Source organism: Amphibacillus cookii (assembly GCF_016908375.1).
Classification (GTDB): domain Bacteria; phylum Bacillota; class Bacilli; order Bacillales; family Amphibacillaceae; genus Amphibacillus_C; species Amphibacillus_C cookii.
In genome coordinates this window covers 115,343-230,685 of sequence record NZ_JAFBDS010000006.1, presented here as the reverse complement: position 1 = coordinate 230,685, position 115,343 = coordinate 115,343, and the positions used below count along the sequence as shown (strand labels likewise).

General features: G+C 36.9%; 107 protein-coding genes, 2 tRNA genes, 3 CRISPR repeat arrays, 1 riboswitch and 4 other annotated features (2 of these 117 running past the window's edge). Of the genes, 94 read left to right on the top strand and 15 right to left on the bottom strand.

All coding sequences use genetic code 11. The features are described 5' to 3' along the window. From ytaF to dnaI, 7 genes are all read left to right on the top strand, one after another. Positions 1–505 carry the 3' portion of a sporulation membrane protein YtaF gene (gene ytaF / locus JOE23_RS10615; RefSeq protein WP_204438267.1) on the top strand. 119 nt of this gene lie to the left of the window's left edge, so only the last 505 of its 624 coding nucleotides appear in the window; the start codon falls outside the window, past its left edge; the stop codon is at positions 503–505. A gap of 20 nt (positions 506–525) precedes the next feature. Beyond that, the gene (coaE, locus tag JOE23_RS10610; RefSeq protein ID WP_204438265.1) at positions 526–1,122 is read left to right on the top strand and encodes a dephospho-CoA kinase; all 597 of its coding nucleotides are present in this window, start codon (positions 526–528) and stop codon (positions 1,120–1,122) included. 431 nt (positions 1,123–1,553) lie between these two features. After that, positions 1,554–1,931: an adenosylmethionine decarboxylase gene (gene speD / locus JOE23_RS10605; protein WP_204438263.1), complete on the top strand. Its 378-nt coding sequence runs from the start codon at positions 1,554–1,556 to the stop codon at positions 1,929–1,931. Between the two features lie 293 nt (positions 1,932–2,224). Continuing rightward, positions 2,225–2,617 carry a cytosolic protein gene (locus tag JOE23_RS10600; protein ID WP_204438261.1) on the top strand — a complete coding sequence of 131 codons (393 nt, stop codon included), beginning with the start codon at positions 2,225–2,227 and terminating at the stop codon, positions 2,615–2,617. 28 nt (positions 2,618–2,645) lie between these two features. After that, positions 2,646–3,116, top strand: a complete 471-nt coding sequence (gene nrdR / locus JOE23_RS10595; RefSeq protein WP_204438342.1) for a transcriptional regulator NrdR — start codon at positions 2,646–2,648, stop codon at positions 3,114–3,116. A 362-nt stretch (positions 3,117–3,478) separates the two neighbouring features. Further along, positions 3,479–4,816 (top strand): DnaD domain protein, encoded by a 1,338-nt coding sequence (locus tag JOE23_RS18185; protein ID WP_204438259.1) that lies wholly within the window; start codon positions 3,479–3,481, stop codon positions 4,814–4,816. A gap of 11 nt (positions 4,817–4,827) precedes the next feature. Beyond that, positions 4,828–5,760 carry a primosomal protein DnaI gene (dnaI, locus tag JOE23_RS10585; RefSeq protein ID WP_204438257.1) on the top strand — a complete coding sequence of 311 codons (933 nt, stop codon included), beginning with the start codon at positions 4,828–4,830 and terminating at the stop codon, positions 5,758–5,760. A gap of 48 nt (positions 5,761–5,808) precedes the next feature. On the opposite strand, the gene JOE23_RS10580 is transcribed toward dnaI, so the two are convergent. Further along, a complete protein-coding gene (locus JOE23_RS10580) occupies positions 5,809–6,072 on the bottom strand; it encodes a transposase (protein WP_204438255.1) in 264 nt (87 codons plus the stop codon). Positions 6,073–7,189: 1,117 nt separating this feature from the next. Between JOE23_RS10580 and ytxC the strand changes: the two genes are divergently transcribed. The 11 genes from ytxC (at position 7,190) to JOE23_RS10525 (ending at position 19,139) form a co-directional block, all read left to right on the top strand. Beyond that, a complete protein-coding gene (gene ytxC / locus JOE23_RS10575) occupies positions 7,190–7,990 on the top strand; it encodes a sporulation protein YtxC (protein WP_204438253.1) in 801 nt (266 codons plus the stop codon). A 50-nt stretch (positions 7,991–8,040) separates the two neighbouring features. Then, positions 8,041–8,270 (top strand) — a binding site (T-box leader). A 128-nt stretch (positions 8,271–8,398) separates the two neighbouring features. Further along, positions 8,399–10,351, top strand: coding sequence for a threonine--tRNA ligase (gene thrS / locus JOE23_RS10570; RefSeq protein ID WP_204438250.1), 1,953 nt, complete (start codon positions 8,399–8,401; stop codon positions 10,349–10,351). A gap of 386 nt (positions 10,352–10,737) precedes the next feature. After that, positions 10,738–10,863: a sequence feature (ribosomal protein L20 leader region), on the top strand. A 268-nt stretch (positions 10,864–11,131) separates the two neighbouring features. Next, positions 11,132–11,635, top strand: coding sequence for a translation initiation factor IF-3 (gene infC / locus JOE23_RS10565; RefSeq protein ID WP_204438341.1), 504 nt, complete (start codon positions 11,132–11,134; stop codon positions 11,633–11,635). Positions 11,636–11,669: 34 nt separating this feature from the next. After that, positions 11,670–11,864, top strand: a complete 195-nt coding sequence (rpmI, locus tag JOE23_RS10560) for a 50S ribosomal protein L35 (protein WP_017473368.1) — start codon at positions 11,670–11,672, stop codon at positions 11,862–11,864. Positions 11,865–11,909: 45 nt separating this feature from the next. Continuing rightward, positions 11,910–12,269, top strand: a complete 360-nt coding sequence (gene rplT, locus JOE23_RS10555) for a 50S ribosomal protein L20 (RefSeq protein ID WP_017473367.1) — start codon at positions 11,910–11,912, stop codon at positions 12,267–12,269. 157 nt (positions 12,270–12,426) lie between these two features. Further along, complete coding sequence (locus JOE23_RS10550) at positions 12,427–12,687, top strand: DUF1294 domain-containing protein (protein ID WP_204438248.1); 261 nt, start codon at positions 12,427–12,429, stop codon at positions 12,685–12,687. A gap of 68 nt (positions 12,688–12,755) precedes the next feature. After that, complete coding sequence (locus JOE23_RS10545) at positions 12,756–13,319, top strand: TVP38/TMEM64 family protein (protein ID WP_204438246.1); 564 nt, start codon at positions 12,756–12,758, stop codon at positions 13,317–13,319. A gap of 24 nt (positions 13,320–13,343) precedes the next feature. Then, positions 13,344–13,829, top strand: a complete 486-nt coding sequence (locus tag JOE23_RS10540; RefSeq protein WP_204438243.1) for a dUTP diphosphatase — start codon at positions 13,344–13,346, stop codon at positions 13,827–13,829. 652 nt (positions 13,830–14,481) lie between these two features. Next, complete coding sequence (locus JOE23_RS10535) at positions 14,482–15,108, top strand: thioredoxin family protein (RefSeq protein ID WP_204438241.1); 627 nt, start codon at positions 14,482–14,484, stop codon at positions 15,106–15,108. Positions 15,109–15,565: 457 nt separating this feature from the next. Next, positions 15,566–16,642, top strand: a complete 1,077-nt coding sequence (locus JOE23_RS10530) for a M42 family metallopeptidase (RefSeq protein ID WP_204438239.1) — start codon at positions 15,566–15,568, stop codon at positions 16,640–16,642. A gap of 319 nt (positions 16,643–16,961) precedes the next feature. Then, positions 16,962–19,139 carry a type IA DNA topoisomerase gene (locus JOE23_RS10525; RefSeq protein ID WP_204438237.1) on the top strand — a complete coding sequence of 726 codons (2,178 nt, stop codon included), beginning with the start codon at positions 16,962–16,964 and terminating at the stop codon, positions 19,137–19,139. 328 nt (positions 19,140–19,467) lie between these two features. Here JOE23_RS10525 and JOE23_RS10520 read toward each other — a convergent pair whose 3' ends face one another. Both JOE23_RS10520 and JOE23_RS10515 read right to left on the bottom strand, forming a co-directional pair. Continuing rightward, positions 19,468–20,031: a VanZ family protein gene (locus JOE23_RS10520; RefSeq protein WP_204438235.1), complete on the bottom strand. Its 564-nt coding sequence runs from the start codon at positions 20,029–20,031 to the stop codon at positions 19,468–19,470. 21 nt (positions 20,032–20,052) lie between these two features. Continuing rightward, complete coding sequence (locus JOE23_RS10515) at positions 20,053–20,445, bottom strand: hypothetical protein (protein ID WP_204438234.1); 393 nt, start codon at positions 20,443–20,445, stop codon at positions 20,053–20,055. A 493-nt stretch (positions 20,446–20,938) separates the two neighbouring features. On the opposite strand from JOE23_RS10515, the gene JOE23_RS10510 reads away from it, so the two are divergent. Then, a complete protein-coding gene (locus tag JOE23_RS10510; RefSeq protein ID WP_204438233.1) occupies positions 20,939–21,586 on the top strand; it encodes a thioredoxin domain-containing protein in 648 nt (215 codons plus the stop codon). Between the two features lie 314 nt (positions 21,587–21,900). Here the strand turns inward: JOE23_RS10510 and JOE23_RS10505 are convergent, their stop codons facing one another. Further along, the gene (locus JOE23_RS10505) at positions 21,901–22,515 is read right to left on the bottom strand and encodes a lytic transglycosylase domain-containing protein (protein WP_204438232.1); all 615 of its coding nucleotides are present in this window, start codon (positions 22,513–22,515) and stop codon (positions 21,901–21,903) included. Between the two features lie 110 nt (positions 22,516–22,625). After that, entirely contained in the window at positions 22,626–22,844 is a 219-nt protein-coding gene (sspI, locus tag JOE23_RS10500) for a small acid-soluble spore protein SspI (RefSeq protein WP_204438231.1), read from the bottom strand. Between the two features lie 102 nt (positions 22,845–22,946). Between sspI and JOE23_RS10495 the strand changes: the two genes are divergently transcribed. The 3 genes from JOE23_RS10495 to pheT all read left to right on the top strand — a co-directional run bounded on the left by JOE23_RS10495 (position 22,947) and on the right by pheT (position 27,535). Next, positions 22,947–23,690, top strand: coding sequence for a TrmH family RNA methyltransferase (locus tag JOE23_RS10495; protein WP_204438230.1), 744 nt, complete (start codon positions 22,947–22,949; stop codon positions 23,688–23,690). A 71-nt stretch (positions 23,691–23,761) separates the two neighbouring features. Continuing rightward, positions 23,762–24,001, top strand: a binding site (T-box leader). 56 nt (positions 24,002–24,057) lie between these two features. Continuing rightward, on the top strand, positions 24,058–25,092 hold the full coding sequence (gene pheS / locus JOE23_RS10490) for a phenylalanine--tRNA ligase subunit alpha (protein WP_204438229.1): 1,035 nt from the start codon (positions 24,058–24,060) through the stop codon (positions 25,090–25,092). 16 nt (positions 25,093–25,108) lie between these two features. Continuing rightward, positions 25,109–27,535: a phenylalanine--tRNA ligase subunit beta gene (gene pheT / locus JOE23_RS10485; RefSeq protein ID WP_204438227.1), complete on the top strand. Its 2,427-nt coding sequence runs from the start codon at positions 25,109–25,111 to the stop codon at positions 27,533–27,535. 344 nt (positions 27,536–27,879) lie between these two features. Here pheT and rnhC read toward each other — a convergent pair whose 3' ends face one another. Beyond that, entirely contained in the window at positions 27,880–28,806 is a 927-nt protein-coding gene (gene rnhC, locus JOE23_RS10480; RefSeq protein WP_204438224.1) for a ribonuclease HIII, read from the bottom strand. A 123-nt stretch (positions 28,807–28,929) separates the two neighbouring features. Between rnhC and zapA the strand changes: the two genes are divergently transcribed. The 7 genes from zapA to uvrC all read left to right on the top strand — a co-directional run bounded on the left by zapA (position 28,930) and on the right by uvrC (position 37,382). Beyond that, positions 28,930–29,193 (top strand): cell division protein ZapA, encoded by a 264-nt coding sequence (gene zapA / locus JOE23_RS10475; protein ID WP_204438222.1) that lies wholly within the window; start codon positions 28,930–28,932, stop codon positions 29,191–29,193. 4 nt (positions 29,194–29,197) lie between these two features. After that, positions 29,198–29,740, top strand: coding sequence for a CvpA family protein (locus JOE23_RS10470; protein ID WP_204438220.1), 543 nt, complete (start codon positions 29,198–29,200; stop codon positions 29,738–29,740). 78 nt (positions 29,741–29,818) lie between these two features. Continuing rightward, a complete protein-coding gene (gene polX / locus JOE23_RS10465) occupies positions 29,819–31,546 on the top strand; it encodes a DNA polymerase/3'-5' exonuclease PolX (RefSeq protein ID WP_204438340.1) in 1,728 nt (575 codons plus the stop codon). A 1-nt stretch (position 31,547) separates the two neighbouring features. Next, on the top strand, positions 31,548–33,896 hold the full coding sequence (locus tag JOE23_RS10460) for an endonuclease MutS2 (protein WP_204438218.1): 2,349 nt from the start codon (positions 31,548–31,550) through the stop codon (positions 33,894–33,896). A gap of 126 nt (positions 33,897–34,022) precedes the next feature. After that, on the top strand, positions 34,023–34,337 hold the full coding sequence (gene trxA, locus JOE23_RS10455; RefSeq protein ID WP_204438215.1) for a thioredoxin: 315 nt from the start codon (positions 34,023–34,025) through the stop codon (positions 34,335–34,337). A gap of 487 nt (positions 34,338–34,824) precedes the next feature. Continuing rightward, positions 34,825–35,151 (top strand): DUF4870 domain-containing protein, encoded by a 327-nt coding sequence (locus JOE23_RS10450; RefSeq protein ID WP_204438213.1) that lies wholly within the window; start codon positions 34,825–34,827, stop codon positions 35,149–35,151. Positions 35,152–35,588: 437 nt separating this feature from the next. After that, positions 35,589–37,382, top strand: a complete 1,794-nt coding sequence (gene uvrC / locus JOE23_RS10445; RefSeq protein WP_204438212.1) for an excinuclease ABC subunit UvrC — start codon at positions 35,589–35,591, stop codon at positions 37,380–37,382. Between the two features lie 21 nt (positions 37,383–37,403). Here uvrC and JOE23_RS10440 read toward each other — a convergent pair whose 3' ends face one another. Continuing rightward, positions 37,404–37,838 carry a YslB family protein gene (locus JOE23_RS10440; protein WP_017473346.1) on the bottom strand — a complete coding sequence of 145 codons (435 nt, stop codon included), beginning with the start codon at positions 37,836–37,838 and terminating at the stop codon, positions 37,404–37,406. Positions 37,839–38,190: 352 nt separating this feature from the next. On the opposite strand from JOE23_RS10440, the gene JOE23_RS10435 reads away from it, so the two are divergent. Further along, positions 38,191–38,415 carry a helix-turn-helix domain-containing protein gene (locus tag JOE23_RS10435; protein ID WP_204438211.1) on the top strand — a complete coding sequence of 75 codons (225 nt, stop codon included), beginning with the start codon at positions 38,191–38,193 and terminating at the stop codon, positions 38,413–38,415. Between the two features lie 319 nt (positions 38,416–38,734). Here the strand turns inward: JOE23_RS10435 and JOE23_RS10430 are convergent, their stop codons facing one another. Next, the gene (locus tag JOE23_RS10430) at positions 38,735–38,935 is read right to left on the bottom strand and encodes a hypothetical protein (RefSeq protein ID WP_204438210.1); all 201 of its coding nucleotides are present in this window, start codon (positions 38,933–38,935) and stop codon (positions 38,735–38,737) included. Positions 38,936–39,177: 242 nt separating this feature from the next. Further along, positions 39,178–39,941: direct repeats of the CRISPR family, unit length 32 nt; unit sequence ATTTCAATCCACGCACCCATAAAGAGTGCGAC. 285 nt (positions 39,942–40,226) lie between these two features. Here JOE23_RS10430 and cas3 point away from each other — a divergent pair. The 14 genes from cas3 to JOE23_RS10360 all read left to right on the top strand — a co-directional run bounded on the left by cas3 (position 40,227) and on the right by JOE23_RS10360 (position 56,780). Further along, positions 40,227–42,650: a CRISPR-associated helicase Cas3' gene (gene cas3, locus JOE23_RS10425; protein ID WP_204438209.1), complete on the top strand. Its 2,424-nt coding sequence runs from the start codon at positions 40,227–40,229 to the stop codon at positions 42,648–42,650. 74 nt (positions 42,651–42,724) lie between these two features. Beyond that, a complete protein-coding gene (cas5c, locus tag JOE23_RS10420; protein ID WP_204438208.1) occupies positions 42,725–43,444 on the top strand; it encodes a type I-C CRISPR-associated protein Cas5c in 720 nt (239 codons plus the stop codon). Further along, positions 43,441–45,315 (top strand): type I-C CRISPR-associated protein Cas8c/Csd1, encoded by a 1,875-nt coding sequence (gene cas8c / locus JOE23_RS10415; protein ID WP_204438206.1) that lies wholly within the window; start codon positions 43,441–43,443, stop codon positions 45,313–45,315. Before cas5c ends, cas8c begins: the two co-directional genes overlap by 4 nt. Then, positions 45,315–46,166 (top strand): type I-C CRISPR-associated protein Cas7/Csd2, encoded by an 852-nt coding sequence (gene cas7c, locus JOE23_RS10410; protein WP_204438204.1) that lies wholly within the window; start codon positions 45,315–45,317, stop codon positions 46,164–46,166. The genes cas8c and cas7c overlap by 1 nt, the downstream gene beginning before the upstream one ends. After that, positions 46,156–46,812 (top strand): CRISPR-associated protein Cas4, encoded by a 657-nt coding sequence (gene cas4, locus JOE23_RS10405; RefSeq protein ID WP_204438203.1) that lies wholly within the window; start codon positions 46,156–46,158, stop codon positions 46,810–46,812. Before cas7c ends, cas4 begins: the two co-directional genes overlap by 11 nt. Further along, positions 46,809–47,840, top strand: coding sequence for a type I-C CRISPR-associated endonuclease Cas1c (cas1c, locus tag JOE23_RS10400; protein ID WP_204438202.1), 1,032 nt, complete (start codon positions 46,809–46,811; stop codon positions 47,838–47,840). Before cas4 ends, cas1c begins: the two co-directional genes overlap by 4 nt. A gap of 10 nt (positions 47,841–47,850) precedes the next feature. After that, positions 47,851–48,141, top strand: a complete 291-nt coding sequence (cas2, locus tag JOE23_RS10395) for a CRISPR-associated endonuclease Cas2 (protein ID WP_204438201.1) — start codon at positions 47,851–47,853, stop codon at positions 48,139–48,141. Positions 48,142–48,309: 168 nt separating this feature from the next. Next, positions 48,310–49,073: a CRISPR direct-repeat array (repeat unit 32 nt; unit sequence GTCGCACTCTTTATGAGTGCGTGGATTGAAAT). Positions 49,074–49,417: 344 nt separating this feature from the next. Then, a complete protein-coding gene (cmr1, locus tag JOE23_RS10390) occupies positions 49,418–50,800 on the top strand; it encodes a type III-B CRISPR module RAMP protein Cmr1 (RefSeq protein WP_204438200.1) in 1,383 nt (460 codons plus the stop codon). Further along, the gene (gene cas10, locus JOE23_RS10385) at positions 50,770–52,584 is read left to right on the top strand and encodes a type III-B CRISPR-associated protein Cas10/Cmr2 (RefSeq protein ID WP_204438199.1); all 1,815 of its coding nucleotides are present in this window, start codon (positions 50,770–50,772) and stop codon (positions 52,582–52,584) included. The genes cmr1 and cas10 overlap by 31 nt, the downstream gene beginning before the upstream one ends. Then, a complete protein-coding gene (gene cmr3 / locus JOE23_RS10380; RefSeq protein ID WP_204438197.1) occupies positions 52,556–53,815 on the top strand; it encodes a type III-B CRISPR module-associated protein Cmr3 in 1,260 nt (419 codons plus the stop codon). Before cas10 ends, cmr3 begins: the two co-directional genes overlap by 29 nt. Continuing rightward, positions 53,815–54,726 (top strand): type III-B CRISPR module RAMP protein Cmr4, encoded by a 912-nt coding sequence (cmr4, locus tag JOE23_RS10375; protein WP_204438195.1) that lies wholly within the window; start codon positions 53,815–53,817, stop codon positions 54,724–54,726. Before cmr3 ends, cmr4 begins: the two co-directional genes overlap by 1 nt. Next, positions 54,723–55,100, top strand: coding sequence for a type III-B CRISPR module-associated protein Cmr5 (gene cmr5, locus JOE23_RS10370; protein ID WP_204438193.1), 378 nt, complete (start codon positions 54,723–54,725; stop codon positions 55,098–55,100). Before cmr4 ends, cmr5 begins: the two co-directional genes overlap by 4 nt. Beyond that, positions 55,097–55,843, top strand: coding sequence for a type III-B CRISPR module RAMP protein Cmr6 (gene cmr6 / locus JOE23_RS10365; RefSeq protein ID WP_204438191.1), 747 nt, complete (start codon positions 55,097–55,099; stop codon positions 55,841–55,843). The genes cmr5 and cmr6 overlap by 4 nt, the downstream gene beginning before the upstream one ends. 4 nt (positions 55,844–55,847) lie before the next feature. Continuing rightward, positions 55,848–56,780 (top strand): DUF6602 domain-containing protein, encoded by a 933-nt coding sequence (locus tag JOE23_RS10360; RefSeq protein WP_204438189.1) that lies wholly within the window; start codon positions 55,848–55,850, stop codon positions 56,778–56,780. Between the two features lie 189 nt (positions 56,781–56,969). Continuing rightward, positions 56,970–57,593: a CRISPR direct-repeat array (repeat unit 32 nt; unit sequence GTCGCACTCTTTATGAGTGCGTGGATTGAAAT). Positions 57,594–58,538: 945 nt separating this feature from the next. Here JOE23_RS10360 and JOE23_RS10355 read toward each other — a convergent pair. Further along, entirely contained in the window at positions 58,539–59,456 is a 918-nt protein-coding gene (locus tag JOE23_RS10355; RefSeq protein WP_204438187.1) for an aldo/keto reductase, read from the bottom strand. 534 nt (positions 59,457–59,990) lie between these two features. Here JOE23_RS10355 and JOE23_RS10350 point away from each other — a divergent pair. The 10 genes from JOE23_RS10350 (at position 59,991) to JOE23_RS10305 (ending at position 67,031) form a co-directional block, all read left to right on the top strand. Next, on the top strand, positions 59,991–60,530 hold the full coding sequence (locus JOE23_RS10350; RefSeq protein ID WP_204438186.1) for a DUF4334 domain-containing protein: 540 nt from the start codon (positions 59,991–59,993) through the stop codon (positions 60,528–60,530). Between the two features lie 22 nt (positions 60,531–60,552). Further along, entirely contained in the window at positions 60,553–61,323 is a 771-nt protein-coding gene (locus JOE23_RS10345; protein ID WP_204438185.1) for an SDR family NAD(P)-dependent oxidoreductase, read from the top strand. 450 nt (positions 61,324–61,773) lie between these two features. After that, complete coding sequence (locus JOE23_RS10340; protein ID WP_204438339.1) at positions 61,774–62,190, top strand: MarR family winged helix-turn-helix transcriptional regulator; 417 nt, start codon at positions 61,774–61,776, stop codon at positions 62,188–62,190. 16 nt (positions 62,191–62,206) lie between these two features. After that, positions 62,207–63,028 (top strand): glutamate racemase, encoded by an 822-nt coding sequence (gene racE / locus JOE23_RS10335; protein ID WP_239585357.1) that lies wholly within the window; start codon positions 62,207–62,209, stop codon positions 63,026–63,028. A gap of 355 nt (positions 63,029–63,383) precedes the next feature. Beyond that, positions 63,384–64,454 carry a GerMN domain-containing protein gene (locus tag JOE23_RS10330; protein ID WP_204438184.1) on the top strand — a complete coding sequence of 357 codons (1,071 nt, stop codon included), beginning with the start codon at positions 63,384–63,386 and terminating at the stop codon, positions 64,452–64,454. 238 nt (positions 64,455–64,692) lie between these two features. Continuing rightward, entirely contained in the window at positions 64,693–65,442 is a 750-nt protein-coding gene (gene rph, locus JOE23_RS10325; protein ID WP_204438183.1) for a ribonuclease PH, read from the top strand. Between the two features lie 3 nt (positions 65,443–65,445). Continuing rightward, a complete protein-coding gene (locus tag JOE23_RS10320; RefSeq protein ID WP_204438182.1) occupies positions 65,446–66,039 on the top strand; it encodes an XTP/dITP diphosphatase in 594 nt (197 codons plus the stop codon). 15 nt (positions 66,040–66,054) lie between these two features. After that, a complete protein-coding gene (locus tag JOE23_RS10315; RefSeq protein ID WP_204438181.1) occupies positions 66,055–66,573 on the top strand; it encodes a metallophosphoesterase family protein in 519 nt (172 codons plus the stop codon). Between the two features lie 303 nt (positions 66,574–66,876). After that, positions 66,877–66,950, top strand: a tRNA-Gly gene (locus JOE23_RS10310). 7 nt (positions 66,951–66,957) lie between these two features. Further along, positions 66,958–67,031: transfer RNA gene (locus JOE23_RS10305), tRNA-Arg, on the top strand. Positions 67,032–67,328: 297 nt separating this feature from the next. Here the strand turns inward: JOE23_RS10305 and JOE23_RS10300 are convergent. After that, positions 67,329–67,775, bottom strand: coding sequence for a hypothetical protein (locus JOE23_RS10300; RefSeq protein ID WP_204438179.1), 447 nt, complete (start codon positions 67,773–67,775; stop codon positions 67,329–67,331). A 294-nt stretch (positions 67,776–68,069) separates the two neighbouring features. Here JOE23_RS10300 and JOE23_RS10295 point away from each other — a divergent pair, with 294 nt between their 5' ends. From JOE23_RS10295 to JOE23_RS10255, 9 genes are all read left to right on the top strand, one after another. Then, a complete protein-coding gene (locus JOE23_RS10295) occupies positions 68,070–68,408 on the top strand; it encodes a DUF3139 domain-containing protein (protein ID WP_204438177.1) in 339 nt (112 codons plus the stop codon). 247 nt (positions 68,409–68,655) lie between these two features. Continuing rightward, positions 68,656–69,153, top strand: a complete 498-nt coding sequence (locus tag JOE23_RS10290) for a hypothetical protein (RefSeq protein ID WP_204438175.1) — start codon at positions 68,656–68,658, stop codon at positions 69,151–69,153. A 95-nt stretch (positions 69,154–69,248) separates the two neighbouring features. Continuing rightward, positions 69,249–69,707: a GNAT family N-acetyltransferase gene (locus JOE23_RS10285; protein WP_204438174.1), complete on the top strand. Its 459-nt coding sequence runs from the start codon at positions 69,249–69,251 to the stop codon at positions 69,705–69,707. Continuing rightward, positions 69,676–70,167 (top strand): hypothetical protein, encoded by a 492-nt coding sequence (locus JOE23_RS10280; RefSeq protein ID WP_204438173.1) that lies wholly within the window; start codon positions 69,676–69,678, stop codon positions 70,165–70,167. Before JOE23_RS10285 ends, JOE23_RS10280 begins: the two co-directional genes overlap by 32 nt. A 15-nt stretch (positions 70,168–70,182) precedes the next feature. Beyond that, positions 70,183–70,416, top strand: a complete 234-nt coding sequence (locus JOE23_RS10275; protein ID WP_204438172.1) for a hypothetical protein — start codon at positions 70,183–70,185, stop codon at positions 70,414–70,416. A gap of 416 nt (positions 70,417–70,832) precedes the next feature. Further along, entirely contained in the window at positions 70,833–71,117 is a 285-nt protein-coding gene (locus JOE23_RS10270; protein WP_204438171.1) for a transposase family protein, read from the top strand. Between the two features lie 120 nt (positions 71,118–71,237). Continuing rightward, positions 71,238–71,375 (top strand): hypothetical protein, encoded by a 138-nt coding sequence (locus tag JOE23_RS10265; protein WP_204438170.1) that lies wholly within the window; start codon positions 71,238–71,240, stop codon positions 71,373–71,375. Between the two features lie 203 nt (positions 71,376–71,578). Further along, complete coding sequence (locus tag JOE23_RS10260) at positions 71,579–72,379, top strand: class I SAM-dependent methyltransferase (RefSeq protein WP_239585356.1); 801 nt, start codon at positions 71,579–71,581, stop codon at positions 72,377–72,379. A 277-nt stretch (positions 72,380–72,656) separates the two neighbouring features. After that, entirely contained in the window at positions 72,657–75,410 is a 2,754-nt protein-coding gene (locus tag JOE23_RS10255) for a beta-glucosidase (RefSeq protein WP_204438167.1), read from the top strand. A 245-nt stretch (positions 75,411–75,655) separates the two neighbouring features. Here the strand turns inward: JOE23_RS10255 and JOE23_RS10250 are convergent, their stop codons facing one another. Next, on the bottom strand, positions 75,656–75,877 hold the full coding sequence (locus tag JOE23_RS10250) for a helix-turn-helix domain-containing protein (protein WP_204438165.1): 222 nt from the start codon (positions 75,875–75,877) through the stop codon (positions 75,656–75,658). 460 nt (positions 75,878–76,337) lie between these two features. Between JOE23_RS10250 and JOE23_RS10245 the strand changes: the two genes are divergently transcribed. Continuing rightward, positions 76,338–76,652, top strand: a complete 315-nt coding sequence (locus JOE23_RS10245; RefSeq protein WP_204438164.1) for a hypothetical protein — start codon at positions 76,338–76,340, stop codon at positions 76,650–76,652. A gap of 144 nt (positions 76,653–76,796) precedes the next feature. Next, the gene (locus JOE23_RS10240) at positions 76,797–76,979 is read left to right on the top strand and encodes a hypothetical protein (RefSeq protein WP_204438163.1); all 183 of its coding nucleotides are present in this window, start codon (positions 76,797–76,799) and stop codon (positions 76,977–76,979) included. Between the two features lie 326 nt (positions 76,980–77,305). Here JOE23_RS10240 and JOE23_RS10235 read toward each other — a convergent pair whose 3' ends face one another. Beyond that, on the bottom strand, positions 77,306–78,016 hold the full coding sequence (locus tag JOE23_RS10235; RefSeq protein ID WP_204438162.1) for a glycoside hydrolase family 11 protein: 711 nt from the start codon (positions 78,014–78,016) through the stop codon (positions 77,306–77,308). Positions 78,017–78,454: 438 nt separating this feature from the next. Continuing rightward, positions 78,455–79,312 carry a MurR/RpiR family transcriptional regulator gene (locus JOE23_RS10230; protein ID WP_204438161.1) on the bottom strand — a complete coding sequence of 286 codons (858 nt, stop codon included), beginning with the start codon at positions 79,310–79,312 and terminating at the stop codon, positions 78,455–78,457. A 195-nt stretch (positions 79,313–79,507) separates the two neighbouring features. Between JOE23_RS10230 and gnd the strand changes: the two genes are divergently transcribed. The 3 genes from gnd (at position 79,508) to gntK (ending at position 83,420) form a co-directional block, all read left to right on the top strand. Beyond that, positions 79,508–80,404 (top strand): phosphogluconate dehydrogenase (NAD(+)-dependent, decarboxylating), encoded by an 897-nt coding sequence (gene gnd, locus JOE23_RS10225; protein WP_204438159.1) that lies wholly within the window; start codon positions 79,508–79,510, stop codon positions 80,402–80,404. A 23-nt stretch (positions 80,405–80,427) separates the two neighbouring features. Then, positions 80,428–81,768 carry a GntP family permease gene (locus tag JOE23_RS10220; protein WP_204438158.1) on the top strand — a complete coding sequence of 447 codons (1,341 nt, stop codon included), beginning with the start codon at positions 80,428–80,430 and terminating at the stop codon, positions 81,766–81,768. A gap of 128 nt (positions 81,769–81,896) precedes the next feature. Next, positions 81,897–83,420: a gluconokinase gene (gntK, locus tag JOE23_RS10215; RefSeq protein WP_204438333.1), complete on the top strand. Its 1,524-nt coding sequence runs from the start codon at positions 81,897–81,899 to the stop codon at positions 83,418–83,420. Between the two features lie 624 nt (positions 83,421–84,044). On the opposite strand, the gene JOE23_RS10210 is transcribed toward gntK, so the two are convergent. Next, the gene (locus tag JOE23_RS10210) at positions 84,045–84,224 is read right to left on the bottom strand and encodes an H-type small acid-soluble spore protein (protein ID WP_204438331.1); all 180 of its coding nucleotides are present in this window, start codon (positions 84,222–84,224) and stop codon (positions 84,045–84,047) included. A gap of 190 nt (positions 84,225–84,414) precedes the next feature. On the opposite strand from JOE23_RS10210, the gene JOE23_RS10205 reads away from it, so the two are divergent. The 7 genes from JOE23_RS10205 (at position 84,415) to yihA (ending at position 92,387) form a co-directional block, all read left to right on the top strand. Next, positions 84,415–84,564 carry a hypothetical protein gene (locus JOE23_RS10205; protein WP_204438157.1) on the top strand — a complete coding sequence of 50 codons (150 nt, stop codon included), beginning with the start codon at positions 84,415–84,417 and terminating at the stop codon, positions 84,562–84,564. A 390-nt stretch (positions 84,565–84,954) separates the two neighbouring features. Continuing rightward, entirely contained in the window at positions 84,955–85,215 is a 261-nt protein-coding gene (locus tag JOE23_RS10200) for a holin (protein ID WP_204438156.1), read from the top strand. A 36-nt stretch (positions 85,216–85,251) separates the two neighbouring features. Further along, positions 85,252–86,238 carry a DUF3196 family protein gene (locus JOE23_RS10195; RefSeq protein ID WP_204438155.1) on the top strand — a complete coding sequence of 329 codons (987 nt, stop codon included), beginning with the start codon at positions 85,252–85,254 and terminating at the stop codon, positions 86,236–86,238. Positions 86,239–86,395: 157 nt separating this feature from the next. Beyond that, a complete protein-coding gene (tig, locus tag JOE23_RS10190; protein WP_204438153.1) occupies positions 86,396–87,682 on the top strand; it encodes a trigger factor in 1,287 nt (428 codons plus the stop codon). 350 nt (positions 87,683–88,032) lie between these two features. Next, positions 88,033–89,301, top strand: a complete 1,269-nt coding sequence (gene clpX / locus JOE23_RS10185; RefSeq protein ID WP_017472745.1) for an ATP-dependent protease ATP-binding subunit ClpX — start codon at positions 88,033–88,035, stop codon at positions 89,299–89,301. A 160-nt stretch (positions 89,302–89,461) separates the two neighbouring features. Beyond that, a complete protein-coding gene (gene lon, locus JOE23_RS10180) occupies positions 89,462–91,780 on the top strand; it encodes an endopeptidase La (RefSeq protein ID WP_204438152.1) in 2,319 nt (772 codons plus the stop codon). A gap of 1 nt (position 91,781) precedes the next feature. Continuing rightward, positions 91,782–92,387 carry a ribosome biogenesis GTP-binding protein YihA/YsxC gene (gene yihA / locus JOE23_RS10175; protein WP_204438151.1) on the top strand — a complete coding sequence of 202 codons (606 nt, stop codon included), beginning with the start codon at positions 91,782–91,784 and terminating at the stop codon, positions 92,385–92,387. A 509-nt stretch (positions 92,388–92,896) separates the two neighbouring features. Here the strand turns inward: yihA and JOE23_RS10170 are convergent. Beyond that, positions 92,897–93,379, bottom strand: a complete 483-nt coding sequence (locus tag JOE23_RS10170; RefSeq protein ID WP_204438150.1) for a LiaI-LiaF-like domain-containing protein — start codon at positions 93,377–93,379, stop codon at positions 92,897–92,899. A gap of 143 nt (positions 93,380–93,522) precedes the next feature. On the opposite strand from JOE23_RS10170, the gene JOE23_RS10165 reads away from it, so the two are divergent. The 19 genes from JOE23_RS10165 to JOE23_RS10075 form a co-directional block, all read left to right on the top strand. Beyond that, complete coding sequence (locus JOE23_RS10165) at positions 93,523–93,714, top strand: hypothetical protein (protein WP_204438149.1); 192 nt, start codon at positions 93,523–93,525, stop codon at positions 93,712–93,714. Positions 93,715–94,030: 316 nt separating this feature from the next. Continuing rightward, positions 94,031–95,035: a stage VI sporulation protein D gene (spoVID, locus tag JOE23_RS10160; protein WP_204438148.1), complete on the top strand. Its 1,005-nt coding sequence runs from the start codon at positions 94,031–94,033 to the stop codon at positions 95,033–95,035. Between the two features lie 650 nt (positions 95,036–95,685). After that, positions 95,686–95,917 (top strand) — a binding site (T-box leader). A gap of 110 nt (positions 95,918–96,027) precedes the next feature. Next, positions 96,028–98,673, top strand: coding sequence for a valine--tRNA ligase (locus JOE23_RS10155; protein ID WP_204438146.1), 2,646 nt, complete (start codon positions 96,028–96,030; stop codon positions 98,671–98,673). A 295-nt stretch (positions 98,674–98,968) separates the two neighbouring features. After that, entirely contained in the window at positions 98,969–100,231 is a 1,263-nt protein-coding gene (locus JOE23_RS10150) for a bifunctional folylpolyglutamate synthase/dihydrofolate synthase (RefSeq protein ID WP_204438144.1), read from the top strand. 97 nt (positions 100,232–100,328) lie between these two features. Further along, positions 100,329–102,044 (top strand): sensor domain-containing diguanylate cyclase, encoded by a 1,716-nt coding sequence (locus JOE23_RS10145; protein ID WP_204438142.1) that lies wholly within the window; start codon positions 100,329–100,331, stop codon positions 102,042–102,044. 13 nt (positions 102,045–102,057) lie between these two features. Then, positions 102,058–102,519 (top strand): type IV pilus modification PilV family protein, encoded by a 462-nt coding sequence (locus tag JOE23_RS10140; RefSeq protein ID WP_204438140.1) that lies wholly within the window; start codon positions 102,058–102,060, stop codon positions 102,517–102,519. After that, complete coding sequence (locus JOE23_RS10135) at positions 102,512–102,931, top strand: PilW family protein (protein WP_338021909.1); 420 nt, start codon at positions 102,512–102,514, stop codon at positions 102,929–102,931. The genes JOE23_RS10140 and JOE23_RS10135 overlap by 8 nt, the downstream gene beginning before the upstream one ends. Before the next feature lie 9 nt (positions 102,932–102,940). After that, positions 102,941–104,686, top strand: coding sequence for a pilus assembly PilX N-terminal domain-containing protein (locus JOE23_RS10130; RefSeq protein ID WP_204438139.1), 1,746 nt, complete (start codon positions 102,941–102,943; stop codon positions 104,684–104,686). Positions 104,687–104,703: 17 nt separating this feature from the next. Continuing rightward, on the top strand, positions 104,704–106,326 hold the full coding sequence (locus JOE23_RS10125) for a GspE/PulE family protein (RefSeq protein WP_204438138.1): 1,623 nt from the start codon (positions 104,704–104,706) through the stop codon (positions 106,324–106,326). A gap of 13 nt (positions 106,327–106,339) precedes the next feature. Continuing rightward, positions 106,340–107,377, top strand: coding sequence for a type IV pilus twitching motility protein PilT (locus JOE23_RS10120; RefSeq protein ID WP_204438136.1), 1,038 nt, complete (start codon positions 106,340–106,342; stop codon positions 107,375–107,377). 4 nt (positions 107,378–107,381) lie between these two features. Continuing rightward, positions 107,382–108,593: a type II secretion system F family protein gene (locus JOE23_RS10115; protein ID WP_338021908.1), complete on the top strand. Its 1,212-nt coding sequence runs from the start codon at positions 107,382–107,384 to the stop codon at positions 108,591–108,593. Between the two features lie 77 nt (positions 108,594–108,670). Next, positions 108,671–108,752: riboswitch (cyclic di-GMP riboswitch) on the top strand. A 214-nt stretch (positions 108,753–108,966) separates the two neighbouring features. Then, positions 108,967–109,293: a competence type IV pilus major pilin ComGC gene (locus tag JOE23_RS10110; RefSeq protein WP_204438133.1), complete on the top strand. Its 327-nt coding sequence runs from the start codon at positions 108,967–108,969 to the stop codon at positions 109,291–109,293. Positions 109,294–109,347: 54 nt separating this feature from the next. Further along, entirely contained in the window at positions 109,348–110,103 is a 756-nt protein-coding gene (locus JOE23_RS10105; RefSeq protein ID WP_204438132.1) for a prepilin peptidase, read from the top strand. Positions 110,104–110,136: 33 nt separating this feature from the next. Further along, positions 110,137–111,093, top strand: a complete 957-nt coding sequence (pilM, locus tag JOE23_RS10100; protein WP_204438131.1) for a type IV pilus biogenesis protein PilM — start codon at positions 110,137–110,139, stop codon at positions 111,091–111,093. A 39-nt stretch (positions 111,094–111,132) separates the two neighbouring features. Continuing rightward, on the top strand, positions 111,133–111,684 hold the full coding sequence (locus tag JOE23_RS10095; RefSeq protein ID WP_204438130.1) for a hypothetical protein: 552 nt from the start codon (positions 111,133–111,135) through the stop codon (positions 111,682–111,684). Next, on the top strand, positions 111,674–112,231 hold the full coding sequence (locus JOE23_RS10090; protein ID WP_204438128.1) for a hypothetical protein: 558 nt from the start codon (positions 111,674–111,676) through the stop codon (positions 112,229–112,231). Before JOE23_RS10095 ends, JOE23_RS10090 begins: the two co-directional genes overlap by 11 nt. 111 nt (positions 112,232–112,342) lie before the next feature. After that, positions 112,343–113,182, top strand: a complete 840-nt coding sequence (locus JOE23_RS10085) for an SPOR domain-containing protein (RefSeq protein WP_204438127.1) — start codon at positions 112,343–112,345, stop codon at positions 113,180–113,182. Positions 113,183–113,347: 165 nt separating this feature from the next. Then, complete coding sequence (gene radC / locus JOE23_RS10080; protein WP_204438126.1) at positions 113,348–113,893, top strand: RadC family protein; 546 nt, start codon at positions 113,348–113,350, stop codon at positions 113,891–113,893. A 582-nt stretch (positions 113,894–114,475) separates the two neighbouring features. Beyond that, positions 114,476–115,343, top strand: partial view of a hypothetical protein gene (locus JOE23_RS10075; protein WP_204438124.1) — the 5' portion only. 335 nt of this gene lie beyond the right edge of the window; the window shows 868 of its 1,203 coding nt (coding positions 1–868); the start codon lies at positions 114,476–114,478; the stop codon falls past the right edge of the window.

The window sequence follows — 115,343 nt, the reverse complement described above, 5'->3', positions numbered from 1 at the left end:
TGGTTTGTGTTCTGGACTAGTGTTTGGAATGGCTATGGGTGCGGGTCAACTTGTTGCTTTGTTACTAACTGAACGGTTTACTAGTTACTTAGGCGCAATCTTACTCATTGGTTTAGGGTGTTATAGTTTGCTTACTTTTGATCAGTCACAATCTCAAACTAAACCAAAGCATTTTCGTTTTGAATTCAAGAAGGTGGGTTTGGTGATTGATATTTTAAAGAAACCCGCGATTGCTGACCTTGATCACTCTGGGCATATCTCTGGTATGGAAACCGTATGGTTAGGATTGGCATTATCAATTGACGCCAGTGCTGCTGGAATGGGAGCTGCATTGGTAGGTGTTTCATATATCGCGATTGGTCTAATCGCCATCACAACCATGGTATTTCTTTCTATGGGGTTACATTTAGGGGTAACCTTTTCCAATAAAGGATTACCTGACAAAATTCGGTATCTTCCTGGTCTGCTACTTGTGCTACTAGGGATAAGTCGCTTGGTTATTTGAAAAGAAATGTGGTGAAAAACTTGACGATTGTCATTGGTTTAACTGGCTGTATTGCTACAGGGAAAAGCACAGTCGCTAAAATGTTTAAAAAAGAGGGAATTCCAATTGTGGACGCGGACCAGCTATCACGTACTATTGTTGAACCCCATCAACCTGCGTATATCCAAATTGTAGAGGCGTTTGGGCATGATATTTTATTGCCAGATCAGACGCTTGATCGAAAGAAACTTGCCCAGCTGATTTTTAATGACTCAGTAAAAAGACAAACGTTGAATCAAATTGTTCATCCTGCGATAACAGATCACTTATTACATGAACGTGATCAATTAATCGTAGCTCAACACCAGTATATTGTGTTAGATATTCCATTGTTATATGAGAATGATTTGACGCACTTAGTGGATGTAGTGGTGGTTGTCTATACAACCCCTAAGCAACAATTGCAACGGTTAATGGCTCGTGACCAATTATCAGAAAAAGAAGCGAATAAAAGAATTCAGTCACAAATATCAATTGAGCAAAAAGCACAATGGGCAGATTATGTTATTGATAATAGTAAGACATTGGCGCACACGGAGACCGCGTTTAAACAATTACTTCAACAACTTGAGAATTAGCATATCACACTATATCAAAAAGTTAATGCCTTTGTATTTGTGTAGTTATCGCGCATTTGTCAAATCATTCGGAAGATAGTTGGAACCATGCCTATAGGTGTGTTGAAACATCTGTAAACTATACGCTTCAAAATCATTTTATCTGCTTGTTCGTTCGGGTTTGTATTATAAACTTAACGCTTCTTCATTCATTTTTCTGATTGGCTAATTTTTTTCTATAAAAGCAATAAAATCTCTTGCCATCTCCCTTATTTCGATATATACTTTTTCTGCGTGTGCATAATAGAGATAAACGATGCACAACTTAAAGAATATATATCAAAAATGTGCTTATGATTGCTTAAAGGGTTAGGACCTCTTAGGACTAACTTTCCCCCGTGGCAAATCAGGCAACTATTTTTAAATTTAGTCGAAATTGGGGGAGTGCCAAAATGGATACAATGGGTAGACATGTAATTGCAGAAATGTGGGATTGTAATATTGAGATCTTGAATGATATGGGAAAGATTGAACAAATTTTTGTTGATGCGGCATTAAAGGCTGGTGCTGAAATTAGAGAAGTTGCTTTTCATAAATTTGCACCGCAGGGTGTGAGTGGCGTCGTTATCATTTCAGAATCACATTTGACCATCCATAGTTTTCCTGAACATGGATATGCGAGTATAGATGTTTATACATGTGGTGATATTATTGATCCAAACGTCGCGTGTCATTTTATTTCAGAAAGCTTAGAATCAAAAAAGTGTGAAAAGGTAGAGGTACCAAGGGGAATTGGTCCTGTTCAAATACCAAGCTCACAAATACTATAAAAGCGCACTTCTGGCATTCTTTTTCTTTTGTTTTAAAAGGGAAAGGGTGCTTTTAATCGTAAACGTAAATAACTTTTGTTTGAAAAATTAATGATAAGAACGACAGTCGAAAAGTAATTAACCAAAGGTTGTTTTATTTTGCTATATTTCTGATGGGTTCAATTTGGTTGCAATGAGGAATGATCTAGCATGTTGTTATCGTTTTCTTGGACAAAACATGTTAAAATATAAAATAGAGTATATCACTTATTTTATATTTAGATAAAAAACATTTTGATTAACGAGGTGTAACGATGGGGTTTAAAGAAACTTGGAACAAGTACTTTAACAATCACTCTGAATCAACAGAGAAACATTGGGATCCAAAGCTACGAACACATTATTTTAAAACGACGAAAGATAAAGGGATGGACACCGTCGCCCAGTACTTTAAAGGAAAACCAGGGTGTGACGTGATCGCCACATCATCTGAGCATGGAGAGGTAACAATTAACTATAAAGGAAAAAGAAAAGCCTTTGTTATTGCAACGGTTATTATGGTTAGACCTTATAAGACGGCAATCGATTTCTCTGTAACGACGGAAGGAAGTTTATTCGATTTAGGTTTTAGTCATAATCTTATTCCAAAACTTTATGATGATTTAAAAAAAGAAATGACCTTACTCGATATGCAAAACAATGCCTAAACAAAATGATTAAAAAGGAATGAAAGAAATGCGCTGTCCAAACTGTCAAGACAAGCATACCCGCGTATTAGATTCGCGTCCAATAGAGGAAGGTCACGCGATAAGAAGGCGTCGTGAATGTGAAGCTTGCCACTATCGCTTTACAACATTTGAACGTTTAGAAGAAATGCCACTTATTGTTGTTAAAAAGGAGGGCATTCGAGAAGCATTTAGTCGAGAGAAGCTTATACGTGGTCTTATTAAAGCGTGCGAAAAAAGACCTGTACCGCTTGAACGATTAGAGCAATTAGCTTTAGACGTTGAACGGGAGCTCAGAAGTCAAGGGATTCCAGAGGTCGAAAGCAAAGATGTAGGCGAACTTGTAATGGACCGATTAGCACATATTGACGATGTTGCTTATGTTCGTTTTGCCTCTGTTTATCGGCAATTCAAAGATATTAATGTCTTCCTTGATGAATTAAAAGATTTAATTAATCATTCCGATAAAGAAGACAAATAAGTGAGCCAACTGCGGCTCTTTTTTCTTTTCATGTTAGTGAAATGCACACTTGAAGCTACACTACACCTATTTATCACAGATAATCAGTCCGTAACCCGCCACTCAAAAAGCGAGTAGAGCAAATCGATTGTGGGGGGATAACGGAGACTAATATCCTGATTTACTCAACGAACCTGCAATCAGTGGGAGAAGAACGCAAATGCTCACTGATTGAAGATTCGTTTCATTTAAATCAACAAAATAAAGTCGTATCTGTTTTTTTAAAAAAATTGTGTGACTGAAAGGGAATGTCTGTTATATTACAATGTTGCGTGATGGCTTGTGTTATACCTTTTAGGTGAGCAACAAATGGGGGGATAAATGTGCATCAATCAATTGGTAAAATATTACCTTCAGATGGGTTTACAACAAATAAAAATGCGCAATTATTAAGCGATCATTATCAAGCGCTTTTTCAATTGTATCAACCGATAATTGGCGTGACTGCGACATCACTATATGTCACTTTGTCTACGCAATTTCAAGATAAGCAGTTATTGTCACATCACCATTTAATGCAAACATTAGACCAACCGCTAAATAAAATTTATCAAGCGCGTTTGAAATGTGAGGCAATTGGGCTGTTGACAACACATCAACTCGATAATGGACAGCATACGGTTTATCGTTATCAGTTAAATTTACCTTGTACGGTGCAGCGTTTTTTAAATGATGATCTGTTAAGTCAATTGCTGTATCATCAAATTGGTAAAGATAAATACGAGGCGTTAGTAAAAAATATAAAAACATCTGAACAACAACCAAACATAGAGGGCGAAGATATTACTGCACATTTCACTGATGTTTTTCACAGTAAGAAGTATGTTAGTCACATCACTGAAAATGATTCCATTATTGAACCAGGTAAGCCGGTACTAGATAACTTGGAGATTGATTGGCAATGGCTAAAGAAAATGCTTGATGACCGGATGCTTCCTGCAAATAAAATATTAAGTGAAAGTAATTGCCGATTAATTAGACAGATGACAGCACTTTATCACTTAACAACAACACAATTAGAAAAAGCACTTCAATGGTCTATCTCAACTGATCATGAGTTAAATCGGGAAGAATTTAAAACCGCCTGTCTAGATTTGGTTGAAACGATATCAGGTACGACTGATGTAGTGGAGCAACGTGAAAAAATAACAACGACTAACTCAGACCAATCACCAAAATCAAAGCAGGCATTGTTTATTGAACGTATGGAAACGATTAGCCCAAAAGAATTATTGGAAGATTTATCTAATGGTTCTCGAGCATCAAATCAAGACCTAAAAATGATTGCTGGTGTTATGGATGCACAAGGGTTAAATCCAAGTGTGATGAATGTATTAATCCATTATGTTATGCTGAAAACAGATATGAAGTTAACCAAATCTTATTTAGAAAAAATAGCGAGTCATTGGTCAAGAAAAAATGTAAAAACCGCTCAGCAAGCGATAACGTTAGCAAAGTCAGAGCACAACAAATACCAGCAATGGGGACAAAATTATCAGCCTAAATATACTAAACCATCTAATCGGAAAGAAGTTGTTCCAGATTGGTTTAAACAGCAAAAGCAGGCAAGGGCTAAAAAAGTGACCAACCCATCATCTGAAGCGACAGAAGACGTTAGTGAACTATTAAAGGCATTTCAAGATAAGAAAACGAATCAATAGAGGTGAGGATAATGGAATCGATTCAAACATCATTAAAGAAGTGGATGAAGAATAAGCAATCTTTTCAAGATGTATATCAGGAGATGCGTTCAGAAATATTACAGGATCCAGAGATTCAACAAATCATTAAAAATTCTCCTGGCCTTGATCGAGAGGCAGTTGATCGTCAATTAATTAAATTATATGAATACTATTCACAAAATAAGGATTGTGCAAACTGCCCTGATCACGGTTGTAAGGATAACATTCTACCTGGTTATAAACCGAAGATTGAAATTGATGGCGCTAATATTCATTTGACTTACGAAAAATGTAAATACACGATTATACAAGAAGAACAAGCTAAGCGAGCCTCATTGATTAAAAGTCTTTATATGCCTAAAGATATTCTTGAAGCTTCTGTTGCTCAAATTGATAGTCAGAACCCTGACCGTCATCCCGCGATCCGCGAAGTGGTTAATTACGTAACAAATATAGAAGATCAGCCACCTAAAAAGGGTCTCTACTTGTATGGCCCATTCGGGGTTGGGAAAACATATTTTCTCGGCGCTATTGCCAATGAATTGGCCAATAAACAAATTGCTTCAATGCTTATTTATATGCCGGAGTTTGTAAGAGAAATCAAATCTTCATTTAAGGATGATTCAGTTGGTGAGAAGGTGGATCAATTCAAGAAAGTGCCAGTACTGATGATTGATGATATTGGGGCAGAATCATTATCCAGTTGGTTTCGTGATGAAGTATTAGGTTCGATCCTACAATATCGCATGATGGAAGGCTTGCCCGTTTTCTTTACTTCAAATTATGCGCTTGATCAGTTGGAAAAACATCTGTCACTCACCTCTAAAGGGGACATCGAAGAACTTAAGGCTGGTCGGATTGTTGAACGAATCAGACAAGTAAGCAAGCCAGTTGAAATCAATGCTGAAAATCGAAGGGATTAAATCGCTAAAAACGGAAGCGAAAAAGACGATGACTCCAGCGAGAACAAATTATAAATGACACTCAAACCGCTCTGGATTCATCGCTCGCACCTTATCGATATCAAATAATGATTTCCATGTTTTAAATAGAATCTCCACTTGCCAACGTAAGGAATAGATCGGATACAACGCTTGCATCTCCAATTGTTGCCGTGTTATATTGGTGGCAAGAATTTGGATTTGATTCTTTTTTGTGGCGGATTGGGTGTGGCCCCCTTTCCGCCTTCTTCTTTGTAAATAACCTTCCCGTTTCTCTTGTTGTTTTTCCGTCAACTGTTGAACAATTAGACGTGTTTGGCGTGTGTTTTTCCCCTTCTTGCCAATTTGAATGCACCCATACTCTATCGTTTCTCCATATCACTCCATTTATTGCATTAATGAGGAATATTTATCAAAATGTATACCGGCATGGAAGAAAAGACCGTCGCTATCAGCATAAGAGTCCTTTTGACATCTTAAATCTTACTTATGAACGAACGTTCAAAGCAGTATAGATGAATATTTGGGTTTTGCCAAAGCTTATTGTTTTTTAACTTTGTTGATTGGAGAGGAAGGCATTCGACTCCTGCGGGAAAAGCGAAGACGATGAGACCCCACAGTGAGCGTTCTGTGCGAACGAGGAGGCTCAGCGCGAGCCCGCGGAAAGCGAATGCCTGGATCGCAAATCAACAGCCACTTTTAACAGCGTAATATTTTTAAAAAAGCAATAAAGTGGTTTTTACTAATCATGCACCGAATTGGAAAATAATATAATTTCGTGTAAAAATTACGCTCTAGACTTGCTTTTTCTGTAATTGATCCTTAGCTTGACAGCTATGGGCCGTGCCCGCGGAAAGCGATCGTCTGTAACTGGAGTGAGTACAAAATACTTTAATTAGAAAATACTCTAGGGGTTAGTTTTTCAGCAGTCTCCATCTATTCCCGCAGAAGTCTCACCTTTTGTTTATCTCCTCTTAGACTGGTGGTTCATACTGAATGCGTAAGCTCAACCGCACGAAATAAAGCGATAAAGATGACACGACTAGAATAAGAATTTCTTATTCTGAGACGTCATTCCGATGTCTTCATGATCTACATGGTGTAGATCAAACGTCCACGGATTGAAATGGCCTTTGATGAGATTTTGAAAGACAACCATTATTAAGATAGAGGTTACGATTTAGCAAGTGAGCTATATGTAGGTAGCTCAAGCCACGACTACGGAAAGCGGAACATATCTCATCCGCGAGTCTAAAACGAAAATTTATATTTAAACGCAACGCTTATTAATATTCGGTTTACCCTTATGTTTTCTTGGCTGAACCTGAAAATACAGATGAGAAAGTTGAGTCATTTTTTTGATCTTTCTCCCATACAATATAACAGTGTTAAAAGAGATGGGTGATAGATAATGGTAAAAGTTAAGTTTAATGATAAGATTGATCAACAGGTGCTCAGAAATCGTCTTTATCATCAACAAGTGTTATGGAGAGCGGTAAGTGATGATGAGATTGAAATATTTGAGCATGATTGTGAGCGCGTTAGCACATGGTTAGCGGAATTATTTTTTTACTTCGATTTGAAGCCAATGCTAAAAGAACGTTTAATTCAAGATTACCACTACTATGATTTTAACGAAATAGATGCAATATTAACGATTGCGGCACAATTATTGTTGACCGATCAATATCGAAATGTTAGTTTCTTAAAAGATTTAAGAGAGACGATGTTACACTACTTTACTTTAAGACCTGAGCAACAGTGTTATCATTACTTCGAACAAAGCCAGTTGTTTTTTAGGCAAGCTGATTGGCTTATTGATGAAGTACTTGGTCGGGCTATTGATGAAAAGAAACAAGATGAGCAATATCAAATTTTTTTACAGTCATTGCGTGAATATGTCCAAAAACGTCCATTAGGTGTCAGTTGTTTTGTTAAATGGGAAGACGATTGTATTCGTTTTTTTGAAAAATCAGGAAGTTGCTACTCAAATGAAACATTGAATAACCTAATCAAAGACACACCGATTCATATTTACCAATTTGCTAAAAATGAGTATCAAATCAGTCCATTGTTAGCGTTGAATCCACGGAAAATTTATATTTACACGAATAAAGCGGATGATCCGATTTTAGAGACGTTACAAAATATTTTTGATGAGCGTGTCAAGATTTTTGAAAAAAGTACATTTCCGTTTTCATTTCAACAATAGCCTCTTGATTTTTGGTTAAACAGGATATATAATACAAGGCATATTAAAAAATAAAAGTTTTGATGAGGACAAGATTATGGATGTGATGATCATAAGAGAGGGAAGGATAGCTGAAATCTTCCTGTTCAATCACCCAGTAATTACCACCTCTGAACTCCATTGCTGAACCTCTTGGCTAGGCTATGGCGTCTCTCTACGTTACAGAGCTAATGAAGCCAAATATTGAGAGTTGATATTTGGGAATCTAGGGTGGAACCACGAGCTAACGCTTGTCCCTTTGCTATACATGCAGAGGGATGAGCGTTTTTTATGTACATTTTACGTTTCATTTGGCTTTGAAAACGAACCGATGGTACACACACTAAATGACTCTCCAACTGCAAAATCATATAAAAGGAGCGATTTAACATGGCAGAACAATTACTAATAACCTTTCCAGATGGTGCAAAAAAAACATTTCCTAGTGGAACAACAGGAGACGATATTGCACAATCGATATCCCCTGGTTTACGCAAACAAGCGTTAGCGATTAAACTTGACGATGTTTATTTTGATTTGAAAACGCCATTGCCTAGGGATGGTAAAATTGCAATTATCACTAATAAGCAGCCAGAAGGTATTGAGATCATGCGCCATTCGACGGCACACGTAATGGCACAGGCTATTAAACGTCTGTATGGCCCCGATGTTAAGCTCGGTGTGGGCCCAACCATTGAAGACGGCTTCTATTATGATATTGATATGGAGCATGCTTTAACACCAGAAGACTTACCTAAAATTGAAAAAGAGATGAAACGTATTATTGATGAAAATTTAGAGGTCGTTCGACTTGAAGTGACACGAGAGGAAGCAAAGGCGCGTTACGAAGAAATGGGTGATCATTTGAAGCTCGAATTACTTGATGCCATCCCTGAAGATGAAAAAGTAACACTATATCAACAAGGTGAATTTTTTGATCTTTGCCGTGGTGTTCATGTTCCTACAACAAGCAAGATTAAAGTATTTAAATTACTAAGTATCTCTGGTGCCTATTGGCGAGGTGATAGTAATAATAAAATGCTTCAACGTATCTACGGTACGGCTTTTGCCAAAAAAGAAGATTTAGAAGAATATTTGCGTTTGCGCGAAGAGGCTAAAGAGCGAGATCATCGTAAATTAGGAAAAGAACTAGGTTTGTTTGCCGTATCACAGAAAGTTGGTCAAGGTTTACCACTTTGGTTACCGAAAGGGGCAACCATTCGCCGAACAATTGAACGTTATATCGTTGATCTTGAAGAACGTCTTGGCTACGACCATGTTTATACCCCGGTGTTAGGTAGTGTCGAACTTTATAAGACAAGTGGACACTGGGATCATTATAAAGATGATATGTTCCCAACTCTTGAAATGGATAACGAAGATTTAGTGTTACGCCCGATGAATTGCCCACATCATATGATGGTTTATAAAAATGAGCTCTATAGTTATCGTCACTTGCCTGTACGTATTGCAGAGTTGGGTATGATGCATCGTCATGAAATGTCAGGGGCACTAGCTGGACTGCAACGTGTTCGTGCGATGACATTAAATGACGCTCATATTTTTGCTCGTCCCGATCAACTAAAAGAAGAATTTATTCGGGTCGTTGAATTAGTGGAAAATGTCTATCGTGATTTTGGCATTAAGAACTATTACTTCCGCTTGTCTTATCGTGATCCAGAAAATAAAACGAAGTATATTGACAATGATCAAATGTGGGAAACAGCACAAGCTTTATTGAAAGAAACAATGGAAGAGATGAATCTTGAATACATTGAAGCAGAAGGTGAAGCCGCCTTCTATGGTCCAAAGTTAGATGTTCAAGTTAAGACCGCTTTAGGTAAAGATGAAACACTATCCACGGTTCAACTAGATTTTAATTCTGCTGAAAAATTTGACCTAACCTACGTTGGAGAAGATGGTAAAGATCATCGGCCAGTCGTGATCCACCGTGGTGTCGTTTCCACCATGGAACGCTTTGTTGCTTTCTTAATTGAAGAATACAAAGGGGCATTTCCAACGTGGCTAGCGCCGATTCAAGCAAGAATTATTCCAGTATCATTGGAGGCGCATGCTGATTACGCTAAGAAAGTCGAAGAGGCACTGCGTCTTGAGGGAATTCGTGTCGAACTCGATCAACGTGATGAAAAGATCGGCTATAAAATTCGCGAAACTCAAACAGAAAAGATTCCATTTGCGTTAGTTGTGGGAGATAAAGAAGTTGCAGATCAGGCTGTTAATGTTCGTCGCTATGGTGAACAAAACTCAGAAACCATCCGACTTGATGATTATATTACTGTGATTAACAAAGAAATTGCTGAAAAACAATTAAGACAATCATGATCCACATTAACGCCCGCCACCAAATAGAGAATATAGCTCATCTATTTGGTAGGAGATAACGCTAATGTTCTGATTCAATCAACGCCCCATCAATGGGCAAAGAACGAAAACGCTCACTGATTGAAGATTCGTTTTATTGCTTTTTGTCAACTAATGATGAAGCATGATCATAATGACGCTCCACAGCAAATGAGTTAATGTGGAGCGTGTTTTATTTCAAAATAAACGTTATTTAGGATTTCAATATCGCAACACCAATGGTTTAAATCGAATTACTCGTTAACGAAGCAAGGTTTGTTATATGAGGATAGCTAAATTGCTTTGAAAATGGTTGACACAACTGATTGCACATGCTATGATTATTTGAGTGAAATTGAATATGATCTTTCGACAAGTAGAGGCACCCGCTTCTCGCCTGTTTGACACACATGTTGTAGTTGCCAGGTTTAAATGATTCTGATTAAATGACAGGATACGTGTGGGTGCAACAGTGCCGACACTTTTTTTATGCTATCAACTAGGCAATAACTTATAAGCGATAGGATAAGAAAAGCTACGGCTTTCACCATTAACACTTTGGTGCTAGGCTAAGTTTTTCTAAGTTGCACATGTGCAATCAGGGTTGATACCTTTAGTTTAAAGCTGGTATACCCTAAGGAGAATACAACAAGCTTGTCAATTGGCCATTGGAAGAGGTCACGTTACTTTTTATCGAAGTAGCCGGTCATAGTTCATGACGCTTTTAAAAAATCACGGAGGTGGATGATTATTAGCAAAGATATGAATGTCAATGAGAGTATTCGCGCACGCGAGGTGCGTCTTATTGATTCTAATGGAGATCAACTTGGTGTCAAATCTCGTCAAGAAGCTTTGGAGATCGCAGGAAATCGTAATCTTGATTTAGTACTTGTTGCTCCAAATGCAAAGCCACCCGTATGTCGTATTATGGACTACGGTAAGTTTCGTTTCGAACAGCAAAAGAAAGATAAAGAAGCACGTAAAAAGCAAAAGATTATCAATGTGAAAGAGGTACGCTTAAGCCCCGGCATTGAAGAACATGACTTTAATACGAAGCTTCGTAATGCACGTAAGTTCTTAGAAAAGGGAGATAAGGTAAAAGTATCAATCCGTTTCAGAGGACGTGCTATTACACACAAAGACCTCGGTCGTAAAGTGCTAGAGCGTATGGCAGAAGAATGTAAAGATCTATCTACCATTGAACAAAAGCCTAAAATGGAAGGGCGTAGCATGTTCTTAATGCTTGCGCCAGTCAATGAAAAATAAGCTTTAATTTATATGTTTTAAGGAGGAACTACTCATGCCAAAAATGAAAACACATAAAGGCACACAAAAACGTTTTAAAAGAACAGGTTCTGGGAAGCTTAAACGCTCTCATGCATACACAAGCCACATGTTTGCAAACAAATCACAAAAACAAAAACGTAAGTTACGTAAAAGTGCTCTTGTTTCTGCAGGCGATCAAAAACGTATTGATCAAATGCTACCAAGATAATAAAATGCACCAGATATTCGGTTAGATATATAGGAGGGAATTATTATGGCACGTGTTAAAGGTGGAACAGTTACACGTAAGCGTCGTAAACGCATATTAAAGTTAGCTAAAGGTTATTATGGTTCAAAACATGCCCTATTTAAAGTGGCAAAACAACAAGTATGGAAATCAGGTCAATATGCATACCGTGACCGCAAACAGAAAAAGCGTGACTTCCGTAAATTATGGATTTCTCGTATTAATGCGGCGGCACGTATGAATGATCTTTCATATAGTCGTTTAATGCATGGCTTAAAATTAGCTGGTATTGAAGTGAATCGTAAAATGCTTTCAGAATTAGCAATTTCTGATCAACAAGCATTTTCACAACTAGCGGATCAAGCCAAAACCGCATTAAATAAATAATATTTATAACATTCAAGAGTTGTTTCTTCCTGTAAGAAGCAACTCTTTTCTATATTTAAACGGTTAATTACATATTTACACGAAGTTCGGTACACTTTATCTTGTGACTAGCGTCTGTTATAATGAAAATTGCAGATTTAAAAAGAGAGGTTAGGCAATGGAAGGGATCATTGGCTATTTAATTGTCATAAACATAATAGGTATAATCACAATGAAAAGAGATAAAAAGCGCGCTAAACAAAATAAGTGGCGTATTCCCGAAAAACGCATATGGTTGATAAGTTTACTAGGGGGCTCGTTAGGGACTATTTTCGGTATGAATTATTATCGACATAAAACGAATCATATTCAGTTCCGGATCGGTCTCCCCTTACTTTTTGTTGCTCAAATGATTGGATTGACGTGGATATATCGCTAAGTAGCTTGACATAATGAATCGTCTCCTATCATAAATTGAAGAGACAATGAAGGGAGGCTAAATTTGTAATGGATGAAATAGAACGCTATATTGCCATACTGAGAGATACACATCTCCTTATTGCCCCATTGCTATTTATTCTATTACATGTCGTTCGCCCTATATTATTTATACCTGTAGTGCTGATCTTTATTGCGGGTGGTTTAATTTTTGGTATTATACCTGGGATTATCTTATCAATCATCGGTGTTGTCCTGTCGAGTGCATTATTTTATAAATTGGCACAAATTATGCCATCGATTACGAAACGCTTAATCCGTATGAAGACCAAATTGATTGGTCAGGATACACATATGACGACTGGACAAATCGCGATTTTAAGGTTAATTCCATTTATTCATTATCATCTGTTATCATTTCTACTATATGAATCAACCAAGAATTTTCGTTCTTACATGGAAGCATCATTTTATACTGCCATTCCAATGGCGATTATTTATACAGCAATTGGTCAGTCAATTACTAATTTTTCACCGATGACTATGACCGGAATGATCATTGCTTTACTTCCACTGTTTTTCTTGTTTAGAAAGAAGGAGAATGGTGTGAGTGTTAGACAATTTCTAAGATAACAGTGAGTGGAAGGGATGTTTTTTGTGAACTGGAATGAATTATTTGAAATGCAGCAACAGTTAGATCAATATATTGAAGCAAATCATAACATCACTGATCAACAATTATTTGATCATAAAATATTGGCTTTATTTGTTGAATTAGGGGAACTGGCAAATGAAACAAGATGTTTTAAGTTTTGGAGTCTGAAAGAGCCAAGTCCTCGCGACGTTATATTGGAGGAATATGTTGATGGCATTCATTTCATTTTGTCTTTAGGCTTAGACAAGGGCTTTCAGGTAAAGGAAGTTGATGCTTTACCATTTAGTGGAGAGCTTACTGATTTATTTAATCAACTCTATCGTGCCATTGATTATTTCAGAGACGATCAGACACAAGCCAGTTACTTAACTGTATTCGGTTTATTTTTAACATTAGGCGAGCAACTAAGCTTTACGGCTGAAGACATAAAAGCAGCTTACTTAAGCAAAAACGAAGTTAATTTCAAACGTCAAGACGAGCAGTATTAATTTTACTGAGCTCGTCTTTTTGTTTTCAAAAAAACGCGTTGTGCCTTAATGTATACAAACAAATATACAGCAATACAACCATTTGCTAATAAATAACCCAACTTTCGTACACTGAAAAAGTCATTCAACCTTCTCATACGTTTAGCATGTTATGTCGTTCCGAAAAGCAAGGGATTCGCTTTTCGCGGGGATGGCTTCAGCTAACTTGAGTCGCAAAGATCACGCCTCAAGTGGATCTTCAGCTCATCCTATTCCCGCAGAAGTCTCACCCCTTGCTTATCTCCACTTAGACTGGGGGTTTATACTGAATGCGTAAGCTCCATCGCGCCCACGGAAAGCGGAACATATCTCACCTGCGCGTCTAAAACGAAAGGTTTATAATCAATCGAAAATCTATATTCAAAGTCAACGCTTATATTTAATATTAGGTCTATCCCTATGCTATCTTGGCTGAACCTGAACATTCAGATGAGAAAGTTTAGTAATGACTTAAATAATTTTTTAAGTTGACACTTTAATATTTATGGTAAAAATAGTATAATTTAATTGGTAATTAATTTCCTTATTGGAAGGTTAGTTATTTAGAGTTCTAGTAGATCATCAGTTAGATTTTTAAAAATGTAAAAAAATGAAAAAGAGAGAGGAAGATTGAATGAAAAGTGTGGAAAAACAAAAGATATTTACTTATCTGTCCTTTCAGCCTTTAGTTGGATTAACTATATCAATAGCTTTGACATGCTACTTTTTCTTCATAGGTGTTCCTAGAAATTGGGGTGTTATACTTTATATTTTAATTCCAACAATTATATTAACTTTAATTTATCTATTATCAAAAGTTTTTTTGGGGAAAAGTGTGAGCATGACTAGAAGAGCAAAGTTTTTATTTGCTATTTGGAGCGTTTCCCTAATTTTATTTTTAGGTCTATTTTTGCTGTTTAAACCTAATTTGGAGATTGAAAAGATTTCATTAACTCAAGCAAAAGGAATTATTGAAGAAAGTGATAAAGACAATTATTTTTTAATTTATAGTGCGGATAGCTGTATCTATTGTAAGGATATGAAGCCAGTTTATAAAGATTCCTTTTTTCGTTTTAATAAAAATGAAAACGTTTTTATCGTAGATTTGTTATCTTCTAGTGAAAATGAAAACTTGTTAAGTGAATTAGATGTTTCACAAATACCATCTTTAAGAAAGTATTCACAAGGAGAAGAAACAAAACGTATTGATGGTGTTAAAACGCTAAGAGAAATAAATCAATTTATAGACAATAGTGATTAATGTAAGTAAATATTAAATATCCGGAGGTAACTTACTTTCGCACACTGAAAAAAGTCATTCAACCTTAATCGTGTTCAATAGACGCGGTATTCAATAGGCTTGTTGACTTTACTTTTTCATGGATGTGCCATCTCCGATCTTCTCATACGTTTAGCATGTTATGTCGTTCCGAAAAGCATGAATTCGCTTTTCACGGGGATGGCTTCAGCTAACTTGATTCGCAAAGATCACACCCCAAGTGGATCTTCAGCCCATTCTATTCCCGCAGAAGTCTCACCCCTTGCTTATCTCTACTTAGACTGGTGGGCATACTTCATGCGATTTCTCCATTTTTCGTGCGATCGTAGCTAGTTTTCCTGCGATCGCAATTAGGATTAAATGAGACTGTGTCAGATTTTTGTCCTTTATTTAATATTGCGATATAATTAATTTGGATATTAAAGGAGGCCGTCAATAAATGAATGAAACATTAACGATGTTTAAGGAATTAACAGAAGCAAACGGAATTTCAGGCAATGAGCGTGAGGCGCGCGAGGTGATGAAAAAGCATATTGAGCCTTATGCAACAGAGGTTTATACTGACCATCTAGGCAGTTTAATTGCTAAAAAGGTAGGTCAAAACACGGGTCCTAAAGTAATGGTTGCAGGCCACTTAGATGAAATTGGTTTAATGGTGACACGGATTGATGATAATGGTTTTTTATATTTCCAAACGATTGGTGGCTGGTGGAATCAAGTCATGTTGGCTCAGCGTGTCACGGTTACCACGACATCTGGAAATATTGTCGGCGTGATCGGTTCTAAGCCCCCTCATATTATGCCAGCTGAAGCACGGAAGAAACCATACGACATTAAAGATATGTTTATTGATATTGGTGCAACAAGCAAAGAAGAGGCGGAATCATTTGGGGTGCGACCAGGTGATGCGGTCGTTCCTTATTTTGAATTCCAACCGATGAAAAATGAAAAACTATTACTCGCTAAAGCTTGGGATAATCGGATTGGTTGTGCGGTTGCGATTGAAGTATTAAAACAATTAAAGGAAATCGATCATCCAAATGTGGTGTATGGCGTTGGAACGGTTCAAGAAGAAGTTGGTTTGCGTGGTGCAAAGACCTCAGCTCATGCGATTCAACCGGATATTGCTTTTGCTATAGATACCGGGATAGCAGGAGACACACCTGGTATTTCCGCCAAAGACGCCGACAGCAAACTAGGTCATGGTCCACAAATTATTATTTATGATGCATCAATGATTTCTCATAAAGGCTTACGAGATTTTGTAATAGGAACGGCAGATCGTGAAGAGATCCCTTATCAATATGCAACCATTGCAGCAGGCGGAACCGATAGTGGTTCCATTCATTTAACGGCAAATGGTGTCCCTGCATTATCGATTGGTATTGCGACGCGTTATATCCACTCACATGCAGGTATTTTACATCAAGACGACTTTGATCATGCGGTTAAATTGATTGTTGAGGTCATCAAAGGATTGGATGCAGACACGGTCAAACAAATTACTTTCAGTTAAAGTAAGCTTCAAATATCGAAAACACCTATTAGAGATTTCTGATCTTTTTAATAGGTGTTTTTTTTTCACAGATAACCGTCCGTAAAACACCGCCACAAAATAGAGAGTAGAACTGATCTGTTTGGGCGGGAGCTAAACGGACGCTAGTCCTGATTCACCCAACTAACCACCAGTGGGGAGGACACCCCCACTGATTAAAGGTTGTTTTATTTTCATGATTTGAAATTGCTAAGTAAAGATGAAGTTATCATGATATAATATAGAAGCGACCGTGTGTTCGCACTTGTTTTAAAAGGTTGTTCAAGATTGGAGAGTTGTGATGAAATTATTTGTTGCAGAGAAGCCGTCTGTTGCTAAAAATATTGCGGACGCATTAAATGTGAAGCAGAAGCGAGATGGTTATTATGAAGGGGCGAACTATCTTGTTACATGGGCATTTGGGCATCTGCTAGAATTATATGATGCTAAAGACTATGATGAAAAAATGGCGAGTTGGAAGATTGATAACTTCCCATTTATTCCATCGGCGTTTCAGTATAAAGTGAAAACGAACCCTCGCAATCGCCACCGTCGTGATACGGGTGTAGCTAAGCAGTTGAAAACGATCCATTCACTTATTCGAAGGCGTGATGTGGAGTCGATCATATCAGCTTGTGATTATGATCGGGAAGGTCAACTGATTGGGGATAGCATTATTTATAATAGTAAAACCAAGAAACCTGTCTACCGCTTGTTATTAAATGAATGGACACCAAAGGAAATTGAGCGGGGGATGGAGAACCTTAGACCAAACACAGAAATGAAGCCATTGCTTGATGCTGGACTGAGTCGACAATGGACGGATTGGATCATTGGTATTAACTTGACCTCTGTATCGACTTTAAAATTCCAAAAGGGGAAAGGTAAAGTGCTTAATATAGGCAGAGTACTATTGCCAACATTAAAGATCATTTATGACCGTGATCTAGAAATTGAACAGTTTAAGCCAAAAGCTTACTTTAAACTAGTCGCAACATTTGAAACGCAAGCTAAACAAACTTATCAAGGCGTATATACCGAGGAAAGTGATAAATTTCCGGTGCAGTCGATGCTTGAAGAGATTGAAAACAAAGTGAAAAACGGTCAAGCTATTGTAATCGATAAACAAGTTGAGCGAAAGAAAGAATTTCCCCCGTTTTTATTTAACCTTTCCCATTTACAAGGGTATATCACCAATAAGTTCAAAGGCTGGACATCTGATAAGGTGTTGAAAACTGCGCAATCACTCTATGAAAAGAAATATATTACTTACCCAAGAACGTCAAGCACGGCACTTGAAGAGAGTCTTGTTAGTAAAACCGCTGAAGTCGTTGCTGTTCATACTAAAGATCTTCCTTATAAGCAAGAGGTTAACTTCTATAAAAGTAAGCGCGTATTTAATAATGCTAAAGTTGACGGTCACAGCGCAATTATTCCCACTTATCTTGTGCCAAAGCGCTTATCCGTTGATGAACAGACCGTTTATACGGCAATAAAAAATCGTCTAATTATGCAATTTATGCCGGTGGCCGAGTACGAGGAAACCGAAGTGAAGACGAAGCTTGTTGACGAATCACTAAAAGGTATTTTTTATTCGAAAGGCAAAGTGCAAATCAACGAAGGTTGGAAGAAAGTTGAGCATATGCAATCAAAAGAAGTCCGTCTTCCACCGATTGAATTAAATGCTACGGTGCATGTTGTTGAAACCGCGTTATCTTCCCATATGACAAAGCCACCGAAAAAACATACAGAACGAACATTGCTACGTGTAATGGAAAGCTGCGGTAAGCGTGTTAAAGAAAATGAAAGTCAAGAGGATGATTCTTTTTTAGGAGAGATTTTACAAGGGTATAGCATCGGTACACCCGCAACCCGTGCCGAAACAATAAAAAAACTAATTGATGTTGGCTATATCAAAAGAGAACAAAAAGCACTAACTTGTACTTCATTAGGAAGGAAGCTGGTCGCAACATTTCCGATCAAGCAATTATTTGATCTCAATTTTACAGGTCGTTTGGAAAAATCATTATTTGATATTGAGAAGAGCAGAATTGCTAAGAAGTCGTATTTAGACGAAGTATACATGTTTACCAAGCAAGCCGTTGAAACGATTAAACAGACGAAGGGGCTAACGATTAGAGAGATGTCTGACTCAGCAAAGTCAACCGTGACTAAAGAGGTAATTGGTAAATGTCCAGTCTGTGGCCATCGTGTCATAGAAGGCTCAAAAGGATTTGGCTGTAGTAATTGGAAAAATGGTTGCTCATTTGTCTTATGGAAGCATGATAAATTTCTTGCGACGATGAAAAAACGTGTAACCAAGACGATGGCGAAAACGCTACTTGCTAATGGTAGCGCCTATGTCAAAGGATTAACAAATAAACAAGGGAAAAAGTTCAATGCTTACTTATCTTACTTAAAGAAAACTGATAGCAAATATTTTAGCTGGGAAATGCGATTTGAAAAAGATGATGATTAAAAAAATAGATGATAGATTTTAGAATGGTACCTGTGGTTAAGATACTTGAAAAAAAGTGTTTTAATTACAGGTATTTTTTTACATGATAAGCTTTATATATAAAGGGTAGGAATTACGTAGGTCAATATTTGCCTCGTTGAGGAAACTGATACTATCTCAAGAAAATGGACACAGCGAATTGAGATTTTCTTCGTAAATCCTACCGCGCTTCGCTTGCTTGCCTCTATATGAAGTTAAGGGAGGCACCCTTAACTTCATATCTTTTTTATTTGTCTCTAACATGGGTACCACTTTATTTACTCTCATGCCCTTTTAAAAAATCCTTTAATTAACTTGATTTAATTAATTCGTTATTGTTTAAAAATTTGAAAGCCAGCTTGAATACAAAGAAACCTATAATAGAACCCAAAACATTTAACAAAAGATCATCAACATCAAATGCTCTGTAATTATATCTTATAAAAATACTTGAGACTAATTGAATGCATTCAATGGTTAAACTCACCAAAAAACAAATCAAAATTGTACTTTTTAAATTTAATTTTGTGAAAAGAATAGGTAAAGAAAATCCTAATGGCACAAATAATAAAATGTTTCCCACTAATTGCTTAAGTACAATCGGCATATAGCCAAATTCAATAATTTCCCTTATCTCGCCTAGCGGAATAAAATTATGTGTACTACCTAAATTATCTTCAATCATTGTTTGAATTAAATAATCCTGATAAGGAAAAGGAAATAAAGTAATCCCTATTAATCCTGAAATATAGACACCAAAAATAATCCAGTAAAAATAATATAGCTTAGAAATAGAATTTTTTAAGCATTTCATTCCGAAAAACAATACAAAAAACGATATTATTATAATACTAGGAAAAAGACTAGTTATCATATGTAAACCTCCAGAGATATTTTAGTAACTTAAACTCCCAGATCCTTTAATTCTTTTTCCGTTTTGATTCTTCCAAATCTCATACCCGTATTTATTACCTTTTTCAACTTTGTTACTAGTTCTAGTATATGGAGAACCTTCCGATGATTTAGAAAATCCCAATCTATCGACTAATCTAGTGCTACCAAAGCCTCTTTCATAAATGTGAATTGTAAAGTAGTCATCTCCACCCCAGCTAGTCATATTTACTGTAGCTGTAACACTGTTTTTTGTAGATTTATATCTCCCTATTGTTAACTGATGAACCATATTAAAACTGAAATCTTTAGTTGCTGCCATTACCGATATTGGCATTAACATTATACATGTAATTACTAATAGACCCATAAATTTAGAGATTTTTTTCTTAGTCATTTCAATCACTCCTATAATATTATTTGATTATAAGTATATTTAAATAAATTTAAAAATACAATATTTTTTAATTTTTTTGAAAAAAAAACAAAAAGATACATAATCATTCATAATTTTTTTAAAAATATAGTAGTGATTGTCTATTAACAGCGACAAAAATTATTGAATAAAGAATAAGTTTTTATATTCTTCTGACTAAATTAGTTGTCCATTAAATTCTTTAATCACGTCACAGCTTTCTTTCTTGTGAAATGGTTACGAGTTTTAAGAATGTATAACGAGTAATAAATGTAGCATTAACTGGAGCACATGGAGTGCCACTTGCTCCTGATTTAATTATCAAATGGCCTTGGTTACTATGAATGATAGTGTCAATAAGTTAATGTAAATTTATGTAGACGTTTGTCTAACGAATCCTGTTGATATTTTTCAAAATACATTTATACTAGATATAATAGTGGAAATATATGTATTAAACAGGGAGGACAATAAGGTGAAGAAATACTTGATTATCTCATGCATGGTCATTGCTGGATTGTCTATATTATTAATCATTCGCTACTTAGAGACAAGTAAAACGGAAACAGTTAACCAAGATGAAGAGGTTACTTATCAGACAGCACCAATTGAAGAGCAAACCCTTGTTTATATTGGTGATGAAGATGCGGATAATGAACTTTTATTTGTATTTGATTATTCTTGTCCATGGTGCAAAGTATGGTTAGAAGAAGTCTATCCAGAATTAGAGGATGAGTATATACAAGAAGGAACGTTGAAATTTCGTACGCAGGCAATGGTTTATTTAAATGAGGCGTCATTGCTCCTATCAAACTTTGATCAAAATTTAAAAAATCATTTACCTGACCAATACGAGGCCTTGTTTAATCAAGTGGTAGCCGATGTTGATTTCGAACAAGAGAAACAAACCGATTGGGGGACCACATCATATATTGAAACATTAATTGATGACTATCAATTAGACCGAGAATTACTCTTGCAAGAACCGGAGATTGATGCGATCTCAGTGACTAGAAAATACACGCGTGAACTTGAAATTGATGGCGTTCCAACGGTGTTTGTGAATGGCGTTAGAATCGACGATTTATTCGATATCGATGCAATTACAGCTGAAATAAAATAATAGCGCTCAATTAAAGATAAGTCCTTCACTTGTTTTTCACAGATAACCGTCCGTAAAAGGCCGCCTCAAAATAGAGAATAAAGTGCGTCTATTTAGTTGGAGGTAGCGGCTGCTAATCTAATCTCTTTGTTCAATCAAAACGTATCAGTGGGTGGGTAAGATCGTGGACTAAAACCGCCACGTCCTGTGGCGATGTCTGCATGACCTACATCCTGTAGGTCGTTGAAGGTTCGTTTAATATCTTAATACAAAGATAAAGCCTGCGTAAACCGAAGACGAAGTCTCTGGTTAGGCAGGCCATAATGATATTTTAATTATACAATTTGTTGATTGAGAACTTTTTTAACATAATTTTGAGTTTCAGTAAATGGTGGGATGCCGTTATATTTATCGACATTACCTGGTCCTGCATTGTATGCAGCTAATGCTAGTGTTGTATTGCCATTATAGCGATTAAGCATCTGTCGTAAATATTTCGTGCCACCGAAAATGTTTTGTTTCGCATCAAATGAATTGGTGACCCCTAGTCCTCTCGCCGTTTGGGGCATCAGTTGCATATAACCTTGGGCACCAGCGTGACTAACCGCATGCTGATTGAAATTAGATTCGGTTTTAATCACGGATCGAATTAAGCTTTCGTCAATTTGATAAGTCGAAGCAGCTTCTTTTATAATCGCATCAAGATCTTTGGAAATATTAGCTTGCACTGGTGAGGTCACCGTGCTTGTCTGTTCCAATAATGAAGGTTTACCATCTAAGATTTCACGTATTGACATCGTATGCGATTGATTTAAACCAGTATTGCTAGTATCTCGTAATGCATATTGAAACATATTTTGAAAAAGATCAGAAGATTGATTTTGATCCGTGCCGCTAAAGTTACTGATGGCTTGTGTCTGCATCATCGATTGTAATAGTCGAATGTCCATTGTTATGCCCCTTACCCAATGTCTTTAATATATTAATTTTAATGCAAACTTCAACAAATAGCAACATGAAAAAAGACACTTTTCTTATTTAAAGTGTCTTTGTGTGACCATTATGCACCGACGTGTTGAACCCCGCGTTCGAGTAGTTGCAACATATCACTTTTCTCACTTTCATCAGATTGTTGCCAAATCATTTCAAACAGTACCCCTAGTCCAGGTAACATCTTTTCTTCACCGCTTTGAATCGCATCAACAATGGTCGCTTCTAATTCTTCTTGACTGTTATCGGAAACATTAGCTAAAATCGCTTTTCTTAGATTAAGATCCATGCAATCACCTCTTTTCACTTACATACTCTGAAAAATAGTTTGACCCAGTTATCTATAAATATGTATGATTGAACAAGAATATCTAGCTAAAGGATGAAGATGATGATTACATCGGTTAAAAATGAAACGATAAAAAATTGGGCTAAATTACATCAAAAGAAATATCGTGAACAAGAACAACGTTTTATAGTAGAAGGGATGCACCTTGTTGAGGAGGCAATTAAAAGTGATTGGAAAGTAGAACGGCTTATTGTGCAGGAAGGCGTTACTTCTTCATTTGATAGGGAAGAGATACCTGTGACCGTTGTCACAAATAACGTGTTGAGCTATTTGGCACAAACAAAGTCACCTCAAGGCATTTTAGCGATTGTAAAAATGAATCCATTCCATCCTAAAGTAATTGACCGGATTTTAATGCTTGATGCGGTTCAAGACCCAGGTAATCTAGGTACAATGATTCGAACAGCTGATGCAGCCGGTTTTGATCAAGTGATCCTAGGGGAGGGGACGGTTGATTTGTATAACGATAAAGTCATACGTGCTTCGCAAGGCTCGATTTTTCATTTACCTATTGTTAAGAAGAACTTAATAGAAGAGATTGAGCGACTTCAGCAACAAGACGTTGTGATCTGCGTCTCAACTTTAGAACAGGCTGAGCCGATTCAAACGCTGGATTTAGCTGACAAGATGGCACTGATTGTTGGGAATGAAGGAAGTGGGATAGCACCATCGCTATTAGAATTAGCGGATAAACGTATTCATATCCCGATTTATGGTCAAGCTGAATCACTTAATGTCAGTATTGCAGCCGCTATTATGATGTACCAATTCGTCTTAGGTAAATAAAAATCTAAAAAAATCAAACAAAGAGTTGCATCTTAACGGTTAGTTTTCTATAATAAGACAAAGATGAATAAGAAAAAGCAACGAAAGAGTTAGTAGGCTTTTTAATCAGCAATGTTTAGGGACGTCCTGTCACGACTGAGAGCAGGCGCATTGTAAAAAAGCTGAACCTTCACTCTGGAGCAGGCGCTCGGGACCTTGAGATATGATCAAGTAAGAGCGTACCGGATTAATGATCCGTTATAACAATCAAGTGGGCAAAGTTAACTTTGTCAACAAGGGTGGTACCGCGATATCAAAGCCTCGTCCCTTTTTATAGGGATAGGGGCTTTTTATAATGAAAAAAGTTGATTTTTAAGGAGGCAGTTCAATGCAAGAAAAATTACAAGCATTACAAACAGAAGCGCTAGAACACGTGGAACAGGCAAAGACGTTAGCTGATTTACAAAACGTTCGTGTCTCTTATCTGGGAAAAAAAGGCCCAATTACGGAAGTGCTAAGAGGGATGGGAAAACTATCACCTGAAGAACGTCCAGTTATCGGCGAGTTGGCTAATAAAGTTCGTGAAGCGATTACTGAAGCACTAGATACAAAAAAACAAAACTTAGAAGAGGCTGCGTTAAATGAGCAATTAAAATCTGAGACCATTGATGTGACACTGCCTGGACGTCCTGTTCAAGTGGGGGGATCACATCTCCTGACAGACATAGTCACCGAGATTGAAGATTTATTTATTGGTATGGGCTTTGAAATTAAAGAAGGCCCAGAGGTAGAAACGGATTATTATAATTTTGAAGCCTTAAATTTACCCAAAGACCATCCGGCTCGTGATATGCAGGATTCATTTTATATTACTGAAGAGCTGTTACTACGGACACACACTTCACCCGTACAAGCACGAACAATGGGCGAATACAAAGGCAATAAGCCAGTAAAAATGATTTGTCCAGGAAAAGTATATCGTCGTGATACCGATGATGCGACACACTCACATCAATTTACTCAAGTAGAAGGTTTATATGTTGATAAGGATGTGCGCATGAGTGATTTGAAAGGTGTCCTTAATCAATTTGCTAAACAATTTTTCGGAGAAGAGCGAGAAATTCGGCTACGCCCAAGCTTTTTCCCATTTACAGAACCTTCTGTTGAAATGGACATTTCATGTAAAGTTTGTCATGGAGAAGGCTGTTCCGTTTGTAAAAAAACAGGATGGATTGAAATCTTGGGTGGGGGTATGGTTCACCCTGATGTTTTAGAAATGGCGGGGTATGATCCTGAAGTATACAGTGGCTTTGCTTTTGGTATGGGCCCTGAACGGATTGCGATGCTAAAATACGGTGTTGATGATATTCGTCATTTTTATACAAACGATGTCCGATTCTTAAAACAATATCATCAAGCTTAATTAAGGAGGAAGAAACGTGCTTGTTTCATTAAATTGGTTAAAACAATATGTTGATTTAGGTGGTCACACACCAGAAGCGTTAGCAGATAAAATAACAAAAACAGGTATTGAAGTAGAAGATATCACTTATATTGCTGAAAAAAGCAATCACGTCGTGGTTGGCTATGTGGAAACGTGTGAGCAGCATCCAAATGCAGATAAGCTCAATTTATGCCAAGTCAATATTGGTGACGAGACGTTGCAAATTATTTGTGGTGCAGCTAATATAGCAGCTGGACAAAAGGTAGCAGTTGCTAAACCGGGAGCTGTCTTACCAGGCAATTTTAAAATAAAAAAAGCTAAACTTCGTGGCATTGAATCAAATGGTATGATTTGTTCGTTACAGGAATTAGGAATAGCTGAACAATATGTACCGAAAGATTTCGCAGAAGGTATTTTTGTATTTCCTGATGATACTGAAGTAGGGCGGGACGTAACCGAATATTTAAATTTAGATGATGTGATTTTGGAACTAGGTTTAACACCAAACCGCTCTGATGCATTAAGTATGTTAGGGGTCGCTTATGAAGTTGCGGCAATTTTAAATGAGCAAGTAACGTTGCCAGATGAAACGCTTCAAACGATTGAAGACAAAGCATCGGATCATGTATCAATTAAAGTTGAAGCAACGGATGACAATCCTTATTACGGTGCCTTTCTAATTAAAGATATTAAAGTCGGTCCATCGCCATTATGGATGCGCAATTATTTAATTGCTGCTGGGATTCGTCCAATTAATAACGTGGTTGATATTACCAATTATGTGTTACTGGAGTATGGCCAGCCGCTTCACGCTTTTGATTTTGACCAATTTGGATCGAATCAAGTGGTTGTTCGTCGGGCCAAAGATCAAGAAGAAATCAAGACCTTAGATGATCAAACTCGTGAACTAACGACTGAGCATTTAGTGATTACGAATGGTTCTGAGCCAACCGCTCTTGCAGGTGTTATGGGAGGCGCTGACTCTGAAGTGACAGAACAAACGACAACGGTATTATTAGAAGCGGCCTATTTTGATGGTAAACGTGTTCGGATAACGGCCAAGGATCATCAATTACGAAGTGAGTCAAGCATCCGCTTTGAAAAAGGTGTGGACCCGAATCGTGTAAAGCGAGCAGGTATGAGAGCCGCCCAACTGTTGGCTAAATACGCGGGTGGTCAGGTTTTATCTGGTGTAGCGGCTTACGATCAACTTGATTGCACAGAGAAACAAGTGGTTATCACTACTGATCGAATTAATGCCCGGTTAGGTACGGAAATTAGTAATGATGAAATAGCGATTATTTTAAAAAAGCTAGCCTTTGACTATGAGCAGACCGGAGATGCGTTTACGGTAACGATCCCGACTCGTCGCCAAGACATTACCATTTTTGAAGATATGTTAGAAGAAATCGCTCGTATTTATGGCTATGACAACCTAGCTTATACCTTACCACAAGGGAGTCAGCAAGCTGGTCGTTTAACAAATCAACAACGACTCAAACGCTCTATTAAGCAATATTTTGAGAGTGCCGGACTCAATGAAGCGATCACGTATTCTTTAACAACGACTGAACGTTCACAAATGTTAGTAAGTCCGGAAGTTGCACAAGTGGCGGTTTCACCAGTAAGGTTATCGATGCCAATGAGTGAAGAACACAGTACCTTACGTTTAAGCTTATTACCTGAAATGTTAGCTGCAATCGCCTATAATAATGCTAGAAAACAAGACGATATCGGTTACTATGAAGTGGGGAGTATCTTTGCCTCACAAGAAGAACAAATCACTGTTCAACCTAAGGAAAAATGGCGAGTTAGTGGTGCGGTTACTGGAAAATGGTTACATCATCCATGGCAGCAAGAAGCGAAGCAAGTTGACTTCTATGTCGTAAAAGGGATAGTGGAAGGATTATTTGAACGGTTAGCCATTCGACCAACGTTTCGACAAGTAGAGCTAACAGATATGCATCCAGGCCGTACCGCTCAAATCTTTATTGATGATGCATCAGTCGGATTTATCGGGCAAATACATCCACGTGTACAAAAAGCATTTGATATTAAGGAAACCTATGTTTTTGATCTCGATTTAGATCATATATTTGCAATTCATGATCAAGAGCCTAATTTTGAGAAGATTCCACGTTATCCCTCGATTTCACGTGATATTGCGCTTGTGGTGGATGAACGGATATCTGCTGGGGAAGTGGAAGCAACGATTGTAAGTGCAGCTGGTGATTTGCTAAAACAGGTCAATGTCTTCGATGTCTATCAAGGTGAACATTTAGAAGAAGGACTGAAATCACTTGCCTTCAATCTGCTTTATTTCGACCCAGATCGAACGTTAACGGATGATGAGGTTGAAGCATCCTATCAAGCGATTTTAGCTGCGGTTAAAGAAAAACATAATGCGCAGTTAAGAGGATAAAAAGCTATTTATCATATGTCGTTCATTTTGAGGAAATTATCTTGAAATGAACGACATTTTGTTATCATAGATAACCGTTCGTAAAAATGCCCGCCTTCAAATAGAGAGCTGAGCTCATTTATTTGAAGGCGGGCCTAACGAATGACACTCATATCTGATTCACTCAACGCCCCATCAGTGAGCGAAGAACGCAGACTAAAACCGCCACATCTTTAACAAGGATGACAGACTAAGACCACCACGTCCTTTAGGAGGATTACAGACTAAGACCGCCACGTCCTGTGGCAACGTCTGCATGACCTACGTCCTGTAGGCCCACGTCCACTAATTTAAGGTTCATTTCATTAATATTTTTGTGCTTTTTTAGTATTAGCAAAGTGAACTTTGGCGATCTGGTCCAAGTATGCTTTGCCTTTTTTTCTAATGATCTGGCTAGCCGCTTGATCGACCTTCGCCGATGCGCCTTTTGGCAGTGTGAAGCCTATCTCCTTACTCAATAAATCCATCTTCTTCACAAAGCTTGCACGTGCAATAATCGATGCCGTTGCAACAGCAATAGAGTGACTTTCTGCTTTGGTGATAAAGTAAGTGGATCTCGGCAATGTTTTCTGCTCTTTTTGTAAATGTCTAATATACACATCTGGTTGTGAAAATTGATCAATTAAGATACCATCCGGTTTTGTTGGTGCGATTTTACTTAAGACATTTTCGATGGCTGTATGGTGGAGCATTGTTTTCATCTTCCCTTGTGTCCAGCCTTTGTTTTGAAGTTGGTTGTATTTAGGATTATCCAAGATGACTAGTGAATAAGGAATATCAATTAATAAAAGCTGTTGAGCGATGTGTTGAATCGATTGATCCGTTAAATGCTTTGAATCACGTACACCTAATTCTTTTAATAGCTCAATTTGATCCGCTCTTACATAGGCAGCAGCCACTGTTATCGGTCCGAAATAGTCACCGGTACCGGCTTCATCTGAACCAATTAATGATTGATGAAATAAGGATGGATCAGGGTGATAGGCATGGGTGTTTTTTTTCTTCACTGCTTTTGATTTGGTGGTCGTTTTCGTTCCTACCCATTTTTCAGCTTCGATCTCCGGTTGACTTCCTTGAAAGAGTACCTTTCCTGATTTATAAGCTGTTATTGTTGTAGAGGCGGTTTTCGCAGAAAAAACGGCTCCCGGAGGGGGTGCTTTTTCAACAGATTGGTATGCTTGCTTCATTTTTAATAAGGTCTGTTCCGACACGTTAAGTACAATTTGCCCCATAAGAACTCCTTTGAAAATATAATATCTTTTATTATAGCAAAGAAACTATTAAGAGAATAGTTTCCTAAATCAACATGTTCGTGTTAAGATAAATATTAGGATTTGATAGAAGGGGGAATTTGTGTGTCCCAAGCAAAAAAAACACGGACAACCGTTGATATATATGGTAAAACGTATACGATATTAGGTGAAGAAAATGTCCATCACATGCGCATCGTTGCCAGCATGGTTGATGATAAAATGCGTGATATTTATCAAGCAAACAAAAGCTTAGATACGACACGATTAGCAGTGTTAACGGCTGTTAACACCGTTAATGATTATTTGAAATTAAAACAAGAACATGAGGCATTGTTAAAAAAAATAGAAGAGAAAGAGGATTTGTAGACACATGTTAGATATTATCATATTTGCTTTACTCGTTTTCGGTATTTTTAGGGGATTAAAACGGGGTTTAATCTTACAAGTATTTCATTTTATTAGTTTCTTCGTAGCGTTCACAGTTGCTGTGATCTTTTATGGTCGTTTAGCTGGTCATTTAGAAATGTTAATTCCATATCCACGAATTGGTGCTGAGGAATGGGCCTTCTTTCAAGATGTCCTATCGTTAGAAAATGCCTACTACAATATGATTGCTTTTGCGATTTTATTTTTCGGTACAAAGATTATTTTAAGCATTATTGCTTCAATGCTAAACTCAATTGCTTCGCTACCTATATTAAGTGCATTTAATAATCTTTTAGGCGCTGTGTTTGGTTTTATTGAACAATATTTAGTGCTTTTTGTACTCCTATATATTGCATCTTTATTACCGGTATTGCAGATTCAATCATTACTGGAAGGGTCGCGATTGGCTGGCTTAATGATTAATCATACACCAATTTTGTCAGAACAAATTAGATCATTATGGTTTGAGCATATTATTAACGGATAACCCTTGTCATATAAGATGCAAGGGTTTTTCTTCCATCTAATAGGTTTCTTGATGAACGAAGAAGGAGGTAGAATGATGATGACATTAAATAAAAAGGATATTATTAAATTATTAGAGGAAATTGCTGTTTACCTTGAGCTGAAGGGAGAAAACCCATTTAAAATCTCAGCCTATCGTAAAGCAGCCCAAGCCCTCGAAACAGATCAGCGTTCTTTAAATGAAATTGATGATTTTACGAAGATGAATGGCATCGGTAAAGGAACGGCAGCTGTTATTAATGAATATATTAAAACCGGTGTTTCAGACACATTAACACAATTGAAACAAGAGGTTCCTAGTGGTTTAATACCATTACTTGATCTCCCAGGTTTGGGTGGTAAAAAATTAGCTCGTTTATACCAAGAGCTTGGTGTAGATGGTCAAGATAGCTTAAAGCAAGCATGTCAATCAGGTCAAGTTGCTAAGTTGAAAGGGTTCGGACAAAAGACAGCAGAAAAAATATTAAAAGCGATTGAAGACGTTGGCAACAGGCCGGAACGCTTGCCAATAGATGTGATGTTACCAATCGCCGATGCGATAGAACGTTATTTAGAAACGATTACAGCGATTACACGCTTTTCATTGGCTGGTAGTATGCGTCGGATGTCTGAAACGATAAAAGATTTAGATTTTATTATTGCAACAGACCAACCTGATGTAGTAAAAGCAGCTTTACTTGATATAGACGGTATTAAAGAAATAATAGCAGCAGGGGATACTAAAGTATCTGTTGTCATCGCTGGTAAATATGATATCTCTGTTGACTTTCGTTTAGTGACAGACCAACAGTTTGCGACCACCTTGCACCATTTTACAGGATCTAAGGATCATAATGTGGCGATGCGCCAACGGGCAAAAGAACAAGGTGAGAAAATTAGTGAATATGGTGTTGAGTCTTTAGAAACGGGAGAAGTGACAACCTTTGCAACAGAGGAAGCTTTCTTTAATCATTTTGGTTTAAATTACATTCCTCCAGAGTTAAGAGCGTTTAACGGAGAAATTGAAGCATTTGAAAAAACGGTTGATTTAATTGACATCACAGATATTAAGGGCGATCTTCATATGCACACGACATGGAGTGATGGTGCCCAGTCAATTGAAGAGATGATTCAATTTGCAGAGAAGCGTGGCTATCAATATATCGCTATTACTGATCACTCTAAATTTCTTCGCGTTGCCAATGGTCTAAATGAACAGCGACTTCGCGAACAACGCCAAGAGATTGAACGGCTAAGAAAAGTGTATCCCAACATTGAAATCTTGTGCGGTGTGGAAATGGATATTTTGCCGGATGGTCATTTAGATTTTAGTGAGGACTTTTTGCGAGAGATGGACTTTGTCATCGGTGCGATTCATTCAAGTTTTAATCAAAGTGACGCTGAAATCATGAATCGCCTGTTTCAAGCGATGGACAGTCCGTATGTTAAAATGATTGCCCATCCGACAGGTCGTCTGATTGGAAAGCGAGAAGGCTATCGTGTAAATGTTGATCAATTGATTGATAAAGCCAAACAAACAGGAACGATTTTAGAATTAAATGCTAATCCAAAACGTTTCGATTTATCTGCTGAATGGGTGCGTAAAGCACAAGAAAGTGGGGTTCCGATCGCCATTAATACCGATGCCCATAGTGAATCGACGTTAAGCTATATGGAAGAAGGAGTAAGAGTAGCACGCCGAGGATGGTTAAAACCAGATACGGTTGTCAATACATGGTCGATTAAGCAGTTGCAAGAATTTTGGAAAAGAAAAGAGACAGGTGATTAAGATGAATAAACGCATTTATCGCGTTTTAGAATTTAACAAGATTATTGATCAGTTAGTTGATCAAGCCGCTTCTTCGTTAGGAAAAGAACAGGCAAGACAATTGAAACCCGTATATGATTTAGAACATGTACAACAATTACAAGAAGAAACCGATCAAGCGGTTCAAGTGGTGAGACTGCATGGAGATGTACCATTTGGAGGGATTACTGACATCCGTCCAAGTTTGAAACGTGCGGAAATCGGAGGAATGTTAAATCCACAAGAGTGTTTGCAGGTTGCCAGTACACTTTATGGTGGAAAAAAGCTCAAACGCTTTATTGAACAAATGGAAGATCCAGATATCCCAGTGATTCGAGAGATGGTTGCCCAAATTGAGCCGCTAACTGAACTAGAACATGAGATTAAAAGCTGTATCGATGATCATGGCTATGTAATGGATGGGGCATCCGATCAGTTACGCTCGATTCGAACAAAAATTAGGACAAGTGAAAGCCGCATACGTGAGCGTTTGGACAACTATACACGTTCTAAAAGTAAAATGTTGTCTGACGCGATTGTCACGATTCGAAATGATCGCTATGTTTTACCGGTCAAGCAAGAATATCGAGGTGCAGTTGGTGGGATTGTGCATGACCAATCAGCTTCGGGTCAGACCCTTTTTATGGAGCCACAAGCAGTGGTCGAATTAAACAATGCGTTATCAGAAGCAAAAGTAAAGGAAAAGGCAGAAATTGAACGTATTCTAAGGGACTTATCGGCTCGAATCGCTGCAGATCAGGCAGATTTACGTCAAAATATTGATCTGCTTGCTATGCTTGATTTTATCTTTGCCCGTGCGAAGTTAGCGCAATCGATGCGTGCAGCAATGCCTGCTATTAATGATCAAGGCATTATTGACATGAAGCAAGCGCGTCACCCTTTATTAGCTGACAAAGAGGTGGTCGCAAATGATATTTTATTAGGAGAAGATTATCACGCGATTGTGATTACCGGTCCGAATACTGGTGGGAAAACCGTTACCCTTAAACTCGTTGGATTATGTACGTTAATGGCACAGTCAGGGTTGCAAGTTCCAGCTTTAGATGGCTGTCGCTTATCGATTTTTGACGATGTGTTTGCTGATATTGGGGATGAACAGTCCATTGAGCAAAGCTTAAGTACGTTCTCTTCACATATGACAAATATTGTTGAGATATTAAAGCAAGTCACGGATAAAACCCTTGTGCTCTTCGATGAACTCGGGGCAGGAACAGACCCACAAGAAGGTGCAGCATTGGCGATGGCGATTTTAGACGATGTCGTTAAGAAAGGCGCTCGTATTATTGCTACCACCCATTACCCAGAGCTCAAGGCTTATGGTTATAATCGGGACGGGGTGATTAATGCTTCAGTCGAATTTGATGTTGAAACATTAAAGCCGACCTATCGCCTTTTAATTGGGGTCCCTGGTCGCAGTAATGCCTTTGACATTTCCCGGCGTTTAGGCTTAGCTGATGATGTGATTCGTTCTGCTAAACAATTGATTGGCACCGATTCAACAAGTGTCGAGAACATGATCGAATCATTGGACACCGCTCGTCGAAAAGCGGAAGCAGATTATCATCATGCAGAAAAAGTTTTACAAGACGCTGAACAATTGAAGCAAGATCTTGAAAAGCAGTGGAGTCAATTTGATCGCGAACGCGAAAATTTATATAAAAAGGCAGAACAAAAAGCAGAAAAAGCAGTTGAAAAAGCTCGACAAGAGGCAGAAGATATTGTCGCAACCATTCGTCAAATGAAAGACCAATCTGCGCTGAAAGAACATGAATGGATTGAAGCAAGAAAATTATTTGAGGATGCCCAACCTGAATTGTCCAAAAAAGATAACCAAGCTGAACATGCTCGACCGACAACTCAAACTCAACACCTTGAGGTTGGCGATGAAGTTAAATTGTTAACGATAAATCAAAACGGGACAGTTATTGAAGTGATTGGTGATAATGAATGTCAAGTTCAGGTAGGCATGATGAAAATGAAAGTAAAGAAAAAAGACCTTCAGTTAATCAAGCGTGATAATCCAGTGGTGCAACAACCACTCGCAACGGTTAAAGGCTCAAATTACCATGTGAAAACAGAGTTAGATTTAAGAGGTGAACGTTACGAAGATGCGATTCAGCAGTTAGAGAAATATATAGATGATGCCTTGTTAGCGGGTTATCCTCGTGTTTCTATTATCCATGGCAAAGGGACAGGAGCCTTGAGAAAAGGTGTACAAGACTTTGCAAAGAAGCATCGTCATATTGCTTCAGCGACTGCTGGTGGTATGAACGAAGGTGGAAGCGGCGTGACCATCTTCGAGCTTAAATAAAACAACGGTATGAATCGTTAAAGTCAGGATATAATACGAGTGAGCAGACTGCTAGCCAATAAATGCCCCTAGGTGGTATACTATCCTTTGAAGATGATAAGCTTTATTTTTTAGGAGGAATATAGAATGGCAATTGTAAATGCAACGGATGCAAACTTCGCAACTGAAACAGGATCAGGACTTGTTTTAGCAGACTTCTGGGCTCCTTGGTGTGGTCCTTGTAAAATGATCGGACCTGTTCTTGAAGAGCTTTCCGAAGAAATGGATAACAAAGTAAAAATTGTAAAGCTTAATGTTGATGATAATCAAGAAACCGCTAGTAAATTTGGTGTAATGAGTATCCCAACTTTATTGCTTTTCAAAGACGGTGAAGTTGTCGATCAGGTCGTTGGCTTCCAACCTAAAGAAGCATTAGAAGCGCGTATTAATCAACACGCATAACCTGCGATTTCTCTCCATGCGTTATTACGACTCATTTGATATTGGGTTATATAAATGCGTAAAAAAATCACCTTGCATATATGGCTAGGTGATTTTTTGCTTTTAGTGAGGCGAATATATGATAAAGAAGTGGTAAATATAGACGAAGGGTGTTTGATTAATAAATTATCACGAATCTATTTTCTTTAACTTAAAAAAATAGATAAGTTTTTCAGTACTAAATCTCATATTTCGCTAGTCGAAAAGTAGAGTGAAGTTAGAAATTAACTTGTTTTTGAGCAAATATAATCATAAATTGACAGATGAAAAAGCATAATTACTAAGCTTTTTTAACTAGAATGTTTTATTAAGTAGTACTAAACTATTGTTTTATTCAGAAAATATTGTAAACCACCTTTTGCTATGCTAATATTTCCTACAGATCAGATAATTTTTGCAACGTTTCTATATTGTTGCAATCTTGTCTAGAAATAAGGAGGAAAGAGAAATGGAAGAAGCAAAAGCTGTCGATCAAAATGATGTACAACAAAATAAAAACATTGCAATGATTGCTTATTTAATCTTTTTTATTCCGTTACTAGCGGCAAAAGAATCTAAATTTGCACGTTATCATGCCAATCAAGGTTTGAATTTGTTTATTTTTGCAGCTATTATTAATATTTTAGGTAGATTTATGCCTGTAATTGGTTATTTTATTATTATGCCTGTAGGAATGCTTGCTTCCCTTGCTTTTATGATTGTAGGTATGCTTAATGCGAATAAAGGCCTACAACAACCATTGCCGGTAATCGGTCAATTTGAAATAATTAAGTAGAAGTTTTGAATTGTTATTTTATTTAAAAGCAATTGAGACGATCGACAAAGACCTATGTTGTGAAAGTAGACTTCAGTCTACCAACATAGGTCTTTGTTATTTACACAAGAAATATTTAAATTTATCACAGATAACCGTACGTAAAACGCCTGGCCATAATAGATTGCAGAAAATCATCTATTTAAGTGGTCCGATTCACTTAACGATGAACCGGTGGATGGGTAAGATCGTAGACTAAAACCGCCACATCTTTAAGAAGGATTACAAACTAAGCCCACCACGTCCTGTGGCAACGTCTGTAGACCTACATCCTGTAGCCCTCCGCCTACTGATTGAAGATATGTTTTATATATTAAAACTCAAAATTAAATAAGCAAAAGCAGGTATGTGTTATAATAATAGGTAAGAACTAGATATTAAGATGGAGTGTAGCGCGTATGTCAACATCAATCCAAGAAAAATTAGCTGTCTTACCCGCTCAGCCGGGTTGCTACTTGATGAAGGATAAGCACGGGACGGTTATTTATGTTGGGAAATCTAAGAAATTAAAAAATCGTGTGCGATCTTATTTTGCTGGTGCAAATGATCAAAAAACACAACGGCTTGTTCAAGAAATTACTGATTTTGAATATATTGTGACATCCTCAGAGATAGAAGCATTAATCTTAGAAATGAATCTTATTAAAAAATATGATCCAAAATATAATGTTTTGCTTAAAGATGATAAAAGTTACCCTTACTTAAAAGTGACCAATGAACGCCATCCACGCCTAATTATTACGAGAAAGGTTTTAAAAGATAAAGGAAAATACTTTGGTCCATATCCCAATGTGTTGGCGGCGAGGGAAACAAAGAAGCTATTAGATCGTATTTATCCTTTAAGGAAATGTAATAATCCTCCGGGAAAACCTTGTTTGTATTATCATTTAGGGCAATGTTTAGCCTGTGCAGAAGTGCCCCCATCTAAAGATGAATATCAAACCATTGTCCAAAATGTGGTGACTTTTTTAAATGGTGGGCATCAAGAGATAAAAAAGGAATTGAAAACTAAAATGGAGGCAGCAAGTGAGGCATTGAATTTCGAGCGTGCAAAGGAATTACGTGACCAAATGCAACATATTGATGCGGTAATGGAACAACAAAAAATGACCTTAAATGATCGTGTGAATCGTGATGTGTTCCATTACGCTTATGATAAAGGTTGGATGTGTGTACAAGTGTTCTTTATACGCCAAGGGAAATTAATTGAACGCGATGTTTCCATTTTTCCATTCTTTGATGATGCAGAGGAGACATTCACCACATTTGTGGGGCGTTTTTATTTACAACATAATCATATTAAGCCGAAACAGGTGCTTGTACCCGCACCGATTGATTATCAATTGCTTATTGAATTATTAGATGTTGATGTCACGATTCCATATCGAGGCCGCAAAAAAGAGCTGATTGAATTAGCGGGAAAAAATGCTGAAATTGCTTTAGCTGAAAAATTTTCATTAATTGAGAAAAATGAAGAGCGAACGATTAAAGCTGTTGAGCGGCTTGGTGAAAAACTGAATATTGAAACGCCTCATCGCATTGAAGCATTTGATAATTCTAATATTCAAGGGACGGATCCTGTATCAGCAATGGTGGTATTCATTGATGGTAAACCAGATAAAAAGGAATATCGAAAATACAAAGTTCGAGATGTTAAAGGACCAGATGATTATGACACCATGCGCGAGGTGGTTCGCCGTCGTTATACACGTGTGCTAAAAGAAAATCTACCTTTACCCGATTTGATTTTAGTTGACGGTAGCAAAGGGCAGATGACAGCAGCTATTGAAGTGTTGGAAGATGAATTGGGGCTTGATATTCCTTTAGCTGGTTTGGCTAAAGATGATAAACATAAGACAAGTGAACTCCTATATGGTGTTCCTCCTGCTGTTGTCGATTTGGGTCGCCAATCCCAAGAATTTTATTTAATTCAAAGAATTCAAGATGAAGTCCATCGCTTTGCGATTACATTTCACCGTCAACTTAGGGGGAAAAGTGCATTTAAATCAGAACTCGATGCCATTCCAGGCGTTGGAGAAAAACGACGTAAATTACTATTAACGCATTTTAAATCCATTACAGAGATTAAACAGGCACCGATAGAAACATTGAAAAGGTTAGGTATCCCTGAGCCGACTGCACAGATTATTTTAAGCCATTTAAATGAAGAAAAAGACCTTAGCCAACAGTAATCAGCTAAGGTCTTTACATATTTAACGATAGTGCTGCACCCGCAACTCCACATAGTTTTTCTTAGGTTTTTCTTCTTCAACACACTCACAATTATATTGATATAACGTTTCCATCGCAGCTGCTAAAAAGCCCGATTCTAAACGGTAATCAGTCTCAATTCCCAATTCATAGCGTTTCGAGATCACCCGTGTCTGTAATTTGAAAATATGTTCTGAACGTTTTTCTTTCATCATTTCCAGTGTTCCCCAACCGGTTTTATAGAAAAAATCAATAATTTCATCGATTGATTTCCATTCCATTGCTCGCGCTAAATTTTTTCCTAAAACGTATAAAATCGTTGCTGCATCCGTTCCCAAGAGGTCAGGTAAAGCCACATACCTTAATAAATCATAACCAGAACCACTTGTATCTAATTGCTCAACAACGCTCTTTATTTGTTTCATGTTACTGTGCATAAGTGATGCTCCCTTCAAACATTGACCCTATCTTCTATTATCGCTTTTGAAGACAACGATTGCAATATTTAAAGTAGAAAAAACGTTAAAAAGTATGATCAATTCTTCACCACAATTGGTGGTGTCGCATAAGTTTTATGGAGAGTTAACTGCCATTAAGATCAGTCATCCCTTGCTTTAATCACGCAGAAGTTATTTGCGAATTGTAGGTGAGACGGTGACAGGCGTTGGTTTTTAAAAGAATATGCTAAAGTAAAAGCACAGAAACCGGCATAAATCATAAAATACCATGACTAAATGAATTAATACCCTTCAAATTGCAGCTTTAAGGACAGCAAGGAGGGGTCTAAATTTGAAAGATCACGACTACAAACCGAAGCAATTATTGACCAAACGTGAAAGAGAAGTATTTGAATTACTGGTGCAAGATAAAACAACGAAAGATATCGCAGATGAACTATTTATTTCACAAAAAACGGTAAGGAATCACATATCAAATACGATTCAGAAGCTGGGTGTTAAGGGGCGTTCACAAGCTGTTGTAGAGCTTTTGCGTATGGGGGAACTCAAGCTCTAAACAAAACCGACTTTCCTTTTGGAAGTCGGTTTTATCATAATTGCAATAAATATTATGTGCTATATGTCAAAGAATCATTTTCATCATTCATATTTAATACATACTCAAGAGCTTTGAACTACAATCTAATCCATTTTGTAACGCACTCTAGACGATGAATAATACCTTTATAAGTCATAGACCCCTATTAGAGTAGATTAAATTAATGCATTAATTTAATCATTTGTCGATGTTAATGTTTATCTACCTCTATAAAATCTAATTTATTGTTGTTTTTAAATATTCTATTTCCAGAAAAGCGTACATGGTGCCTTTCTCCTCATTTAATGTTGCTAATTAAATGAGGGGGTACTTCTATTTTATGATTATTTAAAAAAAGAAAGGTATTCTCTTTCTCAACTAAAATATTTTCTTCAGCAACTGTGAAATAACCTTCAGTTACAGTTCCGTTGTAATAATAAAATAAAAAGAAAAAAATAGAGCTAATAATAATAAAAAACAGTATTTTTATCTTTTTCAAAAAAACCCTCTTAGTAGCTCACTTGTATAAGTGAAAAGTCTATGAAAATGAAATAATCAAATATTTTTAACAAATTATAAGTTAAATTTGATAGGGCTGCATCACATCTAACTATTAAGTGCTTTTGAGCTAACTTTAATGATGTGATAAGCCTTTTAGAATGTCTTCTTTTACGCGAAAAAGATAGACGAACCATGAAGAGGCGACGACAATCTTCGCTTGCATTATACCGTCATAGGTTTATTTCAATCCGCGCACCCATAAAGAGTGCGACTCAATCGCATGGCATAACAGGTATTTAGGGGTTTATTTCAATCCACGCACCCATAAAGAGTGCGACATATGCGTCAAGAAAAGACACAGGTCGGTGTCAAAGATTTCAATCCACGCACCCATAAAGAGTGCGACCGGAGATTAATAAGCACCAATGTAGCAAGGCTGACATTTCAATCCACGCACCCATAAAGAGTGCGACCATTTAATGCGTCGGCACAATGTCGGCAATATAGATTTCAATCCACGCACCCATAAAGAGTGCGACCTCTGCCCAATAACCTAGTAAATCACGCTTTTGAATTTCAATCCACGCACCCATAAAGAGTGCGACGGAATACTGGGCAGGACAAAACGGCATAGCGGCTGATTTCAATCCACGCACCCATAAAGAGTGCGACCTTGCCGATATCGACAGCGCGAGGGAAAAAATCAATTTCAATCCACGCACCCATAAAGAGTGCGACGATGTTCATTTAATCGCCCCCTCTCTTTTTATACATTTCAATCCACGCACCCATAAAGAGTGCGACCTTGTTGTATATCTCATTTCTGTTTTAGACGGATAGATTTCAATCCACGCACCCATAAAGAGTGCGACAAAGGGGGCTACTCCGAATGCACAGGAAGGAAAATTTCAATCCACGCACCCATAAAGAGTGCGACCCGACATCGGCGATATCTTGAGCATTGACGATGAAATTTCAATCCACGCACCCATAAAGAGTGCGACTGCGATTATCACCTAAATTAATCCAAAAAAGTTGGCTTTATCTAAGAATTAAATAATTTTTGTAGCCAATTAACAATGAATTGATTTAGATAATAAATCAAAATACCTAGTTAACTAATAAATAGTGGTGCGAATCCCCATGGAAATTGATGTGAGCTTAACATTCGCACCAAATTACATTAATCATCAATATTTGACTTTATTTTAACAAAAACTTTGAAAATAGTGAAGGGTTATGGTAAAATATTCATATAAATAAGACTTTATTACCGGGGTGATTGTTGCATGTATATTGCACATATTCGATCTAACGATGGTGAAATACAAACAGTGAGACAACATTTAACGGAAACATGTAAATTGGCAGAGTACATAGGGAAAAAAATTAATGTGCAATATTTAGCAGGATTAGCAGGTTTGCTTCATGACATGGGTAAGTATACAACCGAATTTAAGGAATATATATTAGCGGCTGTTCAAAACCCTGATAATCCGCCGAAAAGGGGAACTGTTGATCACTCGACTGCGGGTGGGAGATTGTTATTTGAACTCTATTATGGAAAATATAATACTGTTGAGGATATTATGGTTGAGATTGTAGGAAATGCTATACTTTCCCATCATGGATATTTACAAGATTATATAACACCTGATTTAGAATTGAAATTTTTAAATCGTATTAAAGAAAAGGAACTAAAAGGGTATAACGAAGCGAAAGCTAACTTTTTTCGAGAAGTTCTCACTATTGAAGGTTTTCAGTCATACGTTCTTAAAGCAATAGAGGACTTGAAAAACTTTATTTCTCAAATTAATGCCGGAGAAGTAGATAGTTCTATTATGTTTTTAACGAAATATATATTTAGCGCATTAATCGACGCTGATCGAACCAGTACAAGACAATTTGAAGAGAATACACAACCTCAAGAAGCACGACCACATCATTTGTTTGAAGACTACCACAAAAAGCTACTACAAAAAATCGAATCCTTTAAAAGACCTGATCAAGAATCCTCCCCAATTAATAGACTGCGACACGATATGTCTTTGCAGTGTGAGCAGGTGGCAGAGAGACCGTCAAATATTTATAGCTTATCTATTCCTACTGGTGGTGGCAAGACTTTAGCAAGCTTAAGGTATGCACTTAAACATGCAATCTTACATCATAAAAAGAGAGTTATTTATATTGTCCCGTTTACAACCATTATTGAGCAAAATGCTGAAGAAGTGAGACGTATTCTTAATGATCCTTCTAATATTCTTGAGCATCATTCAAATGTTTATCGAGATCGATTACCTGATAAAAGAGCAGAGGCTGAGGATGGTGTGATGAATGTATCGCAAAAATTATTACTAGCTAAAGATAATTGGGATGCTCCCGTTATTTTTACTACCATGGTCCAATTTCTCAATGTTTTTTATGCTTCTGGCACTCGTAACATCAGGCGATTACATAATTTAAGCGAATCTGTAATGATCTTTGACGAGGTGCAGAAAGTTCCAATCAAATGTATTGCGCTATATAATCAAGCAGTTAATTTTTTGAAGAACCATTGCCACAGTAGTATTGTATTGTGTACAGCCACTCAGCCTGCTTTGAGAGATGTAAAACATAATCTCCAGATAGGAGAGAATGCTGAAATGATTGGGAATATCGATCAAGTAATCGATCATTTTTCTAGGGTCAAAATAATTAACCAAGCGACTAGTATGAAAATGTCTACAGATGATTTGGCTGAATTTGTTATAGAACAAGCAAATCAGTTTTCAAGTCAGCTCATTATTCTAAACACAAAATCAGTTGTAAAGAAACTCTATCAGAAATTAAAAGAAACGATGACTGAGGATGGTGTTTTCCATCTGAGTACATCAATGTGTGCGATGCACCGCAAGGACATATTGCAAAAAATTAAAAATAAGTTAATGAAAAGAGAATCAATTATTTGTGTTAGTACACAGTTAATTGAAGCAGGAGTGGATGTTAGTTTTCAAAGTGTAATTCGCTCTTTATCTGGACTAGATTCTATTGCTCAGGCGGCAGGTCGGTGTAACCGACATGGGGAATTTGAGAAGGGGCTCGTCTATTTAATTGATCATGAAGAAGAGAGTTTAAAATGGTTACCTGAAATTAATACAGGGAAAAAAATTACGAATAAAATACTAGTGGATTTAAGTAGAGATCCGAATTCGCACGGTGGTGACTTGTTATCTAGACAGGCGTTGGAGTATTTTTTTAAAAGTTTCTACAAAGAAATGGCTTATGATCTAGACTATCCAATAAAATCTTTAGCAGTTAAAATGACGGATTTACTTATAAATGATAGAAGTAAAAGTGATTGGTATAGTGCCTACACTAGCAAAAGTGGTGGGAAATTCCCCATATTTTCACATGGTAGTTTTCAGACGGCGGCAAAATATTTTAATGTTATTGCCAATCAAACGACTTCAATTCTTGTTCCTTATCAAGACGGTAAAGAAGTTATTGCTGATATAAACGGAAATGAAAAAATTGAAGATTGGTCGCTATTATTCAAACAAGCTCAACAATATTCTGTTAACGTGTATGATCAAGAGTTTTCTAGATTAAAAGATGCAGGTGCAATCATCGCGTATTTTGATGGCCAACTATATTCTTTAGATGAAAGTTATTATAGCCGAGAATATGGGATTGACTTAGAGGGTGAGGCTGAACGTTCAGAATTCATTTTTTAAACCTACCTCTGTAAAAAAGATAGGTTCTTAAAAATAGTATTATATTTGTTGCTTAATTAAAAGGAGGTGTTTTTATGCGCAATAGCATTGAGTTCTCACTTTATGGTGATTATGGTTTATTTACTGATCCATTAACTAAAATTGGTGGGGAGAAGATGACCTATCAGGTTCCTACATACCAAGCATTAAAGGGGATTGTCGAAAGTATTTACTGGAAGCCTACATTAATTATGATAGTAGATGAGCTTAGAGTTATTAATGCCATTCAGATGGAGTCGAAAGGCATTCGACCAATTGAATATGGTGGTGGTAATACGCTTGCCAATTATACTTATTTAAAAAAACCGCACTATCAAGTGAAGGCACATTTCGAGTTTAATCTGAATCGGCCTGATCTGACTTATGATCGAAACGAGAATAAACATCACAATATCTTGAAACGTTCTCTTAAAGCCGGTGGACGTCGTGATATTTTCTTAGGAGCTAGGGAGTGCCAAGGCTATGTTGAACCGTGTAAGTTCGGTGCAGATGCTGGATTTTATGATCAATACGATGAGGTTCATTTGGGTACCATGGTACACGGAATTAATTATCCGGATGAAACCGGGAACAATCAAATGGAAGTGAGACTTTGGAATCCGGTAATGAAAAATGGAGTGATAAGCTTTACTCGACCTGAGGATTGCCATAATGTGCGTCCAATTAAAGAAATGACGCCTAAGCACTTTGATCAAAAAAATGTTCAGTCAGTTGATGAACTTTTTACATTATATGAAGGTGAGGTGAATCAATGAGTTGGTTGCAAAAGCTTTATGAGACGTATAATAACAACACTGATGAAGTAGGTGTGGTTCAAAAACGTTATAATGACCGTGAATTCACGCTTTTGCCTATTTCACATACCACGCAAAACGCTCATATTGAAATCAATGTGACAGAGGATGGTAATTTTCACTCCGCTGAAATATTAGACAAAGAAAACACACTCATTCCCACAACGGAGGCTTCATCAAGTCGGTCTGGAAAAGCAATTTACCCTTATCCTTTGCATGATAAGTTGTCTTATTGTGCAGGAGATTTTGAACAATTTGGTGGTGGTAATAAAGAAAAAGAGCAATTTAATGCTTATATCAAACAGCTAAAGAGTTGGGTGAATGCAAACTCAAGCCATCCGAAAGTGAAAGCAATATTTGATTATGTCAATAAACGATCAATCATTCATGACTTAGTTGAGGAAAACGTTCTTTTTTTAGATAATAACAAAAATTTAATTGTCAAATGGGAAAAAAAATATGAAGAAGTAGTAGGAGACAAGCCAGAAATATTTGCGAAGGTGACTGGTGATGTATCGGCAGCATTTGTTCGTTTTAATGTCCATTCGCCAATCTCGACAACTGAAAATATTTGGTCAGATAAGAGTGTTTATCAATCCTTTATTGATTTTTATAATGAAAAGCTGGAAGAAAAGGATTTGTGTTTTGTAACAGGTGAGTATCTGCCGAGCACTGAAAGACATGCGAATAAAGTTCGACACGCAGCTGATAAAGCGAAATTAATTTCATCAAATGATAGTGTTGGTTTTACGTTTCGAGGGCGATTTGATAAAAGCTATCAAGCAGCCGCGATAAGTTATGATGTGTCACAGAAGGCACATAATGCTTTAAAGTGGTTAATTAATCAGCAAGGTGAAATCATTGATGATAGAGTTTTTCTCGTTTGGGGAAATGACAAAGTTGAGATCGTTAATCCAGGTGCTGATCTGATTGCCTTAAATCCAGCGCTTAAGTTAGAAGATGAGATAAGGGTTGATACATTAAAGCATTATGCTAACCAAGTTTATAGAGCTATTCACGGTTATCACCATGACCTTAAAACGAAGTCAGAGGTTAATATTTTAGTGCTTGATTCAGCAACCACTGGGAGAATGGGCGTGCTTTACTATAGGAATTTGAACAAGGAACTTTATCTTCAAAGATTGATAGATTGGCATCATTCATGCACCTGGGTGCACCGATATAAAAAGGGCGAAGATGGTGATCAACTTTCTTTCTGTGGTGCGCCAGCGACGAAGGATATTGCTTTTGCTGCATATGGCCCGCAGGCAAATAAAAAAGTCGTTAAGGGCTTGATGGAAAGGATGCTTCCTTGCATTGTCGATGGTAGAAAAATTCCTAATGATATTGTGAAAAGTGCTATTTCACGTGCATCAAACCCTGTTTCCATGGATCGTTGGGAATGGTTGAAGACATTAAGTATCACATGTGCACTTATTAATAGACAGGAGGAAATTGGTGTGGCATTAGATTATGAGATCAGAGACCGTAATTATCTTTTTGGTCGTTTGTTGGCGGTTGCTTACGTGATTGAAAATTGGGCATTAAGAGAACAAGGAGAGAAGCGTTCGACAAATGCGGAACGTTATATGGTTAGCTTCTCAAATAAACCGGTTCAAACATGGAAAAACATTCATGCGAGTTTAACTCCATATAAAACTAGACTAGGTGGTCGAGTAAGTAAATTAAACCAATTAATTTTAGATATTACTGACCAATTTGATTTTGAAGATTTTAGTGATGAGCCTCTAGATGGAAAATACTTATTAGGTTTTTCAAGTCAGGTACTTGCTTTAGATAATAGAAATAAAAAAGAAGAGGAGAATGTATAATGTCGACATTAGATCATAAAATTGATTTTTCGGTACTTATTTCAGTCAATCATGCTAATCCAAATGGTGATCCTTTAAATGGAAATCGCCCTCGGCAAAATTTTGATGGATATGGTGAAATTTCAGATGTGGCGATAAAAAGAAAAATTAGAAATCGATTATTAGATATGGGTGAAGCTATTTTTGTCCAATCGAATGATAAAAAGGTTGATCAATATAAGAGCTTAAAAGATCGTGCAGATGCCAATGAAGAATTGTCTCAATATAGTAAAGGAAAAACTAAAGATAATGATAAGTTTGCTGAAATTGCATGTCAATCATGGCTGGATGTCAGAGCTTTTGGCCAGGTTTTTGCTTTTAAGGGGATTGATGTTTCAGTGGGAGTTAGAGGCCCTGTTTCTATCCATCCAGCGACAAGTGTTGATCCAATTGACATCGTCAGTACTCAAATTACCAAAAGTGTAAACTCAGTTACAGGTGATAAAAAATCTTCCGACACTATGGGTATGAAACATCGGGTCGATTTTGGTCTTTATTTATTTAAAGGAAGTATTAATACACAACTTGCGGAGAAAACCGGCTTTACAAATGAAGACGCTAAAAAAATCAAACAGGCCCTTATCACCTTATTTGAAAATGATGCTTCTTCAGCTCGCCCTGATGGAAGCATGGAAGTTTATAAAGTGGTTTGGTGGGAGCATAACTCAAAACTTGGTCAATACTCATCAGCTAAGGTTCATCGAGCAGTTGAAATTGATAGAAAAATAGCTACTCCGAAAAGTTTAGAAGATTATCAGATAAAGGTTAATGAGTTAGATGGTTTAAAGGTTGAAGTATTGGATGGACAATAATCCTGAAGAATATTTAATGTTATCTGGTATTCAGCATTTTGAATTTTGCCGAAGACAATGGGCATTAATTCATATTGAACAACAGTGGGAAGAAAATGTCCGAACAGTTCAAGGTCAGCATTTACATCGAAATGCTGACCAACCTCTTATTCGAGAAAAGAGGGGTGAACGGATTATTGTTAGGGCGATGCCGATTCATTCTAATGAATTACAGAACAACGGCATTTGTGATGTTGTCGAGTTTATTAAAGACCCCACTGGCGTACACGTACATCAACTACAAGGATACTACCGTGCTTTTCCAGTCGAATATAAGCGGGGAAAACCAAAGCAAAATGAATCGGATATTTTACAATTAGCTGCTCAAGCCATTTGTCTAGAAGAAATGCTTCTCTGTAAAATTGATACAGGATATTTGTTTTATAATGAAATAAAAAGACGTGTGGAAGTCCCCATTACGGATTCAATTAAAGATAAAGTGCATGCTATAACAGCAGAAATGCATAAATATTTTAAAAGAAAACACACACCTAAAGTAAAAACAGGATCATTTTGTCAAAGGTGTTCATTAAAAAATATATGCCTTCCTAAACTTATGAAAAAGGAAACGGTGCACCGTTATATTGAAAGGAAGCTAAAGGAATGAAAAAACTCTTAAATACTTTATTTGTTACACAACCTGATGTTTATCTTTCGCTTAATGGTGATAATATCGTTCTTACTAAAGAAAAAGAAAAAATAGCTAGAATACCTCTTCACAATTTAGAATCGATTGTTTCATTTGGATATACTGGTGCAAGCCCTCAATTGATGGGATATTGTGCGGAACAAAATATTTCACTTGTTTTTTTAAAACAAAGTGGTCAGTTTTTAGCGCGTGTATCTGGTAAAAGTAAAGGGAATGTCGTTTTAAGAAAGGAACAATACCGGCTTTCGGATGATGAAAGACAGTCCGCTTTAATCGCAAGGAACTTTATTATTGGAAAGGTTTATAACAATAAGTGGATCCTTGAAAGAATGACCCGTGACTACCCTTTGCGAATTGATGTCGACAAGTTTAAAAGTGTATCGGATCATTTATCCGAACTGTTGATTCATATCAGGACATGTGATGATTTAGAATCTTTGAGGGGGTGGGAAGGTCAAGCTGCATTTAGCTATAACAGTGTATTTGATGCCATGATATTACAACAGAGAGATGATTTCTATTTCAAATCTCGAAACAGAAGACCACCATTGGATAATGTTAATGCATTATTATCCTTTGTATATACATTATTAGCTAACGATACTGCAGCAGCATTAGAAACAGTTGGATTAGATGCGTATGTTGGCTTTTTGCACCGTGATCGCCCAGGAAGAGTTTCTTTAGCGTTAGATTTAATGGAAGAGTTGAGAGGCGTATATGCAGATCGATTTGTTTTATCAATTATTAACAAGAAGGTTTTAAATAAAGAAGACTTTTTGAAAAAAGAAAACGGTGCGATTATTTTAAAAGAAGAAGGTAGAAAAAAACTACTTAAAGCTTGGCAGACAAAAAAGCAGGATAAAATAACTCATCCGTTTCTAGCCGAAAAAATAAGTTGGGGATTAGTCCCGTATGCTCAAGCTATGCTTTTAGCTAGATACCTTAGAGGAGATTTAGACGAATATCCACCTTTCTTATGGAAGTAGGTGAAAAGAAATGCTTGTTTTGATTACATATGATGTTAGTACTTCAAGTGTAGGTGGTACCAAAAGGTTAAGAAAAGCAGCAAAAGTTTGTCAAAACTACGGCCAACGTGTTCAAAATTCAGTATTTGAATGTATTGTTGATTCTACACAATTTGAAGAATTAAAGATAGATTTAGAAAGAATAATAGATGTAGAAAAAGATAGTTTGAGATTTTATCGCTTGGGTGATAACTACAAGACAAAGGTAACACATATAGGGGTAAAAGAAACTATTCAATTGGAAGACCCATTAATTTTTTAGTGCGAATGATAAGTGCACATTAATTTACTAGTTGATTCGCACCATATTGAAGACTATTTTTTAAATAAAAGATAGTATTATAAGTGTTTAAATGTTGTAATTGTTTGTTTTTTAGTGATTTTTTCTTGAATTCCCTTTAAATCTAAGCATATTTAAGTAAAAATCGCAGTCGCACTCTTTATGAGTGCGTGGATTGAAATCTTGTGTTCCGTCACCGCTAACATCTGATCCTGATGTCGCACTCTTTATGAGTGCGTGGATTGAAATATCTTTTTCAATAGAGTGCATGTGAAAAGACACCGTCGCACTCTTTATGAGTGCGTGGATTGAAATATAAATAATGTCTTGCCGATAAAAACGTCAAACTTGTCGCACTCTTTATGAGTGCGTGGATTGAAATAACTTTTTATGTTGCACTTCATACTCAACTAACGACCGTCGCACTCTTTATGAGTGCGTGGATTGAAATGGTTAAAAAAGGCAGAGTAGGTAAAAGGATTGGCGTCGCACTCTTTATGAGTGCGTGGATTGAAATTAACTTGATTAGAGTAGTTTTTCACAACAGACGAGTCGCACTCTTTATGAGTGCGTGGATTGAAATATATTCAAATGGTGTCTTTAAAATAAAATTGTCGTCGCACTCTTTATGAGTGCGTGGATTGAAATACATCGACTATTGGTTCAGTTACAGCTGGATTTAAAGTCGCACTCTTTATGAGTGCGTGGATTGAAATCCTTTTATCAGAAAATCATCATCGATATTAGCCAGTCGCACTCTTTATGAGTGCGTGGATTGAAATCTCATTTGTGGGCAAGAGCAACGACAAGAGAGGTAGTCGCACTCTTTATGAGTGCGTGGATTGAAATGTGATCGGTTTGTCTGGATGGCTATTTACAAAAGTCGCACTCTTTATGAGTGCGTGGATTGAAATATTAGGGTCATAAATAAAGCGATCACCAGACCAAGTCGCACTCTTTATGAGTGCGTATATGAATTGTAAACTTCTTAAATATTGTTTGAAACCAAAGCTCCTAGCATTTCCTAACGTTTATTAGGCGCACCAATAGCACTATTTGGCTGAATAAAGCAGATGCTTCTTAAGCGTTTTTAGTTTTTTAATAATGAAATAAATTTAATGCAATACTATTGAATTGTTTAAGATACAAATAAAAAAGAGGAAACAGTCGATTGCTGTAGAATTAAGATAAATAACAGTTCTTTAAGACTGAGTATTTAGTATTGCTAGATATAAGTAATAAAGAAAGGAGATTACCAGTGAAATTATCACAAAACGTGCCTAATCTAACATTTGAAAAGTTAGAAGAAACTTTAAATACACTGAAAGAAAGGGCAGATAAAACGAAAGAGTCTTTAAACATCTCAATTATCACGCATATGTTTGGTGGTGGTACAAAGGCTGGAGAAGTTGATAAAGATATACCTGTTAGAGCAACTTCTATTCGGGGGAACTTGCGATTTTGGTGGAGAGCAACACGTGGTGCAAATTATACGAGTGTCAAGTCACTAAAAGAGGCGGAAGCAAAGATTTTTGGGGATACGAATCGACCTAGTGCTGTAAAGATATTGGTAAATGAAACTGGGGAAGCTAAATGGACCCCAATACTACAAAGAAAAAACAACAGAACATGGGAATTGCATTCAAGTCTATCTAAATATAAATATGTTCTCTTCCCCTTTGAAGATCGAAAAAGGGACAAACATCAAGATCATACTAATTATTTAAACGCTGACTCTCCTTATACATTTAAACTTCACCTTGAGTACATCCAATTTGAAGCGGATAACATAAATATAAGGGATGAGGTTCATGCCGCCTTATGGGCATGGATTAATTTTGGTGGTTTAGGAGCAAGAACACGGAGGGGGTGCGGAAGCTTATATTGCAAGAGCTTCTCTCCTCCAAAGGAAACTCAAACTCCTGAAACTCTAAAACAGTGGTTCGCCGATAGAGTAAAAAAATATAAGCTAAAAATAGACTCTACTTCGAGAAAAGAGTGGCCGACGCTACAACAAATATTTATCAAGTCTAGTAACTCTAAATTACTTAGTTCTCTTCAAGCTTGGCAATCTGTTGTCTCCCATTACAGCCAGTTTCGTCGCTTATCAAATGGGAAAAGAGGGAGAAGCCATTGGTCGGAACCAGACTCTATCCGCCATATGACGAGAATGGCTGAAGAAGGCCATAAAACCTCAGTTACGATAGAAAAAGAAGATGCGAATATTGCATTTCCAAGGGCTCAATTTGGGTTACCTGTAATTTTTCAATTCCATTCTAAAGACCGTCAAGACCCTTTTCCTACGATCCTTAAGCCAAGGGGAAAGGATCGTTTGGCTTCTAGACTCATTATAAAAGCGGTAGGCGTATCTGAAAGAAGTGCATTTCCTATTGTTGTTACACTAAACCAACCGGAAATAGAAGAAGTGGAACTCAGTTTAATGAAAGAAGTAAAAACTAAAAAACAAAAAGAAGTCAAAGAGCAATTAGACAAATACAAGGGCAAGCTTAAACGAGACGTCGTTTACCCTAAAAACTTAAACTATCAAAAATACCCAATGAAAGAATCTACTTCAGCTGTAGAAGCATTTATTAAAGAGGGGGGAAGTATATGGGAACGCGCCCTTCCAGAAAAACCTTGATGCTTTTTTCGATTGGTCCCGTACAGGAATTTATCGCTCAGGCTAGGAAGACAAGGGACCTTTGGTTTGGATCACATTTGCTATCAGAATTAGGAAAAGCAGCAGCGTTTAAATTAAGTAAGATAGAGGCTCATGTCATTTTTCCTTATGTTGAAAATCTCGAGAAGCTTGATGCTAAGGAAAAAGAAAAAATTAATTCGCCTAACCGGGTTATGGCCCTTGTAGATACAAGTGAACCCAAAGCGGTGGCACTTGAAGTAAAAGCTGCCGTGATTGAGAAGTGGATGAGTTATGCAAATGGAGCACGTGGTTTATTGGGCAGGGACATCAATCCAGCACTTTGGAAGCGTCAAGTTAAAGATTTGATTGAGTTCCATGCGGTTTGGATGGATTGTAAGGAAGAAGCAAACTATGCAGAGGTGAGACAAAAAGCTGAAGAACTGTTGGCAGCTAGAAAAACGCTTAGGGATTTTAAGCCGAACCAACCAAGTCATATGTATGGAGAAGTCAAATCTAGCCTTGATCCAGGTAGGGAATGTGTTCTTGAGAAACATCAATACAAGAGATACGCTCCATTGGGTATAAAGAAAGACGAATCATTAGATGCCATATCTCTTGTCAAACGTTTGTCTTTTCACTTGTCGCCAAATACTAGGCATTTTCCTTCTGTCTGTGATGTGGCGTTTAGCCAACTAAGGAGAAAAATAGAAAAAGACAATTTGTTAACTGATCTTGCGAAGAACTATCAAGAATGGGTTTGGAACAAGTATCCGAAGTTGAAAAAGCGTTTGTTTTCTGATTTATTCGATTCTCGGTTGTTTTATGTGACTCACATTAAAGAAATGGTGGAGGGAGCATATCCAAACAAAAATGAGCAAGAGCAGATCATAAAACTGATTGCACAGAAGTTAGAATCCTTTTATAAGGAAACTAAACTTAACTCTACTCCTTATTATGCCTTTTTGGTATGTGACGGTGATCAGATGGGGAGGGCGCTTCGGAACCTAAAAAACATTGAGGATCATCAAGCATTTTCCAAAAAACTATCAGAATTTGCCGCAAAAGCTCGAAAGATCGTAACGACAGACAAGCGTGATGAAGGCGAACTTGTGTATGCAGGAGGCGACGACGTGATGGCATACTTACCTTTGCATCGTTGCTTAGATGTGGCAGCTAAGTTACAGCAACTTTTTGGTGAGCTTATGAACGAAGCACTTCCGAAAGAAGTAGCGCGTCCAACGTTATCCGTTGGAATTGTCATTGCCCATATGATGGAACCTATGAGTGAAGTCCGTAAGTTAGCAATGGCTGCGGAAAAACAGGCAAAGCGCAAAAGAAATGAATTAGCTATTTTCTTTCAAAAGCGAAGTGGTGGAGACCGCATGCGCTTTAGTGTTTCATTTGATACTGAACCGACACGTAATATTAAGGAAATACTTAAGTTTTATTATAGAAACGTCATGTCGGTTGGAATCGCCCATGCTATACAGTCTTTACATACAGAATACAGTGGCCTTCTTCAAAATCAATTGGTAATGAGTGAAGAGAGGTTGGAAAAACTGTTAGAACAAGAGGTTAGCCGTCTCGTTTGGAAGAAACGGTCAAGCGGTATTGACGATGAAACGGTGAAAAGCTTTGAAACGTTTATCTTGGGACTAATGCGCAAAGGAAAGGGTTCTCCCTTAGAGCGCTTGGATCGTCTTGTTCAACAAATGATGGTTGCAATTCAATTAGAGAAAGCAGGTGATTTTACCGATGCGACAGATTCGAATTCGTCCACTTGACTCGTTAATGGTAAGAGATGGTCGCCCTTTCAAGGATAGTCCTGGAGCACGTGCATACAGCATGATGGATGTTGTACCTGGGGTGATAGCAGGAACTGTGCGAACGATGTTAGCAGAACAAGCTGCAAAATCTCCCCGAGTAGTAGATTATCATACATTTTCAAAAGTACCCGTATACGGCCCGTTATATGTTTGGAAAGGTAAGCCTTTCTTTCCGCTTCCAAGTGACATTGGATTTTATGAAGATGAGAATGGGGCACTACAAATGAATTATAGGCAACCTCAGCGATTAGTGAATGGACAGGGCTATCTTGGAATAGGGGACAAAGGGGAACATGAATCGCTTTGGCCTGCAAAAGTCATTCCTCAAATGGGTAAAGTGTCATCGATTGTCCCTGCTTATCTTTCTTTAGATTGGATGTCGCGCTGTTTAAGAGGAGATTTGTCTCCAAAATCTTGGACAAGTCCACTTGCCGAATGGCAGCAACTAGTAAGAGATAATAAACTGGATTCTACGGATAAGGATGTTCATTTTTTACCCCCTTTTGCCCTTGATGAGCGTGATCATATTGCGGTTGAATCGGGAACCAGAATGGCGAAAGACCAAGCGCTTTTTACGACACAATCCATCGTATTTCCACCGGATTTGGATATGCATGCCCGTGTCGAAATTCCGCAAGAAGCTCCTTGGCCTATGCAGTTGTCAACACTCCATTCTTTAGGTGGCAAACGACGATTGGCTCATTTTAGTGAAAGCCAAGATGATCAGTTTTGGCAATGCCCAGATGCATTAGAACAATCTTTAGATGGGGCACAGTATGTACGATTAGTATTAGCTACACCTGCTTACTTTGCAAAAGGTTGGAAGCCTAGGTGGCTAGATGATGAGCTTTGTACAAATGAAATTTTTGCAAAAGAAATAAGTCGTGAAGTGAAATTGCAATTAGTATGGGCGTGCATCTCAAGATGGCAGCCTGTTTCAGGATGGAGTTATTCTCTTAAACAACCAAAAGCAGTTCGCCGTATGGTTCCTGCAGGGAGTGTTTATTTTTTCAAGGTTACAGAAGGAAATCCAAGGGAGTTGGCGCGGCGAGGTTGGTTAAACACAGTCTCTGATGCAAATAGGCGTAAAGGCGCTTTTGATAAGGAAGATGGCTTTGGGCTAGCTTTATGGGGGACATGGCGACCAGATGAGAACGATATAGATAGTGAAAAGGAGTGTGAAGTTTAATGGAATTTAATTCGAGTCAATTGTTCTTTGTCCATTGCCTTTCACCGGTTCATATCGGGACTGGTGAAGGAGTGGGCTTGATTGATATGCCAATTATGCGCGAGCGTGTAACGAAATGGCCGTTAATTCCTGGTTCGACAACAAAAGGAGTTCATCGGGATTACTTTGTTCAACAAAGGGATAAGGAATCTTGGATTCGCACAGCTTTTGGTGCAGGAAAAGGAGAAGCGGATGCTGAAGGAAACGCAGGCTCTATTGTTATGTCAGATGCTCGTATACTTGCATTTCCAGTAGCAAGTTACTACGGAACGTTTGCCTATGTGACTTGCCCAATGGTGATCAAACGCCTTGAGCGTGATCTGGGAGCAGCCAACGTTTCGTACTTCTCTAATCTTATCGAAAAAGTAGAAGGTTGGGAGAAAAAACTATCAACTAATGAAGATAAAGCTTTAATTGGACATAGATGCGAAGTGACGGATGAAAACAATGAGAAGATTTATCTTGATGAATTTGAGCTATCAGTCGTAATTGATGGCACATTTGGAGAGTTAACAAACAGTTTAGCGAAATTGGTATTTAAAGATGACCATTTTTCACAAGAACTACTTGCCAGCAGGTTAGTGTTGGTTTCTGATGAATCTTTTCAGTATTTTGTGACACAATGCTCTGAAATTACGCCAAGAATCCGCCTAAAAGCGGAAGAGAAAGTAGTAGATGATGGTGCGCTGTGGTATGAGGAGTATCTACCGACCGAGACCTTGCTGTATGGTCTGATCTGGTGCGAAAAGATGGATCAAGTGAAAGAGAGCTGGAAAAGGCTTTCGAAGGGAAGAGTATTACAAGTGGGGGGTAATGCTACTGTTGGTAGGGGGCGTGTACGTTATTTATATACCGGAGGGGATTACTCATGAAATCTCTCGATGCCCATTATGCCAAGATTGCACTGCAAAGTATTCAGGAACTTGAAAAATCGGATGAAGCACTTAAAACTTCCTTTGGAAGCATGTGTCATCAGTTTCCATCCATGGTGAAATTAAACGGATTAAGGTTGACGGTCGCTTTTTATGAATCAAAGAAGGAAAACACGACTCATGCACATTATTTAGCAGGGCTCAAAGCAGCACTGGGGGTTAGCATTTCGGAGAATGACATACCTGAAAGAGGAGCAGAGTATCGGCGAATGACTGAACAAGCTTTGAGAGCATCAATTTGGTTTAAGCGATATGCAGAAGCGATTTTGATATGTTCTCCAACTTCAGATCCTGCCCGGGAGGGAGACGTATGAATGCCTACTTGACACTTACAAAGTATAAAGCCTCTCAAAAGAAGTCGGATTTACTTAAGCAGATAGATAATCCAGACGGAAAAAGTGCTTTTTTTGAGAAAGCTATACTCGATTTTAAAAATTATTGGGGAACAAAAAACGTTAGTTGGTATAAACAACGTTATGCTGCTTATGAGGATCACATCAAGTCAAGCAGTGATACAAATACGTCATTTTTCCTTAAAAGTAGTTTTCCTTTGATTATTGGTCAGGGTAATCCTTCGATACTTGAAACACACCTTACGTTGCACCCTATTTATGGAATTCCATATTTACCTGGATCTTTAATAAAAGGGGTTACAGCCCACTATTGTCATCAAGTATTAGGGAAAGAGGATTCTAAATTCAAACAAGGAGAAGAGTACGCACTCGTATTGTTCGGCTCACAAGAACAGGCTGGAGCAATTCACTATCATGACGCTCTGCCTACTCCAAAATCCATACAAAATTGCTTATCGTTAGATGTGATTACACCACATCATCAATCCTATAATCAAGGTCTTAATCAGGCTCCAAGAGACGATGATTCACCTGTTCCTGTGCCATTTTTGGCGGTTAAAGCTGATTTCAGGGTTGTCCTAAGCTGCGAGGGCCCCGTTTACGCTGAATGGCTAAATATAGCACAGAAAATTGTAAGCCATGCTGTGACTGAGATGGGTATAGGTGGAAAAACAAATGCGGGTTACGGAAGAGTGGAGGTATGAAACGGTGAGCAAAAATAAAAAGACAGTTACAGAAATGATCGCCGATAATTATAAAGAATTGGAACGTTCAATAGCCAGACAACTTCAAATCAACAGTCAGCATTCAGGGACGATAGGAGGATTCCGAGAAGAAGTTTGGAAATCTCTATTTGCACAAATTATTCCCAAAAAATTTTCAATAGCGCGATCGGTTTTTATCATTGATTCACAAGGACAGGTTTCCGCTGAAGTAGATTTGGCAATTTTTGATGAGCAATACACACCGTATATATTTAATTACGGGGAATTGAAATATATCCCAATTGAAGCTGTAGCGGCAGCTATTCAATGCAAGAGTACATCTTTTGATAAAAGTGATGTAGAGCCGTGGGTAGATAGCATTAATAATTTGAAAACCTCGCTCAAATCAATTGCTAGAATGTATTCAAATATGGCAGTGGGAGAATTTGAATATGTAGAAAATGAAGAAGGTAAATTCATTGTGCCTACTGAATCAAAATCTCCAAAGGAAATTTATCAAACCGGAACTAGGCCGATTTTGATTTTATGTCATATGAATCAATCCCTTTCTCAAAGAAGTACAATAAATGAAATTTTTGATATATTATTAAGGCCTAAAGGGGAGCGTTTGGAGGTCAGTTTTTATCAAGATCCGGAGGTGGCTGAACCTCCAATACTATCCAATTGGTATTTACGGTTAAATCATCATCAAGAATGTTATTCAGAATTAAGAAAGGAATGGAAAGGAAAACCTAGTGAACTTACATTGGATAATTATAAAGTGAACGATCCAGAAGATCCAAATAAAGAAATAGCTTTATTATCACTCATTTTCCAATTAAATCAATTACTGATGCTGATCAACAACCCTATACCGTTTCCACATATGGCTTATGTTGAGATGTTCAATTCAGGTTTAAAGAAGGACAAACAATAAGGTTTTTAAATTTATTGTTGGTGCGAACCCTAAGCGCACATAAAATCCCTAAGGCACCCGCACCAAAAAAAGAGCGAAATATGTAAAAGTATGTAATCGATTTAAAAATAATTATGTGTTTTTATAAAGGTAGAGCGAAATTTATCTTAAAAGCAAGGTTAAATTTCCTTTATATAGGAGAATTTCGCTGTCGCACTCTCTATGAGTGCGTGGATTGAAATAACCACGTTTTTAAAAACGTTAGCTGGGTTGATAGGGTCGCACTCTCTATGAGTGCGTGGATTGAAATTAATATTAACAGTGTTAAGCTAATAACTTGTAACGTCGCACTCTCTATGAGTGCGTGGATTGAAATATAACGAAAATAGAATTAACAAGAATAGAAGCTGTCGCACTCTCTATGAGTGCGTGGATTGAAATATCTCTATGTCTTCTAGGCGGTTATCAGTAAACTGTCGCACTCTCTATGAGTGCGTGGATTGAAATCTCATCGGATATAGGCATAGAAGGGGTTTGTTCGTCGCACTCTCTATGAGTGCGTGGATTGAAATTACTCTTTTTGCATCAAATGTGATCTCAGATCGCGTCGCACTCTCTATGAGTGCGTGGATTGAAATCCACACATTTTACAATCACAGAAAAATTAAAATGTCGCACTCTTTATGAGTGCGTGGATTGAAATACCATCCTTAACTACGCTAAATATCAACATTTAAGTCGCACTCTTTATGAGTGCGTGGATTGAAATTTCTGTTTTAAACTTTGGGACTGTTTGATTTGGGTCGCACTCTTTATGAGTGCGTGGATTGAAATCGGTTGTTACTTTGTATTGACAGGAGAATGTGGAATGGGGTTTATGCCATGGTAAAAAGCCTACCTCTTTCAAGATAGACTTTTGTACCTACTTATTATTATTTCAATCCATGCTTATAGCGATTGTGATACTAAATTATGATAAAGTCATTTAAATTAGAACTGAGTTTAAAATGATTCAAAGATAATTCAATAACAAGTAAGTACACCCATATCTGCATATAAATAGTGCAGAAAGAAAGTGATACGAGATGAAGTTAAATAAAAAACTGACAATGAGTGTAAAAGTAGATCTTCTCCTGCCAAACTTGAATTAAAAATAGCTAAAACAAGCGAAAAAAGAGTGAGTTAGCGAGAGTATGTAGCCGCCCGATATGAAAAAGTACATGTCAGGCTGCTATTTTTATACTTTAAAAGGGGCATTTCTGTAAGGAACTAAATTTGACTGAATTTTCTACGTCGATATAGCTTGTCTCCATTTTCTGTAGATAGACACTCACGAATTTCTTTCCTTTGTTCCTGATTCTTCATAGAAACAGTGTTGTTTTTCCTTCCTTCCCTTTGGAGCAAATATCAAGACGGGCACTCATGACATCTCATCTGTGCACCGGTATATGCGTTTCATTGAAGTATAATCATTCTCTGTTTTCATTTCACGCGACATTTGAATTTTAAATGTCTTTCTGTTCCTTATCTAATGAGATGTATTTTACATAAACTTCGATTTGTTTTTCTTTACTGCCGTAATCTGAATCAGCTGTTGGTTGTTTAGAAAGTGGTCGTCCATATCGTTCTGAAAGCTCAAAGAGGGGTGTCCTCATAAAAAGTTTAAATGAAATCTAAAAAAACAAGCATCATTCTGAACTGCATCTCCAATTGTTAGTCTCTAAGTCTAACAGGTGGAGAGCGCTCCATTCTTGATGCTTGTTTTTTATATTCTGACTTCTAAGGCAAACTATTACCTGCTGCTCGATAAAGTTCATACCATTCTTCACGTGTTAACTTCACATCACTTGCCTTAGCGATATCCGCAAGTCGTTTCGGGTTCATTGTTCCAACAATAGGTTGAATCTTTGCTGGATGTCTTAAGATCCATGCAATTGCTATGGCAGAAGCTGTCACGCCTTTTTTGTCTGCGAGCTCGTCTAGTTTAGCATTGACTTCTGGAAATTGTTCATTTCCGACAAAAACACCCTTGAACATTCCGTATTGGAAAGGGGACCATGCTTGAATCGTCATATCATTTAAGCGACTGTAATCAAGAATGCTGTTGTCATAATCAACGGCTTTGTCATGGACCATATTAACATTAAATCCAGCATCAATCATTGGTGTATGCATGAGACTTAGCTGAAGTTGATTGATGATTAAATCTTGATCTAGATATTTTTTTAGTAATTCGATCTGCATTGGATTTTGGTTACTTACACCGAAGTATTTAACCTTTCCACTGTCTTTTAATTCTGCAAAAGCTTCTGCTACTTGCTCTGGTTCAACTAGTGTGTCTGGTCTATGTAGGAGCAGGATATCAAGATAATCAGTATTTAGGCGTTTTAGGCTGCCTTCAACTGAACGGATAATGTGTTGCTTTGAGAAGTCAAAAAAACCTTTTCGAATCCCACATTTTGATTGAAGAACCATTTTTTCACGGACATCTACATTCATATTGATTGCGTCAGCAAAGACTTCTTCGGATTTCCCTCCACCATAAATATCTGCATGATCAAACAAATTAACGCCATGTTCTAATGCATTTTCAATAACATTGCGGGCTTCTTGTTTAGAGAGGCCACTCATACGCATACAACCAAGTGAAATTTCGCCAACTTCTAGATTGCTTGTTCCTAACTTGATAATGTTCATGTTATCTACTCCTTCCTTGAGTATAATCTTATTTTATCATGTTAAGATGAAATAGCGAAGAAAACGCTTTAAATTTATCTGACATATTTATCGCAGGCAACTCTTTGTAAAACGTTCGCCTCAAAATAGAGAGCAGAGCTCATCAAATTAGGTGGGAGCGAATGGACGCTAAACACCTGATTCACTCAACTTCCAATCCGCGGGAGAACAACAAAAACGGCACTTATTGAATATAAAAGTCTATCATCTTCAGGGTAGTATGTTATCTTATTCTCAAGTGATTCTAGTGAAGTGGATACGAGAAAAGGTTAGGTTAAATGACGATCTTTTAAGATTTATGAGCACGTTATAAATATAGAGTGGTCATGTGTATTATTGGGGGAAGTGAGGTGAACATATGTGAATGTGTTTTTTAAAAGCTGGTATCATCCTTCTATAAAATGTTAATATACTTGTATAGGTTGATGTTAAATCATTTTGTGAATGATAAGTTGATCGTAAAGCCATGTTATATGTTCTAAGGAGGGCACATTGATGTTTGACTCTGAAAAGTATAAAAGAATCATTGAACAAGGGGCGACCCAACAAGAAGCGTTTGCTTGGTTTGATCAGCTGGAAACAGTAAATTCAGCAGATATTTTAGGGCTGTGGAAGGGGATAGAAATCAAGACTGGTCATCCGTTAGAAGGCGTCTTATCAGCATCGAATTGGTTTGGGAAGCGATTTATCAATGAAGAACAGGTGTATCCGCTAGTTTGTTTGAAAAATGATGGGACGCTTTACAATGTCAATCCGTGGTTGCTTCCACTCGATTTGCCAATCGATAAACTGCCGTCAATATCTATTAAGCTAGGTATGAAATTATTTCGGCCTTTGTTAGCGACGGATAAAAGTTCAGCAAGAATAAGAATGACAAACTATAGAGATAAGACAAGTGCTAGTCTGATTTATGATGATAAAGCGATTATTGATGTATTTAGAAAAATTGATAATCAGACTTTACTAGGCGTAATGGATTTTAAGACGCGTAAAGTGGACAAATCTTATTTCTTTGTCTTAAAAAAAGTTCGATAATTAATTGAAAGGATTGATAAAAATGAATCGAGTAGCGATTGTAACCGGTGCGTCTTCAGGTATTGGAAGAGAGATTGTAAAAACAATTGATCGAGATTATCCGAATATTGATGAGGTTTGGGTGATTGCTCGCCGTAAAGACAGGTTAACACAACTGTCAGATGAAGTTTTTATTAAACTAAAAATGTTAGATTTGGATTTGGTGCAGTCTGAAAGTATTTCAGCTTTGGAGGCAACACTAGCAAATGAGAAGCCAAATGTAACTTTATTAGTAAATGCTGCTGGCTACGGTAAGTTTGGTAAAATTGGAGAACTTCCTCTAGAAGCGGAGCTAGGTATGGTTAAGCTTAATTGTGAAGCGATGACAGCAGTGACAAGTGTCGTCCTACCTTACATGAAATCGGGTGCTAAGATTATTCAAATTGCTTCATCAGCTGCTTTTGCACCACAGCCTAATTTTGGGATCTATGCAGCAACGAAAGCTTATGTGTTATCTTATAGCCGGGCTTTACATGAGGAATTAAGAGGTCGTGATATTTCAGTTACAGCTGCTTGTCCAGGTCCTGTTAAAACGGAATTCTTTGATGTCGCTGGTGAATCAGCACGTCATTCAGCCATCGCTAATTTGCCAAAGACAACACCAGAAGAAGAGGCGATTCATGTCTTGAAGGCGAGTCGGAAAGGAAAGGCAGTTTCGACGAACGGACCTGTCGCGACAGGCTTTAGGATCGCAACAAAACTATTACCTGTTGGTGTATTACTGTTAGCAATGCGCGCCATTAACAAGAAATAAAATTAGAATCTAATGATCAATGACGGCAAAATGGATATTTGTTGTTTTTAAATTCACCACTCCTTCGGCTTGAATGAGAATGTAAGGACTTCTTCTCGTTCAAGCCATAATAATCTTCGGTCTTTTCTACATATAGAGTGTCATGCTACGTTTTTATCACGCGTCTCAAAATAGAGAACAGCGCTCATCTATTTGGGCGGGAGATAAGGGATACTAATGTCCTGGCGCAACGACCAATCAGTGCGAGAAGAACGAGAATGTCGACTGATTGAAGACTCGTTTTATTAAAACTATCTATTCATTCTACTTCTTCAGAAATAATCAATTGATTAATTTTTACCTAAATGATTAAAAAAATGTTATGATACAAGAAGGAATTCTAACGAGGGAGGGATTGTCAAGGTGGAAAACGAAGCAGTTGATCGTCCAATTGCTCAAATCGAAAAAAATATGCGCTACATAAATGGCATTATTAAGCATAAAGGACGCGAGATTTTAAAGAACTATTCTATTACGACACCGCAATTTATTGCGCTACAGTGGCTTTTAGAAGATGGAGACTTAACAATTGGAGAATTATCCAATAAAATAAATTTAGCATTTAGTACAACGACGGATTTGGTCGACCGAATGGAGAAGAATCAGTTAGTAGAACGGAGACGAGATACAAAAGATCGTCGTGTTGTACGCATTCATCTACTTCCAGAAGGTAAAGAAATCATTCATGAAGTGATTCAAAAACGCCAAGCTTATTTAAGTACGGTTTTAGCTGATGTATCTGCGGAAAATGTTGATGCTTTACATCATGTGCTTGATCTGTTATTAGAAAAGATGAAGTGGGATAAAGAGAATAATAAGAAAAAATAGAAAAAGAGGGATAGAATTGGATCAGCCAATCGGTGTCATAGATTCAGGTGTTGGTGGTCTAACGGTAGCGCGTGAGCTTATGCGCCAATTACCGAAAGAACAGCTTATTTATTTAGGTGATACAGTACGTTGCCCTTATGGTCCGCGTCCAGAAAAAGAAGTCATCCGGTACACGTTGGAAATGGTAGATTTTTTGATGGAGAAACAAATTAAATTATTGGTCATTGCCTGTAATACGGCAACAGCGTTTACGCTTGAATTTTTACAAGAGAAATTGTCCATTCCTGTTATTGGAGTCATTCAGCCCGGTGCTCGGGCGGCGATGAAAATAACCAAAACCAAAAAAATTGGTGTGATTGGTACAGAAGGAACTATAAAAAGTAAAGCTTATCCACATGCCTTGGAGTATATCTCGTCTAAACTAGATATATATGATTTGGCTTGTCCTAAATTTGTGCCATTGGTAGAAAGTGGACAGTTCTCAAGGGAAGCAGCAGAGCAGATTGTTAGTGATTCTCTACAACCCATGCTTAAACATCATGGGTTAGATACATTGATTTTGGGTTGTACACATTACCCTTTACTTGCTGATCAGATCAAGGCGGTGATGGGACAGCGTGTGCAAATCATTTCCTCAGGTGAAGAAACGGCTCGTGAAGTCAGTGTCATTATGAGTTATCAACATATCGCTTATGAAGGGGAAAGGCTTGCTAAACACCAATTTTATACGACAGGTTCCCCTATATTATTTGAACAAATAGCCAATCGATGGATGGACTATCCTGTTCAATTTATTGAACAAGTTACGATAGATCAAACATTAATAGATAATGAATAGTGAGCGAATGGTATAGTTATATATTTATCACAGCTAACCGTCTGTAAAACGCTCACTTTAAAATAGAGAACAAAGATCATCTACTTAGGCGAGAAAAGAACGAAAATGTCCACTGGTTGAAGGTTGTATTTAAAGTCGATACAAACATTGTTGTTTATTGACATGTTTAGTATCGATTTTTTTTGGTAATATTCCATTAGCCATGAAAGGGTAGATGTTAGATGTTTTTGAAAAATAGTGTTCAACACTTTTTTAGTTAAGTAGTTCAACCACATATCTTTTTCTTGTTCACTGGTCTAATTTTTTTATAGGGCTCGTATACATGTTAGTACAAACCATCTGAGGAGGACATAACATGAATAAACGAGTGCTGATTCGATCGATAGGTCTTAGTTTGTTACTTATTTTTAGTGTGTTAACGGTATCTGGTTGCGGCATTTTTAACTCTGAAGACACTTTAGAAGACATAGATGTGCCAAAAGAAGAAGAGCAAGAAGATGAGGAAGAATTAGTAGAAGATGATCAAACAGAGGGTGAAGAGCAAGAAACCGTTGCAAGACAGTTGTTTTTAATTAGTGAGGAAGGGATTGTTGTTCCACAAACGATTGAAATACCAAAAGCAGATTCAAATGAAGTAGCCACACAGGTACTAGAATACTTGGTTAAAGATGGACCTGTGAGTCAATTATTACCAAATGGGTTTGAGGCGGTTTTACCAGTGGGGACAGAAATCTTAGGTCTTAATTTACAAGAAGACGGGACGATGATCGTTGATTTATCAAATGAGTTTAAGGAATATGAGGCTAGTAAAGAGCAACAAATCATTCAAGCGATGACTTATACATTAACACAATTTGATAATGTCGATAAGGTAAAGCTATGGATCAATGGTTTTGAATTAACAGAAATGCCGGTTAACGGCACACCGATTATGAATGGTTATTCAAGAGCAAACGGAATTAATTTAATCGAAAGTGAAGCGATCGATTTACTAAACAGTGAAGCGGTGACCGTTTATTATCCAACCCAATTAGGACCGAATTTCCACTATGTTCCGGTGACTCAACATATTGAAATCGATAGTGACAATCGCTATCAATCGATTGTACAAGCGCTGCTAGATGGCCCTAGTTATCAGTCGAACTTTTTACATGTGTTTAATCCAAATGTGGAAATTCTTGATATTGAAGAGCTAGAAGATGGTATTCTGTCAATTGAATTTACGGAAGAGATTTTAGCTGACGTTAATGAAGCGTATATTGCAGATGAAGTGATTGAAACGTTAGTATTAACCTTGACTGATCAGCCAGATGTGTCAGCACTTTCAATATCTGTAGCCGATATTGAACAAGTTTTCAATGAACACGGGGTTCCTTATATTGAACCCGTTACACGTGATACTTTTGTGCCAACAGGCAGTTTATAAGGCTGATCATCATGATGTATAGAAAATGCGAGCTTGTCACTGTCAAGACTTGGTGACAAGCTTTAATTGTTATGAGACACCACTATTTAAATTGAAGGAGAGTGAAACAGACAAGATAACAGCATATAGGGATATCACAAAGATTGATTTGTTCTTTTTATAGCGAATAAGAGAATGAATTAAACGTATTGGTTAAAAATATGTTACGATAATAACGGAATAAAAGGAGGAAGATGGAATGAGACCCAATAATAGATCTGTTAATCAATTGAGAGCGCTAAAAATAGATACAGGCTTCACCAAACATCCTGAAGGTTCGGTGTTAATTACTGTAGGAGATACAAAAGTGATCTGTAATGCCAGTATAGAAGATCGCGTCCCTCCATTTATGCGTGGTCAAGGTAAAGGGTGGATTACAGCTGAATATGCCATGCTTCCAAGAGCAACAGAGCAACGAAACATAAGAGAATCGTCAAAAGGAAAAGTATCCGGTCGTACGATGGAGATACAACGTTTGATTGGTCGCGCCTTACGAGCTGTTGTCGATTTGGATAAGCTTGGAGAGCGGACGATATGGATTGATTGTGATGTGATTCAAGCAGATGGAGGCACACGTACAGCTTCAATTACTGGGGCATTTGTTGCTATGGTTTATGCACTTGGAAAATTAAAAGATCAGGAAATTCTTAATGAAATGCCGATCACTGATTATTTAGCAGCCATCTCTGTAGGGATCATGCCAAATGGTGAAGCTGTTCTCGACTTGGAATATGTTGAAGATGCGGAAGCCAATGTTGATATGAATATTGTCATGACAGGGGCAGGAGAATTTGTCGAAATTCAAGGCACAGGGGAAGAAGCAACTTTTACCCCAAACCAGCTTCAGCAAATGCTTGATTTGGCGAATCAGGGGATGAAACAGATTTTCTCAATGCAAAAAGAGGCGCTTTCAGACTATGCCACACTGCTGGAGATAGAAGAGGAATAGGTTATGGATAAAATATTAATTGCAACTAAAAATAAAGGAAAAGTGAAAGATTTTAAAACATTGTTTAACAAACAAGGGATTGAAGTGATTTCCTTACTTGATTTAGATGAGGAAATAAGTGATGTTGAAGAAACAGGGATAACGTTTGAAGAAAACGCAGCATTAAAAGCTGAGACCATTGCTGAGCTTATGCAAATGCCAGTTTTAGCTGATGATTCTGGTCTTGCGATCGATGCTTTAGATGGTGCGCCTGGTGTTTACTCGGCACGCTATGCGGGTATGGAAAAGAACGATCAAAAAAATATAGAAAAAGTGCTAGATAAATTAAAAAACATTCCAGAGCAAGCACGAACGGCACAATTTGTCTGTGCCCTTGCTCTTGCTGATCCAAATGGTGATACGGTCATTAAACAGGGTTATTGTAAAGGTCATATAACGCTTGAACCCATAGGGGATCAAGGATTTGGTTATGATCCTATTTTCAAACCAGAGGATTATCCATGTACGATGGCTCAATTAACCCCGGAACAAAAGAGTGCCATTAGTCACCGTGGGCAAGCATTACGCAAGTTAGCAGATTGGTTAGCACTTGATTAGAAAGTAGGGTTAGACATGGCGAAAGTTTTAATAATAAGTGATAGTCATGGTTGGTTAAAGGAAGTTGAATTACTGAAACAGCGTTACGAAGGAAAAGTTGATGAAATGATTCATTGTGGTGATTCTGAACTTGATTATAATCAAGTGGAAATGCAAGGTTATCAAAGAGTAGCAGGCAACTGCGATTATGACTCAGATTATCCAGATGAATTAGCAATAACGATTGCTGGTGAAAAATTTTTCATTGCCCACGGGCATATGCATCATGTTAAAATGAATCTAACACCTATTACATATCGCGCAAGTGAAGTCGGTGCAAAAATTATATGTCATGGCCATTCGCATTTGGCAGCAGTAACCAAAGTCGGTGATCAACTGGTTATTAACCCAGGAAGCATTCGCATGCCAAGAGGTCGACGTGAAGAAACTTATGCCATTTTAGAATGGGACGAGAAGCAAAATTATCATGTCCATTTTTATCGCTTGAATGGCGATGAAGTTAAAGACTTAGCCTATCATACAACTTTAGCTTAGAAGATAAGAGGGCTAAGTCTGTCTTTAGTTCTTTTATCACAGATAATCGTCCGTAAACCAAGGATCTAAAAATAAAGCGTAGAGCAAATCGATTGAGGTGGGTGATAACGGCCGCTCATGTCTTGATTCACTCAACGAACCTCAGTGGGAGATGAACGAAATTTCCCACTGATTGAAGGTTCTTTTTATCTTTTAACAGCATTTTTTTTGAAAAAATAATTGACATAATTGGCGAAAATGACTATAATGAATCTTGTCTGTTACGAAAGATTAACGTTTAAAAATACAAAATAGATCAATAGTGCGGGTGTAGTTTAATGGTAAAACCTCAGCCTTCCAAGCTGATGACGAGGGTTCGATTCCCTTCACCCGCTCCATTATTATGTCCCAGTAGCTCAGCTGGATAGAGCAACGGCCTTCTAAGCCGTGGGTCGGGAGTTCGAATCTCTCCTGGGACGTTAGCTAAATTACCCGCCAAATCCTTATTTAAAAGGGATTTGGCGGGTATTTTCTTTTTGGTGAAGAGAATTAAATTAATACTAAAAAGCAAATTGGGGTTGGATTATTATTAAACCTTATTCTGCATTATTTTTAAAGATGACATTTGCGTAGTTTGCAGCTTCTAAATCTTCCTCAGGAAGTGCATGACCGTAAATATCAAATGTTGTTCCCATTTTTGCATGTGAATGTGTGTGAAGTACAATCAAAGACTAAGAAGCATCAATAACTTTAATAAGAAAGTTATTATTACAAAGTCAACTGACTAGAAGTCTTTTTTTTGAAAAGGACCAAATTTTTTGAATTATTAAGATAATAATAGTTAGAATTAATTGACTATAATGGAACTGAGTTAGGTTTCCTATAGCGAAATTAAAAATGGCTGAGACAGCAAAACTTAATATTAAAAACAAAATAGAAACAATTATATTTATAGAAATCAAGTAGTTAAAATAGACAAATTCCTTCTTTAAAATAAACCAAAAAAACAAAGTCAATAACAAAACAATTAAAATTGCTCCAAGAATATCTGATAATTCATTTAAAAAATTGAGATGTAAGTAATCTTCTCTTTCTATGTTTTTGCCAAAAGCTATTGATAAATTTCTTTTAACAACCTCTTTGTAAATCTCTAAAGAAAAGTAGATGCAATTGCACAAAAGAAATGGAATCCCTATTAATCCAATTCCTTTTTTGTTGATCATAATGCCTTACACTCCCATCTTGTTGATAAATATAAATACAAAATAATGACGAATTCAACTGTATTATTTCCAATATCTTAGCATAATATTGTTTTTGATAAAAGTAGATCGTGAGTGAAAATGAATTGCCAGTTGGGGAAATTTCAATTGAAAATAAAGAAGATATATTTAAACAGTTCCTACACTGGTTGATGAGAGGATTAGGTTTATTATTTTTTCGTTTTATTAAAAAATAGGTTAATTATGTTATATAATAAGATATTAGGAAATTGAAATTCAGGAGGTTTTTGGAAAATGAGAAAAGTGCTAATTGCTTTGGTTGTACTCTTATTGGTAGGTGTTATCTGGTACGTAACGGGTAGGATTATAAATAAAACTCAAACTACGAAGGCAGTGGATGAAGCAATAGAAGAGATGGGTTTCTCAGATGCTATAAGTCATAAAGAAACAGTTTTTGATTCTAAAACTGGAGATTATGAAGTTGAAGTAATTTATGAAGACGAAAAAGAACATTTATATATTTACTATAATGATCAGGGCGACGTTACCGGTTTTGGTCATGACCTTGATGGAAATGAAATTACAGACACATCTAAACTAAAGTATTTAATAGATTATAGAAAGCCACGTTAATGGTGGTGCACCCCAAAAGTTAGAATGAAATTCTAATGTCTGGGGTGCTTTTTTATATGGCAAAATACAGTGATGATTTTAAATTAAAACTTGTTAAAGAATATATTGATGGGCCACTAGGATATATCCTATTATCAAAAAAATACGTCATACCAGGTCCAAAACCTATTAAAAAAGTCGATATACGGTGTAATTTCTTACATGACCGTTATACTGACCGTTTCACTAAACGATATAGAAGGCTTATATGACGCTTTTCATTAATTTAGTTAATAATTCTTTTAATCGACTTGAAGGTGAAGGGAGAATAGGTCAATCATCTGTTTATATTTTTAAAAGAACTGATGGAAATCATGAAGAAGTTAGTCAAGATGAATATGACAATGCACTTGCTTTTAAAAAAGATTTAGTTGAATCCTTAGGAGTTAATTATAAGCATTATATCTTATCATATCGTAGTCTTCATAAAAATAAAGATATGAGAAGGATTATAAGAGAAGTAGATGAGCAGATGACAAAAGAATTTAAAATAAGCTATATGTACGAAATGATAAAAATTTCAATTGAAAATGATGAAATTAAAAGGGAAATATCTCGAGAGAAATTTGACCAGGCGTATTTTCAAAAGTTTATTAAGTTATCAAAGGATAGACAGAATAGGGAAGACTATAAAGAAACTGAATCGTTTTGGAGAAGAACTTATTTAGTGAACTTAGAAGCGTTAATTCTGGAAAAAATGGTATAATTAGATATTCTTATATTTGAAAGGGGATAGTTCTATGTTTTGTAAATACATCAATTAATTGTGGGAGTGATTTTTAAACAAAAGGAGACACATAAATGGAACTTGAAACTAATAGATTAAAAATTATATCTTGTACAGCAGAAACAGTCCAAACTGCTATAAACCAAAACTATGAAAATGGACCTGAAATATCAAACTATTTGGAGCAGTTAAATAAAGACCCTTCTATACTAAACTGGGGGAGTTGGATGGTTGTACGTAAATCTGATGATATAGTAATTGGTGACTTAGGTTTTAAAGAGAAACCAAATGAAAACGGAGTAGTTGAAATTGGATATGGTTTCCTAAAAGATTATTGGAATAATGGTTATGCTACGGAAGCTGTTGAAGTGTTAATACAATGGGCTTTTAGTACATCTAAAGTAGAAAAAGTAATAGCTGATACACTGCAAGACAATTATGGTTCTATTCGAGTTTTAGAAAAATTGGGTATGAAAAAAGTTGGACATAAAGAAAAAGTGATTGATTGGGAATTATCTAAACAAAGTTGTTGATTATTATTTTAGTTATTTGTATTTGTTTAGTGGAAATGATTTTGCCTCGTTCAAAGGGTTTGCATATTTTTGGTTAGCTCCTGCTATTTATTTAATTCCTGGGGTTGGTCAAGTAACACCTACTGCTACAGGTGCCATAGTACTTGGCGGATTAGTTATTGCAAATGGTCATTTACTTTATAAGACAATTAAGAAATTCTTAAATAACCCAAGGAATGTTATTCATTCTACATATGGAATACCTAAATCACTTCTGGGTTCAAAAAGAAATATAAAGTTAGGAGAATTCAAAGACAAGAATGGGAAAACTCCTCTTAATAAAAATTCGGGAACTTTTAAAAACGGGAAATATACTATTAATAAAGATACTGCTGGGCATGGAGAGCGAAAATGGAAGCTTCACAAAAGTGGGAGAAAAGTTGCATCTTTAAACGGAAAGGGTAAAGTACTTAGTGAGTAAAAAGAAGATGGAAAAATGAATAAATTACAATTTGAACACTTGACATTTCATTATCATGATTCTATTAATGTGTTTACTAATCTAGAAGAAAAAACAGTCATCTTTATAAATAAAGATCAGGATGAAATTCATGGTGTTGTAGAAATTAAAGAAAACAAAACATTTAAAATTCATCCGAGATATAACGTCAATTTCCTAATCGATAAAAATGAAATTACCGTAAATGTTAATTATGTAGATTCAGAATAGTGGTGTTTGTTGCTAATTAAGAGCCCACTATAGGCTCTTAATTAATATAAGAAGACTTAATTGTTTTGGAGAGAGTTGCGAATGGTTTGGTGTAAAATGGAACTTTAAGTTATGGTTCGACTTTAACTTTTGCTGAACCGTTAGAAGAATTAAAAATTTCCCACTTAACTGCTTTAGTGGATCAGAATTGGATAATAATTAGACAGTTAAGTAGACTTAATAAAAACATAGAGGATATGAAAAACAAGACATCCGAGTAGGGTGTCTTTTATAATGGAAATTGTAACCATTAAATAATGGCTCTAAAATATATGTTGGGGTAAAGAAAAAATTGAGAGAAATAAAAACACGCAATCTCCTCATTTGTTATCATTTGTTTAGAGGAACAAAACAAACAAAAAGGAGTTGCGTGCATAATGCATTTTAACATTTCTTTACCAGGATTAGAAGGGGTTATGGTGACAAAATCATTTGAACAAGATGGCTATTATCAACTTCATGTAGAGTTGGCGCGTGTTCCTCATCATTGTCCGAATTGTAGCCAAGTAACAGAAAAAGTCCATGATTATCGGGTCCGAAAAATTCAACATCACCATATTTTTGGTAGACAGACGCTTTTATTTATACTTAATAATTGTAAAGTTACAACATTTAATTTCAATATTATTAAATTATATAAATCAACTTATTCTCATCACTGACAAACCCACCTCCACCCTCATCCGTGTCAAAGCGATCACTTTTTTACACATACAGGTGTAGTAGGTTTTACCTATTTAATGTATGATTGAGTTATAAATAATTTGTATGAGGTGATTATAATGGAGGTAGCGGTTAAAAGCTCGACAGTCAAATCTTTAGAATTTATTGGTGGGTTGTGTATTCTAAGTGGAATTATCTTAGCTTTTTCAAATTCAAGTACAGTTACAGATTACATTAGTGAATACTTTGATAAGTAGCGTTATTTATGAGTTCCTAACATTTGCTATTTTAAACAGCGAAGGGTTTTAAAGACAACTGATGTAGATGAACTTCGAGAACTTTTAGATAACTTACGAGCTATTTAAGGTGAAGAAAAAGTTTTTTATACTAACGGTGAGCTATACTTCAAGATAGCGTTTAATTTGTTTATATGATGTAAATTATTTTAAGGAGATTTTAAATGATTGAAAAAATGAAATTAGATAATTTAGAAGAATATGATGACCCTATTTTATATGATAAGGAGAACGATACATATACAGAAGATATCATTTTTTTAGAAAAATGGGCATCGAAAACTGAAGGTATAATTGTTGATTTAGCTTGTGGTACAGGTAGAGTAACTATACCCTTAGCAAGTAAAGGGTATAGAGTAATAGGAGTGGACCTTCATAAAGGTATGCTTAATGAAGCAAAAAACAAAACTTCTAACCTTAATTTACAGATAGATTGGGTGGAACAAGATTGTTCTAAATTAGATTTGAAAGCAAAAAGTAATCTGATATTTTCCGTAGGGAATTCATTTCAACATTTCCTTACAAACGATGCTCAAGATGACTTGTTAATGTCTGTGAACAGGCATTTAGAAACCAACGGAATTTTTATATTTGGGACAAGATTTCCAAGTGCGGAGGAGTTGTTTCAACCGAGTAAAGAGGAGTACTGGAAAACATATATTGATAGGGATACTCAAAATGAAGTAGATGTTTATACAGTCAGTAGCTATGACCCTTTAAATCAATTGCAACACAATACAACGATAAGAAAATTTAAAAATGCTGATGAAGAAATAGTCAATGAAGTAAAAACAAATATAACCCTACGTTACGTATTTCCAAAAGAAATGGAACGGATTTTAACTGACAATTGTTTTGAAATAATCAATGTTTACAAGGACTGGAAAGAAACTCCTATAACAGAAGATAGTTATCAGATGGTGTATGTTTGCAGAAAAGTTAAGGATTTTAAAAAAGAAAAGTAATTGATTTGGACATTTCCTTATTTAACAAACGGGTGGCGATAGCGAAAGAAGCTATCGTGACCTTGTTGAAGAAACGGGGAGTACACTTTAAGAAGAAATTGAAAGAAAAAGGTGAAATAATGGGTTTTATAATTTTATTTTCTCTATCTGGATTTGTAGTTTTATAATACATAAGGAGTCATGTGAATGCGTTTAATAAAGGGCGAATAAAACATCTAAAAAAGTTGAACCTTAAAAGCATATCAATCCTAGTAAGATGATGAGGGGGCAACAAAAGATGTCTGGAAAAAGCAAGAAAAAAATTCGTGTGATCACAAGTTCTTTGTTAGCTTTGTTACTGATCTTCGGTGTAGTAGGAAATATTGCATTAGCTCACTTTTCTGATGTTATCACGGCGCCTTTTACTACAATCGACATCGAAAGTCGGGAAGAGGCGGAAGCGCGCAAATATTCGGAAACTGTTGCACAAATGATTGTTGATGAAGGGGTTGTTTTGCTCAAAAACAATGATAACATGCTACCGATCACAACGTCGTCCGAGAAAAAAACAAAGGTAAACGTTTTTGGCTGGAGCTTTACGAATCCGATTTATGGGGGAACAGGTTCAGGTAAAGTGAACATTGAGACAGCCATTACCCCGAAATTAGGACTTGAAAATGCAGGATTTGAGATAAATGAACAATTATACAATGATTATGTAGCGTTAAATATCGAGAGACCGATCATTGATTTAGACGGTCAGGACTGGACGATTCCAGAGCCGATTGCCACCGAATTTTACACCGCTGAGAGGATGGAGCAGGCAACAGATTATTCAGATATTGCAATTATCTTTATTGCACGTTCCGGCGGTGAAGGGGCAGATCTTCCAAGAAGTATGGACGGTCCTGATACTTTTGATCTTGAAGGAGGACTTTTTGGAGCATCTGGGAGTAAATATGGCTATGAGGATGACCTTGATCCTGACAAGCATTACCTTCAGTTAAGTAATCGAGAGAAGGGGATGGTTGATGCGGTTACAGCACATTTTGACAATGTTGTTCTTGTTGTTAATAGTAGCAATCCCTTTGAACTTGATTGGGTAGATGGATATAGCCAAATTAAGAGCATTGTAACTGTCGGCGGACCGGGGCAAAATGGATTTAATTCCGTCGGGAAAGTTCTTTCGGGGGAAGTGAATCCTTCTGGGAGAACAGTAGACATCTATACGAGGAGTCTTCTGGACCCACCGGCAATCACGAATTTCGGTGATTTCGACTACGTTGTTGAAAATGTTGACGGCTCCTATGAGCAAGCTGTAGATGCAAAGGGGGTACCTTTAAAGTACATTGATTACTCGGAGGGGATTTATGTCGGCTATCGTTTTTATGAAACTGCGGCAGTTGAAGGCGCTATTAATTATGAAGAAAAAGTGCAGTTTCCATTTGGTTATGGTTTAAGCTACACGACCTTCGAACAGGAAGTGGTGTCAGAAAGCCTGGACTGGGATGACACAGATGTTACTTTTGATGTAAAAGTAACAAATACCGGTTCGACGGAAGGGAAGGAAGTTGTTCAAATTTATTATTCTGCACCATATACAGGAAAAATAGAAAAATCTTCTGTTAATTTGATTGCTTTTGACAAGACGGATATGCTTCAGCCAGGTGAATCAGTGACGATTACCATTTCATTCAAAGTAGAAGATATGGCCTCTTACGATTACGATAAGATTTATAGCAGCACAGGCTCGTATGTTCTGGAGGAAGGTGAATACAAGCTTTATCTTATGCACAACTCTCATGAGAAAATCGAGGATATTGGTTCCAAAAGTCTTGCCGAAACAGTGTTTGGCTCCGGGCGTTCTACAGATGGACAGGCGCCAGTCAACCAGTTTGATGATCATGTGACCGGAGAGGGAAGTATTGCTACCTATCTTTCCAGAGCAAACGGCTTTGAAAACATTAGTCAAATTGATAATAATGAGGAATTAACAATCACAACAGATGATGGAGAAAAAACAGTTAAAGGAAAGCTTATAGAAGCTGATTTTGTGAATGTTATTAACAGTGCACGCTATGATGTGCCAGCCGACAAGCATACAGATCCACCGACGACAGATGCCAAGAACGATAAGAAGTTAAAAGATTACATTGGTGTGGATTATGATGATGAAAGCTGGGGTGAACTGCTTGACCAATTGTCTGTTAATGACATGGTTGATTTGGTCACGCTTGGTGGTTATCGCACTGTTGAAATTCCTTCGGTGGGCAAGCCGGCAACACGAGATTATGATGGACCTTCTGGAATCTCAACTTTTATTTCAAATGATTCCATAGATGGGACTGCATTCCCCTCGGTAGTTGTTCTGGCATCGACTTGGAATCTACATCTTGCAGAAAAAATGGGAGAAGCCATTGGTGCTGAGGGACAGGCTTATAATGTAACCGGCTGGTATGCACCAGCGATGAACATTCACCGTACTGCATTTGGTGGAAGAAATTTCGAGTATTATTCAGAAGATGGGCTCTTGTCAGGTAAGATGGCAGCTGTTACTACGAAAGGGTATGAAAGCCAAGGTGGATATGTTTATATGAAGCACTTTGCGCTAAACGATCAAGAGCAAAACCGTACGCTTGGTGTCTTAACATGGAGTAATGAACAGGCGATGCGGGAAATTTATTTGAAGCCGTTTGAAATAACGGTGAAAAAAGGGGGAGCAAGTGGTGTGATGTCTTCCTTTAACAGTATTGGTGCTGTTTGGTCCGGTGCGAGTAACGCCTTGCTCAAAGAAGTACTTCGCAAGGAGTGGGGCTTTCAAGGCATGGTCAATACCGACTTTTATATGAATGGTCCTGGGTTGGAAGAGTTTCCTTACATGGTATTTGAGCTTGGTATCCGCAACGGTAATGATCTATATTTAACCGGATTGGCTCCTAGAGGTGTCCCTCAAGTGAATACCGCCAGCAATGATACTCTATGGGCAATGCGTGAAGCAGCGCATAATATTTTATACACAGTTGTTAATAGCAATGCTGTTGAAGAACGATAAAGCACACCTTTATCACAGCTAAGCGTCCATAAAACTCCCGTCTCAAAGTAGAGGATAGAGCTCACTGATTTAGGCGGGAGCTAACGGACGCTCATGTCCTGATTCACGCAATGACCAATCAGAACGAAGACGCCCACTGATTAAAGGCTCGTTTTATGAAATTCGACGTCTGCAAAAATGAAAAGTAGCCAATCGGCTAAAATATCTGCATACAAATAAATGAAATGTAAGTCACTTGACATCAGTCACTTCTCGTCAAACCACTTCTCCATTGCTTGTACACTTATAATCCATTCTTTACGTGAACCACCAGGCTTTTGAAAATACTTTATAAGTCCCAATTCAATCATTTCATCTAATTCTTTGTTTAAGGATGGCTTTAATTTGTTTTTAACGGTTTCTTGATTCTTTCCCCATCTGAAAGCTGCTTCAGCTGGTGTCATATAATTATTAATTTCTTTTTTCATTTTCTAGTTCCTCCAGTTGATTTAATAGTTTGTCTTTCTTGATGCAAGCACAAATATCTTATACCGTATCAATGGTATACCCCAAATAAAACCAAGTAATTTCCCCCTTTTTTAATCTTGATGTTATTTGAAAATTTATAGAATTTATTAATAAATCATTTCAAAAAATTTATAAATTTAGTATTCCTTTTTGAAAGACTAATATATAATTAATTTATTTATGAAGGTGATAACCACGTTGGAAATGCTTCCAAATATAGTTTTGTTTATCGATGTGTTAATCATTTTGCCTATTATATTAGCATGGATGTCTTGATATCTAAAAAGTAGCATTGCTATTCTTATGGTCGCACCTTTTATTGTGGTTAGCGTATTGTCCTTATTGTTGGCCATTCGAATTTTGAAAAATAGGATTGAACATATGGATTTATGATGTTAAAAATGAAAAAGGAGGGAAATCATGATCGGTTGGTTAAATATAGGTAGTTTTGTGTTGGGACTCGTTGCTTGGATCCTTCCCATTGTCAATTTGACACGGTATATGAAGCCGATTAATAACAATTGGATGCTCTTTTCCATGTTGAGCATGAGTGCATGTGCTATATCACTATTCTTCCAGCTTTTAAATGACTATAATCGTGTAAAGGTTGAGGATTGGTCGGCTTTAATGGACATAATGGGTGGTCGAGCGTCTATAGCAGCCATTCTTCTCATCGGTACTATTAGTTTGAATATTATCACTTTAATTGTCTATCAGCGTAAACTCAAAAAATGATAAAAGGAAGTATAGGGCGTTTACCATTGGATTCCATGTGACAATATTGTCATATCGTTAAGCATTTTGTTCTATCAATCGATGTTAAAAGGTCATGTCATTTGCTACGATAAGGTTACTAAATATTTTTGAGAGGAATTTTCAATGGAAGCATTTTTATTTATCGTATCTATATTGTGTCTTGGGTTAAGTTTTGCGGTGTTAATTTCAGGTATTTTTAAACATAATGTAAAAGATGTTTTTAAAACTAAATATGCAAAGGTATCTGTTTTGTTATTAATTATTTATATTGTTATATTTATTGCATATTTAATCATCGCAAATTAAGTATTTGATGAGGGCGATTGGTTTGGTTTGTGTAAGCTGAAAATGACTTGGAAACTAGTTCTCCATTATCTTTGAAGATATCATTACTTTGGTGATAGTGATTAGGAGTGTATCAACCGAACTGATCTGCATAGCTAATTTGATGTTCAGTGGTGAAAAGAGGATGATGCGTTCACCTAAGACCTTAGCAAAATTTCGATCACCCCCCAGTACTGTAGAGGATACTGAGAGGTGACTTTGAAAAAATTGATTTACAACTCTGCTCATTACGTTGATGTAAGTCAAAGCATACTAATCTGAAAATCTATCGTTGTCTTATTGTTAAATTACCAGCTAGGGATTGGGGTCCCATTAATGCGCAATGTGTTACTGTACACATTTGCGCTACCGCTGCTTTGATAACCTTCTACTGTAAGTGCAACTTCATACATATTACCCATTGGCATACCTAAGTTTTCCCAAGCTCTAAAGTGGTCACTTACAGATATGGTTCCACTAGTTCGTCGCGTTCTACGAACACTCCAGTACTGTTGGAAAGTGGCATCCCCTATAATGGAAGGCTGATTGTATCTAGTGGTTTCATAGATATCGTAAACACCACCGTCAACAGTAATCGTTCCTTTTGCGTTAGCTCCTGGTGGGCGCCAGCTTCCCCAGCTATCAACGATGTAATATTCAACAAGTGGATTAACCGTCCATCCGTAAACGCATAAATAAGAATTACCATTTGGTTGGTAGTTGACACCGTAATTTATTGAAATATTACCAATCTGATGGTGTCTTTGCGTTTGATCGAATTTTCTACCTTTACGGAATAATATATTGTTGACATTATTCCACTGGGCACTGAAAGTACCCCCTTGGTTAAGTGTCATACTTCCCCAGCCACCGCTATCTTTCCAGAATTCGTAATCGTAGCCACCGTGGTTGCCGATTGAATTGTCGGTTCTTGTTTCTGCATTAACAATGGTTGCTGGTATCGTCAGTACAAAACAAACAACGGCAGCAAAAACCAGTTTGAATACTTTTTGTTTCATCGTTTTATTCCTCCTTTTGAAAAAATGGCATTTATTGTTACAGTCATGCTTTTAAATCACGCTGCACTTCAGCCCTCCCTTTCCGCCAGGATTTGTAAACGTTTACAGATTTAATTTTATTGTATTTGGTAAAATTATTTCACCACCTAAACTATAGTTCATACCATAAAAAGTTCAGCTGTTCAGTTGATCATCGATAAACTTACTAAAAAAATGTTTAATAATTTAAATGGCTGTTTTTTCTTTTGTTAAATCGTTAATAAAAGGAACCTTCAATCAGTAGGTGTTTTCGTTCTTCTCCCACGAATTGGTCATTGCGTGAATTGAAATAGACAGTTCAAACGTTTAGTTGTTAATAAATCAATTTCCGGTAAATGAAAACATTTAAGTGCTATCCGCTAGCGACGTTTAGCAAAGTAACTTAAGTGTTTTCATTAATTAAATTCTTTTTGTAGCGATGGCTTTTCTCATTTTTTCAATTGATAATTTTCCAGCTTCTTTTCTAGCCATTAGTACGTTAACATAAATAGCATCAATAACACTGAGTTGTGCAATTCGTGAAGCTAATGCTTCAGACCGAAAGTCGGTTTCTTCCGAGAGTGTATATAAGGGGATGTCGACTTTTTGACTAAGTGGTGATTGGGTGAAGCCGGTGATTCCAATTGTTTTCACTCCATTTTTCATAACGGTTTCATAGATATCTAAAATGTCTTTTGTTGTTCCTGTATGAGAGATAAGGATAGCGACATCTTCACTTGTCATTTGAGAAGCTGCCATTAATTGCATATGAGTATCTGCTTGAGCAAAAACACTAATACCCGTACGAATTAATTTATGGTAACCATCTAAAGCAATGATGTTAGATCCGCCACTACCAAAAAATTCCACCTTTTTTGCCGACAATATGGCTTCTACTGCATCTTTAAAATATTTTTCATTGATAACTTTTAAAGTATCTTCTAATGTTTGGATGTTAGAGTGAAATACTTTTTCAAGAACGGTTTTTTCATCATCATTTGCTGATATATTTTCATGGATATCTTGTATGGGTTCTACAAATTCAGCAGCTAAAGCAATTTTCATAGCTTGATATCCCTTGAAGCCTATTCGCTTGCAGAAGCGAAAGACTGTTGAATCCGCTAATCCAATTTCTTCTGCTACTTGATTAATCGTTCCGTGAATCACTTTATTAGGATTTGATAAAATGTAATCTGCTATCGCTTTTTCTTTATCACTAAATGTCGAATAATGTGAACGGATGCTCATCAAACATGAATGTGTATCTGAACGAGACATTAAAATACCTCCTGAAAAATTATATTACAGTTATTATAAAGGTAATTTAAGAAAAATTAAATGTTTAATCAAAAGTGCTTTCATAATAACAAGTCCTATGGTAATTTTTCTAAAAAAAATTAGAAAACGCTTGCAAAGAATAATATTTTTTCGTATTATTTAATTAAGGAAAAATATTTTGCTGGAGGGATTGTAGTGAAAGTTGCGATCATAGGGTTAGGGAAAATGGGGATGAATCTGACACGAAACTTGTTAGGTAGAGGTTATCAAGTGATTGCGTATGATATTAATGCTAATGCAGTGTCAGAAGCAGGAAAAGAGGGGGCGATTGAAGCTTATACGTTGGACGATGTTGTTATTAAATTGGGTCAAAAAAAAATAATTTGGATGATGGTCCCAGCTGGCGATGCCACAGAGCATCTTATTAAATCATTAACGCCTAAACTAGTATGTGGAGATATATTAATTGACGGTGGCAATTCAAACTATAAAGATACCATTCGTCGTGCCCATGCTTTAAGAGCAAAAGAGATTGGTTATTTGGATGTTGGAACGAGTGGGGGAACGGAAGGTGCGAGATATGGTGTTTGTATTATGATTGGCGGAGATAAGCAAGCCTATCAAGAGGTTGAGCCGATATTCAAGGACGTTTCTGTACCAAATGGCTATCTATATACAGGGCCTTCAGGTAGTGGCCATTTTTTGAAAATGGTTCATAATGGCATTGAATATGGAATGATGCAAGCTATCGGTGAAGGATTTGATATCTTAGAGAAGTCAGTATTTGATTATGATTTTGAACAGGTCGCTCGTGTTTGGAATAATGGCTCGGTGATCCGATCATGGCTGATAGAGTTATTACAAGATGCCTTTGCAAAGGATCAATATCTAAAACAAATCAAAGGAGTCGTCCACTCATCAGGTGAAGGGAAATGGACGGTAGAGACAGCTTTAGAATTACAAGCAGTCGCACCTGTGATTGCATTATCATTAATGATGAGAAATCGCACTCTTGAACAAGACACTTTTAGTGGGAAAGTGGTCGCTTCGTTGCGGAATCAATTCGGTGGTCATTCTGTTGAGTCTTATTAATTGTTATAGGGGAGGAATTATAGATGTCTGGAACCATGTTAATTCTGGTAGCGATTGCAGGGATATTTGGTTTGTTGTTTTTAGTCATAAGGCAAAAACTTCATGCTTTTGTTTCCTTAATGGTAGTTAGTTTGCTTGTAGGGATAGCCGCAGGAATGCCACTAAATCATGTTATTGAATCTATTGAGGCAGGAATGGGAGGGACACTAGGATTTGTTGCCATTGTAGTCGGTTTAGGTGCTATGTTTGGAAAAATGCTCGAAGTGTCTGGTGGTGTAGAAAGATTAGCACAGACCCTTTTAGAGAAATTTGGGGAGGACAAATCGCAATGGGCATTAGGTATTTCTGGTTTTTTGGTAGCTATTCCTGTGTTTTTTGATGTAGGTTTCATTATTTTAGTCCCAATAATTTATGGGTTAACTAAAAAAACGGGACGTTCTCTATTATATTATGGAATACCGCTATTAGCAGGATTAGCGGTGACACATAGTTATATCCCACCAACACCTGGTCCTATAGCGGTAGCCAATTTAGTTGGAGCGGATTTAGGATGGGTGATTTTATTCGGAGTAATTGCTGGTATTCCATCTATGCTCATTGCGGGACCGATATTTGGTAAGTTTATTGCTGGAAAAGTTCACGTCAAGGTTCCGGAATATATGAACTTTCAAGAAAAAGTGCCTGGAAAAGATTTACCGAGCTTTGGAATGATTGCTTCAATTATCCTTGTTCCGTTAGTATTAATCTTAGTTAATACATTATCTACGGTTTTATTTGAAGAAGGTCACATTGTTAGAGAAATCACTACCTTTGTTGGTAATCCGATTGTAGCATTAACCTTAGCAGTATTGGTAACGTTTACATTCTTAGGGACCAAAAGAGGATACTCTAGACAAGAGGTGCAAGATATTGCAACAAAGGCATTAGAACCGGCGGGAATTATTATTCTTGTGACTGGTGCAGGTGGGGTGTTTAAAGAGGTATTAATAGACTCTGGTGTAGCTGATGTATTAGGTGAACAAATGGCTGCATCTGCGTTGCCTCCCATTTTATTAGCATTTTTAATTGCGGCGGTTGTTCGCGTAGCACAAGGATCTGCAACTGTTTCAATGGTTACTGCAGCTGGCTTAATTTCTCCAGTATTATCAATTATGGAATTTGACGGTCCCTCGCTTGCTTTAGTTGTGATTGCCATTGCAGCAGGTGCAACTGTACTTTCGCATGTGAATGACTCCGGCTTTTGGCTTGTTAGTCGTTATTTTGGATTAGAAGTTAAGGATACTTTCAAAACTTGGACCGTTATGCAAACATTAATTGGTTTAGTAGGTTTATTAACGGTTATGGTAATCAGTTTATTTATATAATAAATATTTATGGATCAAGAAATACAGAATTATTAGAACCGATGAATAAACCTTTCGTATTTAACATTGTCATAGGTATAATAATAGTAAGTTAAATGATAGTGGAGGAATATACAATGAAGAAATATATGCTTGGTGTAGACATAGGAACGACCAGTACAAAAGCGGTTATATTTAATCGAGCTGGTGCGGTCGTTGCACAACAATCTATTGAGTACGCATTAGACACACCTGTCTCTGGGGCTGCTGAACAAGATGTTAATGAGATTCTAAGAGCGGTTAAGTATACGATAAGGGATGTTCTGTCTATTAGTGGTATTGATAAAAAGGCACTAATGTTTGTTTCTTTTAGTGCAGCAATGCATAGTTTAATTGCTGTCAATGACAGAGGTGAGGCTTTAACGGCAAATTTAACATGGGCAGATCAACGCAGTGAACCATACGTAAAAGCATTAAAAGATAATCAAGGTCATGAGCTGTATCTTAGAACGGGGACACCAATACATCCGATGTCACCTTTAGCAAAGATTATCTGGCTAAAAAATGACAGGCCCGAAGTGTATCGACAGACAGCCAAGTTCATTTCAATAAAAGAATATGTTTTTCATCATTTTTTTAATCAATATGTTATTGATTATTCTATTGCATCTGCAACCGGATTATTTAATTTGATTGATTTAGATTGGGATGATCAGGCGTTGGCAGTAGCTGGTATTAATCGAAACCAATTGTCGCGAATTGTGCCAACAACAGAACGATTAGAAGGTTTGGATAAGAAAGTTGCGAACGAACTTGGCATACCACAAGACCTGCCTTTTATTATCGGGGCAAATGATGGTGTACTTGCCAATTTAGGTGTAAATGCGATTAAGCCTGGTGTTGTTGCTTTAACGATTGGCACAAGTGGTGCGATACGTACGGTTACTAACCGCCCCGTTACGGATCCAAAAGGTAGAATCTTCTGTTATGCGCTAACTGATAAGCATTGGGTGATTGGGGGACCAGTTAACAATGGCGGTATGGTTATGCGTTGGCTTCGTGATGAGATGGGCTATCAAGAGGTAGAAAAAGCTAAAACGTTAGGACGAGATCCTTATGATGTCATTACGGAAAAAATTGCCCATATTCCTGCTGGAGCAGAAGGTCTTATTTTCCATCCTTACTTAGCGGGGGAGCGTGCGCCGTTATGGAATGCACAAGCGCGTGGATCATTTTTTGGATTAGCCATGCATCATAAGAAAGAGCATATGATGCGTGCGGTTTTAGAAGGAATAAATATAAATATGTATACGGTTATGCTTGCCTTGAAGGAAATGATTGGTTTTCCCGATAAAATCCATGCAACGGGTGGTTTTGCAAAATCAGAGGTATGGCGACAAATGTTAGCTGACATATTTAATCAAGATGTCCATGTTCCAGCTAGCGTCGAAAGTTCTTGTTTAGGAGCAGCTGTATTAGGTCTTTACGCAATAGGTGAGATTGATGACCTTGACGCAGTCTCTGAAATGGTCGAAACTGTACAAGTTAATCAACCTATTAAAAACAATGTCAAAACTTATACAGAACTCATTCCGCTCTACATACGGTTAAGTCGACTATTAGAAAGTGAGTATGCAGCAATTGCTATGTTCCAGCAAAACCATACTAACTAATTCTCTCATATTAAATGCAGGAGGGGAGTTGGATCTTACGGTAAATCATGTTTTAGCTGCACATTTATTGATTAAATATTATGGCTAAGAAATAAGAGTGGGATAAAAATAAATAAGTCAATATAATAACCGAACTATAATAGGTATTCAACCAATTGTAGTTCGGTTATTTATTTTTATTTTTTGGGATAAATAATTTAGCAACTGAAATATGCGAGAATCCCGGGGGCAGGGCGATCTGAAGATCCACTCGGAAGCGTCATTTGTTTTGCTTAGTGAAAGGTTAGACTAAACCCGTCACGTCGTGTGACAACGTCTAACTGACCTACAGTTTGTAGAGATGAAACCGTACTTCCATTTATTTCATAACAGATAACCATCCGTAAATCACCCTCAAAATAGGGAGTAGAGCAAATCAATTTAGTTGAGTGATAATGGACGCTTATGTCGTGATTTACTCAACGAACCTGCAAGCAGTGGGCGAAGAACGAAAATACCCACTGATGGAAGGTTCGTTTAAAAAAATCGTTCGTGTTTAGAGCGAAAATCGTTTATTTTGTCCCAAGCTCTTTGTGCTTTTACTAGCTTTTCTTGGAGGTGGCGTTTCCACTAAAAATTTTAAAATTAATGTTCTTCTAAATGATCAACAGATACACTTTTTTTATCTTCTGGATTGGATAATGGATGGATAGTGGCTAGGTTTTTATCTTGATCCACATGTTCAATATAGACTTTCTCACCGTTACAAGTGACATGAATCATATCAGGTATCATCGTTATTTCTTGTGCACGTTGTGCTTCGATAAGGCTCACCACCTTTGTTTTGGCATATCTTTATTTTACACACCTGTGTTATATTTATACCTTCCAACTCGATATGGTAAATCCGCACTAAATAATGGTTAAATAAGTTTATTTTTAGCATATTTTCAAGTCTTATATACATGACCGAAAATAGCATGCATAAAATAGAATATAGAGAGGAGGTGCCATGGTGAATGTTGAGATGGTTGTTAGTTTGGTTGCTTTGTTGGCAGCAATATTTAAGAACATAATCTCAGCATTAAAAGATTTAAGTGACATGCGAGAAAATAAAAGAAAGAAAAAGAGACGACCGCGATACTTAAAAGGTCGTCACCATTGAGTAGGATATTAGGGAGGTGTTTTCCTCCCTAATATATAATATAATGCGAACCTGCAAATTGCATGCGAAAAATTTTTAGCGATTTACGTCAAAGTTATAAAGTGCTTGTAAACCAATAGATAATCCGTTAAAGTAAACCATACGTTTAAGATTTACGACAAATGAACGGTTAACAACATGTATATTTCTTGACTATGAGGTAAATAAGTAAACAAGTAAGAAATTTCGTTAGATCTTCTTTTAAAGCACATTTGCAGCTTTGGATAAATTTAGTCTATAATTGAGAAGGACATTAAGCTAACGCTTATTTCAATGCTTAGTGATTTTTCTGCTTTTGCAAGTATGTTCTGTTAAGTTCACACGTATCTTTTATACAAGGGAGGGATTCGTGTGGAACAAGTACTCATATTTGCAACAGTGTTATTACCTATTGTGTCTGCTTTAGTGGAAATGATTAAATTAACATTCAATTTACCAAAGAATATCATTCCATCGATTAGCTTTATTATCGGCTTATTAATCGGTAGTGTTGCCTATCCTTTTACTGACCTTGAGCTTGTCTTGCGCCTCTGGGCTGGGGGATTAGCTGGTTTGTCAGCAACAGGCTTGTTTGAAATGGTGAATAAGAGGGAAGGAACTACTAAAGCATAGATACAGACAATAAGTAGAGGGAAGGAGGGGTAGATAATGAACCGGCAACATGATAATGTTGTCCTGTTCCCTAAGCAAAAGCAAGATCTTGAAAAAAATGCTTATCAAGCCATGCAGGATAAACAATTTGCAGATGCACTAAACTATTTAAATCAATTAATAGCTCATGGTGTTACCGATCAAGAAGTAGCCTTAGGTAAACTGACGTGTTTAATTGAACTTGGAAGACAGAAGGAAGCCGAGCAAATGTGTGAGGACCTTATTGCTAAGCAGGACGACAACTATTTTTCATACATAAATATTTATGCAACATTATTATTTCAATTTCATAAACATAAAGAAGTCGCAGAGCTTCTTGATGAAACCTTGGAACATGGTCACATTCCTAGTTCTTTAAAGGGGCAATTAAAGAAGCTATATGAAGTTAATCAGCCATTAGTGAATGAACAAGTCGAACAAGAAGTTAATGTAACAAAACATGAATTAGAAGAAGCGATAGACAACCATGACACGATGGCACAATGGCATTTAATCAACCACCTTCAGCGTGCTGATATAAAACCATACATAGATTTATTTGCAAATATGCTTGTAGAAGAAAATATTCATCCAGTCATTAAGACGGTTATTGTAAGCCTATTACAAGCAGAATCCATTAATCAAGAGTTCGAAGTCGTGAAATTCAGTCAACGTTTAACGATTAATCCGAGTGTTTTTCCTTATATGAACAAACATCCATTCCGTTTAAAATTAAAAGAGACGCTCGCTGACCTTGAGCAAAAGGATCCTTCTTTTTATCGGTTTAGCAATCAACTCATTGACCGTTATTTCTATGTTCATTATCCATTTGTTCCAAAAATGGATGAAATAGACGCCATGAATCAAGCAGTTATTGCCATCGTTAAGGCTTCATTTGATCCCCAAACAGGGATCGATGAATCTGCTTATTCAATAGAAGTGCTAGAAAAGATTAACAGAATGATTGCATGTGAACAAATTTATTTTTCCATTATGGAAGAATAAATGAAAATATCCACGTTCTAAATAGTAAATCTTGAAAGCGCGTTTGTTTGTGTTATAATAAAAGGGTTGATTTGCGTTCGGTCTTGTATCAAAAATAATGTATCATGAATGAACGGCAAATATAAAATTTATACATGTACGCATGGAGGGAAAATAAATGACAGCTAAGTGGGAAAAGCAAGAAGGTAATCAAGGCACGTTAACCGTTGAGGTCGATGCTGAAAAATTTAACGAAGCCTTAGATCAGGCGTTTAAGAAAGTAGTAAAGGATGTACAACTACCTGGTTTCCGTAAAGGTAGAATTCCACGTGGGTTATTCGAGCAACGTTTCGGCGTAGAATCTTTATATCAAGATGCAGTTGATATTATTTTACCAGAGGCATATGCTGGCGCTGTAGATGAAGCGGGGATCTCGCCGGTAGACCAACCTGAAATTGATATTACACAAATTGAAAAAGGTAAAAACTTAATTTTTACAGCCAATGTTACCGTGAAGCCAGAAGTTAAATTAGGCGAGTATAAGGGCTTAGAAGTTGAGGAGCAAGATGTTACGGTTACTGATGAAGATGTTGACCAAGATATTGAAAATCAACGCCAAAATCAAGCAGAACTTGTTGTGAAAGAAGAAGGAACAGTTGAAGATGGTGATACCGTTGTTCTTGATTTTGAAGGTTTTGTTGATGGTGAAGCATTTGAGGGTGGTGCCGCTGAAAATCATACGTTGGAAATTGGCTCAGGCTCATTTATTCCGGGATTTGAAGAGCAACTTATTGGCAAAGCTACTGGAGAGGAAGCAGAAGTTGAAGTTACTTTCCCAGATGAGTATCATGCTGAAGATTTAGCTGGCAAAGCTGCAACTTTCAAAGTGAAGATTCATGAGATCAAAGCAAAAGAATTACCTGAATTAGATGATGAATTTGCTAAAGATGTAAATGATGATGTAGAAACATTAGCTGAGCTAAAAGAGAAAACAAGAGAGCGATTAGAAAATCAAAAACAATCTGACGCAGAGAATCAAAAGCGTGAAGCACTCATTAATCAGGCAACTGAAAATGCTGAAATCGATATTCCAGAAGCGATGGTGACGACGGAATTAGATCGTATGCTTCGTGAATTTGAACAGCGTCTACAGCAGCAAGGAATGACCTTAGATATGTACTTCCAGTTCTCTGGTCAAGATGAAGATGCGCTTAAAGAACAGATGAAAGAAGATGCATCAAAACGTGTTCAAACAAACCTTGTTCTTGAGGCTATTGCTGAGGTGGAAAATGTCGAAGTAACTGAAGAAGATGTTAATGAAGAATTAAAGACAATGGCAGAAATGTATCAAATTGAAATTGAGCAACTGACTCAAATGCTTGGTGGCAATACGGATGCCATTAAAGAAGATCTGAAATTTAAGAAAGCTGTTGATTTCTTGGTTGAACATAGCCAAACCAAATAAATCAGGGATAAATAAACAAGGCGGTTACTTTTCGCCTTGTTTTCTACCATCCAAACCTTTTTACATATTGAGTCGAATACACATACACTTAACATCACTTTGAATTTTACATAAGATAACATACATATAATAAGGATGCTCGTTTAGCGTTCAAGTAAATGGGTAAGACTAAAAAAGGGACTTTAAGAGGTATTATTTTTAATATCTACTGTTATTTGATATGATGAAGAAGTAATAGGGATATAGGCACCTAAGTTGCTTCTCCTTTTGCATATCAACCAAATATAGCGTATCATACGTGATTAAACACAACACGTATTGTTTTTTAATTATAGAGGGGTGAGAGTAATATGTATAAGTTCAATGAAGAGAAAGGCCAACTTAAATGTTCTTTTTGCGGAAAAACACAAGATCAGGTAAGGAAATTAGTAGCTGGTCCAGGTGTATATATATGTGATGAATGTATTGAACTTTGTTCTGAAATTGTCGAGGAAGAGCTCGGAACAGATGAAGAAGTAGAATTTAAAGATGTACCGAAACCTCAAGAAATTCGATCGATTTTAGATGATTATGTCATTGGACAGAACAAAGCAAAGAAGAATCTTTCAGTAGCTGTTTATAACCATTATAAGCGAATTAATGCGACGCGTGGCACCGATGATGTAGAGCTTGCGAAGAGTAATATCGCAATGATCGGTCCGACCGGAAGTGGTAAAACGTTGCTCGCTCAAACATTAGCAAGAATCTTAAATGTACCTTTTGCAATAGCTGATGCCACATCTCTGACTGAGGCAGGTTATGTTGGTGAAGATGTTGAGAATATTTTACTTAAGCTAATTCAAGCAGCAGATTATGATGTGGAAAAAGCTGAAAAAGGTATTATTTACATTGATGAAATTGATAAAGTTGCTCGCAAATCAGAGAACCCATCAATAACAAGAGATGTTTCTGGTGAAGGTGTTCAACAAGCATTGCTTAAGATTTTAGAAGGAACGACAGCAAGTGTGCCACCACAAGGTGGAAGGAAGCATCCGCATCAAGAATTTATTCAAATTGACACAACCAATATTTTATTTATTGTAGGTGGTGCCTTTGATGGGATTGACCAAATTATTAAAAGTCGTCTAGGTAAAAAAATAATTGGATTTGGAGCTGAAACAGATTCCGATGAATTAGATAAAGCTCAGTTGCTCCAAAAAGTTTTACCTGAAGATTTATTAAAGTTTGGTTTAATTCCTGAATTCATCGGAAGGCTACCTATTATCGGAAGCTTGGAACCATTGGATAGAGAGGCATTGATTGAAATACTAACTAAGCCAAAAAATGCCCTTGTTAAACAGTATAGGCGACTTTTCCAGATTGACAATGTAGATCTAGAATTTGAAGAGGAAGCGCTTGAAGCAATTGCTAAAAAAGCAATGGAACGAAATACGGGTGCGCGTGGTTTGCGTTCTATTCTTGAAACGATTATGTTAGATGTCATGTTTGAATTACCTTCTCGTGATGATATTAAAAAATGTATCATTACGAAGGATACAGTAGAAATTGAGAATGGGCGACCCAAATTATTGCTTGAAGATGGTTCGATGATTGATGAAGAACCAAAGGAGAGTGCTTAATTGTTAGCTATTAAATCCCTTGTGTAAAGCAAGGGATTTTCTATTCTATTACATCATTACATAGATTTGGATTATTTAGACCGGATTTTTTTAAAAACTTATATGTGATTTCGAGATAAACATGGGTATGATAAAAATAAAGAACAGGGAGGGACGTTCTATGAGTGAAGAAAACCCGATATTACCACTACTCCCGCTTCGCGGTATGGTCGTTTATCCATCAGTTGTCATGCATTTGGATATTGGGCGTAAGCATTCGGTTGAAGCGTTAGAAATGGCGATGATGCATGATCGAAAGATTTTACTTGTTGCTCAAAAAGAAAGTGCAGTTAAAGAACCAACGAAAGAAGATCTATATCTTAATGGTACGATTGCTTATGTTAAACAAATGTTAAAGTTGCCCAATGGTACATTTAGAGTATTGGTTGAAGGAATCAAGCGAGCAGAAGCTGTTTCTTTTCAGCAGACTGACCCCTATTTCTTAGTTGAAGTTGTCCAATTGGTTGAGCAAGGTTTGGTTGAAGAACCAAGGCAATCGGCGTTGATGCGAACCCTTTTGGATCAATTTAAAAAATATGTTGAATTATCAAGTAAATTATCGAAGGAAACCTATGAAAGTGTTATTGATATTGCAGATTTATCACAATTAACAGATCTAATTAGTTCACATTTACCAATTAAATTATCGATTAAACAAGTGTTGTTAGAAATGATTGATGTCGACGAACGGGCGCAACAATTAATGGAGTTAATTTCTAATGAGCAAGAAGTTTTGCGTTTAGAGCAGAAAATTGGACAACGCGTAAAGCGATCAATTGAACAGACGCAAAAAGAATATTATTTGCGTGAACAAATGAAGGCAATACAAAAAGAGCTAGGTGATAAAGATGGGAAGTCAGGAGAGGTCGCAGACCTACAAGAGAAAATAGGACAAAGTAATATGCCGGACCGAATTTTGAAGCTGGCTGAAAAAGAGCTAAAGCGTTTTGAGAAGGTACCACAAACCTCAGCAGAAAGTGCGGTTATCAGAAATTATTTAGACTGGCTTGTTAGCCTTCCGTGGTCAAATGAAACAGAGGATCACCTCGATGTTGATCACGCTGAAGCGATTTTAAATCAAGATCATTACGGCTTGGATAAAGTGAAAGAGCGTATTTTAGAATATTTAGCTGTTCAGCAATTAACCAAGTCTTTACGTGGTCCAATTCTTTGTTTGGTTGGGCCGCCAGGAGTAGGAAAGACTTCACTAGCCAAATCTATTGCCCGGGCAATAAACCGCCGTTTTGTTCGCTTATCGCTTGGTGGAGTCAGAGATGAAGCCGAAATAAGAGGACATCGTCGTACTTATGTTGGGGCGATGCCTGGCCGCATTATTCAAGGTATGAAAAAAGCAGAAACGATTAATCCGGTGATGTTACTAGATGAAATTGATAAAATGGCAAATGATTTTAGAGGCGATCCATCAGCAGCTATGCTTGAGGTATTAGATCCTGAGCAGAACAGCCAATTTAGCGATCATTTTATTGAAGAGACGTATGACCTTAGTAAAGTCATGTTTGTTGCAACAGCTAACCATTTACAAACGATTCCTCGACCGCTGTTAGATCGTATGGAAATTATCTCTATTCCAGGATACACCGAATTAGAAAAACAGCATATTGCCCGCAATTATTTACTACCAAAACAATTAGCAGCACATGGATTGAAAAAAGGTAACTTACAAGTGCGTGATGAGGGTTTATTAAAGTTAATTCGGCGTTATACCCGTGAAGCGGGTGTTCGACAACTTGAAAGGCAATTGGCTGCATTATGTCGAAAGGCAGCAAAGTTGTTTGTATCTGAACAAAAGAAGCGGATTGTGGTTACCGAAAACCAATTAGAAAAATTATTAGGCAAACCTCTCTATCGTTATGGTATGATGGAAGAAGAAGATCAAATTGGAACGGCAACAGGTTTAGCGTATACAGCTGCAGGTGGTGATACGTTAGCGATTGAAGTCAGTATTGTACCTGGTAAGGGGAAATTAGCTTTAACAGGTAAACTTGGTGATGTTATGAAAGAATCTGCACACGCAGCATTGAGTTACATCCGATCAAGAGCGGAACAATTGAAGATTGATCCGAACTTTCATCAAAAACAAGATATTCATATTCACGTTCCAGAAGGGGCGACACCAAAAGATGGACCATCAGCAGGTATTACGATGGCAACTGCACTTATATCAAGTTTAACCAATCATCCCGTGCGTAAAGAAGTAGGAATGACAGGAGAGATCACTCTTCGTGGGCGAGTCTTACCTATCGGTGGATTAAAAGAAAAAACATTGAGTGCTCATCGTGCTGGGTTGACTACCATCATCATACCAAAGGAAAATGAAAAAGACTTAGATGATATCCCTGAGAGTGTTAAACAATCACTAACCTTTATTGCCGTTGACCATTTAGATCAAGTACTTGAACATGCGTTAGTGGGGGAATAACATGAAAGTAACAAAATCAGACATTACTATTAGTGCTGTAACACCTAAGCAATATCCGCCAGAAGGATTACCTGAAATTGCATTAGCAGGCCGATCCAATGTAGGGAAATCATCGTTTATTAATAAGCTTATTAATCGAAAAGCTTTGGCACGTACATCTTCTAAACCAGGAAAGACACAAACCTTAAATTTTTACTTAATCAATGACATTTTTCACTTTGTAGATGTTCCGGGTTATGGCTATGCAAAGGTATCGAAGACTGAACGTGAAGCCTGGGGTAAAATGATGGAAACGTATTTTACTGAACGAGAAAATCTACAAGCTACTGTACTTGTCATCGATATTCGTCATCAACCGACAAATGATGATGTGGCGATGTATGATTTTCTAAAGCACCATCAAATCCCGGTTCTTGTTATTGCTACTAAAGTGGATAAAATTAAAAAGGGACAAGTAGCCAAACATGTTAAGCGTGTTAAAGAGACATTAGCTTTAGAAAATGGAGATCAGATTATTCCATTTTCAGCTGAAACGGCCCAAGGAAAAGAAGAAGCATGGCGTGTCATTAGCTCCTACTTACCACACACCAATGGGGGTAAAGCTTAATTGATCAATGTTACAAGATTGGGTTGGTGTACAGGTATACAAATATGGGCGCCTCAATCTACTATAAAGATAAAAGGTTGTATACTATTTGACGTTGGTGAAGGGAATTCTCCATTTCATGCGTTTGTGAAATGGGGGTAGACTTTCGCTAACGTCATTTCTATTTCTCTAAAAATAGAAATGGGTTCGATCATCCAGTGATTCGCTTTCAGCAGGCACGGCTTCAGCTAACTCATGTGCGCACCAAACGCGCACATGAGTGGATCTTCAGCTCGTGCTATTCCTGCAGGGGTCTCATCACTTCCTGACCGAACCCGAATGAATTTACGTGTAGATAGCTAAGTTAAGATCTATTGAATCGAAATCAGCCCAAAATGCACCTAACCAAACAAACATTCAAGCAGCATAATCCGACTTGAATATTTGTGAAATGCATCTATAAAATTGCCGGCAAAAATTCTCACCAACGTCATTTGACAAAGAACCAGATAAAAAAGATAGCATTCATGCTATCTTTTTTTAAATAGTAAATAGATGCCGAAAACGATTAAGCCAACGGGCCAATAATCCTCTAACCAATCAATAAGTTGATGTATGGATTGAGCAAATTGTGAATTTGTCATTGATAAAAGGATGAAAAGACCAAGGGAAAGTAGAATTAATCCGGGGTACAAGCCAGCCTTCGTCTTTTGATAGCGAAGGAGAAATGCTATCCCAATAATAATTGCATAAACACTCCAGTGTTCAACCCATTCAGGATAAACGGAAACAGCATGGAAGTGAATACCGAGTCCTAAAAGAATCGTTCCAGGAAAAATTTTATCATGATCTCGACTTAGATAGCCGTGAATAAGCAAACTCAATCCTAAGACCATAAACAAACTAGGCCATGTTGAAAAATCAGCTAAAAACGGCAAGTCCCATTGTTGAAGTAAAAAGTAAAGACCGACTCCAATCAAAATAAATGCACTTAATTGATTTTGTTGACGCATGAAAACCTCCTCTGCCAATACCGTCATAAAGTTGATTGGCTTTAAAAACGATGATAAGTTGCTAAACTATTTGTCTATTATAAACTATCGTCTATTTTATCAGAAAGGTAAAGGTTTGCCTATTCTAAGATGGAGGTGACGGTTTGGATGCTGTCATGTTGAAGCCATTATCACCATGCTCCATAAGAGAAAAATGCGCAGTTGACCAAAACCAATTACAGATAATGTTTGAATCGATAATACATATAAACGGTGTTGATCAAGTGGTCATTTTATCTACTTGTAATCGAACTGAATTTTATTTAGATATCGATTCACAGCTTTTTTTACATTGAGATCTTAAAAGCAAGCAGGCGTATAATAACCGTCTGTTTTCTTTTGAGTCTAGAAATAACTTAAAGAGTGGTTATAACCTGTATCACGTAGACACTTATCTTAGTAATGTTACGCTAGACTGTTATTTGCCACGTTTCTTTTTTCAGCTGTTTGATGTAGTGGATAGACCACAGAAAATTTTCTTGTCTTTTGTTCATATTTACATGTTAATCTAAGTTAGGGCTTGGTTGAAGTCTGCTGACAACTTGACATATTCTTTTGATAATATCATATATCTGTTAATGAGGATGTGTTGAGTTGAAAGGAGGAAAGTTGATGCCTGAGCAAGAGTCAAGGTCATTTCAGTTCGATTTAACTGAAACATTATTATTTCATAAGTCAGAAGGGGTTTCTGAAATGTTAGGGATAGGTCTTGATCCGGAAATTTCTATTCAAACCTTTCCTGATTATGTTTCAGTACGAGGAATCATTGCTTTAACAGGTGAGTATTTACCTGATGAAATGGATGAACAATCTGATATAGATGAGCCAGAAGTGACAGGGCGTTATTTTAAAAAGGTTGTTCGAGATGAGGATGGAATCTGCGAATTTTCACACCATTTCCCTGTAGATATCTCTATTCCACATGAACGAGTGAAACGGATGGATGAGTTATCCGTAAGCGTTGATAGCTTTGATTATCATTTACCGGAATCTTGTAAATTGGAATTAGAGGCATCTCTTGTTATTCAAGGCCTGGAACACGATCGGGTTGAAGAGACTAAAGAAGTGGAAGAACCTGAAGATAGTGATGAGCAAGTAGAAGAAGCGGACGAAGTAGAAGATAGAATTACATTTGATTTGAAAATTAAAGCAGAAGAAAAGGAGGCTGAGCAAAGTAAAGACGGGGAAGAAGATAAAGAAGATGATAAAGTGATTCAACTACAACGGGAAGATTTAGAAGGACAAAAAACAGAAATTGAGACCAAGGAAGAGATTGCGCCTGACCCAGAGATAGTTCCCGATAAAGCTCAAGAAATGATTGAAGAAGACATTCGCAGTGAACCATTAACAGAAGAAACTGCCCCTGACGCCGAGGTTGCAGAAGAAAGTCACTCAGATGAAACTGTACAACGACCAACCTACTTGTTAGATTTGTTTGACCAAAGTGATTCAGAGAAAGAACAGTATACAAAAATGACAATGTATATTGTTCAGGAGCAAGACTCTTTAGAGGGTATAGCAGAACAATATGGTGTCAATACAATGAAATTACAAGAGGCTAATCGGTTAGAGTCATTAGATGTTTATCAAGGTCAAATCATATATGTGCCGAAGTAAAAATAAAAAGTGATGACACCTTTCAATAGTAGTGTTCATCACTTTTTCTATTTAAATTCAAAAGCTGCGCGCTATTTATTACAGATAAGCGTCCATAAAACGCTCCCGAAAATAGAGAACAGGTGAGAGATAACGGACGCTGATGTCCTGATTCCACTCAGCTAACCATCAGTGAGTGACGGACGAAAACCCCCGCTGATTGGAGGTTTATTTTATATCCATTTTAAGTAAAAAGAAACATAGACGCCAATAAATAAACCCAGTAAAAAGACATCAAGTGTTGTTGGAAAAAATAAGGTTCTGATTAGTTGGACGATACAGATTGGAAGTAAACACCTTTCAATCACCAAAAGCCATTCTCGACACCATGGTGGCAAGCGATAGCGATAATATCGAGACATAATCCCACCCTTTCATTGAAAAGTATAACACTCTACTAAAGTAGTTAATAAACAAAGAATGAACACTAACGCACGAAATGTAATAAAATGTATATGTGTTTGTAGCAAAATCAATATCAACTTTTATCATAGTATATGCACAAGTTTTAAGAAGTTGAAATGTTTACTTGTTGACATGATTATGAAAATCGTTATTGACTTTTATACGCTATTTTGGATAAAATAACTGTTATAGAAAAGAACTATATAATAAAGATGATGAAGAGGAAGAGTATGCTGGTCAAACTTATAGAGAGGAAACCAATAGCTGAAAGGTTTCTAGTCCCTAACCGCAGAAGGTAGCCTTGGAGTTGTTTAACCGAACGTATAGATTATTATTAGGTTGAACCGGTTATAGACCGTTATTGAAATGAAGTGTATAGCTTGTTATTGCTATAAACAAAGGTGGTACCACGGAATGTTAAACCCTTTCGTCCTTTTTAGGATGATTAGGGTTTTTTTTGTGTCAGTCCAAGACAGATTATTTGTTCTAGGAAGTAATGATGAGTAAGTCTATTTTGATAAAAGCTAAAAAATAAGGAGGTTATACAAGTGTCAGAACAAACACATAATTTACCGCCTAAATATGATGCGCAAGCCGTTGAGAAAGGCCGTTATCAATATTGGGTAGATCACAAATTTTTTGAAGCAACCAATGATCCAAACAAAAAACCATTTACAGTTGTGATTCCACCACCAAACGTAACCGGTAAATTACACATTGGGCATGCATGGGATACCACATTACAAGATATTATTACCCGTATGAAAAGAATGCAGGGATTTGATGTCCTTTATTTGCCGGGGATGGATCACGCAGGTATTGCTACGCAGGCAAAAGTAGAAGGTAAATTGCGTGAGGAAGGTGTCAGTCGTTATGATCTTGGGCGTGAGAAATTTCTCGAAAAAGCGTGGGAATGGAAGGAGGATTATGCTTCTTTTATTAGAGCGCAATGGGAAAAGTTAGGTCTAGGCCTAGATTATTCACGAGAACGTTTTACTCTAGATGAAGGTTTATCTGAGGCAGTTAAAGAAGTGTTCGTTAAACTTTATCAAGAAGGGCTGATTTATCGTGGGGAATACATTATTAATTGGGATCCAGCTACGAAAACGGCCTTATCAGATATTGAAGTTATTCACGAAGAAGTGACAGGCCATTTTTATCACATGAAATATCCTCTTAAAGATGGTTCAGGTCATATCGAGATTGCAACGACACGCCCTGAAACGATGTTGGGTGATACAGCTGTTGCTGTCCATCCGAAAGATGAACGATATCAGCATATGATTGGCAAAACCGTAATTTTGCCAATTGTTGGACGTGAGATTGAGATTGTGGCTGATGACTATGTTGATCAATCATTTGGTTCAGGGGCGGTCAAAATTACGCCGGCCCATGACCCTAATGATTTTGAAATAGGTAATCGTCATAACTTAGAACGCGTACTTGTTATGAATGAAGATGGGACAATGAATGAAAAGGCTGGTAAATACGAAGGTATGGATCGCTTTGCGTGTCGAAAACAGCTTGTCAAAGATCTTCAAGATGAAGGAATTCTGTTCAAGATTGAAGAACATGTGCATGCTGTGGGACACTCCGAAAGAAGCGGGGCTGTTGTTGAGCCATACTTATCAACACAATGGTTTGTCAATATGCAACCTCTTGCTGATGAAGCCGTGAAGTTACAAAAAGATAAAAAAGAAAAGGTTAATTTTGTTCCTGAGCGATTTGAAGGTAATTATTTGCGATGGATGGATAATATTCGCGACTGGTGTATTTCTCGTCAGCTATGGTGGGGGCATCGTATTCCTGCTTGGTACCATAAAGATACGGGTGAGATTTATGTAGGGAAAGAAGCACCAGCTGATCTTGAAAACTGGCAACAAGATACGGATGTTTTAGATACTTGGTTTTCATCGGCTTTATGGCCATTTTCAACATTGAATTGGCCTGATTTAAATGATCAAGACTTTGAGCGTTACTTTCCAACTAACGCTTTAGTGACAGGCTATGATATTATCTTTTTCTGGGTAGCAAGAATGATCTTCCAATCTAAGCATTTTACAGAGCAACGTCCATTTGATGATGTTTTAATTCATGGTCTTGTGCGAGATGCTGAAGGGCGTAAAATGAGTAAGTCGCTAGGAAACGGTGTTGACCCAATGGATGTTATTGATAAATATGGTGCAGATGCATTACGATACTTTCTTGCAACGGGTTCAACGCCTGGTCAAGACTTACGGTTCCAATGGGAGAAAGTTGAATCAACGTGGAACTTCATTAATAAAATATGGAATGCTTCACGATTTGTATTAATGAACATTGAAGGGATGGAATATAAGCATGTAAATCTGTCAGCAGAAAAGAATGTAGCTGATCATTGGATACTGACCCGTTTAAATGAAACAATAGAACAGGTTAATCGTCACACCGCTCGCTATGATTTTGGGGAGGCAGGACGCCATCTCTACAACTTTATTTGGGATGATTTCTGTGATTGGTACATTGAAATGGCGAAGCTCCCATTGTATGGTGAAGATGAAAAAGCTAAACAAACAACACAATCAATTCTTATTCATGTATTAGACAGTATTTTACGTATGCTTCACCCATTTATGCCATTCGTGACAGAGGAAATTTGGCAACACTTACCTCATGAAGGGCAGTCAATCACACAAGCGCAGTGGCCAGAGATAAATGCGGTTTATTCAAATGAGCAAGCAGCAACAGAAATGAATCGCTTAGTTGCCATTATTCGTGCAGTTCGCAATATACGTGCAGAAGTAGATACACCGATGTCCAAACCAATCGTACTCACCATTAATGCGAGTGATACAAAGGTTGCTGAACAGTTGCTTGCTAATCGTCACTATATTGAGCGATTTTGTCATACCAGTGAGTTGACAATCGCGACAGATCTAACCGCTCCGGAAAAATCGATGTCTGCTGTGGTCACAGGAGCTGAGCTATACTTGCCATTAGCTGGATTAATTGACGTGGACAAAGAGATAGCTAGGCTAGAAGCAGAACTATTAAAGTTAAACAAGGAAGTTGAGCGGGTTGAGAAGAAATTAAGTAACGCTGGCTTTGTCAACAAAGCACCTGAACATGTTGTTGCTGAGGAAAAACAAAAACAAACCGATTATCTTGATAAACGCGATAAAGTTGCAGCAAGAATAGAAGAATTAAAACAATAAATCATAAGCTGTCCGAGTCGAATATGACTTTAGGGCAGCTTTTTTAATACGTTAACAACATAAATCATTTCATCATTCACTTTTCATATCGCGCTATTTTCGGTACAATTTATCACAGATAAGCGTCCGTAAACCGCCTACCTCAAAATCGAGAGTAGAGCTTATCTATTTAGGCGGAAGTTAACGGACGATAATGACCTGATTCACTCAACTACCCATCAGTGGGAGAGGACTACCCCACTGATGGAAGGTGCGTTTTATAGGATATCAATGACGGAGAGGAAGTTTATTTATTATGTTTAGATCAGTTCAAAGTTTCGAGGAATTTTTAGATAATCGTGAGCAAATTGGAATAAAACCTGGATTAGATCGTATGCATCGTTTACTTGGAGCGGTAGGACATCCGGAGAAAAAAATAAAAGCCATACATGTAGCGGGTACAAATGGTAAGGGATCGACAACGGTTTATTTAGCGGATACGTTAAAATTAGCTGGTTATCGAATTGGAACATTCACATCACCGAGCCTAACCAATCGACAAGCGATGATTCAGCTTAATGGCGCTACCATATCAAATCAATCCTATCTATACTACGCCAATCAATTGTATCATGTACTTGCAACGCTTGATCAATTCAATAATCCAGCTAGTAATTTTGAAATTATCGTTGCCATTGCTTATCAATTCTTTGCTGATAAAGCAGAATTTTCCATTATTGAAGCTGGAATGGGTGGGCTAGAAGACGCTACAAATTGTATTGATCCGCTTGTTTCGGTGATCACGTCAATTGATTATGACCATACCAGATTTTTAGGTGAGACGATGGCTGAAATTGCTAACCATAAAGCAGGCATTATTAAGCCTCATCGTCCTGTTGTAGTTGGACAAGTATCAGAGGAAGCCTTTCAAATCATTCATGACACCGCTCAGAAAAATGAGGCAAAGGTTTATCGTTTTAATGAAAACTTCCAAATGATCAAACAGGATAATAACTTTATTTATAAAGATCATGGACTGACCATTCCGTTTCGCTTATCAATGAAAGGGGATCATCAAATCCATAATGCTGGGCTTGCGATAAAAGCGCTCATGTTGTTAGATTTTTTTAATGATTCACTTTCACAAGCTGTTATTCCTAAAGCATTGGCGACAGCTGTCATTCCTGCCCGGTTTGAACAAGTGCATTTTAATCCCGTAGTTATTATTGATGGTGCACATAATCTTGCTAGTATTAAAGCTTTTTTAGACACGATAGCAACGCTGTATGCTGATAAGAAAAAAACATTGATATTCAGTGCCTTTAGTGATAAGCCCATTCAAGCTATGATTGAAAGATTAGATAATAGCTTTGATCAGATTATATTTACAACATTTGACCATGAAAGAGCAGAAACTGCAGAGAATTTATATAAATTTTCTCGTCATAAAAATAAAAAAATGGCATCTGATTGGAAGCAACTTCTGGATCAAATGATCTATAAAAAAGAAACCCAATCTATGACATTTGTAACGGGATCTTTAACTTTTGTTGGAAAAGTCCGCCAATATTTTAAGTAATTAGTCTTGCTCTTAATGATATAAACCACTATAATTGACTATATCTATAATTCTTATATAGAGTGATTGGCTAGGTTTCAAATGGGGTGGATAAAAAATGATCGAGAAAAAGAAGCAAGCGGGAATATGGCTGGCATGGTTATTGATATGGCCGATAGTAGTTAGCTGGCTTTACCATCATTATAGTGTCGACACCTCTTTTGATCGCTTTAGTTTTAGTGCTTTTTTACTGCTAGCTGTTATGGTTGCTCTATTTCCCATTACGATTAATAAAACACCGATTTTTTTAATTAATAGTGTTAGTCTGGCAACTTTTCTGATTTTTGGATTATTTATTGAAATCATTGTTACCCAGTTAGCAATGATCTTTGTGTTAATTAGGCTTAAAATAAGTAAACATGACGGGTACCGTATTCCACTAAATTTATTAATGTTTCTTGCAGTGTCACTCACTTCAGCATCGGCTTATTATCTCTCATCACCTTATTTGCCTGAACGTCTCGAATTTTTAAACCATAATATTTTGCAATTATTAATCTATATGTTCATTGCATTTTTAGTCAATCAAATCATTTTATTCCTAATTAAACGTTTTATCTATAATCAAGAGGTTGCATTTTTGGGGGAAGGTTTTTATTTCTCTTTATTTATTATGGGCTATACCATACCTTCAGGGATTGTTTTAGTTTACCTTTATCAATCTTTTAATACGGTAGGTATTTTAATGATGAGTATTCCCATTGTTGCCATTTCGATTAGTTTGAAATTGTATTATCAAAGTAAAACAACGAATCAATATTTAATCCAAATTAATCAGCTTGCACATAAGCTTACGGGTTATTACACGCGTGATAATATTCTGAAAACGTATTTAAGTACAATGCCAAAAATCTTCCCTGCTAATACGGTCGTGATTTATGAATTATTTCATGGAAATCAATATAAAAGGATTAGGCTTTTGAATCATGAACAAGAATCAGTTCTTGAAGAAAGTGTCGTTGAACGCAATGGTCATTTTATTGTCGAACAGGCTGTAAATTATGGGAAGACAACCGTTTACCACAAAGCGAAAAGGTGGGAACATCTCGTAACTAATGATTTAGCGAATACAGGAGAAAGTATGATGGTGATGCCTATCCAGAAAAACTATCAAACTGTTGCAGTTATCGTCATTGTTGCTAAGCAAAGGTATGTTTTCTCAAGCATCCTTGTGTCAGTCTTTACCGTCCTCAATCCTTATCTTGGAATTGCTCTTGACAATGCAAAATACTATGAAAGCATTGAATTGAAAAGTCAAACTGATCATCTAACGCGTTTGCCAAACCTTAGGTATTTTGAAAAAGTTCTAACAGACTATGGCGAGATATCACCAAGTGGAGAATGCTCTTTAATAATGATTGATCTTGATTATTTTAAAATGATTAATGATCAATATGGGCATGAATGTGGTAATGAAGTGTTAGTCCAAGTGGCAGACTTGATTCGAGATTACCTGAAAAAGCATGTAAATGTAGAAGTGGCGCGCTATGGTGGTGAAGAATTTATTATCTTTCTACCGAATTACAAGCACGCTAAAGGATTTAAGTTGGCAGAGGAGATTCGTTCTTTAATAGAACAAACCGATTTCATTTGCCGTCATCATATACTTAATCATCAAACAACAATTAAATTGAATTTGACCGCCAGTCTAGGTGTAGCAAGTTATCCTGATCAAACTGACCATTTTGATGAATTAATTCGACTGGCAGATCGAGCCATGTATACCGGGGCAAAACGAGAAGGACGTAATAAGGTGGCAGCATACCAGTACTAAAAGGGGTGAGGAAATGATTAAACACATGTTTACACGGCAAGATGGTCTGACTTTAGTAGAAGTGTTAGCTTCTATTGCTATTCTCTCAATGATTGTCGTTACGTTTCTTACCTTCTTTATCAACTCAGCACGTACAACTAAAGTATCAGAAGATATGTTTGATGCGTCCTATTTAGCTCAAGAAAAAATAGAATCGATTTACTTTCAATCAACTACAATCACTTATCAGCAGCTAATTGATGATTTGCGCCATCAATCTGATCATTATCAAACACTTGAAAATACTGAAAAAATGATCCAATCATACGATGGTTTTCGGATTGCAATATATATAGAACCTACAAGAAATAACGCGGGTGTCATTTTAGAAAATTTATATAAATTAATTGTAAAAGTATATAGTGATAACGATCAGCAGCAAGCACAAATAGAGACCAATTTATTTTTTGATGAGGTAGGAGATAACGGTGATTAAAAATGAACAAGGGATTACACTTGTTGAGTTATTGGGTGTTTTAGCGATAATGTCGATTATGATTGTATTAATTGGTTCTGCTCATTTATTTGGACAACGCCAATTTTATCAGCAAACCGATCAAATAGATAAACAAGGTGAAGTAAGGCTTGTAGTAAGTCAGTTAACCACTGATTTACGTAAAGTAACTACCGAATCTGTATCTCAATCTGAAGGGATATGGCAAATTGGAACCCATAGTTATCGGCATCATGGAGATACCGTTTATCGCAACGATCAGCCATTAAGTGATGCAATAGAAATATTTGATTTAACCTTATCAGAAAATGGTGCAGACATAACGATTAAAAGTACTGCAAATAAGCAAGGACGTGTAACTGAAATCAGCACAACCCTTTATTATAGAAAGTAGGTGATCAACTTGAAAAAACTAATGAATGAAGAGTCAGGGGTAACCCTGCTATTTGTATTAATGACCTTAGTTGTGTTGTCAATACTTGGTGTTGCTTTAGCTACGGTAGCTTTTGCTAATGTTAAATTAACGACAACCGATCGAGAGTATCAATCTACTTACTATATTGCGGAGGCAGGGGTAAACCAAGCTTATGCAGAAATCAAGGGGATCGTAGAGCAGGCTTATGATGTGTATCATTCCCAAGAGCAGTTTTATCAAAAGATGAATGAGCGTATTTTCGAAAAAGTAGATGCAATCATTTATAAAAACTTTGAAAGCCATTTTGGAGAAGAACCTTTGGCAGAAATAGAGATTATAGAAATAAATCAGCACAACCCTAGGCAGTACAAGATCATTTCTAAAGGCCAAATTGGATCAAGAAATCGATCGATTGAGCAAGTATTTACAGTGAATTGGAGTCCAAAAGATAGTGGGTCTAATCCTCAATTCCCTGAAATACCAGAAGATATGCTAGCGCTTGTTAGAAGTAAAATCAATTTAAGTGGAAGTGTGAATTTAAATGGTGATATTTACTTAAGTAGTGATGATCATGATGTAAACATTCAATTAGGTGCCGGTTCCACAATAAATGGTAATCTATATGCTCAATCTCAAAACAATATTAACCTTCAAATTCGTGAGATGTATGGAAATGCCTATTTAAATGCAAATAAGCAGAATACAATCAGTTTTACAAATGGTGGGATGATGAGAGGTAATCTTTATGCTGTGGCAAGTGAAACGAATACTTTTAGTATACGAGCTGGGGCTCAACTAAATGGTACTGCTTATTTTAGAGGGAAGCAGGGTAATATCATTACGACACAGCATGCGGGTATTACTCAAGATATTCATTTAAATCCATCCAACAATAATGTAATGAACATTGATGCTTCTTTAAAAGGGGACGTCGTTTATAGTGAGCAACCATTAATATGGGATGACCCCCCATCAGATTTTAAGGGATATGAAGATTATGTGAATGCCTTTCCTGATATCCCAAGTTACACCCAGCATGAAAACATTCGTTATGGTGATGAAAGTGAGCCTTGGAATCAGTACGATGTCATTAAAGATGGCGATTTATTGGTTACAACATACCATATTGATTCATATACTCTACAGCTAAATAACAATTATGCTTTTAATAAAGTGCAAGTTGGTAATGGTAAATCTTTGTATTTAGACACAGCTGGACAAGATAGAGAGATTGTCATTGATGACTTGTCACTGAATGGTGATCTAGTCATTAACGGTAACGGACATGTGAACATCTATGTAAAAAATCACATAAGTTTGGCTAATCATATTAATATTACGAGTGAAGAAGAAAGCACGTTTACAATTTATTATGAAAATAGCCGAAAGCCGATCATTAATGGAAATATTGAAGGTTCTCTCTTTGTGAAACAGGCTAACTTAGAGTTTGCCTATGGATCCACTATAAGTGGCTCTGTTATATCAGGAGGAGATCAAATCATCTTTAATTCTACATCTGATGGTGTTGTTCTAATCGCTCCCTATGCCACGTTAATACCTAATAATGTGCCAACAAAAGGTTTTTTTGTCGTTGACACGATTAGTGGAAATGGTGGTGGAAGTATTGAATTAATGGGAGATTTAGATATCTTTATACCAGGCCGGCCAAATGACGATCAAGATGTTGATGTAGACTTAATTACTAAGGAACCGCCAATTGAACAAAACGACTAGGATAGGAGGCTATTGAAATGGCTATTCGAAATAAACGAAAATTAGGCGATGTGTTAAAAGAAGAAGGTTTAATAACTGAAAAAGAGATTCTTGACGTCCTAGCTAATAAAAAAGATCGTCAAAAACTGGGCGATGCACTAGTGGAACAAGGCTATATCACTGAAAAACAATTAATTGAGGTATTAGAGATTCACTTGAAAATTGCAAGTGTTTCATTGTATCGTTTTCCTATTAATGAACAACTTATGGAATTGATTCCAAAAGAAATTGCACGCGAAAATATATTATTGCCAATTGAACAGCATGAAAATATTTTAACGGTGGCAATGAATGACCCGCTTGATTATTATGCGATTGATGATTTAGAGTTAGCAACAGGCTTTGAGATTAAACCCGTGATTGCGACAAAGGAAGATATTCTTCAAGCGATCAACAAGTATTATGACATGGAAGAAGACTATGAGGAAGAAGTGGAAGGTGAAGAGGCTCCGGCGGTTCGCATTCTTGATCAAGTACTACAAACGGGCATGACGCTCAGAGCTAGTGATGTCCACTTAGATCCAAGTGAAGGTAAAGTAGCTGTTCGTTATCGCGTCGATGGTATGCTTCGTAATGAAAGAACATTGCCCAAACGCATGCAAAACGCCCTTATTGCTCGTGTTAAAATTTTAGCAAATCTAAATATCACTGAAACACGCCGTCCGCAAGATGGGCGAATTCGAATAGTTATCGATGCGAAACCAATCGATTTACGGGTGTCAACATTGCCCACTGTTTTTGGTGAAAAAGTGGTTATACGTATGCTAGATTTAACAAATATTTTCAAAACACTTACTGAGCTTGATTTAACTAAACAAACCTTAGAAAAATATCGAGAGTTGATTAATCGACCATCCGGATTGATTCTATTAACTGGCCCGACAGGATCAGGGAAAACAACCACTTTATATGGTTCTATTAATGAGTTGAACCAAGAGGATGTCAATATTATTACGGTTGAAGATCCGGTTGAATATCAATTAGAAGGGGTTAATCAAGTGCAAGTCAATCCAACGATTGGCTTAACTTTCGCTACTGGATTACGCTCAATTTTGCGGCAAGATCCTAATATTATTATGCTTGGTGAAATTCGAGACAAAGAAACAGCTGAAATGGCCATTCGTTCTTCGTTAACAGGACATGTTGTATTTAGTACACTGCACACGAATAGCGCCATTGATACGATTCCACGCTTATTTGATATGGGGATTGAACCTTATTTGGTTGTTTCTTCACTTACAGGTGTAATGGCACAACGATTGGTTAAAAAAGTTTGCAAAGATTGCAAGCAGACAAGACCCGTTACCCCAATGGAAAGGGAATTATTTTCCAAACGTGATATAGCTATAGAACGCGTAAGTGAAGGTAAAGGTTGTGACAGTTGTCGGGGTACTGGTTATCGAGGGCGTATGGCTATTCATGAATTATTGGTTATCGATGATCAAATGAAAAAAATAATGATGAATCGGGCAAGTATGTCGGAAATAAAAGCACATGTTCGTCAACAAGGGATGCGTTTTTTAATGGATGATGGTTTAATAAAAGTGAAACAAGGAGATACAACGATTGAAGAAGTAATGCGTGTAGCAATTGAAGACTAGAGGTGTAAGTAAAATGAACCAGTTATCAGATATATTGACAACAGCCTATCAAAAAAATGCTTCAGATATACATATCACCGTAGGTTCTGTCCCGATTTTTCGAATCGATGGACGATTAGTACCATCCGAAAGTCGTGTATTAACGCCTGAAGATACAAAAAATATGGCGAAATCTATAGTAACTGAGGAGATGTGGGAACACTTAGAGAAAGAACGAGAATTAGATTTGTCTCATGGCATGCCGGGTGTGTCTCGATTTCGCGTCAATATCTTTTATCAGCGTAGTAATCTGTCCATGGCTTTTCGGGTCATTCCTACTCAGATTCCACAAATTGATGACTTAGGTTTACCCCAAATATTAAAGGGCATTGTAAAAAAGCCCCATGGATTGGTCCTTGTTACGGGACCTACGGGAAGTGGGAAAAGCACGTCGCTGGCAGCTATGATCGATTACATGAATCGTTCGATGAATCGTCATATTATTACATTAGAAGATCCGATTGAATACTTACATAAGCATAATCAATCGATTATCGATCAAAGAGAGGTAGGTTTTGATACGATTTCTTTTCAAAAAGGTTTGCGCGCTTGTCTGAGACAAGATCCTGATGTTATTTTAGTTGGAGAAATGCGTGATCTTGATACGATTTCTACTGCCATTACGGCTGCAGAAACTGGTCACTTAGTTCTAGGAACACTCCATACGCAAGATGCAGCTTCGACCATTGATCGGATTATTGATGTATTTCCGACTAATCAAAAAGATCAGATCCGTATCTTATTGGCAAACGTTTTAGAAGCCATTCTTTCGCAACGATTATTCCCAATGGCCCAACATAGTGGTCGGATCGCTGCGACAGAAATGTTGATAAATAATGCTGCCATTAAAAATTTAATTCGCAATGAAAAGATGCACCAAATTCAAAATACATTACAAACCTCTAAAGATCAAGGGATGCATACGATTGAAATGGATATTCAGCGAAAGGTTAAAGAAGGACTCATCTTTCAAAAAGATGCTGATCCCTTTTTAACGAAATCATCATTATAAGGGGGTGAGTGCATTGCCAATCTATGCTTATCAAGCGCGCACACTTGAAGGCAAATTAACAAAAGGTAAAGTGGAAACAGAAACGGAAAAGGATGCTTTAATAGAATTGAAACAAGTGGGTCTACTTGTTTTTAAAATCAAAAAACTTAATCCTATTTTGTATAGTGATATAAATATAGGTCGTCTGATAAAAAATAAGGATTTCGTTATTTTTCTTCGTCAATTTTCAACATTAGTTAATGCAGGCATTAGCTTAGTTGATACGACAGAAATATTAGCTGAACAGTCAAATAGTAAAGCGTTAAGAAATGGATTAACTGAAGTGAGGGCGCATATTCAAGAGGGAGAATCCTTATCTCGTGCTTTAGAACGCTATCCAAAGTTATTTCCCGAATTATTAGTAAGTATGATAAATGCAGGTGAAGCAAGTGGTCGCTTAGATGAAATACTTGAACGAATGGCAACATATTATGAAAAGCAACATCAACTGAAGCAAAAAATAATGACAGCCATGACTTATCCTATAGTGATTGGCACACTTGCTTTGTTGATTACAATGTTCTTGCTTGCTTTTATTGTTCCGATATTTACTGATATGTTTTTGTCATTTGATCAAGAAATCCCACCGTATACGCAGTTTGTCGTTAATGTTAGTGATTTCATGCAACAGTTCTGGTGGCTATTTATTATTATGATTAGTTTAACGGTTATCATCATTAAAGGGTTGGTAAAACGTGAACGATTTGCTTATTTATTTGACCACATACACTTAAAACTACCGATTTTTGGTATGTTTATTCAAAAAGCTACGTTAGCAAGAATGAGTCAAACCCTAAGTTCATTATTAAATAGCTCAATCCCTATTTTAGAAGCCCTTGAAATAACAGAACATGTTGTTCGTAATCGTGTTGTTAAAGAGGTGTTAAAAGAAAGCAGAATGGCTTTAGAAGAAGGGGAATCTCTAACAAAACCGATGAAAGAACATTGGGTATTCCCTAAACTTGTTACCCAGATGATTGCGGTTGGAGAAGCAACGGGTTCTATTGATGCGATGTTAAAGAAAGTGTCGGACTTCTATGAACAAGAGTTAGAAGAAGCATCTGATAAGTTGAAATCACTGATTGAACCGGTATTAATTATCTTTCTAGCATTCATCGTTGGGTCTATTGTCCTATCCGTGGTCATTCCGATGTTCAATTTATTTGAAAATATATAAAAAGAAGGAAAATAATATATCTTTTTTACGTATATATGTAGACAAATATATATAAACATTAGTATAATAGTATTATATAAAAAACAGAAACGAGGAAGATTTACCTTATTTGGGCACTTTGGTAAATTGGAGTTAGTAGTGCAACCGGCTGGCATCATAAAGGTTATTTATGTTGTGAGTCTTTTTTAATGGGTTCTTAGATCGTATAGGGACATGCCGTACAGCATCTTGCAATGTTATTCTTGATCAGCAATTAGTGTAGATGGTCGATAAAGCACTAGCATTTGATTATGCTGTATAACTTTAAATGACACCATAAATAACTTTTAAGTTTATTCAAAACTTATATCACTTGTTTTAAGGAGGAAATAAGATGTTAAGTCAAATGAAGAAAATGCTTAAGGGTGAAAAAGGTTTTACACTTGTTGAGTTGCTTGCGGTTATCGTTATTTTAGGTATTATTGTTGCGATTGCTATTCCAGCGATAGGAAATATTATTAAAAACGCTCAAGGTGACGCAGATGAACAGGAAGTGGCATTGATTTTAGATGCAGCTAGACTTTATGAAGTTCAAAATGAGAATGGCTTACCTGTTGATGTCGATACACTTATAAGTGAAGGGTATTTAGACTTGAGACAAGGTGATGCACCTTCTGGAACAGTTGACAGAGATGCAGATGGTAAGTTAGAACTCAAATAAATATAACATGTAGACTCCTCCATGAGGGGTCTTTCATTCTATTAGGAGAAGACAATGGCCCTTTTTTATTACATCGTTACCTTTATATTTGGACTGGTGCTAGGATCTTTTTACAATGTGGTTGGTTTACGTGTCCCTCAAAAAAATTTCCTGCAATCAGATCGTTCATATTGTCCTAACTGTAAGAAGGTGTTACGTTGGTTTGAATTACTTCCTGTTTTGTCATACGTGATCCAAAAGGGTAAATGCCGCGGATGCCATTACTCAATTAGTAAGCTTTACCCTATAATTGAATGGTTAACAGCGATAAGTTTTACTTTGAGTTATTGGCGTTTTGGCTTGTCTATTGAGTTAATTGTTGCTTTCTTAGTTATCTCTTTAGCCGTCATTATCATTGTGACCGATTCTCGTTATTTTCTTATTCCAAATAAGATACTGATCTTTTTCTTGCCATTTGTCATTGGCGCGCGTGTTCTTGTTCCACTGGAACCATGGTGGTCACCGATCTTAGGTGCCATTATTGGCTTTGGTTTAATTTTGTTTATTATTATGGTAAGTAAAGGCGGCATGGGTGCTGGTGATATGAAGTATTTTGGCTTGCTTGGGATTGTATTTGGGTACCAATCTATATTATTGGTTTTCTTTCTTGCGACGTTTTATGGAGCGGTGGCAAATATTGCTTTATTATTAATGAGAAAAGTAGATCGGAAATCTAAAGTGCCTTTTGGTCCTTATATTAGTTTAGCGGTATTGACGGTTTTAATATACGGAGAGGCAATGATCGATTGGTATGTATCACTATTCTTTTAATCGGAATTATAACTAAACTAAAGGATGAAATATATGCAATTATTCAGTAGCTTACATGTTTTCTTAACAGTTACAGATCGAAGTATTCGCTACTTTGTCTGCCCTGACAACAAGCCAGAACAAGTGGTTGATTACGGTGAAGTAATTTTTGATGTGACAGTGATTGAAGATGGCCGTATAGTTAATGAGCAGCAGTTAAGTCTTACGTTAAAGACATTAATTGAGCAGAAAAAATGGAGACGCCGAAAATTATCATTTATTGTTCCTGACAGCTTTGTCGTCATGAGGTTTGAAAAAATACCGAGTCAGCTTAATAAAGAAGAGGCAAAATCATATATAAAATTACAGCTTGAAGGTAGTATTCGGTTACCTTTTAAAAAACCAGTCCTCGATTATCAAATCTTACAAGAAGGCAATGAAGAGAACGATATCTTATTATTTGCTTATCCGTCTGAAAGGCTGTTACCTTACTATCATTTATTTGATCAATTACGTTTGCAACCCGTAGTGGCAGATGTGTCCTATTTAAGTGTTTATCGATCGTATGTAAAACAAGACTTGTTTAGAAAAGGCGAGCATTTACTCATGATTCAATGGAACAAGGTGGATTTGGTGTTAACCGTTTTTCATGATCATTTACCGCGATTTAGTCGTCATATCCATTTTGCAAATGCTTTTCAAGCATGGGAAAAAGATCAAGTAAAACATCAATTAGTTTGGCGTCAATCCACTACAGCTGCAGAGACATTTATTGAAGAGCAACTTTTAACGATTGAGCGGTTTATGGATTTTTATCAATATTCAATAATGGACGGCCTTGATCAAGTGACCGATATGTTAGTGGTTGGTGATTTTCCAGATATGGAACAATTAATTCAACAATTACATGATCGGTTTGCATTACCAATCAAAAATTTTCACTTAATAAGTAGTCTGCCATTAGATTATTCAGCGCTGTATGGCTTAGGACTAAAGGGGTGCCGGCTTTGACTAATCATCATAGCAGCCTTTCGATAAGGGGTTATAAACATGATTGAAATCAACTTTTTTGAAAAGAAGAAAAAGAATCTTATACCTTATTTATTAATTGGGTTGTTTTTAGTTGGTCTTATGATCACAAGCGGCTATCTCACACTAGCTTCCATCCAATTAAACAAGCAATATGAAATAACCCACAATCTTATTCAAGAACAATCAATCATCATCAATGATTTACAACATGTCAATTTACTAGCTAATCAAGTTGATCAGCTGGCTAGCGACCTTGATAACCTTGTTGATAATAAACATCCAACGGTCTTTTTAAATGATGACATCTTACAGCAACTTCCTGATAATCCAGCAACCGTTATTATTGATTTTAGATATACGATCCAAGGTGATCTGTTGTTGGAGTTACAATTAACAGATGCTAATGCTGTCTCCACTTTAACCCGTGATTTACAAGCATTGGCATACATAACTGCTGTTGAACTCGAAGCAATGGAGTTGGTCAATGAAATCGAAGCGAACTATCAAGTGAATTTAACTATAAGTATTGATCATGTTAAGTTAAGCGAGGTGGCTATGGATGATCATTAAATGGGAAAAAAACTATTTTCTATATCTTTTATTAATTATAGTCTTTTTAATAGCCACTGGGTACTATGGTAACCGCTTGTTATTAAGTGAGGATCGTCAATCCTTAACAGATTCTGAAGAGGTCCTAGCCACACAACAAAGGTTACTTGATCAATTATTGAAAGCTGATAAAGCTGAAGAAGATTGGCTAGATGAAGCAGAAAAGCTACGTAGCCAGCTCCCGACAGAGCAAAATGTTGATCAGCTGATTGATTCTGTTTTTGAGCTTGAAGAACGATTAGATGTGACCATTACTCGTATCACTAAAAGCACAGAACCTATTATTTTAGAGCAAGACGATTATCCTCATCAAATAAATATAATCGACTACCAATTATCATTTGAAACAGTATCTCTAGAAGGATTTAATACCTTCATTAGAGAGCTAAATGATATGGAGCGATTTGTTGAACTCATACAATTGGAGTATCAACAACCATTTGACGATCAAGTCTCGAGTAATGTAACAATAAGGGCTTTTTATAATGAAAATGTATTAATATATTAGAATATCACATATTTTGACGGGAAATTAACGGCTCTTGCTGACAAGGGTCGTGTTTTTTTTTATTCTCTCCATGCTAGAGTAATGACAGAGTACGGAATGGAGTGAACGCACTTGGAAAAGAAAAAACAAATATCTATAAAACTATCTGATCAAAGTAAAGTATCAATTGATGAGAATCTTACTAAGGAAACGGCAGCAAGTCTTTCTGATCTGGATCATTACCCTCCTGACGTAGAGCCTTATACTTATGGACTACATTCATCAAAAAAACCGATCATTAAAAAAACGTTTTGGGTTAAATTTATCGTCACTGCATTTGCTGCAATTACGATTGGAATGGGATTTGGCATGACATTTATTTATATATTCACAGGTGAAAAAGAAGAACCGGCAGCTAACCAAGAGCCAACACACTCGTTTGAGGATCAAGAAAATCAATCAGCTTCTACAGCAGATCTCAAAGTACTTGACGGCTTATCGGCCTATGTGATTCAAGCAGGAGCCTTTGCGATGCAAGAGCAAGCTGAACAATTTCAAATTGATTTAAGCAACCGTGACTATTCAGCTGTTGTTTGGCAAACAGATAATGATTATCGTGTATTTGTAGGTGTATATCAATCAGAATCTGAAGCAAAACAAGCGGCAGAACGACTAGACATAGATACTTATATTCGAGAGTGGCAAACTGACCAATATGATATGGCTGTAACAGATGACGAATATCAGTGGTTAACGTCTTTCTCAGAACTATGGCAACAATCTTTATCGGGGATTACAGAACAAGTGGAACAAAATTGGCAGCAATGGTTAACGGTTGATCATCATGCTGAATCAGAGCAAGTTTTACAATTTCATCAACAAGTGGAAGAACTGTTACAAGAAATCAATTCTAGTCAAAGCACCACCCTTTTGATTGAACTTTGGTTCATATATGATCAATTGGCTAGTTGATAGAGATTAATAAATCGTGTTTTAGCTGGTCTTTTTTCTCAATTACCAAACTGATTTTTGTATATATATCAATATATATTCACCGTAATTGTAAAAAGAGTGCAGTTGTGAATTTTTTTAATTATGTATACAGTAGAATTAACCTATTAAGAAAGGAGGTTCATTATGCCTGAACTTCATTTAACGATGAAGGATATCCCAAAACAGGACCGGCCAAGGGAACGTTTAATTGAATGTGGAGCATCACACCTCTCCAATCAAGAATTAATTGCTATTCTTTTAGGAAATGGAACCAAAGCAGAAACAGTTCAAGATCTAGCGAAACGTGTTTATCATCATTTTGAAGGGATTGAGCTACTAAGAGAAGCAACCTTGGAAGAGTTAACGGCCATTAAAGGGATTGGGCAGGTTAAAGCAGTAGGAATTCTAGCAGCGATTGAATTTGGCAATAGAATGGCTCGATTAAAAGCAGTAGAGCGCTTTGTTGTTCGGTGCCCCGAAGATGGTGCGGATTTTGTTATGGAAGACATGCGCTTGTTAAAGCAAGAACATTTCGTTGTGCTTTTTCTTAACACGAAGAATCAAATTATTCATCGACAAACCATCTTTATTGGCAGTCTCAATGCTAGTATCGTGCATCCTCGAGAAGTGTATCGAGAAGCTGTAAAAAGATCAGCAGCTTCCGTTATATGTGCTCATAACCATCCATAGTTATGTGTATCATACCTATAAAAAAATTAAAAAGTAGACCACTCAGAACGCCCCATAGTTATGTGTATCATACCTATAAAAAAATTAAAAAGTAGACCACTCAGAACGCCCCATCTGGCGTGCGCCTATACTGTAGTTAATGAAAGTGGTCAAAAGATGACTTAGAATTCCTTATCATATTCTATGACCAGCACCTTACTTCTAGTGGAAACACAATGGAGGACAATAGCATGGTGTCAATTTGATTGGTCAAATAATGTACGGTAAAAGCTAAACTGCTTGAACTCTAGACTAATGGATGTGATGGTATCGTAACGTTTGTTTACGTGAATAATATAAATACCACGCGCCAGATGGTGTTTATGATAAGGATTATTCGCCATTCTTTAAGGTGAAGAGACAGTCGAACGGAGTACCTAACCATTATGTATCTTTTATTAACTGTAAGGTAGGGATTACCTAAGTAGTGCCACACTATAAGGTAACGGAATCCTCATAGTACCCGACGTTTGCAGGTAATCTGTTTAGCATGGGAAAGGAGGATAGGCTGGTCAAACAGATTTGATTGGAGGTGTCATGAAGGTGACAAGCAACCCTTTTAAACAAATCGTTGTTATGCATGAGCGGATAAAAGCCAAAAAATATATTAAGCATTGTTATAAACTCTTCTATCAAGATGCACTTTGGCTCCAAGTGCTAAATGAGCGTGTGCAAGACATTGACAAGCCTAGTGATTTAAATCAAAATATTGATCATTTAAAACAATTGTTTTTAAGAGAAGCCAACTTTGTTAGTCTTAATAAACAAAAGCGAGACATGGTTAAAGAAGCCGTCATTTATCTTATCGAACAGCTATTCATTACATCTCGATTATCTTCCAACCCCTTTACCCAATTAAGAAGGGATTGGATTAATGTCAGCTGGGTGATTATTTTTAAACCAAAGCTTAACAGATTGGAAACTTATGCGGAGAACATCAAATATCTGATTGATGATATTCGCTTTAGACAAGTGATGACTCGCGTTTTATATCAACTTAAAGTAGAAGAATTCGATCGGTATTTGCACTTGTTGCAAGCGATATACCTTTCGAATTATATCCTCCCTAAATTAAAAGCTTCTTCTTTCATCGAATCTTTTAGCCTCTGTATAGATCAATTTACTTATCTAGGCCTAATTACAACTAAAGTTAAGGTTATTAACCTCTATCAATACTTGCGAAACATCACAGGTTATCACATGAACGCTATTGACTTCCAACATTTTTCGGTTCCAATCCAACTTCATGGGCTTGAGGTTAAACGTGATCAAAAAAACAATAAAATCTGTATTGAAATACCTCAACATTTGCTAATTAAATTAACGCAGATGTTTCAGTATGGTCATTTTCATCAAGGGAAAGCAAGAGCAAGAGGATATCTAATTCATCGATCGATTAGCGAGATTATTA

Bases quoted from the DNA above. Each gene is read 5' to 3' on its own strand.
- JOE23_RS10240 (WP_204438163.1), top strand. From the start codon at position 76,797: ATGGAAGCATTTTTATTTATCGTATCTATATTGTGTCTTGGGTTAAGT.
- JOE23_RS10295 (WP_204438177.1), top strand. From the start codon at position 68,070: ATGAGAAAAGTGCTAATTGCTTTGGTTGTACTCTTATTGGTAGGTGTT.
- JOE23_RS10145 (WP_204438142.1), top strand. From the start codon at position 100,329: ATGATCGAGAAAAAGAAGCAAGCGGGAATATGGCTGGCATGGTTATTG.
- JOE23_RS10170 (WP_204438150.1), bottom strand. From the start codon at position 93,379: ATGCGTCAACAAAATCAATTAAGTGCATTTATTTTGATTGGAGTCGGT.
- cas4 (WP_204438203.1), top strand. From the start codon at position 46,156: ATGGACAATAATCCTGAAGAATATTTAATGTTATCTGGTATTCAGCAT.
- JOE23_RS10440 (WP_017473346.1), bottom strand. From the start codon at position 37,838: ATGCACAGTAACATGAAACAAATAAAGAGCGTTGTTGAGCAATTAGAT.
- cmr5 (WP_204438193.1), top strand. From the start codon at position 54,723: ATGAAATCTCTCGATGCCCATTATGCCAAGATTGCACTGCAAAGTATT.
- JOE23_RS10340 (WP_204438339.1), top strand. From the start codon at position 61,774: ATGCGCTACATAAATGGCATTATTAAGCATAAAGGACGCGAGATTTTA.
- thrS (WP_204438250.1), top strand. From the start codon at position 8,399: ATGGCAGAACAATTACTAATAACCTTTCCAGATGGTGCAAAAAAAACA.
- JOE23_RS10505 (WP_204438232.1), bottom strand. From the start codon at position 22,515: ATGGACATTCGACTATTACAATCGATGATGCAGACACAAGCCATCAGT.
- cas8c (WP_204438206.1), top strand. From the start codon at position 43,441: ATGAGTTGGTTGCAAAAGCTTTATGAGACGTATAATAACAACACTGAT.
- JOE23_RS10220 (WP_204438158.1), top strand. From the start codon at position 80,428: ATGTCTGGAACCATGTTAATTCTGGTAGCGATTGCAGGGATATTTGGT.
- JOE23_RS10535 (WP_204438241.1), top strand. From the start codon at position 14,482: ATGAAAAGTGTGGAAAAACAAAAGATATTTACTTATCTGTCCTTTCAG.
- JOE23_RS10495 (WP_204438230.1), top strand. From the start codon at position 22,947: ATGATTACATCGGTTAAAAATGAAACGATAAAAAATTGGGCTAAATTA.
- JOE23_RS10330 (WP_204438184.1), top strand. From the start codon at position 63,384: ATGAATAAACGAGTGCTGATTCGATCGATAGGTCTTAGTTTGTTACTT.
- JOE23_RS10285 (WP_204438174.1), top strand. From the start codon at position 69,249: ATGGAACTTGAAACTAATAGATTAAAAATTATATCTTGTACAGCAGAA.
- polX (WP_204438340.1), top strand. From the start codon at position 29,819: ATGACATTAAATAAAAAGGATATTATTAAATTATTAGAGGAAATTGCT.
- rnhC (WP_204438224.1), bottom strand. From the start codon at position 28,806: ATGGGGCAAATTGTACTTAACGTGTCGGAACAGACCTTATTAAAAATG.
- JOE23_RS10460 (WP_204438218.1), top strand. From the start codon at position 31,548: ATGAATAAACGCATTTATCGCGTTTTAGAATTTAACAAGATTATTGAT.
- JOE23_RS10530 (WP_204438239.1), top strand. From the start codon at position 15,566: ATGAATGAAACATTAACGATGTTTAAGGAATTAACAGAAGCAAACGGA.
- JOE23_RS10110 (WP_204438133.1), top strand. From the start codon at position 108,967: ATGTTAAGTCAAATGAAGAAAATGCTTAAGGGTGAAAAAGGTTTTACA.
- JOE23_RS10140 (WP_204438140.1), top strand. From the start codon at position 102,058: ATGATTAAACACATGTTTACACGGCAAGATGGTCTGACTTTAGTAGAA.
- JOE23_RS10090 (WP_204438128.1), top strand. From the start codon at position 111,674: ATGATCATTAAATGGGAAAAAAACTATTTTCTATATCTTTTATTAATT.
- JOE23_RS10195 (WP_204438155.1), top strand. From the start codon at position 85,252: ATGAACCGGCAACATGATAATGTTGTCCTGTTCCCTAAGCAAAAGCAA.
- pheS (WP_204438229.1), top strand. From the start codon at position 24,058: ATGCAAGAAAAATTACAAGCATTACAAACAGAAGCGCTAGAACACGTG.
- JOE23_RS10520 (WP_204438235.1), bottom strand. From the start codon at position 20,031: ATGATAACTAGTCTTTTTCCTAGTATTATAATAATATCGTTTTTTGTA.
- rplT (WP_017473367.1), top strand. From the start codon at position 11,910: ATGGCACGTGTTAAAGGTGGAACAGTTACACGTAAGCGTCGTAAACGC.
- JOE23_RS10150 (WP_204438144.1), top strand. From the start codon at position 98,969: ATGTTTAGATCAGTTCAAAGTTTCGAGGAATTTTTAGATAATCGTGAG.
- JOE23_RS10515 (WP_204438234.1), bottom strand. From the start codon at position 20,445: ATGACTAAGAAAAAAATCTCTAAATTTATGGGTCTATTAGTAATTACA.
- JOE23_RS10300 (WP_204438179.1), bottom strand. From the start codon at position 67,775: ATGATCAACAAAAAAGGAATTGGATTAATAGGGATTCCATTTCTTTTG.
- JOE23_RS10290 (WP_204438175.1), top strand. From the start codon at position 68,656: ATGACGCTTTTCATTAATTTAGTTAATAATTCTTTTAATCGACTTGAA.
- uvrC (WP_204438212.1), top strand. From the start codon at position 35,589: ATGTCAACATCAATCCAAGAAAAATTAGCTGTCTTACCCGCTCAGCCG.
- JOE23_RS10600 (WP_204438261.1), top strand. From the start codon at position 2,225: ATGGGGTTTAAAGAAACTTGGAACAAGTACTTTAACAATCACTCTGAA.
- radC (WP_204438126.1), top strand. From the start codon at position 113,348: ATGCCTGAACTTCATTTAACGATGAAGGATATCCCAAAACAGGACCGG.
- tig (WP_204438153.1), top strand. From the start codon at position 86,396: ATGACAGCTAAGTGGGAAAAGCAAGAAGGTAATCAAGGCACGTTAACC.
- lon (WP_204438152.1), top strand. From the start codon at position 89,462: ATGAGTGAAGAAAACCCGATATTACCACTACTCCCGCTTCGCGGTATG.
- JOE23_RS10450 (WP_204438213.1), top strand. From the start codon at position 34,825: ATGGAAGAAGCAAAAGCTGTCGATCAAAATGATGTACAACAAAATAAA.
- JOE23_RS10550 (WP_204438248.1), top strand. From the start codon at position 12,427: ATGGAAGGGATCATTGGCTATTTAATTGTCATAAACATAATAGGTATA.
- rpmI (WP_017473368.1), top strand. From the start codon at position 11,670: ATGCCAAAAATGAAAACACATAAAGGCACACAAAAACGTTTTAAAAGA.
- cas1c (WP_204438202.1), top strand. From the start codon at position 46,809: ATGAAAAAACTCTTAAATACTTTATTTGTTACACAACCTGATGTTTAT.
- JOE23_RS10355 (WP_204438187.1), bottom strand. From the start codon at position 59,456: ATGAACATTATCAAGTTAGGAACAAGCAATCTAGAAGTTGGCGAAATT.
- sspI (WP_204438231.1), bottom strand. From the start codon at position 22,844: ATGGATCTTAATCTAAGAAAAGCGATTTTAGCTAATGTTTCCGATAAC.
- speD (WP_204438263.1), top strand. From the start codon at position 1,554: ATGGATACAATGGGTAGACATGTAATTGCAGAAATGTGGGATTGTAAT.
- cas2 (WP_204438201.1), top strand. From the start codon at position 47,851: ATGCTTGTTTTGATTACATATGATGTTAGTACTTCAAGTGTAGGTGGT.
- ytxC (WP_204438253.1), top strand. From the start codon at position 7,190: ATGGTAAAAGTTAAGTTTAATGATAAGATTGATCAACAGGTGCTCAGA.
- JOE23_RS10235 (WP_204438162.1), bottom strand. From the start codon at position 78,016: ATGAAACAAAAAGTATTCAAACTGGTTTTTGCTGCCGTTGTTTGTTTT.
- JOE23_RS10105 (WP_204438132.1), top strand. From the start codon at position 109,348: ATGGCCCTTTTTTATTACATCGTTACCTTTATATTTGGACTGGTGCTA.
- JOE23_RS10125 (WP_204438138.1), top strand. From the start codon at position 104,704: ATGGCTATTCGAAATAAACGAAAATTAGGCGATGTGTTAAAAGAAGAA.
- JOE23_RS10275 (WP_204438172.1), top strand. From the start codon at position 70,183: ATGAATAAATTACAATTTGAACACTTGACATTTCATTATCATGATTCT.
- JOE23_RS10265 (WP_204438170.1), top strand. From the start codon at position 71,238: ATGGAGGTAGCGGTTAAAAGCTCGACAGTCAAATCTTTAGAATTTATT.
- JOE23_RS10345 (WP_204438185.1), top strand. From the start codon at position 60,553: ATGAATCGAGTAGCGATTGTAACCGGTGCGTCTTCAGGTATTGGAAGA.
- infC (WP_204438341.1), top strand. From the start codon at position 11,132: ATGAATGTCAATGAGAGTATTCGCGCACGCGAGGTGCGTCTTATTGAT.
- cmr3 (WP_204438197.1), top strand. From the start codon at position 52,556: ATGCGACAGATTCGAATTCGTCCACTTGACTCGTTAATGGTAAGAGAT.
- JOE23_RS10545 (WP_204438246.1), top strand. From the start codon at position 12,756: ATGGATGAAATAGAACGCTATATTGCCATACTGAGAGATACACATCTC.
- JOE23_RS10270 (WP_204438171.1), top strand. From the start codon at position 70,833: ATGCATTTTAACATTTCTTTACCAGGATTAGAAGGGGTTATGGTGACA.
- clpX (WP_017472745.1), top strand. From the start codon at position 88,033: ATGTATAAGTTCAATGAAGAGAAAGGCCAACTTAAATGTTCTTTTTGC.
- dnaI (WP_204438257.1), top strand. From the start codon at position 4,828: ATGGAATCGATTCAAACATCATTAAAGAAGTGGATGAAGAATAAGCAA.
- cmr4 (WP_204438195.1), top strand. From the start codon at position 53,815: ATGGAATTTAATTCGAGTCAATTGTTCTTTGTCCATTGCCTTTCACCG.
- spoVID (WP_204438148.1), top strand. From the start codon at position 94,031: ATGCCTGAGCAAGAGTCAAGGTCATTTCAGTTCGATTTAACTGAAACA.
- cmr6 (WP_204438191.1), top strand. From the start codon at position 55,097: ATGAATGCCTACTTGACACTTACAAAGTATAAAGCCTCTCAAAAGAAG.
- JOE23_RS10250 (WP_204438165.1), bottom strand. From the start codon at position 75,877: ATGAAAAAAGAAATTAATAATTATATGACACCAGCTGAAGCAGCTTTC.
- JOE23_RS10260 (WP_239585356.1), top strand. From the start codon at position 71,579: ATGATTGAAAAAATGAAATTAGATAATTTAGAAGAATATGATGACCCT.
- cas7c (WP_204438204.1), top strand. From the start codon at position 45,315: ATGTCGACATTAGATCATAAAATTGATTTTTCGGTACTTATTTCAGTC.
- trxA (WP_204438215.1), top strand. From the start codon at position 34,023: ATGGCAATTGTAAATGCAACGGATGCAAACTTCGCAACTGAAACAGGA.
- JOE23_RS10470 (WP_204438220.1), top strand. From the start codon at position 29,198: ATGTTAGATATTATCATATTTGCTTTACTCGTTTTCGGTATTTTTAGG.
- JOE23_RS10120 (WP_204438136.1), top strand. From the start codon at position 106,340: ATGAACCAGTTATCAGATATATTGACAACAGCCTATCAAAAAAATGCT.
- pilM (WP_204438131.1), top strand. From the start codon at position 110,137: ATGCAATTATTCAGTAGCTTACATGTTTTCTTAACAGTTACAGATCGA.
- rph (WP_204438183.1), top strand. From the start codon at position 64,693: ATGAGACCCAATAATAGATCTGTTAATCAATTGAGAGCGCTAAAAATA.
- JOE23_RS10350 (WP_204438186.1), top strand. From the start codon at position 59,991: ATGTTTGACTCTGAAAAGTATAAAAGAATCATTGAACAAGGGGCGACC.
- yihA (WP_204438151.1), top strand. From the start codon at position 91,782: ATGAAAGTAACAAAATCAGACATTACTATTAGTGCTGTAACACCTAAG.
- JOE23_RS10230 (WP_204438161.1), bottom strand. From the start codon at position 79,312: ATGTCTCGTTCAGATACACATTCATGTTTGATGAGCATCCGTTCACAT.
- nrdR (WP_204438342.1), top strand. From the start codon at position 2,646: ATGCGCTGTCCAAACTGTCAAGACAAGCATACCCGCGTATTAGATTCG.
- JOE23_RS10245 (WP_204438164.1), top strand. From the start codon at position 76,338: ATGATCGGTTGGTTAAATATAGGTAGTTTTGTGTTGGGACTCGTTGCT.
- cas5c (WP_204438208.1), top strand. From the start codon at position 42,725: ATGCGCAATAGCATTGAGTTCTCACTTTATGGTGATTATGGTTTATTT.
- JOE23_RS10095 (WP_204438130.1), top strand. From the start codon at position 111,133: ATGATTGAAATCAACTTTTTTGAAAAGAAGAAAAAGAATCTTATACCT.
- cas3 (WP_204438209.1), top strand. From the start codon at position 40,227: ATGTATATTGCACATATTCGATCTAACGATGGTGAAATACAAACAGTG.
- JOE23_RS10525 (WP_204438237.1), top strand. From the start codon at position 16,962: ATGAAATTATTTGTTGCAGAGAAGCCGTCTGTTGCTAAAAATATTGCG.
- JOE23_RS10255 (WP_204438167.1), top strand. From the start codon at position 72,657: ATGTCTGGAAAAAGCAAGAAAAAAATTCGTGTGATCACAAGTTCTTTG.
- gntK (WP_204438333.1), top strand. From the start codon at position 81,897: ATGCTTGGTGTAGACATAGGAACGACCAGTACAAAAGCGGTTATATTT.
- JOE23_RS10315 (WP_204438181.1), top strand. From the start codon at position 66,055: ATGGCGAAAGTTTTAATAATAAGTGATAGTCATGGTTGGTTAAAGGAA.
- JOE23_RS10320 (WP_204438182.1), top strand. From the start codon at position 65,446: ATGGATAAAATATTAATTGCAACTAAAAATAAAGGAAAAGTGAAAGAT.
- cas10 (WP_204438199.1), top strand. From the start codon at position 50,770: ATGGGAACGCGCCCTTCCAGAAAAACCTTGATGCTTTTTTCGATTGGT.